A 115343-nucleotide genomic window follows, 5' to 3' on the forward strand; every position below is an offset into this window, starting at 1 on the left:
AATCGGATACGCCTTCCTCTCACCCACACGAGCCAGACGGAACGCCAAAGAGGACCATCTGCGCCGGAGAGAATCCGTCGCTCCCGCCACGACGGCTCGCTAGCACCAACTCGGCAGCAGGACAGGCAAGTTCCAACAAGGGACGACCGTCGACCTACCCGCGATCTCCGATGGCGCCGAACGGTTCATGAAGCGCGCGCGTCTATTACTGCGTGACCACAAGCATTGAGACCACGAACGTTCTTGACCTACCCGAAGTTCTGCGTACCTCGATCGAGGCCAGCGCCGCGCAAAGCGATCAGCTGGGCGACCTTCCGGCCAGCCTGCACGACGAATTGCGTGAGGCCGGAGCATTTCGACTTCTGACCCCGCGTGCCCTCGGAGGCTCAGAAGTGCCGCTGCCAACGGTGCTGTCGGTGTACGAAGGCTTTGGCCGCATTGACGGGTCTGTGGGACTCCAAGTATGGAACGCCAACTTCGGGTGGGTCGGCGCCCTGCTCGATGACGCTGGCACCGACCGTATCTGGAAGACGGGCACCGAACCGGTTTTCGCCAACTCGGGTATGCCCTGCACCGCCGAGCATGTCGACGGCGGCTACCGCGTCACCGGGAAGTGGAAGATTGTCACCGGAATTCGCCGAGCCGACTGGTTCATTGCGGTCGGGACGGTCGTTGCCGACGGGCAGCCCCAGGTCACCGCGTCTGGCGCGCCGGAAATCCGCGTCTTCGCGATCGCGACGGACGAAGTTGCCATTCAAGACACCTGGGACGTGACAGGCATGCGGGCCACCGGCAGCAGAGACGTCGTTGGCCACGCCGTCTTCGTGCCCTCAGAACTCACCGTGCCACTCGACGCCCCGCCGCGCATCGACCATCCGCTCTACCGCGGTTTCCTTCCGGCTCTGGTGTTTGCCGGCTGCAGCGCGGTCACTCTAGGTGTCACGGCGCGCGCCATTGACGAGACTGTAACGCTGGTGCGTGCCAAGCCCGCCATCGGCGGCGGGGTCGTTGCCGATGCCGCCCGGGTTCAATATCTCATTGCCAAGGCGCAAACCAGCATTGACGCCGCGCGGCTGCTGCTGCAGTCGGCGGCGAGCGCATTCCAGGTGGCCGGCGAGCGGGGCGTGATGGCCACCATGGAACAGCGCGCGGCGCTGCGCGCAGCGATGACCTACGTCGCCCAGGTCAGCCGCGATGCCCTGAGCGGGATGTATGAGGTTGCTGGCTCTTCGGCGCTCTACCGGTCCAACCCGATCGAGCGGGTTTTCCGGGACGGCATGGCGGCGGTGCAGCATGCCAACCAGTCGGCAATGTACTTGGAGGCGGCGGGGCGCGTCCGGTTAGGCATGGACCCCGCCGTGCCGCTGTTCTAACGGTTGACTGCCGGCTTCAGCCTGGCAACCCTCCGCGGTCGGCCTGTCGGTCATCGACGCTCAAGATCGTCTCCATCGTCTTGGCTACCGTGTTCTCGAGTGTGAGCGGTAGGTCTCTCCTTGCAGCGATGTAGCGTCGGACGGCGGCGTACGGCAGGTCGATCACGGCCAGCAATACCGCATCGAGATCCATGCCGGTCTCGGCCCGAACACTCTTCACAAGTTGTCGGGTCTGCTTGTCGCGCACGACATTCTCCGAATCGACAGAGATCCTCAGCTCTGCCGGCCATTGTTCTGCGCCCAGAGCGCGCCGTCCGGCAAGCAGTACGGCAGCGGCATCTGGGTTGTTGCGGCACCACCGCACGGTGTCACGGGCGACCTGTACTGCTGCGCAGACGGCAGATTCCGCCGGCCCGTCGAATCCTGTGCGGGTTGCATCGTGGTAGTCGGCCACAGTGCGTCTCCACAGTGCGCCAAGAAGTGCGGGGCGATCAGGGAAGCGGTAGTACAGCGATCCACTCGGTGCACCGGTGGCGCGCAACACCGCGGACAAGGTGAGTGCGTCGGGCCCGCCCGCTGCCAGGACGCCTGCGGCTGCATCCAAGAAGTCGTCCATCGAGTACTTCGGTTGCGTGGGCACGATATGGAGGATACTATCCACATCATCTAGAGGACGAACTCTAGATCACTGTTTGAGAGCGGGCGGCGATCAAGCAAGAGGGAAGGATGTGGCCGGTGAGAGCCCTACATTTCGTGAACGTCAGGGAACTCGAATGGCGCGAGCTGCCGGATCCTCACGTCCAAACGGGTGGCGAGGCGATTGTGCATCCCATCGCGTCCACGACGTGCGACCTGGACCGCAGCATCATCAATGGCCATGTCAATTTCGGTAGCGACTTTCCCATCGGCCACGAATGCGTCGCTGAGGTGATCGAGGTCGGTGATGACGTTCTCAACGTCAGACCCGGCGATATTTGCGTCGTGCCCTGGCACGTGAACTGTGGAACATGTCGGCAGTGTCGTCAGGGCCTCTCGGCGGCCTGCACCGCATTCCCTGGACTCTCGGGCTACGGAGCGCCGATTGCCGGAAACTTCGGTGGATTGTTCTCCGAGCTGGTACGCGTACCGTTCGCCGACGGCATGCTGACGCGGTTACCCGACAATGTCGATCCCGTGCGAGCGGCAAGTTGCGGCGACAACCTGACCGACGCCTTTGTGGCGGTGTGGAAGGGGCTTTCTCGGCACCCAGGCGCCGACGTCGTCGTCGTGAACAGCCTGCCCAGTCTTGGACTTTTCGCGGTCCAGCACGCCATGGCGCTAGGGGCGTGCAGCGTGGTGTTCATCGACGCTGATGAGCAACGACGCTCCCTCGCAACCAGTCTCGGTGCCGACGCCTACCCGTCTGCGTCTGCTCGTCTGCACCATGCCCGGTACCCGGTCGTGATCGGCGCATCGCCCAGCCCACGCCTGTTGGCCGATGCAATTAGTTGTGTAGCGCCCGGTGGACACTTGTCGAACCTGGCCATGGTCTTTGGTGCTGTCAACGTTCCACTATGGGATATGTATCAGCGCGACATGACGTTGTCGACTGGGTTTGTCAGTGTGACAACACATCTGGACACCGTATTCGCTCTGTTGGAGTCCGGGCGCGTCCAACCCGAGCGGGTCTTCAGCGAGCATCCATGGGAGCAGGCACCCACAGTCTTGACGGAACGACTACCTAAGCCGGTACTGACCGCACCACGCAAGCTCGCCACCGCATCCCCGTAGGCGTGAACACAGGCGACGGACCGCCCACCTCATCACGGCGTTGGCCGCTACGGGACGCGGCGGGTTCTGAACTAGCTGTGGAACAACGCCTTTCTAGCGTGATACGGGTCAGCTCGGGCGCGAAACCCGCTGCAAACCATCATGATCCGTGCCCTAAACAACACATCAGTTCGTAACAACTAGGAGACCTCAAAAATGAGCGCAACACTTACTGGACGGCGAGCACTAGTCACCGGTGGCTCGCGGGGCATCGGCGCGGAGATCGTGCGGCGACTGACCGTCGACGGCGCCGCAGTGGCGTTCACCTATTCGGCATCGAAGGCCGCAGCCGACGAGCTCGTCGCCGACATCACCGCAAACGGCGCTAAGGCAGTGGCGATACAGGCCGACGCCGCCGACCAAACGCAGACTGTAGCCGCCGTCGACACAGCGGCCGCCGAACTTGGCGGTCTCGACATTGTCGTGAACAACGCCGCCATCCTCTCGCCCGTACCGATCGACGAGTTCACCACAGAGCAGTACGACCGGCTGGTGGCGATCAACATCGGTGGCCCGTTCTGGACAATTCACCGCGCGCTCAAACATCTTCATGACGGCGCACGCATCATCACCATCGGCAGCTGCAACGCCGACCGCGTACCGTCACCCGGACTGTCGGCGTACGCGATGACCAAGGGCGCGATGTCGTCCTTCACGCGTGGACTCTCACGCGATCTCAGCGAGCGCGGCATCACCGTGAACAACATCCAACCAGGTCCGATCAACACCCACATGAATCCTGAGGACGGCGATCGCGCCGAGTACATGAAGCAGGTGACCGCGCTCGGCCGTTATGGACAGGCTAATGACGTGGCCGCATTGGTGAGCTTCCTAGCGGGCTCAGAATCCAGCTACATCACCGGAGCGAACCTGAACGTCGACGGCGGCTACACGGCGTGACGGCCACAGTACAGTCCTCAACTCCCCTGTCCTGTAAAGCACTACGACCTAGCGCCCAACGAAGCCGGCCGGCGTCCATGCCGCTACGGGCGCGCACTCAGAGGCAAACCGCAGCAGGAAAGACCGCCAATCCGTTGGACTTGGTAAACGGAAGATGCTCTCGCACCATCAATTGACACCGAGGACACTCACGTGACGGATCGGGCGAACGCGCGCACCACCTCGTCTAGTGACATCGAAGACATCGAAGAACTGGTTACCGAATGGGTCCAGCTCGGTTGGCGCCTGGCACCAGGAGCCACATTCGACTTCCGGGCGCTCCTCGGGCGGTTCTATGACTGGCACTCCCCCGGCGTCGTGCTTCACGACAACGCCGACCCAAGATGCAGGATCGCGCACTCGGCCGCCGAGTACGCGGCCGCCTGGGACAGCTGCCTCGCCAAGCTCGCCGTGCTGTCCAACACTGTCGACGACGGTCCATACGTCGTCGTATCCGGAGATCTCGCCGTGGTTGACGTCTGCTTCACCAGCCGATTCGAGTTCGACGGCGGACACACTGCGGTCGAACCTACCCGGAGTTCGCTGGCCCTGCGCCGACATGGCGACCACTGGTTGATCTTTCGCGAACACGGATCGGCCTTGCGCTTGCGCGCGTAATCACCTCTGTACACCAGAAAGGAACACCCATGACATCGCACCCCGAAAGCCCGACCGATCGGGAAGGCGTCCTCGTCATCGGTGCCGGAGAACTCGGTACCAGCGTCCTAGACGCGCTGTCCAAGCACACCGACCGTTCCTCGGAGCTGCGCACCCTCACGCTGATGGTCCGCCCAGCCACCTCGGCCCACGCGCGCCGCCGTGCCACCACACCCGAGGACATCGGAACACTCACGGCCGAGATCGTCCACAGGCAACCGCGAGTCGCCAACCAGATCGTCTACTTGGCCGGCGACACCATCAGCTTCACCAGGCTGGCCGACATAGTCGACGAGGTCCGCGGCACATCCGTCACCCGCACCGAATGGCCGCTGCCATATCTACTCGGAGAGCTCGAGCGCCACCCGACGGACTCCATGAAGAAGTATCACGCCATGTTTGCGGCAGGCCGAGGGATTGCCTGGCCAAAAGAGCACTCCTTCAACGTGATCCACGGGATACCGACGACCGATACCGCGTCCTGGGCACGCAAGAACCTCCCCCGCCTGGCGTGATCCCACCCAGAAGTCGTCTCCAACCGCCCGGTAACGGATAATTTGTAGCCCCGCACACGAATACGAATCTTATGGTCGAGTTGCCAACTATTCTCGCGCGCAAGCCACGACGTCACCCGAGACATAAGCGCATCCCTTTTCGAATAGCGCTAGAAGGTTCAGCAGCCTAGACAAGGCTACCTACCAGAAGGTAGGCTCATCGATGGTAGCTCCTTCACAAGCGACTGCCGAGTTGTGGAGATTCGTGCAGCGGTTACCAGGTCGACTAGTGATCGACAAACCTCAATCAGGTACATAGGCGCTCAATATCTAGACCTAGGGCAGACCATCCAGTAGATAGGTTTATGGCAGAGCGGTGCCCTGTGCCACGCATATGCGGCTGAGGCTGGTGCCGCTGCGCGCAGGGCATGAAACGGGCCGGAGCCGATGGGACAAGTACTGCTCTAGGTTGCCGTGCCTCCAAATAGTTGACAGGAGAAGACATGACAACGACGACTAGCAAGCCAGGCAGCAATGTGGTCGGTAGTGCTTGGCTGAAACGGTATTACTTCACCCGGGCTGGGTTCTCGATCGTGTGGGTGGGCGCTGTTTGTGGTTTGGCGGATGGTCCGGTAGCGGTGTTGGCTGCGTTGTTATTGGTCTATCCGGCCTGGGATGCGGTGGCCAATATCGTTGATGCGCGGCGCAATGGCGGTATCCGGAGCAATCCCACGCAGGCTTTCAACGCGGCAGTGAGTGTGGTCACCACGATCGCGGTGGCGATTGCCTTGAGCCAGAGTATGAATGCGGTCCTGGCTGTGTTCGGCGTGTGGGCAGCGATGTCAGGGATCCTGCAACTGGCGACGGGGGCCCGCCGGTGGAAGAGCTATGGCGCGCAGTGGCCGATGATCGTCAGTGGTATCCAGTCTGCAATGGCGGGTATCAAGTTCTTGGTCGAGTCGAATTCGCCTGACGTACCGACTATTACGACCATCGCGCCGTACGCGGCCTTCGGCGCCTTCTACTTCTTGATCGCGGCGATCTGGCTGACCGTCGGCGATGCCCGTCGCAGCAGGGGATGAGATTGCGGCGTCGACGAAGGTAGTTCCCGCGAGCAGCATCACGGTGGTCCCCCGGAGCCGCAATCAAGCGGCTCCCCCCGGGGCACGCCCGTCGACGCCCTGTGTTCGGACACCAAGGTCCGGAGAAAACCACCCAGGACTCAGGCGATCAAGGAGATTGCTTCGGTGATAGTAACGCGACAAGTTGATGAGCCGGTGCCAGCTGGTGTTGGTCATCGTCAGTGTGGCGGGTGTCCCACTTCGTCTGCCGTGGTTCGTCGTTCGACTGTTAACGGGCAGCGTGCTCTTGCGGGACCGCACGGAGATAAACACCTCAATGATGAGCGGTTTGTGCGAGAGACCGCGCAAGTGCGCGAGTTTCTGGTGCGCAACGCATTCCGGTTAACTCAGCAGCGCGCAGATGCTGAGGACCTCGTGCAGGAGACGCTACTGAAGGCGTATGTATCGTTTGGTAGTTACCGTGAAGGTACACAGCTGAAATCGTGGTTGGCGCGGATCATGACGAATGCGTGGATTGATAGGCATCGTTCGAGTCAGCGTCGTCCCGCAGAAATACTGAGCGCTGAGGTGATGCCGCGGCATTCGGTTGACGCGTTCCACGCTGCAAGTGTGGTGTCTGCCGAAGTGCAGGCATTGCGGTCGCTTCCGAGCGAGGTTGAGTCGGCGTTGCAGATGTTGCCAGATGAGTTGCGCGAGATTGTGTTCTACGCATGTATCGCTGAGTATCGCAATACCGAGATTGCCGCGTTGTTACATATTCCGGTAGGTACGGTGGGCTCACGCTTGCATCGCGGTAAGGCGTTGCTCCGCGATGCTCTGGTGGCCCCGTCGCCGACTGACCTGCAACGGTAGTCGAATCTCCTGCCAGAGACCCACATCAGGGATTCGAGACGTCCAAAAGTCGGAATCCACCTGTGCGCCAACGGGTGTGGCTTGAAGCTGGCATCGTCAGCGGCGGCAAGTCCGGGCCGGAAGTCCTCGGATAGTGGTCTGCGGAGGCTTCATCGGATCGATCACCTGAGTACACCGTTCCTTAGAAGGGAAACAGCTAGCGATGGGAGACCTATTAATGGCAACAAAGCGGGATATTCCAAGCCACGCAGAGCTGGTAGGCAGGGCGCGGGAGCTGCGGCCACTGCTGCGTCGGCATGCATCCGAAGGCGAAATCAACCGCCGGCTATCGGACGAGGTGATCGATGCGCTGACAAAGGCGGGGCTGTTCCGGCTGTTCACCCCACGCAAGTTCGGCGGCTATTCGTCGCAGCTGCAAACTCTGGTCGAGGTGACTGAGACGCTGGGCGGCGCCGACGGTTCGGCGGCGTGGGTGGTGGCCATTGCTGCCGCGGCCGACTGGGGTATCGCCCACGCCAATACGCGGGCCCAAGAGGAGGTTTACGGAGACAACCCAGACGCTCGGGCGGCAGGAAGCTTTCTTCCGAGTCCTGCCCGCCGCGTTGAGGGTGGCGTACGTGTCGATGGCAGGTGGGCGTATGCCTCAGGTTCACCACATGCAGACTGGGCCGTGATCGGGACGGAAATCGCAAGTGAGAGCGATACACCTGACGGGTATCTGGCACTCGTACCGCGGTCAGATATCGCGTTGGAAGACACGTGGCACACCGTAGGTATGCGCGGGACCGGCAGTCACACTTGGCTAGGCGAGGACGTCGTAGTGCCGGAATATCGGTTGACACGAATGAATGACCTCATCGAAGGAACGCCTGGACACGAAGAACCGCTTTACCGGTTGCCGGTCGGCCCGATGGGCCCGTCGACTCTAATGGGCACACTGCTCGGGCTGGGGCGCGCTGCATTGGATTTCGTCATCGAAAACTGCGCATCGAAGGCGGTGACCCATACCGTGTACACACGTCAGAGGGGACTGCCCCCGGTTTGGTTGACTCCTGACCTGTGAGGATTCGTCCTTGCTGGAAGGATCAATCTCGTGCCGAAACCGTTTCCTGCCGAGTTCCGTGCTGACGTCATCGCTGTGGCCCGCAAGGGCGAGGCGCCGTTGCGCCAGATCGCGAAAGACTTCGGGATCTCGGAGGCCTGCCTGCACCGCTGGCTCAAGATCGCTGACCGCCAAGACGGTGTTGACCGAGCCGGGTCGCCGGCCGCCGCGGACGACGTGGCCGCGCAGCTGCGCGAAGCACACAAGCGGATCAAGCTTCTCGAACAGGAAGCCGAGGTGATGCGCCGCGCGGTCGGATACCTGTCTCGGGACGCCAACCCAAAATGATGTACCCGCTGGTCCTCGACCTTGCCGCTGACGGCGTGCCCGTCACGGTGACCTGCCGGGTTCTGGGGTTTTCCACCCAAGCTTTCTACAAGTGGCGCAAAGAACCTCTCTCGCAGCGGGATTGGGACGATGCGCACCTGATCAACGCTGTCCGTGATATTCATGCCGATGACCCTGCCTTCGGGTACCGGTTCATCGCCGACGAACTGCCCGGCCGCGGGATCACCGCCGGCGAAAACCGTGTCGCGCGGTTGTGCTCCCAGGAGCGCATCTGGTCGGTCTTCGCCAAGAAACGAGGTCTGAATCGTCGATCCGGACCACCGGTGCATGACGACCTCGTGGAGCGGCTGTTCAGCGCCCAGGCCGCCAACCAAGTGTGGCTGACCGACATCACCGAGCACCCCACCGATGAGGGCAAGCTCTACCTGTGCGCTATCAAGGACGTGTACTCAAACCGCATTGTGGGCTACTCCATCGACTCACGGATGAAGTCCTCGCTGGCGGTGGCCGCACTGGATCACGCGGTGGCGTTGCGCTCACCGGTCGCGACGATTGTCCACTCCGACAGGGGTAGTCAATTTCGGTCGCGAAAGTTTGTCCAGGCCCTGTCGCACAACGGGTTACACGGCTCGATGGGTCGCGTCGGCGCGTGCGGCGACAACGCCGCCATGGAGTCGTTCTTCGCCCTTCTCCAACGCAACGTGCTCGACCGGCAACGCTGGTCTACCCGAGCCGAACTGCGCCTGGCGATCGTGACTTGGATCGAGCGGACCTACCACCGGCGGCGCCGGCAACGAGCACTCGGCAGGCTCACCCCGATAGAGTTCGAACTGCTCCACACACCAGTCGCAACCGCGGCCTGAAATTCACACCCCGCGAGTCAACTGAACCCGGGGCAGTCCCGAGTGACTCGGTAGCGGTGCAGACCCAGATCGCCGAAGCCGCGCTCAAAATCGACACCGCCCGATTGCACAGTATCGCCATCGTTGACAAGCTCGATGCCGCTGCAAACACTTCAGGCACCATTGAAGACGCCGTCCGCGCCTGGATGCGCGCCTCATCGGGCTACGCCGTCCAGCAGGTGCTCGACGCCATCCAACTCCTCCTAAGCGTGCACGGCTCGGCGGCGTTCGCCGAATCGAATCCCCTGCAGAGGATCTGGCGCGATGCCAACGTCGCCGGCAGGCATGCTGGCCTCAACGCCGCCGTCGGTTACGAGGTGCTCGGCAAGGCGCTGCTCGCCGTACCAGAGCAAATTACCCCGATGGTGTGATTCAGTTTCTTCGATTCAAGGCCCAGTTGTGATGTCCAGGGAGGTTGTCCCGTTCGGTATCGGTGAGTCTTTGTGACAGGTGAAGGCCTCCGGTTGTGAAGTGGAGACGTCTAGGAACCGTTTCATCAACCAGGAGGCCTTCATGTCCCACGCTAACGCTGCTTTTGACCCCGCGCGCACGTTTGAGGCTTGCCCAGCTCATTGTTGATGAGGGTTGGACCTATGCCGCAGCTGCCAAGATGTTCATGGTCGCCGCTCGAACCGCCAAGAAGTGGGCTGGGCTGATCGCTTCCGCGCTCAGGGTGCGGCCGGGATGCTAGATCGCAGCTCGCGGCCGCATGCCAGCCCGAACAAGACCCGTCCAGATGTCGTACGTCAGATCGTGGATCTGCGGTGGCGCCGCCGACTCGGCCAGGAGCAGATCGCCGGTCAGCTCGGCGTGGACGGCCTCGACCGTCCACGCCGAGCCGACCCGATGCCGGATCAACCGGCACCCTCAATCGACTGGGTCACCGGCAGACCACCACGCCGCTACGAACACACTCACCTTGGATCGCTGATTCACGTCGACGTCACCAAATTCGCTAACATGCCCGACGGGGCGGCCACAACATTGTGACCCGGCACCGCACCGGTCCACGGTATCGGCCAAGATCGAAATTGCCTTCGTGCACAACGCCATCGACGATCACTCCCGGATCGCTTACGCCAAGATCTGCGGCACATGAGAAAGCCGCCACCGCGATCGGTGTGCTGCAACGGGCGGTGACGTGGTTCGCCCATCATGGCGTCACTGTCGAACGCGTCCGGTCCGACAACGGCTCGGCGTACAGGTCCCAGGTCCTATGTATGGCGTGGGGCCTACGCCGACCTGCTCCCTGTCACGGCGAAGACTCTGGGCTGAGTCGAACCCGGTTCTTCGGCGGTGTTAGGCCGCGTAACCGCCGTCGATGTTCCAGTTGGCGCCGGTGACGAAACGGGAATTCGGGCCGGCCAGATAGCTCACCACACCAGCCACCTCAGGAGGCTGGCCGTAACGGCCCAGCGCAATGAAATTCTTGCTCGCTTCGGCATATTCACCGTGGTCTGGATTCATGTCAGTGGCGATCGGTCCGGGCTGAACGTTGTTGATGGTAATGCCGCGTTGCGCCAGCTCACGGGTAAGCCCGCGGGTCAACCCGGAGATGGCTCCCTTCGTCATGGTATACACGGCCAACCCCGGAATCGCCAACCTGTCGGCGTAGACGCTGCCGATGTTGATGATCCGGCCGCCATCACCAAGATGAGGAATCGCGGCCTGAATCGTGGCGAAGACGCCACGCACGTTGACGGCGACCATTCGGTCGAACTCCTCGAGAGGCAGTGACTCGGCATCGCCGAAGACACCCACGCCGGCGTTGTTGACCAGAATGTCAAGGCCTCCCAGCTGCGAAACCGTCTCCTCGACCGAAATCGTCACCTGCTCGGGGTCGCTCGCGTCGGCTCGAAGCGCAACTGCCATCCCGCCGTCGGCTTGGATCTCGGCGATCAGCTTCGCCGATTCAGCCTCCGCGGCTCTGTAGGTGAACGCCACTGCGGCCCCATCGGCAGCCAGGCGCCGCACTATCGCTGCCCCGATTCCGCGTGCGCCCCCGGTCACCAGCGCTCGTCGTCCGGTCAGGTGTGTCATGTGGCGATCCGCCTCTCGTCGATGGAAGTCTTCTTTTGATGAAACGTCGGAATCCGGGCAAGCATTCACGCCAAGGTCAGACGAGCTGGAGACATAACCCGCCTTCTCCCGGGCAGTGCGCCGCAAGGCCGGCGATGGCGCCTGAGGTGTTTACCAGACCGCCATCTGCATGAGGTGACCTGCGGCATCCAGCCTCGCGTCGATCGTTGGGTAGGTGAAGGCGAAGTCCACGATCGCTTCGTCAGCGCCCTGCTCGGCGGTGCGGGCGAGCCGATCAGCCAATTGGACAACGGACTCGCCGGGCACACCGTTGACACGGACAAGCTTCTTCAGTTGGTCAGGGTCGCGCCCGGTCTCCTCGGCTGCCCGGCGGGCGGTCGACCACAACGACTGGGCCTCCTCCTCGGGAATTGTGTCAAACCCGATCCATCCTTCAGCCCGTCGTCCGACCCGGGTGAGCGCAGCCAGGCTTGAGCCGCCGAGGAAGATCGGAGGCCCGCCGGATTGGATCGGCCGCAGATCAATCCGCGACGGCGGCAGGGAGATGAAAGAACTCTCGTATTCGACCGGGTTGGTGGTCCACCAGGTGTGCAGGAACGAGAGCATGTCATCGAGCCGGTCCCCGCGCGACGACCACGGTAGCCCCAACGCGTCGTACTCGTCGCGCATCCATCCGAGGCCGAACCCGACATCAAGCCGGCCGTCGCAGAGAACGTCCAAAGTGGTCAGCGTGCGGGCCAGGTGAATCGGTTGATGCAGCGGCGCGTTCAGAGTGCCGATATTGAACCGTATCCCGGTGGTGACAGCCGCGGCGGCGGCAAGGACCGGGAACGGATCGCCAAAGGCGCCGAGCGTTTCCAGGTACGCCGCCCAGACTTCGTCATCGCCCCCAGGAGGATAGCTGTGGATCTTGAGCGGAGTGAACAGGCGATCGGCGGCCCAAAGTGTGTCGTAGCCCATCTCTTCGATGTTCACTACGAACCGGCGCAAATCTGCGACGCTGCCCATGGCCGATCCGTACTGCGGTAGACCCATCCCAAGTTTCATCGGTCCGATGTTCCCTTCCACTGTAGTTTTGCGACAGAAATGGACGTTCTGCCCACATATGGACGGCAGGTTCGTTGCCGCCTCCGTGTCGTAGACGTCTGTTCGAAATAGTCATACGATCAAGGGCTCGAACCTCGCCCGAAGTCAGTAACCGAGCGATCTATGGCCTAGTCGTCAATGGCAGGAGCTCGGTCTTCGCACAGCGGAAATTCGATCCGGCGCAGGACTCCATCTCGCGGTACTCATCAGCCTACTTGTGTTGCGGAAGTATTGTTGCGGCGAAGGTTTTGGTGCTGTCCCAGCGATCCTTGATCTTGAGCAGTCGCTCGCCGTTCGGCCCGTAGGCCATATCGGCTTGGCTGTGCTGATCCGGCCCGATGAGGTTCGGATAGCCACCCGGCAGCGCGTGCGCACGAAGTTCGTCGTAAAGGGATTGCGCCCACTTCCGGTGCGGCGCACCGTCACCGGGTTCCCACGCAGCGAGAATCTCGACCATGTAGTGCGGGCTTCGGATGCCGAATGCGGTGTCGCCAACACTGATGCGCGTGGACGCGCCATGAAAGTGGTGGATGGACACCGCGCTCAACGGACTCGTCCGCCTTGAGCCGGCGTCGACGAGCGCGTCGATGGCTCCTGCCGACAGTCCTGCAACGTTGACGGTGCGCATCTCATAATGATTTCCCCGGGCCACGAACGCATCGAGCAGGTGCAACTGCACGCTCGGCGGCATCGGCGCCACCTCATCAACCACGGGGTTGCCGAGTCGGCGAACCTCATCGATCCAGCGCATCGCAACGCCGGAGTCCCCCGCCCACGTCGGCGCCAGGAACAGGGACGGATGTCCGTCGGGACCGGAGATCACTCCGCATTGCACAGTGAGCTGGTCGGGTATCGAGGGCACCAGCGCGTCGTACCTGTGCAGAACAGCAGCGGCCTGCTGCCAGGGGAACAGCAGCACGCCGGTCGTCAAGGTCGCAACTGCGTGCAACCGCACCCGAATTCGCGTCACGACACCGAAATTGCCGCCGCCACCACGCAGCGCCCAGAACAGGTCGGGCTCATGAGTTGCATCGGTGGTGACCATCTGTCCGTCGGCAAGTACCACCTGCGCTTCGATCAGGTTGTCGACTCCCAAACCGGCGATCCCGTTGAGTGGACCGTAACCACCCCCGAGGGTGAAGCCGACCATACCGACATCGCCGACCGTTCCCGTCGCCGCAGTGAGCCCATACGATTCGGCGGCCCGAACCACATCATCTGCGGTCGCGCCGCCCTCGATAATCGCCTCGCGGGCAGACGGATCGACGCGCACCTCGCGCATGGCCGACAAGTCGAGGACAAGTCCGTCCTCATTGAGTGCTCGACCTGCCCAATCATGCCCGCCACCACGCACTGTGACCGGGAGGCCATGTTCGCGCGCGAACCGCACGACTGCCTGCACCTCATCAGGGGTCTCCGGCTGCGCCACAACAACTGGTCGTACCGTGATGGCGCCATTCCAGACTGCTGTGGCGCCGACGTAAGCCGATGTGCCTGGCAAATGCACACGCCCGGGCACGAGCCGTTCGAGTTCTTCGACGACGGTTGACTGCATTTCCTGCACCTGGGCTCCCTGCGCGGAGGTCGACACCGACAAATCACGCATCTACTGACCCGATGCCGCCACGGTCTGCAGAACAGTGCCGTCCGCCTGCAGTGCGGCGAGAACGCCCACCGCCTTGCTGATGCAAGCCTCTCGCTGTGGAGCGTTCAACTCGATCCACGTCTGCTTATAGTTGTACATATCGACAAACAGCTGTTGCACGACAACACCTTTCACAAGTTCGAACCGGCACATCACGAACCAACGCAGACGACCCCGACAGGCCTTTGGCTAATTACTTGAACGGCGTGGACGACTCAACTTTGCCCCATCATTCGCCCCTCCGAGCGGTATGAGATCGAACGAATTCCATAGTTATTTGGGTGAATTGGTCAGAGGCCTCCAACTGAGGCATATGACCAACGCCTTCGAACAGGTGTACCTGCGCGTGCGGAAAGACTCGACGTGCCGTCTCCATGTGCTTCGACGGCAGAACACGGTCTCCGTCGCCCCACAGGATCAAAGTCGGCCGGGTATACCTCGACACCTCAGCCAGCAGGTCATTCCGCCATTGCGATCTCACTCCACTCACTGTCGCCAGCGACCGGGCGGTCTCATGAAAAACCGTTCCTGATACCGGGTTTCGGGCTATACGCATCGCGTGGTCTATCGCCTCGTCGGATACCAGCGACTTATCGACGTAGACAGCCTCTTCAACCATTCGAGTACTCGTCCGGCCGGGATGACGTGCCACAAAACTGCCGATGACTGGAGTAGCGATCAAACGCAGCATGGGATGTACCTCGGATCCGAACCCAGCGCTGCCGACAAGAATCAATGAGGCTACCCGTCCGGGCGCAACGGTGAGCATATGCAAAGCGCAGGCTCCACCGAGCGAGCTTCCGATAACGTGCACGGGCCTGACTTCGCCAACCGCGTCGAGCGTATCGACCACGCTTTTGGCGAGCGCTGCAAGCCCCGTTTTGACGGGGAGACGCTCGGAGAACCCTGAGCCTGGAAAATCCAGTGCAACCACGCGGAACCCGGCATCACGATACTGCACGAACTGGTTGTCCCAGTCCTCCAGACTCCGTGCAATACCGTGCAGCATAAGGATCGGAGGTCCGGCCGGTTCCCCCTCGACACGGACACGCATGCGACGACCTTCTACGTCTATGAACGTGGCGCCCGTCACTTGCACACTCCTCTACGTCGCACGCCGCCTGAGCTCATCCATCCGCGGGGAAGCCAGCGGCTGTTCCTTCTTCCTGCTTTCTAAACGACTCGTATGACCGATCCATTCGCCAACCACAGCATCTCGGCCAGTCCTCATGTCGTCGCCGGTCCTCCGGGATGCCCACGCGTGCCGAGATGGTCACGTCCGACTCGACGTGGAAATCGATCCCGGCCTCGTTGCGGGTCAGCCGAGCGCAACGACGTGGTGGCCCGCGGCGACTGTCGAATTACCTACCGCCGAAGAAGAGATCGGCGGCTTTACATTGAGAATATTTCCAAGGCAAGGCATTTGGTCATCAGTCGCTTGGAAATGACCGTCAGTCAGCCATGCCCACGCAGATCTAAGGCGTAGAACAACTTGTCGTATCTGTGATCGCCCACCGCGACGAACCGTTCAAGGCGGCCGTAGCATTCGAACCCAAGGGACTCGTACAAACGGGCCGCGCGCCGATTGTCGCCGCGCAGATCCAACGTCAGCACCTCCACATTTGCCTCCGAAGCAGCGCGGATCAACCTTTCCATCAGGCTGCGACCTATCCCCAAGCCCTGCCACTGCGGATCGACCGCAACCTTTTCCACATCGGCATGCGGGCGGTGCGTCGGACGCTGATAGCGGCACCAGTATCCGAATCCCGCCAACCGCTCATCCACCTCCGCGACCACCAGTGCGGAGTCGCCGTCAGCACTCCTCCAAATCACCTGCCCCAACAGTTCGGCAATCTCATCTCGCGACGGCGGATCGACCCAACCCAATGCTGCGCCCCCGGCCACCAGTTGGCCAAGCAGGTCCGTTGCGGAGCCGGTCAGAGGCTCCAAGAGATCAGGTGACGTGACCGCGAATACTCGAACCGCTCCGACGTCGACCATTCCAAAGATTATTCACCAGTAGACAACCCCTCGACTGGACACCTCCCCCGAGCACTTCGATCTCCACGCGATGCAGCCCCGACGAAGTATGTACCGCGATCATTAGTCGGCCCCGGTTGTAGATCACACACCGAACCCGCAACGCTTTTCACAGTCGATTCGTTATCACCGGCAACGCGCTATTTGACTGTGTCACCGTCTATTCACGAGAGGAAGCCAGCAGATGAGAACTAGGAGGTGGTCGATGGGCGACGTGGCACCGACCTCGTTGGAAGCAGCGTCATGCCACCTTCGACCGGCGTCCCCCGATGTGGCCTGCCGGCGATCGGTAGCTGTCCTGGTCGGACCGCTGGGCGCTACCTGCGCCTTCTATTCCCCCGCTGCGTGAGAACCATGGCCCGACTACACACACTCACAGCAAGTTCAGCCGATGACGCGACGGTCGTAGACGACGTGGCGGTGCTGGTCAACACCGTCTATGCCCTGGCAGAGAAAGGACTTTGGACACAAGGGACAATGCGCACGTCGCCGGCGGAAATGGCCGGCTACATCCGTAGCGGACAGATCACCGTGTCAATGCTTGGCGACCGCATAGTCGGTTGTATCCGCACCCAGCAACTGGACAGGTACACCGCCGAATTCGGAATGCTCGCCGTTGCCGAGGGGCACCGCGGGACGGGATTTGGTCGCGAGCTCGTTGCGTTCGCCGAGCGGGAGAGTCTCCGGCAGGGACGACGCACGATGCAACTGGGGCTCTTGGTGCCGCGCACCTGGTCGCATCCATCGAAGGAATTTCTGGCCGGCTGGTACCCGCGTATCGGATACCGCATCATCCGCAGAGCGACGATCAATGAGTATTATCCGCAACTCGCGCCCCTATTGGCGACACCGTGCGACTTCGTCGTTTATAGCAAGGATCTGACAGCGCCCTCAGTAGGTTGAATGGGCGACTCCTCGCCGGCGTTCCGTGACGGGCCCCTTTTGTACGTGCTGCGCGTCGAGACAGACTTCCTCCACATAGTGCTGCCAAGGCGTCGAACCCAGCCTCAGCGGTGAAACCGCGCCGTTTCCGCCAGTTCAGCGCGGGGCACCCGCACGGTGTTGACCGGTGCGTTCTCGTCGGCGTAGCCGAATGAGATGCCCATCAGCAGTTTGCGGTCGGTCACCTGTAGTTCCTCCCGCACGGTGTCGGCGTAAAACGAGAGCAACGCTTGTGGGCACGACGCGATGCCGTAGGCGGTCAGCGCAAGGAGCAGAGTCTGCGCGTAGATCCCCATATCCGCTGCCACCCGAGCCTCGGTGTTAGCCGGCGCAAACAGCATTACTACGTGCGGTGCGCCGTAGAAGCGCAAGCTCTCGACGTTGTAACCCTGCAGGAGATGAGCATCGCCACGCGGGATGCCCAACGCTCCGTAGAGCAGGGCGCCGAACTCTGAACGACGGGTCTGCTGCACTCCCTGGAACAAACCTTCGCGATACGGGAAGTCCACCGACTCACGGCCAGCAGCGTGAGCTGCCACCAGCGCATCAGCCAATCGCTCGCGCGCAGCACCACTTGCCACCTCCACCTGCCACGGTTGGGTGTTTGAATTCGATGGGGCGTTGGCAGCCAGCGAAAACACCGCGTGCAGGGTGGCTTCGGGTACTTCTTTGGGAAGGAATGCGCGGGTAGCGTGCCGGCTGCGGATGAGCTGTTCGCCCGGTTCGATCAAGTCCACCGCATGCAAAGAGCTGGTCACTGCTGAGCCTCCTCGAAGGTAAACGGATACGTTTACTCCGCATGTACAGTACCGGCCGCGCCGATCAAAGTAAACGGCAACGTATACTGCGTGGATGACAAAGCTCGATGGGCGTGGAGCGCGCGAACGCATCGTCGCGGCAGCTGCGGATTTGTTCGATAGGCAAGGTATCACCGCGACCACGATGGAACAGATCGCTGCAGCGGCGCCCGTCTCCAAACGCACGTTATATGCGTACTTCCCGGCCAAAGACGATCTGGTCGTCACATTTCTCCAGTACCTCTGCGAATCGGGACTGACCGTCGAGAGTGCGCTGTACGATCCTCAACTCTCCCCGCGTGAACGAATCCTGGCGATGTTCACGGTGCCCGTCCCCGTCGACCGTCCCATCCGCGGTTGCCCATTCACTGCCGCAGCCACTGAATTCCCGGACCCGAACAGTCCGGCGCACGCCCACACTCGAGATCGCAAGCAGGCGTTCACGATTCGCATCGCAGAATTATTGGACGAGATGGGCGCAAACGACCCTGCACAGCTGGCCGAACAACTTGCAATCCTCACCGACGGCGTTGCCAGCCGAGCTATGGTGTTCAACGACGCCCGCCGCGCCGATATCGGACGTGCAGCCGCGGAAGCACTGCTTAACGCCGCAGGTATTTGAAACCTCCTAGGGCGCTCGCCTCGGCCCGGTTTTTGACGGCCAGGGCGTGATGCGTGTCGATGCCAGATCCGTTCATGCCGTCACGAACTCACCCCTGCATCCTCGGGTGCACCATCGCCGACAACGTGCACCGTCGTATGTGTCCGGCCGGCGGTGAAAGAGACCCCAGCTCTACCGTTACCAGGCCGGTTGGGATAGGTGGAGGCCGCGCCCTGACCAATAACGTGACGAGCCATCCGGTGCGGCATTGCGCCAAGGGCTGCCACGGGCGATCGATTCCCATGTGTGCGCCGGTTTAATGCACTATCGGCGGCCGCGGTTGCCGGCAGGCTGCTGTTATGAAGCTCCAGTAGTTGCGGCGTACACCTCGATAATTACGTCACAATGACGATTTGTCGGTTGGTGCCTGTGCAACATATTGCGCTGCCGCGCAGGCATTTTAGGCTTGCCTCGGCCCGACGTGGGGCGCGGCGGCGGCCTCGAGTGCTCGACCGGTGATAGCGTCGTCAGCGAATGCAAGGGGCTGACCGGATGGTTCTTGGAATGAGAGGGACTCGGTGGCGGGTTGCACTGCTTCTGCCGCCGATGGCCGCGGTGACCCTCGCCGCCGGGTGCTCTGGCGATCCAGGCCAACCGGTCGCATCGGATGATCCGGTGACAACGCTGCCGGTTCCGGCCAACATGCCACCGTTCCCGTATCCCAGCGATATTCCACCGGTGCTCTTGCCGAGCGCCGTTCCCACCGTGGAGCTGCCTGGCGAGATCCCGCGGGCTCAACTTCCGGCCGATGTGCCCCAAATCGAGTTGCCTGCCGCGATGCCCCGGATTCAACTGCCTTCCGCGATCCCTCCTATCCCCTTTCCGTAAACCTTGGGCGGGGGCCTCTCTGGAGGCAAGTTTCATCGCTGTGATGGATTATTTTGCGGCAGAGTCGATTTGGTATATATGGAGCGCCGAGCTTCATCCGGATGACCGGTGTGCAGAGCGTGTGGGCCAGGGCTAGTAGCTCGTCTCGCACTCTTCGATGTACTTCTCGGCCTCGATGTAGGTGATTCCGAACTTGCCCATCAGCTCGTACACGCCGCGTTCGTGGGCATCGGTGTCATACGGACTACAGCGCGCGTACTCCCAGATATCAGGATCAGGGGCGCCGGTCCACTCTCAACGTTTCCGGATCGAACACCTGAATCCGGAACATTGCGGCCCTTCGCTGAGGCTGAACTAGGTGCGTCCGTTGGCGGCGTATAGAGCACGGTCCACGATTCGGAGGTCCCGTCCGCAGCGTTGGCTGATTGCCTTGCACACCGTCAAATACTCCATGTAGGGCGGGTACTTGTTGGCGCCCTGATCGGGAATCTCGCGGTTCTTGACCAGCGAATTGACTGCACGGACGTCGATGACCGTGTGAACCTCTGGCTGCCACACGGTCAGCAGAGATGACGCCATTGGGACCTCAACGCCTTTGAGTAGCGTCAAGATTCGGTGCTGGATCCCGAGGGGTGCGGTCAATGCTGTGGCGGTGACGTCGTGAATCATTTCGTCGGTGTTCGACGCCATCCGGGATTTCGCCCTCTGGCTCTTCCAAACGCCCACCGTGATGAAGTCCTGACGGTCGTAGTGTCCTCGTTCACGAACCCGTGCGCCGACCTCATTCAGGACTTCGCTATCGGCGTTGACTGGATAGTGGTCTGCCCAGTAGTCGATCCAGCTCACATCAATCACGCCTGCGAGTATCACACCTATTGCCTACGGCGTACGGGCGAATGCGGGCGAGCATGCTGTCGACGGTGGCATCGCGCACGATGTGCTGAATATTGGCCGACATGCCGCTTTCCTGCAGCGGCTCGGCCGGTTCTGCAGCGAAGGGCGCCAGGGTTGGGCCCACGCCCGGACGGCGGTGGATTTCAGCGTCGGCACCGTGCCTTCGCTGGCACCGTCACCTGGCCACGAACGCTCCACGGATGAGCGTTAAGGCTTCGTCACCGAAGACTTCGGTCGGAAACCGGCCCGCGATGAGGTCGGTGAGATAGGCGACCAACCCGTGCGGGTGATAGTCGTTCGTAAATCCGTCAGCGATGACGACGGCAGCCCAGCCATTGGGGTCCTCGCCCGAGGTATGCCAATAGCCCGTCTCCCCGCCCGGAGCACCTCCCCATCCGTAGTAAGGCACTGGATCGACGTCTTCGAGCACCATCGGCACCGTGGATCGGTCAGGATGGATCCAGCTATGGTGGGCATAGGTGTTGCGCAGTTCGGTCAAGGACTGTCGGCAATACGCACCACCGGAGATCAATTCATCGTGGGTCGGGCTCATCAGCCCCAGGTATCCGCCGAATGATCCGCCGCCGTAGGTGGCGACGAGTTCTTTGTAGTCGTCTGGCAGGGCATGTCCCAACGCCACCTCGACCGCACCAAAGTCGTAGCTGGGTACGGACTTCGGCGGCCGTACGAGCGAGATCAGTTCATTGAGCGACACGATCGAACAGTTTACGCGTCTTGGTGCATCGATAGACCCACGAGGAGGACGCGTCCGGCTGGCACATCGGTTGTCCCGGCGACTATCACGATCGCGATCGGACGATGCTGCAATACGCGTCCCTTTACGAGCTCGCTGTCGCCAAGGCGGCCATCATTGGTTTCCTCGCGCTGCCGTCCAACTGATCGGTGCTCTTAGTCGGCGAGGCTCCGCTGGCCTGTGCACCATATTCGGCTGCCGCGATCCCCCTATCCCCTCTCCGTGAAGCTGCCACGTAAGGACGATTCACGGTGGCAAACTGTGTTGCGCTGCAAGGGCTGTGGATCAGGCCTGATGGTCAAGCGACGCTGACCGCCTGGCGCGCGGGTTCGCTACGGTAACGGGACGCCGGACCGTCGATGCGCAGAACCCGCCACAGGATCTTGGCAATCGGGTTCATCAGGCCGGTGTCCACGGCGAGCATCCGCACATCGCCGTAGATCTCACGGAGCATCGCCCTGGATTCAGGTGCCCGCCAGTAGATCTCCTTCTTCACCGATCGTGGGATCTCGAACTCACGCCAGAAGGAGCGCGGCGGCTTCGCGATGAGCGTGGCCGCCAGACGGAAGCCGAGCGGATAGATGATCGACAGCCCGAATCGGTTGAGCCGCCGCATCTCCGGGATCCGCCGACGCAGGAACTCGTGGGCAAACGAGATGTGCCGGGCTTCCTCAGCGACGTGGATCGCCATCACGCGCTCCATGATGGGGTGTATCGGTTTGCCCTCGCGCAGAATGGATTTCTGCATGTGGTCGATCGGCTCCTCGCCGCAGAGCACCATCATGAAGAAGAACACCGGCATCGGACTCGCGAACAGCGGAGGCAGTGAGTGCAACCATCTGAGCCACCGCGCTAACCCTGGAACATCCACCCCCGCGTGATTCACCATCTCCTGGAACATCAGGGTGTGGTTGCACTCTTCGACCGCCTCGTGCAGGCAGTACCGGTATTCGGGGCTGCCGTTGGGAACCCAGAAGGTGTAATTCAGGATTCCTCGGATCAGCATGTTCTCGAATTGCAGGCCGGCCTTGGCGACATTCGCCTGACGCCACATGCCGATCGCAATCTGCTTCTCCAGCGGCTGCGCCTGGTACCACGGGCTCATCCCAATTGGATCGCTATCCGCCGCCAGTACCCAGCGCGGGTCGTTCTTGATCACCTTGAACTCCGGCGAATCCCACGGAATGTCCAGATACGGATTGAAGTTGCGGCGCACCGATCCGGCTGAGAGGGTCTCCAGCCTCGTGCAATAGTCCGCGTCGCCACGGACGTTCATCGCGTCCCGCCAGCGACTGACCGCCTTCGCAAATGCCATGACGTCGTTTCTCCTAGACGGTTGATCACCGATTTACCGAGACCGGGAGTCCCATTCCGTAGGTATATGGGACACCCTGTCTCATACGCCTGTCAAGTATGCGTCCAACCCACCACGCGCAGGCACGCCTCCGCCCAGTCGGAGAAGTAAATCCCGGTTTGTCACAATGCATCTCGATGTCGTCGACCACGGTCTCGATCAGCACCGGCATGATCTCTTCGATCGTGGGGGTGGCCTCGGTTCGCCGAAGCCACCTCAGCCCATCAGCGGTGCCAATTCGAGTAGTGCATTACTCACGTCCGTCTGCCGACGGGACGCGAAAATCGACATCACGGCCGGCGGCCCGGCTGCTCTACGACCGATGGAATCGAGCACGCCTGGCGCGCTCTGGGCGAGCCACCGGGGGGACGTCCAACAGAGGGGGCGGGCGATGGCAAATGACGGACCCGGGATCGGGGTGGCACTGTCCGGAGGTGGGCACCGCGCCGCGTTGTTCAACCTGGGCGCACTGCTGTATCTGATCGATGCCCGCAAGGGTCCTCAGCTGCGATCCGTGTCGTCCGTCTCCGGAGGATCGCTGACCAACGCCTACCTCGGGTATGCCGTCGATCTGTCGACTGTCGACTCCGAGGCTCTGTGGGCGCACGCCCGCGCGTTCGCGACCCAGGTCGCCCGCCGCGGGACACTATGGGCCGCTCCCGTCACATACCTGTACCTGGGCAGCATCGGGGCGTTGCTGGCACTCGCGGCCACCGTCAGTTTCGTCGGTGCTGGCTGGTGGCTCGCTGCGGTGTGGGTGATCGTGATCGCACTGTGTGGATGGCTGTCCCAGCAGCGCAGCGCGGTGGTTGCGCGAACCTTCGACAGCACGCTCTTCCACCGCCGACCGCTGACGTCGATGAACTCCGTTGTGTCGCACGTCCTGTGCGCCACCGATCTCCAGATGGGCCAGGCCGTCTTCTTCTCGAGCAGCTTCGTCAACTCGTGGCGCACCGGATGGGGCTCACCGGGTGACCTGCGGATCGCGCGAGCGGTGCAAGCCTCAGCCGCGTTACCCGGGGCCTTCAGTGTGGTGTCGCTCCGGTTGAGCCGCTTCGGCCTGCCTCAGGAGGGCCTCCCGGATCGGCAAGCGCCCCAATGCTTCAAGCTTCTCGACGGGGGCGTCTACGACAACATGGGTTCAGAGTGGTTGTTGGAACTCGATGATCGACTCAAAGGTTCTCCCCCGCCCGGCCTGCGTCCGGTCGACGAAGTGATCGTGGTCAATGCCTCCGCGGGCGACGACGTGGTTCCGCGTCCGTCGGTCACACTCCCGCTCATCGGCGAGATCCGAAGCCTGCTGGCGGTCAAGGACGTGATGTACCGCCAGACGACCGCGCCACGTCGGCGGCTGCTCAACACGCGTTACCGCATCTCCCGCGACGAGGACCTCGGAAACATCGTCCCCACCGCCGCCGTGCTGCAGGAGGCGTTGCGTGGCACGACGATTCAGATACATCGCAGCCCATTCGTGATAGCCGATGCGTATAAGTCGGGATCCGATGCGATTGCTGCTCGCGCACGAGCGGCAATCGTGACACTGGGCGAAGAGAACAGGGCATTCTGGGCAGGCGAGGCCGATCGCAACCGTCGCGTCAAAACGACGTTGTCCCGGGTCACACAGGCCCGTGCCGAATCGCTGATCCGGCACGGATACGTCCTGAGCATGATCAACTGCCACGTTCTGCTCGACTACCCGCTCGTCGGCATACCGTCCGACGAGAAGACTCGCCAGTTGGTCACGCCAGACTCGTTGCGGCGCGGTCGAATCGACAGCTCCGGGTCACCGCAGCGTCTCCAGCCAACAGTTCCACCGCAGTAGCCCCTTCGGCAGACGGCAAGGAGGCCTCGATGCGCAAATCCCCGGAACGCAGAGCCCTGCGGATATTCGCATTCGATCCGATGATCTCGCGGGCAGGAGACCATCGCGTCACCGTTGAAGTGCCGTATCGCAAGCTCGAACGGACTGCGCGCTCCTTCTGGGACGACCGGCTTGAGGTTGTCGACTACGACGCGGCCGCCGACGTCTACTACGGCGCCGTCGACCTCGATGACGCGGCGATCGCGATGCAGCAGGGTATCGAGCCGTCGGATTCCGATCCGCAGTTCCACCAACAGATGGTGTACGCGGTCGCCTCGCGCGTGCTCGAGAACTTCGACCGCGCGCTCGGCCGACGCCTGCGCTTCTGGGGTGGCGAGCGGCTCCGCCTCATGCCGCACGCCTTCCAAGGCAGCAACGCGTACTTCGACGACGACCTGAACGCGGTGCTCTTCGGTTACTTCTCCGCTGATGTGGACGATCCCGGCGCGAACCTGCCCGGGCAGCTGATCTTCACCTGCCTCTCGCACGACATCGTGGCTCACGAGGTCGCACACGCTGCGCTGAGCCGCCTGCATCGCCGGTATAGCGAACCCACGAACGCACAAGTCCCCGCCCTGCACGAGGCGTTCGCCGACATCGTCGCGTTGTTCCAGCGCCTGACGTTTCCGGAAGTCGTGAGCGCCGCGATCCGCGAGACGCGCAACAACCTCCTGGATCCGGAGGGACGGCTGCTGGACATCGGTGCGCAATTCGGCTCTGCCGCGGGTAAAGGCCATGCGCTGCGCAGCATCGCGGCCACGCGCGATCCCTCGAAAGTCGCCTCGACCACCGAACCGCACGCGCTCGGCTGGATCCTCGTATCCGCGGTGTACGACGGGTTCGTCGACACCTACGAACGGCGCACCCGCGACCTCATTCGCATCGCGACCGGCGGCAGCGGCAAGCTGCCGGACGGCGAGCTGCATCCAGACCTTGTGAACCGCCTCGCAGGCGAGTGCGTCCGCACGGCGCAAACGGTCCTCTCGATGTGCATTCGCGCCACTGACTACCTGCCGCCCGTCGACCCGACGTTCAGCGATTACCTGCGGGCGATGATCACCGCCGACTTCGAACTGAACCGCTCGGACGAGACCGGCGTGCGCGCCACGATGATCGAGGCCTTCCGCCAGCGTGGAATCCGGCCACTGGCCGTGGGTTCGCTGGCTGTTGAATCGCTGTTGCTCGAGGCGCAATCCGATAACGCGCCGAAGGACAACGAGCTCGCGAGGATCGTCGCGGACCTGGTCGAGGTGGGTGCACGTGAGCTCGGCCGGACGACGGGCCCGGCGAAGTCCAGTACCTACACGAGGAAACCGCGCGCACGCGAGGTGACGAGCCGTTCAGACTGGGACGCGCAGCAGTATCAGTCGCTTTCGGAGCCGCCGAGAGAAGACGCCCAGATCACCGAAACCGAGGAACCGGACGATGATTGGCGCCGCCTGGGCGGCAGGCTTGGATCCTGGGTGAAGCTGAACCGCCCGAATCTCGGTCTCGAAATCGACATTCCCGCGGCAGTGGTCGGATTCCATCCGGTGCACCGGATCGCAGCCACTGGCGAACTACTGGTCGAGATGGTCGCGCAGATCGTCCAGACCATGAGTGTCGAAGACGACCTCGGCGGCCTGCGCTACCGCGCAGGGCTGACACTCGTCGTCAACATCGACGGTCAGATCCGCTACTACATTCGCAAGCCGTTCCATGACGACCGGAAGCAAGCCCTGCGCGACCGGGTCGCCGCGTTCGACGACGCGTACGGGATGGGCTGGAAACCAAGCAATCCCGAACCCAACAGAATCGTCGCGGCGTACTCGGCACGGGCCATGGATGCACGGAGGTGGCGATGAGCTCGACGATGACGATCCGCATGTACAACGTCGGCTTCGGCGACTCGTTCCTGCTGCTGCTGCCTGGCGGGAAGACGATCCTCGTGGACGCCGGCTTCCACAGTCAGGGCAGAGGCGCGTTTACTGCCAACGACCTCGCGAGGCAGATCGCGGCGGACGCGAAGGCGCACAGCGGGAAGGCGCGCATCGACGTCGTGATCGCCACGCACCGGCACCAGGACCATGTATTCGCCTTCAATTCGACCGAATGGGAGCAGGTCGAGATCGGCGAGGTCTGGATGCCTTGGGTCGAGGACCGCAACAACCCGGACGCCAAGAAGCTCTGGAAGAAGCAGCAAGGGTTCGCGATGGCGCTACACCACGCGGCCTCGAGCTTCGCACTCCTACCGGACCAGCGTGCGGAACTCGACTTCCTGCTGTGGAACGCCGGGATCGACATCACCGGCCTCGTGCCCGACGCCGAGTTGGCGGCATGGAGCAACCAGGGAGCACTGAACGTGCTTCACGACGGGTTCAAGCACCGTCAGCGATCCGATCCGCGATTTTTGCCCGAAGGCAACGACTTTCCCGAGACCTTCGAAAGCGACGTGATCACCGGGATGAAGGTGCATGTCCTCGGGCCGCCGCGCGATCCCGACGAGATCGAAGAGCTTGATCCCGCCGGCGATGACGAGACCTACAAGGCGCTCATGTTGCGGGCCGCCACCGTCCTCCATGAGGAGGTGCCGGCCCCATTCTCGGAGCAGTGGCGCGTGTCCGACACCGATCCGGGGCCGAAACTCGACCCCGGCGACCTCAAGCGTCTGAAAGGGCTCGCACACTCGGCTGACGCGCTGCTGGCAGCGAAAGCCGTTGACGACATGATCAACTCGACGAGTCTGGTGCTCGTGCTGGACATCGGTAGCGCACGCCTGCTGCTGCCGGGCGACGCCGAATGGGGAACGTGGAAGCGCATCCTCGCGAACAACAAGGCGTGCTCGCTGCTGCGTGGCGCAACCTTCTTCAAGGTCGGCCACCACGGCAGCCACAACGCCACGTCCAAGACTCTTGTCGAGAAGGTGTTGCCGCGCGAGATCCCCGCGATGGTGTCCACGCAGGAGGGCCTCGGAAACTACCGCAACAACATCCCGCTGGGCGAGTTGCTGACGGCTCTCCGCGACCACGAGATCAGCTATGCGCGTAGCGATAGGGGCAACGCGGCCTTGCCGGATGGCTTCGGCGCGGACGTCAATGCGAAATGGATCGACTTGGAGATCGGCTGCTGAGTCACTCCGCCACGCTGACGAAGTGTGGGTCCTGGCTCAGAGCACCTCTGGTACGGCGACATCGCCCTGCTGATGGATTATCAGCTCCTCCGCCAAGTCATACGACATGTAGAAGCGGCCATTCCCGTTGCCGAACCCGTGCGGACGCTGACCCCAACTCTGCTCGAAGCCAAGCAGTTTCTTGGATGGGATGATCTCGGTGGCGAGGTACTCGTGCCCTCCGGATTCACCGGATGCGGCGCTGTGAACAATGCCGTCCGGTCCGGTGGACGACATGTCGTCGTACCAGTTGGTCCCACACAGGACCGGTTGGCGGGACAGTGCGCCAAGGAAATCATCGAATGAAAATGTCCAGGAGTAGCTGGAGATCACCCCGACCGATCTCCACCATTTCATCAACCCGATCGCGCTCGAACCTTCGTCGTCGGGCGGATATTGGCCGGGGTACGGGTCACGCACGGTGGACTCGTGATAGTTGCGGATCCCGTCGTCGTTTCCGAGGTAACTCGTCCCTGCATTGCCGATCGGAACCACGGCATTGAACTTGCGGCGGCTGCGAATCGCGTAGGCGGTGTTGAGCAGGTTCGTCCCGCTGAAGCCGACGCAGCCCGATAGAAAGAACTGGTCGACGTGTGGGGCGTTCATTGCGTGCCGGACATGCCGATTCGGCAATCCCGCGGCTCTGATGAAAGCGTGGTCTCGCGACTTGGGGTCGTGATGAACGATACGGCCGAGGTGCCCTGATGCGCTCATTGGAAGCCTCCAAGATGGTCATGGTCGCGTGTCGGAATTGATGTGAGGGACACGTCTCCCCCGGTTCTCTCGACTGAAAAAACGATACGGCTGGGGCGAACGACACGAATGAGTAGTCGACTACTCGATTCTGGTTCCATTGCCCGGACATGCCTGCGCTGCCATTACTTTCGGTGCACGGCAACGCCAAGCGACCTCGGCGTGACCCGGCCTGCCGTCGGCGCCGCGATGAGTCTGGCTGCCCGGCAGGGTCTTACTAACATGACGATGACGACGAGAGTATTGAGTGTGTCGGTTCCGGTGCCCGACCAGGACGCCGCGCTGAAGTTCTACACCGAGGTGCTGGGATGCGAACTCCGCACCGACATGGAGGTCTGGCCGGGTGCGCGGATGATCGACGTCGTGCCGCCGGGATCGGATGTCTCCGTGGTGCTCCTGCCGCACGACAGCCAGATCCCTATCGCGATCCGCCTCGGCACCGCGGATGCTCGACAAACCCATGACAGGGTCCGTGATGCCGGGGTGACGCTGCACAACGACGAGCTGATCCGGATGGAGGGGGTACCGGCGATGTTTTCGTTTACCGACCCCGACGGCAACGGTTTGGTCTACCTCGAGGACACCGAGCCGACCGATCCCCGCTAACCAGACGCCCCACGACGAAGACGATGCAAGGATGGCCTCCATGACTGTGGTTCTCGTGCACGGTAATCCGGAGACTGACGCGATCTGGGGTCCCCTCGTCGATGCGCTCGGTCGCGATGACGTGGTGCGGCTGTCGCCGCCGGGATTCGGTGCGCCACTCCCCGACGGCTTTGCCGCGACCTTCCTTGCCTACCGCGACTGGCTCGAGGGCGAGCTCGAGAAGATCGACGGACCAGTCGATGTCGTCGGGCATGACTGGGGTGGCGGCCATGTGATGGGCGTCGTCATGCATCGACCCGAGCTGGTGCGCAGCTGGGCCACCGATGTCATCGGAGTCCTCGACCCCGACTATGTGTGGCACGACATGGCCCAGGTATGGCAGACACCCGGAGAGGGCGAGCAACTCGTCGACACCATGCTCGGCGGAACCGTCGAGGATCGCACGGCTCAGATGTCCGTGTTGGGCATCCCGATCGACATCGCCACCTCGATCGCCGCCGAGCAGGGACCAGAGATGGGGCGGGCGATCCTCGCGCTATACCGCTCGGCCCGCCAACCCGCGATGGCCGAGGCCGGGCGAGCGCTGGAGAAGGCTCGGGCCCGGCCGGGCCTTTCTCTGCTCGCCACCGACGATCCCTACATAGGCTCCGACGACATTCGACAGCGTGCGGCGACGCGGGCCGGTGCACGCACCGAGGTACTCGACGGACTGGGACATTGGTGGATGGTGCAGGACCCGGCTGGTGGCGCGGCGGCCCTCACCCGCTTCTGGGACGGCCTCGGCTGATTTGTTCGGAACGTCGCGGTCCTGACGAACATCTGTTCGCGCTCGGGTTGCCGTCCTTTGTAGGCTGCGAACATGCCGTTCAATGCCGGTGACGTCTTTGCCGGGTACACCATTCAGCGGCTGCTGGGCGCCGGTGGCATGGGCGAGGTCTACCTGGCCCAGCATCCTCGCCTGCCCCGTCTGGATGCACTCAAGATCCTTTCGGTGAGCACCACGCGCGATGAGGAGTTCCGCGCCCGGTTCAACCGCGAGGCGGAGTTGGCCGCATCGTTGTGGCATCCGCACATCGTCGGGGTGCACGACCGGGGCGAGTTCGACGGCCGGCTGTGGATCTCGATGGACTATGTCGAGGGCACCGATGCCAAGCACTTGATCGAGCAGCACCCGTCTGGGATGCCCTTGCCGGATGTGGTGGAGATCGTCACGGCAGTCGCCGAAGCCCTCGACGTCGCTCACGAACGGAACCTGCTGCACCGCGACGTCAAACCGGCGAACATCCTGGTCACCGTGCCGTCGGGAAGTGCCCGCCGACGCATCTTGCTCACCGATTTCGGTATCGCCCGCGAAGCCGACGACGCGAATGGCCTCACGGAGACCGACGTGGCCATCGGTACCGTCGCGTACGTAGCGCCGGAGCAGCTCACCGGGAAGACGCTCGATGGCCGCGCAGACCAGTACGCCCTGGCAGCGACCGCTTTCCATCTGCTGACCGGCTCGCCTGTCTTCGAAGACACCAATCGCATCGTCCAGGCCGGCAACCACCTCTACGCACCACCGCCCCGGCTGTCCGAGCGCCGCCGCGACCTCGCCCATCTCGACGCCGTGATGGCCAAGGCGCTGGCCAAGCAACCCGACAAGCGCTACGCGCGGTGCCTGGACTTCGCGCGGGCGCTGGGCGGGAGCACGGACGTGTCGACCGCGCCCCAGCCGGTGGCGCCTGCTACGGGCGTTCACACCGCCCCGCTGGAGATCCCCGACGTCCATGAGCGCAGCAGCCCCCCGGAAACCAAGCGGCTGGCCATGCTGACGATCCTGGGCACTGCCCGCGGCGTGCAGAAGGCACCGGCCGGGCCTGACGGCGAGGAAGAGGTCTGGACGTTCCGCGTGGAGCGGTACGAATCGACCGGTGAAGCGCACACCGTCGTGCCGGTCGAGCTCCGTGGCAACTCCATCACGGGCGAACTCTCCGACGGGGATGTGGTGGAGGTCAGCGGCCCCTGGGACGACCGAACGCTGTTCGCCGACTCGGTGGTCAATCATTCGGCCGGCACCCGCGGACGCCGCCGGCGCGACTCGTTCGCAGTGACGCCAGGTAATCGCCGCCGTGCATTGACGTCGCGTCCGGTGCGCATTCTGTTGGTTCTGGCCGTGGTCGCCGCGATCGTTGCGACGTCCGTGCTTCTCCTCCGCGGTTTGGGCTCGTCGGAGCACAACACCACTCCGGGGTCGCCCGTGAAGCCCGAGAGTGCGACGGTGTTCTCCCCCGGCGGCTCACCAGACCATCCGGATCAGGCGAGTCTGGCCATCGACGGCAACCCGGATACGTCGTGGTCCACCGACATCTATCAGGATGCCGCGCCCTTCCCGGCCTTCAAACAAGGTGTCGGCCTGCTACTTCAGCTCCCCTCGCCAACGGCTTTGAGCGAGGTGACGATCGACGTGCCCAGCACCGGAACAGAAGTCCAGATTCGCGCGGCCGACAGTGCTCACCCGAACAGCCTGTCCGACACCACCGAGTTGACGCCGAACGTGGCGTTACAGCCGGGCGACAACACCATCACCGTCGACAATCAGACGAAAACGTCCAATGTGCTGGTGTGGATTTCCAAGTTGGGCACCCTCGATGGGCAGAGCCGCACGAACATCTCAGAGATCACGCTGCGGGCATCGGGCGATTGATGCAATTTCCAGATGGCATCCCGGCCTACCAGGCCTCTATCAGCTGCGTCGTCTGCGGCACCTGACGCTAATATCCGGGTGTGGTCTGGACGCCGGAGGATGATGAATTGTCTTCTTGACCATCGGAGTTCGGGTTGACGGGCTAGCTGGGACGCTGCCATTTCGGTGGAGTGCGCCATGGAGGACGTTCGCTCGGCCGGGTCTGTCATCGCGCCCCTCCAAAGTGACCACCAACCGGTCCCCCGGGCTGCTCCGCGCGCTTTCGGCCGGGACCTGGAATTACCAGTTGGTGGTGGTACCGGCTAACGGGGTGCGAGTTGGGGGCCAGCACCAGTGGTTTCGCCCCGCGTGTTGGGAACCCTGGAGTAGAGACACGAAATCACAAACAAGGGAGCGTGGTGGCAGTGAATACAACCTACAAACGATCGAGAATGCCAACAGTGGCTGTGGTGGCGAGCGCAGCCGCAGCGCTGGGGATCTTGCTCGCACCAAATGCTCAAGCCGCACCCGGAGCCAACTGCAGAAATGACGGCGGCTCCGTGCTGTGCCAGTCCCCTGGCAACGCGCAGGTGTACTCAGAGCCGCCGAGCACCAGCCCGGGAATGGGCATCGGCGCCAATGGCCCCTACGGACCGTGGGGAAACGTGCCGCCGCTGAAGTAGAAGCCGCAGCAAGGGCTGCCGATGAGGTGGTTTGACCCGCACGAACTGAGTACCAATTCCGTTGCATGACAACATAATTAGCCAGGCATTGCGCAGCCACGTTCATCGACCGTATGGAGGTCCCGGCCGCCCCGCTCGTGGTCGATGACGAAGCAATGGACGAAATCCAGTGGAGGCTTTGCTATCGGCGGCGGCAGCCAGTAGTGCGTCGCCGCCAGCACTGCTTCAATGGGTCCAGGACGAAGGAGTCGATATGTCTGACCGGTTCAGCGTTGATGCCCATGTGACGTGGAACTCGGAGGCCGGACACGTGTCGGGCACGGTGACGAAGATCCGCACGAAGGATTTCGAATACAAGGGTTACACGCGGCGGGCGTCCCCGGACGATCCGCAGTACGAGACCAAGAGCGACAAAACCGACCACATCGCCGCTCATAAGGGCAGCGCCTTGCGGCTGGTCGATGAGTGAGCCGTTCTTCACGGCCGGACACTCCACCCGAACGCTCGATGAGTTCGTCGACCTGTTACGCGGTAGCAGTGTCGGGCTGATTGTTGATACCCGGAAGCTTCCCGGCTCCACACGGTATCCGCAGTTCGACCAGGAAACGCTCTCAAGGTGCCTGAACGAGGTCGGGATCGGGTACCGGGCCTCGAAAGGCCTGACTGGGCGTCGTCCAATGAGCAAGGAAGTGTCATTCGAAGTCAATGCCTGGTGGAAGAACCGTAGCTTCCACAACTATGCCGACTATGCACTCTCCGACGACTTCACGCGCGCCCTCGCTGAACTGCGCATGGAACTCACCACAGTTCGAGTCGCCGACCTGAGGGACACCGATACCGGTCGTCAAACCGACACCATCGCTACCGGCGCTGCCCCAATCGCGTTGCCACGACGAAAGCTCGAGGTCTCTCAACGCACCGGGAGTCAGGTTTGTAACCGACCTTTCCTTCAGAATCTTTGGCGAGAAGCCGATCCGGGAGCGCGAGCGTGAAAATAGTGCGCACGGTCTCCAGGTATTGACGTACGAGCGGGCCGGTCGTGTACGGCAGGTCGAAGCGGCCGCATATGGACCGAACCTGCGGAGCGATCTGTGCGTAGCGGTTGCTCGGCAGATCCGGAAAGAGGTGGTGCTCAATCTGGTAGCAGAGGTTTCCGCTGAGGAACGCCAACACCGGCCCGGCGCGGAAGTTCGCGGTGCCGAGCATTTGTCGCAGATACCATTCGGATTTGGACTCGTCCTCCAGCGCGGCGGGTGCGAATTTCTGCGTACCGTCGCCTAGGTGCCCGCAGCAGATCACCACGTAAGCCCACACGTTGCGCAACATGTTGGCGGTCGCGTTCGCGGTGAGCGTGCGGCGCCATCGTCGAAGACTCAGCGCGGGAAAGATCAAATAGTCCTTCCCAACCTGCCGTGCCACCTTGCCGACCAAGGCTCGAGTGAGCGCGGATTTGTCGGCGCGAGTCGCCGCGCGCTTCTGCTGCGACTCCCACCCCTGCAGGGCGATGCCCCATTCGAACATGATGGCCAGCAACATGCTCCGTAGCGGCTGCAGTAGATTGGTCGACCGCCACTGCTGGTCGCGGGTGACCCGCATGATGCCGTATCCGAGGTCGTCGTCCACGCCGATCACGTTCGTGAACACGTGGTGGCGGTAGTTGTGGGCGTACCGCCACTGCGAGGAGACACCGGCCATGTCCCACTCCCACGTGCTGGAGTGGATTTCCGGATCGTTCATCCAATCCCATTGACCGTGGCAGATGTTGTGACCGAGTTCCATGTTTTCGATGCTTTTCGCGGTGGCCAGCGCGGCGGTTCCCAGTGCCCAGCCGGACCCGCCTCGGCTGCCGGCGATCATGAGCCGTGCGATGATGTCGAGGCAGCGCTGAAACGCGATGGCCCGCTGGATGTATGCCCGATCTTGTTCACCGCGCGAATTCTCGATGTCGCGACGGATTGCCTCGAGTTCGACTCCGAGCTCCTCGAGGTCGGCCTCGCAAAGGTGCGCGTATTCGGCTGCGTCTGTTACTGCCATCTTCTTGCCAAGTCTGTAATTAGTTTCGGGTCATACGTATTCGCACAGGACGAACGCGAGTGGGAGAAGCGTGGAGTGCGGCGTCGAGATCACGTCCGTTCGTGATTGTCTTGTGGAGGTTCGGCGGTGTGCGCGGGAGCGGCACCGGGAACCGAGAGCCGCGCGGCCAGTCCGCTGAGCAGAATGTCGAGCCCGCGGTCGAGTTCGGCCAGTCCGTCGTAGGTAGCCCATATTGGTGCGAGCTCGCGAAGGTGTCCGAACTGGTCGATCGGAAGCCGGTGTAGTCCCAAGCGCAAGACGTGGTCGGTTTCCTCGGGCCGCTCGACGATTTCCTGCAGTTCGGTAAGCACGTGCCCGTACAGGAACCCGAACAACGCCCGGTAGACGTGCAGCGCGTCCTCTCCGGTGAACCCGGCACCGATGAGCAGGGTGAGGATCTCTTCGAGGTGCCGCAGGATTCCCGGTGGGCGCATCCCAAGCGGTGTTGCCAGCGGGCGGGTGACCAACAAAGGCACCACGTTGGGATGCGCACGTGCCAGATCGCGGAACTCGTGGCCGAGCTTGCGTAATGCAGCGGCCCAATCCGGCGTTGTGGTGTCCAGCGAAAGCTGTTCGAAGACCATCTCGACGACTCCGTCGAGCACCGCAGCCTTGTTCGGCACATGCCGATACAGGGCCATTGGGTCGCGTCCGAGCGCCTCACCGAGTCGCCGCATCGAGAGCCTGTCGACGCCGTCGCGGTCGATGATCTCCAGAGCGCTTGCCAGGACCGCTGCGCGGGTGATCGGCACGCCCTCACCGTTCGACTCGATGTTACGGGCGCCGGTCGCGGGTGGACCTCCGGGCGGTGCGGTCATGAATGCTGCCACCTTTCGGCGTGTCTCCAGTGTTGTCCTCCACTGTAGGCCTACACCGTAGACACCACAACGACGCACAGCCTCGGATCAATCGACAGGGTAGAACTATGCTGTAGACATACACTGTTGACAACCCCACCGATGGGGCGTGTACTGGACTTCTAAGTATCAGTAGAGGCGCCGCCATGATCGTCATCGTTGGATCGGTTGTTTGGCTCGTCGCGGTGGTCGTGGGGTTCACCGGGCCGACGCAGGCCGCTCCCCTCCGGGATCTACGTCGGCCTATTCCGAAGCTCGGCTTGATCGTGTTGGCGGCGCGTGCACGCGCCGCGGTTGCCTCCCCGGCAAAACGAACCTCAAACGCATGCCTTCGTCCCGCGATCGCGGGACGTGAACTACGGAGAACGAGGAGCCGCGAAATGAGTTTTGGTAGAGAGGTCGCCCACAAAGCCGAAGCGGCTGTGGGCAGCATGAAGAAAGCCTTCGGCCGCGCCACCGGCAACACCCGTCTGCGGGTTGAGGGACGCGCCGGCCAGTTCAAAGGCAACACCAAACAGGCAGGCGACAAGCTGAAAGACGCCTTCAAACACTGATCTCGGGCAAACCCGCCCCCGACCATCCACATCGAAACTAGGTAACTGCCATGATCATCCTCGGAATCGTCATGATCGTTCTGGGGCTCCTCCTCCCCAGCCTCGTCCCCACATTCGCTTTCGCTCACGTTGTCCTGGTCATCGGCGTCATCCTGCTGGTCGTGGGCCTGCTCATGATGCTGATGGGGCGGACGGGTCACGCCGTCGGCGGCCGGCGTCACTACTACTGACCGGCCCGTGGGTCATGGCCGACGACCTTGAATCGACGGCCATGATCGGCCCGTGCCCCCCTGCAGAACTCACGTTTCAACAATCGCAAGGAGCCGATATGGCTACCAGCACTATGGTTTTCGTCTTCCTCGTGGTGTGCGCCACGATGGTGCCCATCTCTGTCTTCGCGTGGGTGGCAGGCACTAGACGCGACAAAGTTCGCTCTGCGCACCACGGCATCCACCGATCCGTGGAACTGGACGCACCGGAAGTTCGCCGGCGCGAGGCATGGGCTGACGAGGCCGCCGCCGGCAGCGCTGAGCGCGGCCATAGGCGGGTATCTGGGCGCCCCCAGCATGGGGCCTGTCTCAACGGGACGCCATCCGCTGCAACACGGCGGCGAATTCCCCTCAACAGCTCGACGACCCAGTGGGACCGAGCGGACACGATGAATACCGTTTCACAAGCCCCTCGTGCAGATGTGAATGCCGAACGCAAGGAACGCCAAGGCAATTGACAGTCTCAGAGGTGCGCCGGACAGTCGGCATAGAGGAAGAGTTCCACGTTGTCGACCTCACAACCCGACGGCTGGCCGCGCGGGCGCCAGAGCTGCTGCAACTACTGTCTGACGGTTATGTGGCCGAGTTGCAGCGCTGTGTGGTGGAGACGAACGGCAGTGTGGTCAGCACTCTTTCAGATCTGCGAGCTGATCTGATCGCCCGACGCCGAGTCCTCGTCGACACCGCCGCTACTCTCGGGTTGGGCGTGGTCGCCGCGGGCGCCGTTCCGTTGTCGGTGCCCAGCGAGATGCGAGTGACCCAGACTTTCCGTTATCAGCAGATGCTTGCCGAATATCAGCTGTTGGCACGCGAACAACTGATCTGCGGGACTCAGATCCACGTGGGGATCGACGACCGCGATGAGTCTGTCCTGGTGGCCGGCCGGGTGGCCGCCTACGTCCCCACCCTGCTTGCGCTGAGCGCGAGTTCGCCATTCTGGTCCGACGGATCTGACACCGGCTACAGCAGTGTCCGCACACTGGTCTGGCAACGGTGGCCGACCACTGGTTTGGCACCCCCGGCCACGTCAGCCGCGGAATACGACACGTTGATCTCCAATCTAGTTGCGACCGGAGTGATCACCGATGCGGGGATGTCGTATTTTGACGTTCGCCCCGCCCTGCGAACTCCCACCTTGGAACTGCGCGTGTGTGACAGCTGCCCACGCACCGACACCATCGTGCTCATCGCGGCGTTGTTCCGCGCGCTCGTCGAACGCGAGATCGAGGGAATACGCGCTGGGGTGCCTGCCGCCATGGTGGTCCCCCCGCTCGGCCGCGCCGCACTGTGGCGAGCCGCTCGGTCAGGGTTGGAAGGCGACCTGGTGGACTTGATACATCCGGCCAGCCGACCCGCGGGCGATATGGTCACCGACTTGGTCCAGATGCTCCGCCCACAGCTGGAGGAGTCGGGAGACTGGCAGGCCGTCGAGGAATTGGCGCGCCAGGCACTGACGGACGGCAGCTCGGCGGCCCGGCAGCGTCGCGTCATGCGCATGAGCAACAACCTGTTCGACGTCGTGGATCACCTCATCGCCGAGACGGCAGACATCGCGCCTCGTGCCCAAGGTGCGTTGGGCAACACGGCATGACAGGACCGACGATGAGGACTCCCGGCCCGCATTCAGACTGGATCAGCGTAGGATCACAACTATCGGCGGTACTTCGTACACGCAACCATTTCGGGTGTGTCATCGCTGATTTGAAGGACAGGACCGCGTCAACGCGGTCCAGACGGGAGCGTCGTCATGACGCCACAGCAGACACGCAGAAATGATCAGAACTCCACCGTGCCGGCGCGTACGCCACGCCTACGGTTGAAGCCCAAGGCGCCACATAGTGGCTATGTCGACGGGGCGTGGTGGCCTCACAGCGATGACCTCAGCGCAGAACTGCCAGACCTGTTGGCCGTGCTCTCGGTCCGCCTGGGCCGCATCGACCGGGTGTTGTATCACCTGAGCGCATGGGCGACAGCGCCACGAAAACTGGTCACCGGAGGGCGGGCGGTACGCCTGGATGGGTATCGGCGGCAGCCGATCAACACCGTTGAAGTTCTCGGGCTCGACGGTGACCGGCTCACGCTACTGGTAATCGCGCCCCACACCGACGCCGACGACGCCCACCACACCATGATGACCGCGGCGCAACCCCACAACGCCGCGACCGTCGACGGATTGCTCATGATCGGCCAACGAGACCGGGACAGACGCACCCAAGCGTCTGCTGCTCAGGAACGATGGGAATCAGAAGGTGGAACCACGGCTTCCTCACGGTTGGCGCAACTACGCGACTGACACGGGGAGCCCCGGGTCCGCATACATCACCGATGGAGCATCGCCGGTTGATGTGGCGTGGCGCATACTATTTGGTGATCGAGTGATTCGCATACAGCAAGCGAGTAAATTCGAAGCTGGCATATTGCTCATGCACGATGATGAAACAGGCCGTGGGGTTTCCGCTTCTCATCTCCGGTCACCTGGGTCCAGCCTCCCGCCGGATAAGTCGCGGCCTGCATTGTTCCGGCACGGACAACTTCCAATGACCCGTCGGTGTGTTTGATGTAGCGATCGCCGAAGCGGGCAAACTCATCAGTGGCACCGTCGTTGCGGGTTACTTGTACCGTCATGGTCAAATCCGATCTCTGACGACATCGTCAGCGTCATGTTGTTCAGAAGTGTTCACCGAAGGGATATTCGGGAACGCACTGTGTGGTTACGAGGTCTGTGACGCCCAGCGCTGCTGGGCAACAGCGGCCCGGTCCAGACTGACCCGGACGCGCGGCTCAATCCCGAGAAGGCGGTCCACACGGGTCTCGTCGCTGGGATGTGCGGCCCTCATCATTGTCGCGTGCGCGTCGGATGCGTCCGCGTGTACAGCTACGATCAGCAGGTCGAGTCGACGGAGCCCGGGTCCCAGCAGGCTGATAGTTGAAGTCGGTTGGCGCTCATAGCCATCCAGCTTGACTGAACCGTCACCAGTGGTGAGTTTTCGAGGCGCCGGCCGCCAGTCAGACAATCGGTAGAGAACGCGTTCGACGTGTCCCAGCTTGACGGACAGCGCCGCTAGAAGGTCGGGAAGTTCCGCGCTGAGGTCATCACCGCGGGGCCACCACGCCCCATCGACAAACCCAATGCGTCGCGCCTTCGGCTTCAACCGCAATCTTGGAGTACGTGACAGGCCTTGCATCCGTGGCGAGTTCTCAACAGCTTGTAGCGTCATGTGGACGCTCCCATCTATGGCCGAGCAAACCGACCTGTCGAATGGATGCTCCCAACCCGAACGGGAATCTGTATGACGGAGCACCAATAAGTTTGACGATACTCGCAGTCACACAATAAAGCGACAGACAGGGCTGTGCAGCGCCGGGTTCGTGAGCTTTTATCGGTTGCGCGCGGCCAAGATGCGGCAATCAGATTGCGCTCGACCACGTTTGGTCACGATTGGGCGAAAGCGATTTCAACAGAAGTCATCCGACAGTTCGGCACACTGAACCGGCACCGCAGGCGGAGGCGGAGGCGGACGCATCAGACGGACTGAACACCGGCCTCGAGCAAACGCTTCGGATGCATGCCGTCGACCTGACCGATGAAGGGTGGGTGGATGCTGTAGCCGAGCATGCGGCGGATGTCCTCGGAGACGGCCCGCACGGTGTCGCGGGTCATCGACAAGGTGAATGCCTCCTGCGGACGCAGCCACGGCTCGCAGTACTGCGCGGTCAGGGCCAGGCGTGCATTCGCAGAACGGTTGGCGCCGCCGCCGTGCCACAGGGTTCCGACGAAGAACACGCAGGATCCGGCGCTCATCACCACCGGCTCGCGGTCGGTGGGCTCGGGCAGTCGATCACCCCACTCGTGGCTACCCGCGACGATGTCGGTGGCGCCGTTGTCGGCGGTGAAGTCGTCGATCGCCCAGATCGTGGCCGCGCCCAGTGCCTTTCGCGGTCGGGGCAGCGGATAGAAGCCGTCATCGGTGTGCAACATCTGGGCCTGCTCCCCCGGCAGGATGTTGATCACCTGCAGCATGGACAACAGGTAGTTGGGCATGAACAACCGATCCAGCAGCGCCAGCACCCGCGGATGGTCGGCGATGCGGTCGCAGCTGCGGGTCTTGTTCAACACGCTGTACACCCGCTGGGTGGAGTGTCCTTCAAATCCGTTGCGGCCCAGCAGATCTAACAGTGGACCTACAGAATTCCGAATCTCGTCGAGCTCGGCGGCACTCAGCAGATCAGGCAGGACCACGTACCCGTCGCGCAGCACCGCCGCCAGGTCTGCGTCTGCCAGCGCAGGGTCCACCTGCTCACCACTGCTACGGGTCCGCCGATACGTACCGGCCAGGTCGCCGGCCAACTCCGTCAACGACGTCACTTCAGTGCTCATATCGCCCTCACCGAAACATAACTGACTTCTGTTATGGTTCGGACTATGGCACGCGCGCCGGTCGGACGTCAACAACTGATCGATGCCGCGCGCGACGAACTCGTGCACGGAAACGGCGTCTTCGAACTCAGCGGGCTGACCCGTCGCGCCGGCCTCAGTACCGGCGCCCTCTATCACCATTTCGGATCGAAGAGCGGGCTTCTGACCGCGATCTATGACGGCTTCTACGACGGGTTGCGCCACGCGATCGCCGATGCCCACCTACCCGACGGAGATTGGGCTACTCGTGAACGCGACCGCACTCACCGCTTCGTCGCCTATCACCTTGCCGACCCGCTGGCGCCGATTCTGCTCAACCGTACCGCCGGCGACCCGCAGCTCACCGAACTCGGGGAGGCCTACATTCACGACCTCATCGACAGCGCCGCCGCCAACATCCGCCATGGACAGCAACTCGGCGCACTCCCAACAGATCTGGACCCCGACAGTGCCGCGGCTTACGTCATCGGAGGCCTGCGTCACGGCATCGCGCAACAGCTCCGAGTCATCCCGACGCCGAATTCCGATCAAGCCACACAGACACTTTGGCGCTTCACTGCTGCGGTCCTCGGCATCACCTAGGCCGATGACCCAACGGTGTCAGTCCCGGTCGTCGCGACCGCGCCCCGTGAACCGGTTGATGGCGGAGACGCCCGGCAGGTTCGTCAACATCCGGAACACGTCATTGCCCGTGTTGATCAACGATTCCAGTTGCGGCAGGAGGCGGTCCAACGTACGGAACATCGGGTCGGCCATGGCCATATACCGTTCGGTCCGATCGATGGTGGTGTTGAGCCGTTCTGTCGCGACCGCAAGATTCTCCAGCAGATCGGGTAACTGGGCGGCAAGTTGAGCCGACGCCGGCGGAATGCGCATCGCGCCGCTTGCCACCGCCTGGGCGGCGCCGACGGCGGACTGAGCCGTCTCGACGGCTGCCTGAGCGGCCGATTTGAGGTCGCTGGGTTTAGGTACCTTCTGGCTACTCATACCGCTAACTGTCCCCCCACGTCGGCCACTTCGTCAGCAATATGCTCGAGCTGACCCGCACGAGAGAAACCCCCGTATGAGCACACCTCGCACCTCGATCGACCCGGACGCGCCGGTGCTCGTCACGGGCGCCAGCGGGTACATCGGCAGCTGGATCGTCCGGTTACTCCTCGAAGCCGGTCACACCGTCCACGGCACGGTGCGCAACCCTGCCAAGGCCACCGGGTTGGAGCATCTGCACAAGCTCTCCGCCGACCATCCCGGCCGACTGGAACTGTTCAAGGCAGACCTGCTCGAGCCCGGCAGTTTCGACGCCGCGATGGCCGGGTGCGAGCTTGTCATGCACACTGCCTCGCCGTTCCTGCTCTCAGGTTTCAAGGACGCGCAGGAGGCGCTGGTCCGCCCGGCGCTGGAGGGCACCCGCAATGTGCTCGACTCGGTGAACCGCACCGATAGCGTCAAACGTATGGTGCTGACCAGCAGCGTGGTCGCGATCTATGGGGACGCCCGTGAGGTGTTGGATGTCGCGGGCGGTGTCTTCACCGACGAACATTGGAACACCACCAGCAGTGTCGGCCACCAGCCCTATCCCTACTCCAAGACGGTCGCGGAGCAGGAGGCCTGGCGGTACCAACGGGCGCAGAACCGCTGGGACATGGTCACCATCCACCCGGGCCTGGTGCTCGGCCCGGCGCTGACCACGGCCAGTGATTCGGCCAGCCTGAGCACCATGAAGCAGTTCACCGACGGCAGTCTCCTGGCCGGAGCGCCCGCGCTGACCATGGGCGTGGTGGACGTGCGCGACGTCGCCGATGCCCATCTGCGTGCCGGATTCACCCCCGAGGCCCACGGCCGCTACATCGTCAACGCCGATTCTCTGACGCTTCTGGAGATCGGCAAGCTACTGCGGCGGCGGTTCGGCCCGTTCTACCCGTTCCCGAGGATGACAGCACCCAAGGTGCTCGTGAAGGCCATCGCGCCGGCTGCCGGACTCACGCGAGAGTTCGTCGAGCACAACGTGGGATATCCATTGGCGTTCGACAACAGCCGCAGCCGCAACGAGCTGGGGCTCACCTATCGTCCGGCGGCGCAGACAGTCACCGACCACTTCCAGCAGATGCTCGACGACGGCCTGGTCCGCCGCATGCCGGGTAGCTAGTCCGCAGGTTCGGGCGGAAGCCCATACTGCACCGCGATACCGGTGAGCAACATCGTCATTCGGTGCTGAAAGGCGTCTTCGCTGAACGGATCGAACCCGGACTGTGCGACCGCACGCAACGTCGGATAGTCGGACGCGGAACGTTTGGCGGTGAGTTTGAAGATCCGGGCCAGCCAGGGCTGTCCGCTTTCGGCGTGGAGGTGTTCACGGTGCGCCTCGGTGACGCTGCCGATCGCCATCGCGCTCACCGCAGCCCACACCGCCATCGCGTCGTCGGGCGACAGGCCGTGCCCGGCCAGTGCTTCGACGGCGTCGCCGTTGCACTCCATTTCCATGTCGTCGCGTACGCCGCCGGTGACGAACTTCTCGACCAGTGCCGGCTCCGAGGCCAGGACCGTCCTGATGTAGGACGCATAGCTGCGCATCCAGGTCGCCCAGTGCTCGCCGGCATACCGCGGGGGCGGTGACATGACCAAGGCGCTTTCGGTGGCCAGTCGCAGCAGATCGTCCTGGTTCTTGACGTGGTGATACAGCCCGGGAAGGCTGACACCGAGATGCTCGGCTACGCGGCGCATCGTGACGTTCTCGGTGCCGATCTCCCGCACCGCTGCGACAATGGCGCTGTGGTCGATGCGGGGTGGCCTCCCTCGACGAGGCGTTATCTCGTTGGCGCTCATGTCATCCCGGTCGTTTCTCCCGCGGGCCTCATGGGTGTCCTCCCGCCTGGCGAGACACTTTCAGTCTGGGGCTTGACGATAATCGATACGCATTCTAAGAATCAATATGAAAAATCGGATGGCCACCTCGATCTTCCACAGAAATGAGCAGCGACATGACTGACTCCGCGCACCGCCAGAACCGTCAAGTCCTGTTGCGCCGTCGCCCGAATGGGCTGGTCTCCCCCGAGGACACGGAAATGGTGACCACGTCCGCGCCGGTTCCTGCCGACGGTGAGGCACTGCTGCGGACGACGTATGTGGGCATCGACGCGGCCGCGCGCACCTGGCTGGACGGCGAACCCGGCTACCTGCCGGCGCTCGAATTGGGCGAGGTCGTCCGAGTCGCCGGCATCGGCGAAGTTGTCGAATCACGTTGTGATGCCTACAAGGTCGGCGACCTGGTCACCACGCTGACGGGGCTGCAGGACTATGCGATCATCCGCGACGACCTCTTCAGTACGCCGGTGGTCGGCTACACCGATCCGCTCGCGGTGATGTCGATCTACGGACCGACGGGCGCCACGGCCTACTTCGGCATGAAGGGCGTCGGCAAACCGCAAGCCGGTGAGACGGTCGTGGTGTCGGCTGCAGCGGGCGCCACCGGATCGGTGGCAGGCCAGATCGCCAAGATCGCCGGTGCCCGGGTGGTCGGTATCGCGGGCGGCCCGGAAAAATGTCGGGCCGTGGTCGAGGACTTCGGCTTCGACGCCTGCGTCGACTACAAGGACGGCGATCTGTCCGCCGCGCTCAAGGAGCAGTGTCCGAACGGGATCAACGTCTACTTCGACAATGTTGGCGGAGACATCCTCAATGCAGTGCTCGGCAACTTGGCACACAAAGCCCGAGTGGTGATGTGCGGCATCATCTCCAGCTATCTCAACGGCGATCACCCGGGCCCCTCCAACTACGTCAACCTGCTTGCCACGTCCTCGACGATGCAGGGCTTCATCGCACTCGAAGAGTGGGCGCACTTCGATGAAGCCTTCGCCGCACTGAGCGAATGGGAGCAACAAGGGCTGCTCGTCCATCGCGAAACCGTCTACGAGGGACTCGAATCCAGCATCGACGCCCTCAACGGACTGTTCACCGGGGCCAACATCGGCAAGATGCTCGTCAAGATCAACGAGCCGGAAAATTGACACCGTGCTCACCCCTTTTGATGACTACCCCATTCACGCCTCGGCCGACCCGGTCGCCACACCGGTCAGCGCCGACCCCAACCACTACGACCGCTACTGGTTCAACGGTCATCAGCGTGACGGCGAGTTCTACTTCGGCGCGGCGATGGGCCACTACCCGGTTCGCGGGATCATCGACGCGGCCTTCAGCCTGGTCAAGGACGGGGTGGCACATTCGGTCTTCGCCTCGGGGGCCATGCCGCTGGACCGATCGGCAACCATCGGGCCCTTCCATATCGAGGTCGTCGAACCACTGCGCACCATCCGCTACCTCGTCGATTCCAACGATCACGGCATTTCCTGCGATCTGACCTTCCGCGCCACCACTGTCGCCATCGAGGAACCTCGCCAGCAGCGGCGTACCACCGAAGGCATCGTGCTGACCGATCACACCCGGCTCACCCAGTGGGGATCCTGGGAAGGAACGATCTGCGTCGACGGCGAGGACCTGACGGTCGAGGCCGGTGCCGTACCCGGAACCCGCGACCGGTCCTGGGGAGTTCGGCCCATCGGCGAGCAGGTACCCGTGCTCCGTCAGCCGATGCCATTTCAGGTGTTCTGGCTCTGGGCGCCTTTGCATTTCGGCGATCGGTTCACGCACTACGCCTTCCACGAGCACGAGGACGGGCGCCGTTGGCTGGAGACGGCGCAGATTCTGGATCCGATTCCGGCAGGCGTCTCGCCGTGCAGTCGGGTGGGTGTGCGGGAGTGCTACGACATCGGCTACGAACTCGAATGGGAGCCGGGGCGGCGGGAGATCCGGCGAGCCCACCTGTGGTTCACTGATCCCGTCGACGGTGAGACCCACATCGAAGTGGAAAAGCTCTTCACCTTCCGGATGCGCGGGATCGGCTACTGGCATCCGCATTGGGGGCATGGTTCCAATCACGGACAATTCGAGATCGGCAGGGATTCCATCGATCTCGATGCCTTCGAGCCTACCGACTTCGCCTCCATTCACCTACAGAACGTCGTCAAGGCCACCATGGGTGAGCGCACCGGGATCGGTGTCGTCGAGCAGATCGCGATCGGACCGCACGCACCGTCGGGGCTCACGGGATTCCTCGACGGCTACCAACCCTGAGGCTGCCTCGCGTCGGCCAACAGTTTCATGACGCGCAAGGTCTTCGGTTCGTCGGCATCGTCCAGCGCCAGCCCACGCGACGTCACTTCGTCGGTCAACGCCTGCTGCCGTCCACGCGCCTGATCGACGTGCGTGACGCGAATGGAGAGTTCCAGGAAATCGGCTCCGGCGATCGTCCACCGTTCGGCCGAAACATGGTCAACCGCACCGATCTTCATGTTCTTCCACTGGATGGCAGCGATCGGGCCCAACAGCGTCAGCCCACCGAACGCCACTCGAATCTCGCCGCAGTCGGCCAGGAAGTCGAGTTGTGACTTGGTGAACGCGTTGACGAGACGGCCGTCCTCATCGAGGGCCGACTCGATGCTGCCCTCGTCGAGATCAGCTTTGCATGACGCGGCCAACACGTGCTTCGAGCGCGACCAGTCACCCTCGACCGTCAAGTCGGTATCGCCGCCGGAGCGCTCTCCCCACTGTCCGGCCAGCTGTGACCACCGGCACGGACGCAACTTGACCGTCGAGTCCTCACCACCGTCCTTGTTTCTGCGCAGCCGCAGAACGATTCCCGCACTCAGAAGCGGCAGAACCGGACGCGCACCCTCGGTCAGGTCGTCGAGGAACCAGACTTTTCGCGACTTGCCACCGCTCAACCCCAACAGCGACAGCGCATGGTCGACGTCGCCCTTGACATTCACTTTGATCTCGACCGCACTCGGCCCAGTCATCTCACCTCCCCATCCGTGGATCGGTCACCTCGTCGACCAGTTCGTTGGTCGCCGGGTCGAGGCGTTGCAGGCGCGCCACGTGATCGGCGTCTGTCGTCACCTTCATGATCAGTTCGGCCGGGTCCATGCCCAGCGATTTCAGTGTGGCCGTTGCCGTCTCGATGGCCTCGTGTTCGGGAATGTCACGGCCGCCGGCATAGACCTTGGTGATGTGGGCGAAGGCGGTCGTTCCGTTCGGGCGGTGAAACGAGACCCTCCGGACCTGGACGGCGTCCTGCGGAGGGCCGCTGACGGTGCCCGTCGTATCGAATTGGTTGACCACGGACACCGATGCACCGTTCTCCGTGATGAGCTCGAAATGCAACTCCGTGACGCCGGTCGCGGCAAAGGACGGTTCGTTCAGGGTGATGGTCGATCCATCGACGACGGCCGTACGAAAGAACCCGAAGCTGCGAAAAATCGGCTTGGGCGGAAGGTCCACGTTGAATTCCATGTGCAACGCCAGGGTGGACTGAGCGACAACGGAGCGTGGGGCGTGGGAGTAATGGACGGTGGCCGAGTGACCCCAGGTTTTCACGGTATCCGTCAACGCGATCATCACAGCATCCCCTTCTGCAACCCGACGTCCACAAGCGTATGAAGCGCTCGTGCAGGTGCCATGAGTACTGCACTACCTGTTCTGACACGCCCGCCGGCTAGCGTCCGACGTCGGCGACCGAGACCAAAGCGCAATCTGCGCAATGAATTACCACGATGGAATTTGGTTACAGATGGGGCTGACGTGTCTATTGTGATCTAAAGTACGTACGTACGTAGTTGATACATAGTTCCCGTGAATGCGGACGCTGCCTCCGCCACGGCTATCGCAAGGCGGAGGGGGATGCGTGACCATGCCTTCCATGACCCACGGGCGTCCCCTCTACTGGGATCGGCGAACACTCCTGCACACAGGGATTCTCGCCGCGGCAGCGTTGGCGGCCATGGGTACTCCCCTCGCCCACGCGGAACCCAACGCCGGCCAGTGGGATCCCACCCTGCCCAACCTGCTCAGCGCGGGAGCGCCGGGCGATCCTGTGGCCATCGCCAATGCGTCGTTGCAGGCGAGCGCTTTTGCCGCGCAGACGACGTTCGACATGGGCCGAAAGTTCCTCGGCAGCCTGGGGCTCGCCCCCGCGGACACCGGCGCGGCCCCCGTCCTCCGCGGCAACCGCGTCTATGGCAGGCAGGCAGTCGAGTACGTGATCCGGCGGGCCGGCACCCAACTCGGAGTGCCGTATTCGTGGGGTGGTGGCAGTCTGACCGGGCCCAGTCGCGGAGTGGATTCCGGTGCCGGCACCGTCGGCTTCGACTGCTCCGGGCTCACTCGTTACGCGTTCGCCGGCGTGGGTGTCCTGCTCCCCCGCTATTCGGGCGATCAGTACACGGCGGGGCGCCACCTGCCGCCGTCACAGGCCAAGCGAGGAGATCTGCTGTTCTGGGGGCCAGGTGGCGGTCAGCACGAAGCGCTCTACCTCGGCGGCGGCCAGATGCTCGAGGCGCAGCAGACCGGCGTTCCGATCAAGATCTCGCCGGTCCGCACCTCCGGGATGACGCCGTATGTCACTCGCGTCATCGAGTACTGACCTCAGCGACAGACCAGGCCCGATGCCCCCAACACGAACGTCGCGACCGGAGCCAGGGCGATCACTGCCATCGCCCCGAAGAGGCCGGCCCCGGCCCCGACCCGGATCCACGGCGCCGGCGGAAGAGCAAGGCGCTCAGCCCGGTTCAGCAAGGCCACGTCGGCGGCGCCGAGGGCCTGGGCCGGCGTGGCTCCGGCGAGTGCCATGAGCCCGGACAGAAGCGTGTGCTGCCCGTGGCGGCGCACCGCGACGTCGTCGGCGCACATTTCCAGGAGCCGACCGACATCGGCGGCGCCCCGGGTCATCAGCCGTACCCGTGGAAAGACCATCGCCAGCCCGCGCATCGCGGTCACGATCTTCGGATGACGTCCGTCGAGATGCGCCCGTTCGTGGGCCAGTACGGCCTGCAGCTCGTCGCTGCCCAGTGCGGCGATCGCCCCGGTGGTGACCACGATCGCCGGAGGCTCCCCCGCCACGCAGTACGCAGTGCGCTCACCGGTGTCGACGATGAAGACGTCGCGCTGATCGGTCGGACGTCCCACCAGACGGACCGCCTGGGCGTGACCGTGGGCATGGGCGCGCAGCCGTCGAATGGTGCGCAGGGCTTTGATCCCGACGCCGACCAGCGCCACGACCAGCGCGACCGCCCCGACCATCACCGCCGCTTGCGCCGCGATGCCCGCGCGCCCGGCCGCGATGTCGCAGAGGAACTCCACACATGACGCCAGGAATGATGAGCGCCGGCCGCCGTGGAAAACCACGCCGAGGATGACCAACACCGGAATGACGATCCAGGTGGCCAAGACGCTGACGACGGCCGTCAACCATGCCGCCACACCGAATCGGGGGGCGGACCCGCCGCGGGTGAGGGCGCTGAGCAGCGTCGGCGCCAGCACCATCATCGCCACGCTGTAGATCAGCAGACCCGCGGCGACGTTCACCGCTTTTTCGCCCTCGTCGATCGTCTGGCCAACGTGCGTAGCGCGGCGCGCAGTCGATCGGAATCCTGCGGGTCGATCTGCTCGATGAAGTAGCTGAGCACCAGATCCGAACGGCCGCCACCGTCGAGGGCCTCGCGCATCAACTGAGCGGTGTGCTGCTCGCGGTTCAACCTCGGCCAGTACCGGTAGGCCCGGCCGTCGCGGTCGCGTTCCAGCCAGCCCTTCGTGTGCAGATTGTCCATCGTCGACATGACGGTGGTGTACGCGATCCGGCGCTCTTCGACGAGCTCATCGAACACCTCGCGCACAGTGACCGCCGCGGGACCGCGATTCCAGATGCGGTCCATGATGTCGGCTTCGAGTTCGCCGAATCCTCGTACGCGCACAGCACCCCTCCAAGATCGGTGATGCGAGCGTACCTCGCGCCGGGGCGCCGCAGCCGGCTCGACGCGGTGGCCGTACCTACTACATAGGCTCGTACGTAGTACTGGCCTAAGTTCAGCCGGCGTAGTCGACACGGGTCATCATCCCCGCATCCTGGTGGTATGTGTTGTGGCAGTGGAGCATCCAGGCACCGGGATTGTCAGCGGCGAACACCACGCGCACCTGCTGCATCGGCAACACGATCAGGGTGTCCTTACGGGCGCCGGGCCGACCGTCTGCACCCATGACCTGAAAGGTGTGGCCGTGCAGATGCATCGGATGCCACATCATCGACGAGTTCCGGAATGTCATTGCCACCCGTTGCCCTTCGCGCACGGTCAGCGGCTGCGCTTCGGCGAAGTTGCGGCCATTGATGGTCCACGTGTAGGTCGCCATCGAGCCACCCAGCTCGACGGGCAGCTCGACATCGACCGGCTTGGAGTCGAACGTGGCCTCCGGAGTTGCGGTGAACACATTGACCGTGCCGAGCCGTCCCCGCAACTCCGGCGGCGCGTAGTCCGGCGGCGGGGTCGAGCCATCGGCGGTGATCAGCAAGGCCCGCGTGGACGCATTCTTCCCCTCGGCGGCCGCAACGAGGGGAAACACCCCGTCCCCTGCGGTGACCACCACGTCATAGCGCTCGCCCATCCCCAGCAGTACCGCATCCACCTCGGTGGGGACCACCGGGAAACCGTCGGTGTGGGTGACGGTCATGCGGTGCCCGGCCAATGCGACGCGGAATGCCGTATCGGAGCCGGCGTTGATCAACCGGATCCGCACTCGTTGGCCGGGTCGCACCCGGAAGCTGTTGGGGTTCTGAGCGTTTCGACCATTGGCGACGTACATCGGGTAGTCGACGTCGCCGGCATCGCCCCCGAGGGCCGAACTTTCGCGACCACCCGCGGGTCCCATCGCTTCGTGCCCGGTCATGCCCGGCATGCCACCCATGCCGGGCATGTCGTGTCTCCCGCCCGACGGCTTGCGCAAGCGGTCGTAGATCTGGGCAGGGCTTTCACCGACGCCATCGGTCCAATCGTCGAGCATCACCACCCATTCGGCGTCATATCGGCCCGGGTCGTCGGGATCATCGATGATCACCGGGAAGTACAGGCCGGTATCGGCGTCCAGTCCGGTATGCGGGTGTGCCCAGTAGGTTCCGGGATGAGGCGCCGAGAACCGGTACGTGAAATCACCCCCGTCGGGGATGTCCGGGGTGGCCGGTGCCGCCCCGTCCATGTCATTGCGGAGCGCCAGACCGTGCCAATGCGCCGAGGTGGCACGGCCGAGCCTGTTGCGCACCGTGACCTCCAGCTCATCGCCGACCGACGCCCGCAACAGCGGCCCGGGCACAACGTCGGTGTAGGCGATGGTTTCGGCGACCCGACCACCGAGATCGACCCGTGCGCGCTGTGCGGTCACAGTGGTCGACACGGTGCGGCCACTGTGCGGGCGGCGAGCCTCGGCCGCGGCGATCGCATCCCGGGAAGTCGCTGCGGTCGAGGTGGCGCCCGCGTCACGTTGACACGCCGCGATGGCCGTCGCGCTCAAGGCGGCCGTGGCCACGAGGAATCCCCGGCGGCTCAGACGCGGCAGGCTGGTGGTGTCGGGCATGGTCGGGGCTCCAGTGGTCTTACGTGACAGGTGCGTGGGTGCTCTGCCACCACCTGACCACCGGAGAACAGTGAATCGGTATGGGTTATGTGAAGGTTTGTTGAAGAACTGCGCCTCAGCGGTGACACACCAAGGTTGTCGTAGGAACCGAAACTCATATCGAACGCAAAGCGCTACGCTATTTTCTACGTATTTATCGCGTATGTGACACCTACGTACGGGATGATCACGCAGGTCATCGCAGTCGTCGGCGCGCTGTACTCGGTAAATTTTTCACAAAAGTAGTGGCAAATAACCACTTTCGGCGGGTACCTCGCGCTTGCGATCGGCCGCCCGCTCGCTGCCACGATCTACTATCCCCGTACGTAGCTAGTAGACTGGTCGCGCAACCATGAATCCGCCCGAGCGGACGTGGTCATCAAGGACACCTCGTCGATGGAGGCCTCGTGCAGCACCGCACCAGCTACCTGTGGATCACCGCGATCGCGGCGACCGTCATGGTCACCGCATCAAGCGTGACCGGCACTTCCGCACTGGCGGAGCCGGCGGGACCCCCACCACCCGTCGAACCGGCACCTCACCTCGCGCCCCAGATGCTGTGGCCCGCCCCCTTCGGCGCGGCCGCTACTGTCGGTACCCCGGCAGGGCAGAACCCCTTGCCCTTCACCGGCGAACCGCCGTTCCTGCCACCGGCATTCAATCCGGCAAACGGAGCCACGGTCGGTGTCGCCAAGCCGATCTCCATCACGTTCCCACGGCCGATCGCAGACCGCCAGCTGGCCGAGGATGCCATCCACATCTCGTCCAACCCTCCGGTGCCCGGAAAGTTCTACTGGATGAGCAATACTCAGGTGCGTTGGCGTCCAATCGATTTCTGGCCGGCAGGGACCGTGGTGAACATCGATGCCGCCGGTACGAATTCCAGTTTCCGCGTCGGTGATTCACTGGTTGCCACGATCGACGACAGCACCCATCAGATGCAGATCCACCGTAACGGCGAGCTGGAGAAGACGTTTCCGGTATCGCTGGGTAAGCCTGGCTACGAAACCCCCAACGGGACCTACTACGTACTGGAGAAGTTCTCCGACATCATCATGGACTCGTCGACGTACGGGGTCCCGGTGAATTCCGCCGAGGGCTACAAGCTCAAGGTTCAGAACGCCGTCCGTCTCAGCAACACCGGAATCTTCGCGCACAGCGCACCCTGGTCGGTCGCCGATCAAGGCAAACGCAATGTCAGCCACGGCTGCCCCAACCTCAGCCCCGCCAACGCCCAGTGGTTCTTCGACCACTTCGGCAGCGGCGACCCTGTCGTGGTCAAGAACTCCGTCGGCCTCTACAACCAGCCGGACGGCGCCCAGGACTGGCAGATGTGATCAACGCGGGGCACCGAGCCCGCCGCCTCGATTTGCGGTGGGCTCGGTGCTTCCGGCGGTGCCGAAATGGGCTCGCGAATTGGCTGAATTAAACGCCAGTAATTGATTGTCGACCTTGGAAAGAAATTCAGCGATTACACATGAGGTCGACGTATGCAGTCGTATAGCGCACTAGATTGTTCACATTGCCCGTCGGCCCGCGCTGCACCCACGAGTGTTTGACGTCGGTGCCCTGCCGCACCGCAGTCACGGTGCATTGATCGATGGGTGCATTGCCCACCTTGTTGAGGATCACGCGAAAACCCTGCGCTTCGAGGTCGCTGATGGTCGCCTGTGCGGAGGTCTGACCACTGGGTGCCGCATGTGCCGGCGCAGATGCGGCAAACCCGAGTGCAGTCGCAACCGAGGCAACGGCGACGGTCTTCACGAACAGATTCTTCGTCATCCAATTCCCTTTCCGGCCAGTCGATAAGCCGACCCCGTATTCCTGAGGCGTCTAACATCGAGCCTAGTTGCGAATACGGGTCCAGGACGAAACTCATATGCGACGCATAATTAGCCGCATATGAGTTTCATGACCAATTCAGGTCGAGTTCAGATATGAAGGGGCCGGCCCCGTCAGAAATTCCCGTCGAGGAACTCCGCATACGCCGGCAGGTCGAGTTGGCCGTGACCGGACAGCCCGATGACGACCACCTGCTCGGTCGGGTCATCGGCGACGTGCCGGGCAGCGGCGGCGATCGCGTGGGTGGCTTCCGGTGCCGGGACGATGCCCTGGGTCCGCGCGAACAGCACCCCCGCCGAGAACGCGTCGTGCTGCCCGACCGCGATGCCCTCGACCAGTCCCAGTTCGACGGTGTGGCTGAGTGCCGGCGCCATCCCGTGGTAACGCAGACCACCGGCATGGATGGGGTCGGGCACGAAATCCATTCCAAGCGTGTGCATCTTGAGCAGCGGGGTCAGGCCTGCCACGTCACCGTGGTCGTAGCGGTACTCCCCCTGCGTGATCGACGGGCACGCCGCCGGCTCGGCCGCCACGACCTTCGGGTTCGACCGGCCATGGATCTTCTCGCGCAGGAACGGGAATGCGAGCCCGGCAAGGTTGGAACCGCCACCGGCGCAGCCGAAGACGACGTCGGCCCCGTTCGGCTCGACGGCGGCGAGCTGCGCCACGGCCTCCTGACCGATCACGCTCTGATGCAGCACCACGTGATTCAGCACGCTGCCCAGCGCGTAGCGCGTGTCGGGATCGCCGGCCGCCACCTCGACGGCCTCACTGACCGCCATTCCCAGGCTGCCGGTGGTGTCGGGGGTCGCCGCCAGGATCGCGCGCCCGGACGCGGTGAGATTCGAGGGGCTTGAGTGCACGGTGCCGCCGTACGTCCGGATCAGATGACCGCGGTACGGCTTCGACTCGTAGGACGCACGGACCTGCCAGACCTCGACCTCCAGGCCGAACTGGGCCCCGGCGAACGACAGCGCGCTACCCCACTGCCCGGCGCCGGTCTCGGTGGTCAGCTTCCGGACCCCGTCGATGCTGTTGTAATAGGCTTGTGCCACAGCCGAATTGGTCTTGTGGCTACCGACCGGACTGACGCCTTCGTACTTGACGTAGATGTGGGCACCCGTATTGAGTTCCTGCTCGAACCGCCGGGCCCGGATCAACGGGGACGGTCGCCACATCGAGTAGATCTCACGCACGGCATCCGGGATCGCGATGTACGGCTCGGTGGACACTTCCTGCGCGATCAGCCCGCTCGGAAACAGCGCTGCAAGGTCGTCCGGGGCGACCGGTTCCTTGGTGCCCGGGTGAAGGTGCGGCGGGATCGGCTGATCGAGCTCGGCCGGAAGGTTGTACCAGTGCGTCGGCACCTCGACCGTGACCAGATCGGGATGGGCGGCGTCGGCGTGCAGCGTCATGCGGACACTGTAGTCAGGCTTGCCGTGCTGCTCTGAGACCCGGCAACCCGACGCTGGGCCCACGTGACAAGCAGTGCGGCGGCAATACCCGCTGGCAGCGCGATCGGCGTCACGGATGGCGATACACCGACGAGCATCAGGAGCCCGAATCCGATACCGATTGCCAGCAATGACAGCCGGGGCGGCGTCCAATGCGAATCAGACCGGAACCGGATCGACAGCAGAATTCCGAGGATCAACGCGACAGCGTGGCCGATGGCGGTGAAATCCGCCCCCGCGGCCGCGACCACCAACGCGGTGGTCACCCAACCGCCGATCCATGCCGGGCGCCACCTCATGGGTATCGCAGCGGTCAAGGTGCCGAGGACTGCGAGGGCGCCGTAGCTCAGCCCGACATCGTTGGCGTGCGCGACCGAGATGGGCAGCCAGCCGAGTTTGATCGCGGCGGCCAGTCCCGCGGCGACGATCAGGGTGGCACCCAGATGGCCGAGGGCGAACGCCTGGATCAACCGCCTGCCGCGCCAGAGCAGCTCGGCCAATGCGAGCAGGCACACCAGGCCCGGGAGTAGCAGATACGTGTATCCCTCAGCAGTGACGAAGGCGCTGCCGAGGAGTGTTCCCAGATGGCCCCGCCCGAGGTTCTCGAGGTTGGTGCTCAGATGGCCGACCACCCGGTCCTGCGTCTGGGGTCCCAGGATCAGCAGCAGCGACGCGATCACGAAAAGTGCCGTCGCGTAACTCAGGGTCACTCGGACCCGTAGCAGGCTGGAGAACACGCGCGACAACATCTCGATTCAGCATACCGGCGCCGAAGCTACCGAAATGCGCTGGTCAAATGGGTCGAACGGTGTGGAGTGAGTTCCAAGGTCAGCAATGCGGCCGCCGCCGGAATGACATCGACCAGTGGCAACAACACGTACCGCCGCTCCGCCATGGCATCGAACTTGCGGACGTACCGATACAGCGACTCCAGCTTGATGAGCCGGTCGCCGACGTGCGCGAGGGCCCGCAGCGCGCGCACGGTGACCTCACCGCTGCGCTCATCGCTGAAGAGCTCGGGGAACGGCGCGAAGGCCAGCGACACGCGCTCACCCTTGTGCGACGCCGCCCACCTGATCATGTCCACGGTCAGTCGCTCGTCGATCCCGTTTGGTGCGCCCGACCGGCGCCACGGCAGGTCCAGGCTCAGCTCGGTGCCACCACCGGCACTCACATAACGTTGAAATGCCTGAATCCGACCGGCACGATCGCGTCCGTAGATCAGCCACACACCGGGATATCGGCCGGACAACGTGCCGCCGAGCATCATGGAGAATCCACGCTCGGCCGTGACGGCCTTTCCCGACTGCCGCATCACGTCGAGAAGTTCTGCCCGCAACACACCGTCGATGTCGGATTCGGCGACCACCTCGGTGCTGACACCGGCGTTGTGAGTCCGCTGGACCGCCTGCCTGAGATTGCGGCGGCGCCGGCCCCGGAGGTCGAAGTCGTTGACTTCCACCACGACGTCACGCCCGATCGGAATGGCCCGCAATCTGCCGCCCGTCACGGCTCGGTCACGCCACAACATCAACCGATGTTCCGAGGCTCCCAACACCACAATGCGCCAACCCCGCGCCCGGCACAGGGCCGCAAACGCGGCAACCACTTCCTCATAGCGGGCCCGGTTTCCGATCGGATCGCCGCTGACCACCGCCATACCAGCCAGGGCGCGGTAGGCCAGGACGGCTGTGGCGTCCGCAGAGAACACGTAGCTCTTGTCCGAACACATCGCAAACGGCGCCAGTGGATCGCGCGTGGTCCGGTCGACCAGCGTTGACACCGCGGGCAGAGCGCCTGGCTGTGATTTCGATGGTCTCGGCCTGACCAACATCGCCGCTGCGAGCACGAGGCAGATCCACCCGTCCGCCGGGTGCCCGATCACCAGCGCAAACGCCCCCAGCATCACTGCGGCTGCCGCGGTGGCGCCGTGGGCCACGGTCATCGGGCGTCCGAGGAGCAGACCGTGCAGCAGAATCGTCGCGGCCAGTGACACCGCGATCAGACTCATCAGCACCGGCTCATGACCGATCCGGCCCGTGTCGTGATCAACGAGCAGTGCCGCCGTACTGCCCGCGAGGGTCAGCACCACCACGGCCAGCAGCAGGTGCAGCCGTAGCCTGCGGTGGGCACCGAGACCGACACCGACAGTGTCTGCCGTCACGCCGGTAGGTGGGCGTGAGGCCGGTGCCGGTGACGAAGTCACATCTACGATCTCCCCGTGCTGCCCCAAGTTACGGATCAATCCCTCACCAACCAATATACGAACCGGGAGTGAATCGCGCCGCCCGAAAAGGACCGATCGGCCGTCAATTGGGGTAGCCGCGGGAGTGGTTGCGCCAGAACAGGTTTCAGCGACGTCCCGAAATGCGGTTGGACCTGGCTCGGTGCCGCCTGACGGCGTCACGGTTGGCGCAGCCGTGACTGCAATACTTCTGCGTGCCGGGTCGGGTGAAGTCGACGAATGCCGTGGCGCAGTCATCCAGTGCGCATCGGCGGATACGTTGCATCCCGCGTTCAGTGAGAAAGTGGGCTGCGGCAGCGCTTGTGGCGCCGGCCAGCGTGGCGGCGAAGCCCGCGTCAGCGTCGCGGTAATGCAGATGCCAACCACTGCCGTCATGATCGGTGATCGACGGACCGGTGGCGAAGCGAGCCAGCAACTCGTTGAGGATGAGCACCCGGTTCTCCTCGGTGCCGGCATCGATGACGTCCGTCCAGCGCTCGAGAAAATCGCCCACCTGTTGGAGGTCGGCGCGCGTGACGCGACAGTGGATCGGCATGCCCAGACCTGTCCAACGCCGTTCCAGATCACCCGGCGTCGTGGCCGGGCGATTGACCAGATCGAGCGCATTCCGCAGCAACGGCTCGACGTAATGGTTTACATGCACAAGACCATTACAGCAGGGTCGGATCATGCCGTCGACCTCTCCCAACTCCATTCCCGTCCACGATGCCGCAGGCGATCGAGACACCGATTGGCGCCCCTTGGTGACCTGCTGTCTCGCGACTTTCCTACTGCTGGCGTTCACGACTGTCGTGACGGTCAGCGCCGAGTCCATCGCGGGCCGGCTCGGCGCCGGATTCGCGGTAGCCCAATGGATCATCGACGTCTACACCCTCGCGCTGGCGGCGCTCGTAATGGCGATGGGCACGCTCGGGGACCGGCTGGGTCATCGCCGGTTGTTCTTGATCGGGCTGATCATCTTCGGGGTTGCATCGGCGGCTTGTGCGACGGCAACCAGCGGCGCGGTGCTTGTTGCGGCGCGGGCCATTCAGGGCGTGGGCGGTGCCGCGATCTTCGGTACCGCCGTCCCATTGTTGACCCAGCACTACCACGCCCGGACGCGTGGGATCGCGTTCGCCGTGTGGGGTGCAGTGGCCGGGATCGGCAGCACCGTGGGGACCATTGCCGGCGGAGCGGCAACCCAATTCGTCACGTGGCGTTGGTTGTATCTGGCGGCGCTGCCGATCTGTGCGGCTGCAGTGATCACCGGCAAGCGGTCGCTTTCGCGTGACCATCACGCGACCGTACAACTCGATGTCCCCGGATTGGCACTCATCACCACGATGATGACGGGGGCGACCTACGCGGTGATCAATGCCGGCGAGTCCGGGTGGACTTCACCCGGAACCATCGGTGCCGCCGCGGTGAGCCTCGCCGCGATCTGGATTTTCGTCCGGGTCCAACGCCGCGCCGCGAATCCGACGCTGCCTCCGGACCTTTTCGCCACCCGTGGTTTCCTCGCCGTCCTCATCGCCGGATTCGCCTACTACTTCGCTGCTTTCGCCGCACTGCCGGTCCTGTCCCGATGGTTGCAGTCCAGCGCCGGCATGGCGCCACTGCAGGCTGCCCTGGTGCTGACAGTGCAACTTGCTGCGTTCGTTCTCGTTTCGCTCGCATTCAGCGCGCGCTTGCACCATGCACCGCGCAGCTGGGTACTCGGCGGTGGGACCGTACTGACCGGTCTGGCCTGCCTGGCCGGTGCCGGACTTCTGCTTCGCCCGGATTGGACCTCCCTGATCGCGATGCTGATCGTCACCGGCATCGGGGCGGCGATCGTATCCCCTGTGCTTCCCGCAGTTGCGGCGACTTCGGTCCCGCCGGCGCGGGCGGGAGTAGCGGCCGCGGCTGCCAATGCCGCGCGCCAACTCGGTCTGACCATCGGTATCGCATTGTGCGGCACCATCAGCCAGTCAGCACACACCGGCAGCGGCCCGACAACAGGTGTAGTGGTGGCCGCCCTTCTCACCTCTGGTGCGGTGGGGCTCTGTGGCGGTGCGCTCAGCGCCCTGTTGCTCCGTGACCGACGACCATTGAGCGAATGAGATCAGGTTCAGGGCTCGCACAGACCGGATAGCCAATGTGTCCGCGAGATTCATCCGCATACGGATTGGAGGTCTACGGCTATGAATATCACCAGGATTATCGCCGGCCCGGCTGTCGCAGGTGGACTGGCGGCTGGCGCCGCCGGCCTGAGTGCGGCCACTGCGGGTGCGACCCCGGCACCGATGCCGAATCAACCGATGGTGGCAATGACCATCCCCGGCGGGCCTAATCCCGCTCCGCCGCCTGCCTGGGCGCCGCGTACACCGGCTCCGCCGATGTGGGGTGCCGGCAATCCTCAGGTCTGGGATCAGGGCTGGCAGCACTGGGGCGTCTGGATGAACGGAGTGTTCGTGCCGACGTTCTGACCGGAGTACGTCCTCCGTCACCGTGGGGTTTCCCGCGGTGACGGAGTCGTATTCAGATCATGTTCCGTGAGACGAGACTGCCAACGGCGCGACGCTCCGAAGCCCGTAGGTTGGTCGGCATGACCCAGTTGGAACTGAAGCAGATCGACACACCCGCCGGAGTCCTGCGGTATTACGACACTGGTGAGGGACCGACGCTGCTGTTCCTACACGGCTCGGGTCCCGGGGTCACCGGCTGGCGCAACTTCCAGGGAATCCTGCCGACGTTCTCGCGGCAATTTCGTTGCCTCATACTGGAATTCCCGGGATTCGGGGTCACCGACGATATCGGCGGCCACCCCATGGTCACCGCGCAGGGGGTGGTGGGGCCGTTTGTGGATGCCCTCGCCATCGACCGCGTCCACATCGTCGGCAATTCCATGGGCGGTGGCGTCGGGATCAACTTCGCCATCCGCCAACCTGACCGCATCGGCAAGCTCGTCACCATCGGCGGAATCGGAACCAACGTGTTCAGCCCGGGACCCAGCGAGGGCATCCGGCTGCTTCAGGAGTTCACCGAAGACCCGACCCGCCAACGCCTGATCGACTGGTTGAACTCAATGGTCTACGACCCGGCGCTGGTGACCGACGAGTTGATCGAACAGCGCTGGGAGTTGGCGACCGACCCCGAGACGCTCGCCGCTGCCAAACGGATGTACGGCAAGGCGGCCTTCGCGGGAATGATGGCCGCCATGCGGTCATCCGACGCCCCGATGCCCTGGGCGCAGATGCACAAGGTGGCCGCCCCAACGCTGCTGACCTGGGGCCGAGATGATCGGGTCAGCCCCCTCGACATGGCCCTGATCCCGATGCGGACGATCCCCAACGCCGAACTGCACGTGTTCCCCAACTGCGGGCACTGGGCCATGATCGAGGCGAAAGAAGCCTTCGAGCAGACCGTGCTGGGCTTCCTGACCGGCAGCTAGGGCACAAGAAATTCATCATTGAATCTGCGATACAGCTCTGTATATTAATCGTGTGCGCCACGCCACATGAGTCGCTGGCCTGCCCTCACCGCTCCTTCAACGGAAAAGGACCGCAATGGATCTGGTCGATCGCATCGCCAAACACCGCCGTATGGCCGAGAGCTACCGGGACAAATACGTACTGCGGAAGGTCCAGGAAGGCGAGTCCTATGACGAGTGGGAGTTCACCGACGATGCCGTGTACACCTCGCCCTACTTCGTAGCCGGACAGGAACTCGTCCTCAAAGATGTGGCGACGTCCTTCGACGTCGCGGCCACCGTCGAGGCCAAGGCCTACTCGGTGGTCTTCCCGGACTGGAAGCCCGTCGACCACAAGTTCTGGCCGGCAGAGAACGGCCTCGTCATGCGCTACCGCTGGGAAGGTACGACGGCCGACGGCGAGACGATGGGCTTCTACTCGATCAGCTTCATCGACACGAACGAGGACGGCCAGATCACCCATTGGTCGACCTACGTCAACGACGAGGAGTACGGCCCCTTCCTGGAGAAGGCGATCGGCGCTCGCGGGCCGTTCCACGGCGACGAATACATGGAGGCCCTGGCCCGCCACTTCGAAAAGCACAACCTGACCTGGTGAACGTGGGCTGCCGTCCCGAATCTGATAGTCGGCTGTCAGCGCTCAATATCGTTGAATCCACGAAGTTTTCATCCCGTTACCGACCGCACAGCGCCTACCAATCATCAGCACAGGGCAAACACAACCCTCCGAAATAGCTTTGCTCTCCGTGCGGCACCGTCGTCGCACTGGTCAGAAACGGAGTAGAGCAATGGGTTTCAAGAGATCCGTGGGCATATCGGCGATGGCGGCAGGAATCGGCATGGCTGGGCTACTGGGCCTCGGCATCGGTACCGCCGGCGCCGACCCGGGCCCTGGTTGCGACCGCCCGGGCGCGCCGCAGTGTGACCGGCACGACGACCGCGGCGCCAGGCCCGACGACTGGCACGGCCGCGGCATCGACGAGGGCCGTCGCGATCATCAACCCTTCGAATGGAACGGCCAACGGGTGACCCCGATGCCCTCCGGTGACGGCCGCGGCTGGGGCTTCTGGTTCCTCGATCGTTGGGTTCCGATGTAGACAACCGACTCTGGTGGGGCACTCATCCCCTAGTGCCCCACCAGAATCCGGAATCAGGATGCTCAACGTGGTGTGGAGCAAACTGCTTTCACTGCGCCGTCCATCGCGGTGGCCGCGGTCCAGTCCGCTTGGTCGGGCGGCTCGAACTTCGGCAGCTTGGCAGCGTAGGTGTCCGTGTACCGCGACTGCGCCCGCAACAGACCGGCCAACAGCGGATCCGAGGCCTTGTCGGCCAAGCGGCGCAATTCGGCGGCTTCCTGATGCAGAAGCGGGATGACCGACATCGTCACCGACCGTTGCTTGCGCGACCAGCGCGCGGCCGGAATCCGATGATCGGTCTTGACCCAGGCCTGCTGCTTGCCGTCGTACCCGGCGCTGGACCGCTGCCACTGCGCACAGACCGGATCCGGCTTGGCAGCGGCAAATGCCTGCGCAGGCTTGCCGCCGGGCTCATCGGTCACAGTCGACGCAACGACTTCGGCGGGAACAGGTTTCGCCGTGGACGGGGGTGGCCCCGCGGTCTGCTGCTCATCGTCGCCGGAGATGGTGACCGCCACGACGCCACCGACGAGCAACGCGACGGCGGTGGTCGCACCGATCGCTTTCCACATCCGCGCACCGGGCATCCTGGCGCTGACCTGCCGGCGGCCGGCACCCCCGCCGGCGCCGAGCGCCACGTTGAAGGCTGCGTCCGGCCGTGCCTGTAGCTCGGTGACAGCCACTTCGACAGCCGCGGTCGGCGTTCCCAGATCCGTGAGTGCCTTGACGAACCGCGCGACCGACACGAGATCGCGTCCGTAGAGATTCGTTTGCGGTTGTCCCGCCGGGAGGAACCGCTCGACCAGGTCCTCACGCAGCTGCGACGCCCGGGCGATTTCTGCCGCGGTCAGCCAGTGCCCCGGAACATCTTCTGTCCCAAACCCGGTCATCGTTTCGCCCTTCCCACCCACACCTGAAGATTGGTACCGGATCCTGTGCACGCTCGGCAACCGCAAAGCGTTTCTACGTCACCACGTTGCTGTCACAAGTTGGGCACCGAAAGATCACGGCCCCTCGAAATCGGGGCGACACGGGATCGCCTGGCAAACAACCACTCTCGGTCAGACCGCGGTGTTCACAACGGGAAGTTCACCACCTGGCCCGAGAACAAGGTGTCCGGGCGGCTGATGTAGTTGGCCGCGGCGGCAACTGCTGCCCGAGTCTTCACATCGTGGTCTCCGTACTCCTCGACGCACAGTGATTCGAGGGTGTCACCGGCGATGTGTCTACGACGGTTCAGGCCCGGAACGATCAGGACCTGGCCCGGTGTCGGATCGATGGACGCGTCGAGATTGTTGACGTTGGCGACGACGGCCGCGAGGTGATCATCGCCGTACCAGCGGCCGGCCAATCCCGCGAAGGTCTCCCCTGCGGCTACCGTGTGGTGTCCGACGTTGGTCAGGTCGGGCAGCAGCAACCACGTGCCGCGATGGATCTCTCGCTGCGCCACTCCGTTGACCACTTCCCAGATGAACTGGATGGCCGTGCTCTGTGTCCCATAGAAGGACTGCGTGAGCTGTTGCCGGACAGCCGGACCGTCATCGGCGGTGAACAGGTACCGATAGGTGACGTACGGGATCAGCAGCTCCTGCCCGATGTCGATCAGGGCCGGATTGCTGAGGTGATTCTGTTCGGCGATCACGGGATAGAGACCGCCATCGCCATATTCGCGCTCGGCGATCCCGAACAAGGTGTCCCCGAGTGTCACGGTGTAGTTCTTCATCTGTCCGTGCCTTTCTGATTGTTTGAGGCGTCGATCGGCTCAGTGTCGGAGCCAGGGACAGTGGCGGTCGCGCGTAGCGGGCTACCTCAAGTCGCGGAATCGGACTTGAGGTAGTGCGCTACGCGTGACCACGCCCACCGGATCCGGCGATGCTGTGAATGCCCGACCTGTCAGTTCAGTTGCCGGACGGTGATGACGATGACGAATGAGACGTGGACATGACCGCGTTGACCACACAGCACTCGGCCGTGGGCGACCGCCGGACTCTCACGCTCGCCGGCGCCGCGAAGGCGACTGCCGGTAACCGACCAACCGGTTCCTCACTCCGGGATACCTTGCGCCACCGGCCGCTGTCGGTGTGGCGTGAGGTCGCCCGGGGCCGGCTCGCCGATCTCGAAGTCGACCTCGACGAGCTCGCCGCCGACCATGGCCACGACCCGCGTTACCTCGACGCCCGGCGGCGACTCGTGGAGGCCATCGAGATCGTCAACGCGCCACGCACGGTGCGAGGGCTGCTCAACGGGGCCGCCGTGGAAGCCACCTGGCTCCGGATTCACGCCGTGGACATCGCGGTCATCCGGCTGGCGACACCCGGAGTGGTCCGCGCCCGGCTGCCCGAAATCGTCTCCACCGGAAAGGAATTGATCGGCGACACGGATCAATCGGTCGTGGCGATCCGCGAAATTCTGGGGCATTCGAAGTGGACCGAACACGATCGGGAAGTTTTGGCGCACAGTGCCAGGGCGGTACATGCCGCCTCCGACAGCGAGAGCATGCGACTACGCAGCTTCCGCAACATCCTGCTGGGCGCGACGGCGGTGTTGGGATTGTTGGCCATCTGTTTCGGGGTTGTCGGCGCCCTACGGCCTGACACGTTCGGTCTGGTCTCGACCGGCACGTCGACACCCCGTGCCGACGTCGCGATCGCCGAGCTTCTGGGCCTGGTGAGCGCCAGCCTTGTCGGTGCGGTCGCAATCCGCCGGATGAAAGGAACATCGACGGCTTATGCGGTGCCGATGGCCTCGCTGCTGCTCAAACTTCCCACCGGCGCATTGACCGCTGTCGCCGGATTGCTGATGGTCAAGGCGGGCATCGCCGGGGACGGGGTCAGCGTCACCACCAGCGCCCACGTAGTCGGCTACTCGTTGCTGTTCGGAGCGTCGCAGCAAGGCATCACCGGAATGGTGGACCGCCAGGCTCAGAGCCTGCTCAACAACATCTCGTCGAAGGACAATGCCTGACCGACTCGTCTACTTGGCATGATGCTGCTCATGGAGCAATACCGCCGCGGGGAATTCGTATTCGACGTCACCGACAGCGGACCTGCCGACGGGCCGGTGGTCATACTGCTGCACGGCTTCCCCCAGCAGAACACCAGCTGGGCGCAGATCGCCCCGCTGCTCACCGCAAAGGGCTTCCGGTGCCTGGCACCCAACCAGCGCGGGTACTCGCCCGGTGCCCGGCCGACCCGCCGCCGCGATTACCGTTCGGTGGAATTGGTCGAGGACACCCTGGCGCTGATCGATGCCAGCGGTGCCGACCGAGTACATCTCGTCGGCCACGACTGGGGCGCCGCGGTCGCATGGGGCGTGGCTGCCGGCGCACCCGAGAGGCTGGCCTCGTTGTCCGCGCTGTCGGTGCCCCACCCGATGGCGTTCGTGCGGTCCATGCTGACCAGCCGGCAGGGTCTGGCGTCCTGGTACATGTATGTCAATCAACTGCCCTGGGTGTCCGAACGATTGATGCTCGGGCGCGACGGCCGTGGTAAGGCCATTGCCAAATCCTTGATCCGCAGCGGGCTGACACCCCAAGCCGCTGAACGTGACGCTCGGGCCATGACGGAAACCGGGGCCCTGACCGCGGCGCTGAACTGGTATCGCGCCATGCCGCTGAACGGATCGGGCCTGCGCACAACGGACAAGATCACGGTGCCGACGCTGTACGTCTGGAGTGACCGCGACATCGCGATCACCGCGAAGCCGGCGCGCGACACCGCGAATTACGTGAGCGGTCCCTACCGTTTCGAAACGCTCCACGGAGCGTCACACTGGCTTCCGGAGGAGAAGCCGACGGAGATCGCAGGCATGTTGTTGCAGTGGTTCGCAACCCATCCCGTGTGAGCGGAAGGTGACAGAGTGCTGACCTTGGGAGTGCTTCTCGGCGACGGTATCGGCCCTGAGATCGTGGATTCGGCCACCAGGGTCGCCGAACGGGCTCTGGCCACGGCGTCGGTCGACGTGCACTGGCGCGAACTGCCGTTCGGCCTCGAGGCGATCGGCGAGTACGGGACCCCGCTGCCGGAACCGACACTGGCCGAACTCGACGGGCTGCCGGGATGGATCCTCGGACCGCACGACAACGCCGGATACCCTGAGCAGTTCCGCGGCACCTTGTCGCCGGGCGGGGCAATCCGCAAGCGCTACAACCTGTTCGCCAACATCCGGCCTGCGCGCACCTTGAGTACTGCGATCGCTGCGGTATGCCCCGATCTCGACGTCGTCATCGTCAGGGAGAACACCGAAGGGTTCTACGCCGACCGCAACATGTACGACGGTGCAGGCGAATTCATGCCCACCCCTGATGTCGCGCTGGCCGTCGCCGTCTTCACCCGGACCGCGTGTGAGCGGATCGCCCATCAGGCGTTCCAGTTGGCCGTCGCTCGGCGTAGGTCGGTCACCATCGCCCACAAGACGAATGTCCTGGCCAAGACCACCGGGCTGTTCCGCGACGTGTGTCTGACCGTCGCCGAGGGCTACCCCGATGTGGAAGTCCGTGGCGAGCACATCGATGCATTGGCGGCTCGATTGGTGAGCCATCCCCGCGATTTCGACGTGATCGTCGCAGAGAACATGTTCGGTGACATCCTCTCCGACCTGGCCGGCCAATTGAGCGGCTCACTGGGGATGGCGCCCTCCATCAACGCCTCGCATACTCACGCGATGGCGCAGGCCGCACACGGATCGGCGCCCGACATTGCCGGACGCGACATCGCCAACCCCGCGGCGATGATCCTGTCCACCGCGATGTTGCTGCGCTGGTTGGCCGGGCGCGACGGCGGCACACCGGCACTCGGCGTCGCCGCCGACCGGATCGAGGAGGCCATCCGTCGCGTCCTCGACGCCGGTGTCGGAACGCCCGACGTCGGCGGCAGCGCGTCGACCTCGTCCTTCACCGAGCACGTACTCGCCGCGCTGCAGTGACTGCTTAGGAGCGCCGCGTCGCAAGTCGAAAGCCACCGTAAATCAACAGCGCCGCAAGGAAATTGACGAAGTAGGCAATGTCGGCGCCATGCCAGGCGGTTGCCACCGCACCCTGGATCAGGGTGGTGTTCATGAACGGCATGGCCACCACGTAGGCAACGAGGAACGCGAGCAGGGCGGCCACCGCGTCACGTCGGGCCGTGGGTTCGGCACTCGGGTCGATGCTGGTGCGTCCCCTGGTGCGGAGCAGCCAGTCCACCACGTTCACCGCGACGAACGCCGGGATCCAGTAGCTGACCAAGAGCAGGACATCGGTGAACCTGGTCGCGGTGTCGGCGGCGTGCAGCCACAGGATCAAACCGAACGCCAATGCCGTCACGATGATCGCCGACACCGGCCTGCGCACCCGCACGCCGATGGTCTGCAAGGCCAAGGAACCGCTGTAGTCGTTCATCACCCCCGACCCGATCGCCGCGAGCGCGATCACCAACAAAGCCAGGCCGCCGAGCAGACCGCCACCCATGACCGCGTGAACACCGTCGGCCGTCTGCTCTCCGACGACCGATGCGGCCGCGATTCCGATGCCCTGGACGAAGACGTAGGCCAACACGATCCCGGCGAACGAATAGCCGAACACCTGCCACCGCGACGACTCCGTCGGAAGGTACCGGCTGAAATCGGCGGCATAACTGGCCCACGAGATGGCCAGACTCAGCGCGATCGTGACCTCGAAAACGAAGGCTCCGGCCAGATCCGCGCCGCCCGCGGTCGGCGCCACCACGATGTCGTGGCCGCTGATCAGTTTGACGGTGAACACGGCGAACGTGAGAAACAGGATGACGGTCAGCACTGCCTGCAGTCGGTGGATCAGCTCGTAGCCGAAGAAGCCGACGACGCCCTGCACGGCCAGCACGATCAGTACCGCGCTCCAGAACGGGATGCCGAGTAGCGCCGCGAGCGCCTCGCCGCCGAACAGGCCGACGAGTGCGTCCCACGCTATCGACGATCCCCATTGCAGGATGCCCGGCACCACCACCAGACCGCCGAAGGCCATGCGTGCGTTGGGAAGTTGTCCTGTCCCGGTCCGGGGCCCCCACGTCGACAGGTAGGCCACCACGGCCGAACCCAGGACCGTGCCGATCACCATGGCCAGCAGTCCGAGCCAGAAGCCCAACCCGAGGGTGATCGCCAATGTCCCGGTGAACACTCCGGTCATGTTCACCTGCGGCGCGAACCAGACCGTGAACAGCCGGGCCGGATGTCCGTAGCGCTGGTCGGCGGCGAGCGGCGCGATCCCGTGGGTTTCGACCGTCAGATCGCCCGCACCTGTCGGGCGGCGTCCGCTGAACGTTGACGCGTTGAGTGCGCTGACTCCGAAAGCCATTTGTCTATTCGACCACGCACCCGGTGTACGGGCGCGTGCCGCACCATGGCCATAATCGAGAAACACAAAGATTAGCTATGGATCGGAGCGGAAGTGGCGAGGACCGAAGCTGACCGGTCCGACTCCCCCGCGGTGATCGGCATGTCGCGCCGCCCCGGTGTTCTGATTGCCGGCCTCAGTCTGGTCGCCCTCACCGTCGCCGTCCTGCAGACCGCGGTGGTCCCGATCCTGGGCATCATCGCCCATCAGCTCAACACCTCCTCGGTTGCGGTCAGCTGGGCCGTCACCGCCAACCTGCTGGCGGCGGCGGCCTCGACTCCGCTGATCGGGCGGCTCGCCGACCTCTACAGCAAGAAGCGGGTCCTGCTGGGTGTTCTGGTGGTCGTGCTGACGGGGTCGGTGCTGGCTGCGGTCACCGCGTCGGTACCGCTGCTGGTCGTGGCTCGCATCCTGCAGGGCGCCTCCTATGCGCTCTACCCGATCAGCATCGCGATCCTGCGGGAAGAACTCGCCGAGGATCGATTGGTCGGCGCGATGTCGGTGCTGTCCGGAACGCTGGGCTTCGGAGGCGGTGTCGGCCTCGTCGTCACCGGGCTCCTGATGTCCGGTGACGCCGGATATCACCGCGTCTTCTGGCTCACCACCGCTTTCACCGCGGTCGTCATCGTGGTGGCGGTGATGGTCGTTCCCAGTCGCACGCCCGCAGCGGTTGGCGCGATCGACTGGCTGGGTGCCGCCGGTCTGGCGATCGGCCTGTCTTCGGTGCTCTTGGCGATCACCCAGGGCAATGCGTGGGGATGGAGCCATCCGGGCACGATCGGTTTTCTGCTCGGCGGCGCCGGCGTGCTGGCCGGCTGGTGGTGGTGGGAACGGCGAGCCGCCGATCCGCTGGTCTCGACAACGATGCTGGCCCGACGACCCATCCTGCTCACCAACCTGGCCACGATCCTGGTCGGTATGGGTCTGTACTTCGCGTTCCTCGGCCTGACCCAGTTCGTGCAGATGTCGCGCGAGGCCGCAGGCTACGGATTCGGGGCCGGCGTACTGCAGGCGAGTGTCTACTTCCTTCTCCCCGGAGCACTCACCGGTTTCCTGGTGGCGCTGGTCAGTGGCCGCTACATCGACCGGTACGGCGCGCGCCGGGTGCTGATGGTGGCCGCTGTCGCGGGTATCGCCGGATTCGTCATGCTCGCCGTCACACATGACCGGGCCTGGCAGGTCGTCCTGGCCGGAATGCTGGCCAACGCCTACATCAGCCTCGGGTACGGCGCGTTGCCGGCACTGGTCGTCAGCGAGGTGGACAACAGCGAGACGGGTATCGCCACGAGCATGAACGCGATCGCACGAACCATCGGCAGTTCCGTGGCGGCGGCGGTCGTGGCAGTCCTGCTCGGGCATCGGACGGTGCCCTCTGAAGGCAGCTTCGTGACGATCTTCGTTGCCGGTGCGGTCACCGCCGCGTTGGCGATGGCTCTCATCGCGGTGTCCCGGGCACCTGACCGCCACGGCGACTCCGTGCACAACCTCTCCGAGTCCCGCGCGATGAACCACGAGTGGGGCTGATCCGTCTCGTCGCCGGTTTTCGCGTCGCGACAAACCACTGAGCTGCGAAACTTGAGGCCAGCCAGTCGCTGCCCTCCCGATCGTCGACCGTCCAGAATCGCCGTGGCCGTTGAGCCCGCCACGCCATGGAATCACGCTGTCAAGGTGCTTCAGACGAAGGATTCCATTGAAAAATTGTTAATTCATTGCGGAATCGCTTGCGAAGGTCGGAACAATCGGCGATTGTTTACCGACAGCTTCCGCGGCTGTACTGGAGGAGGATTCCGCTGACCGGCCCAGAAATCACCGCCGTCGACAAGTCGACGGGACACGACGGCTCGCCACGCACCGGCGCGCCAGTCATAGAGATCGACCACGTCACGAAACGGTTCGGCGACTACGTAGCCGTAGCCGAGGCGGACTTCTCGATCGCCTCGGGTGAGTTCTTCTCGATGCTCGGCCCCTCGGGCTGCGGGAAGACCACCACGCTGCGCATGATCGCCGGATTCGAAAGCCCGACCGAGGGTGCAATCCGGCTGGAGGGCGTCGACGTCTCCCGTGTGCCACCGCACAAGCGCAACGTCAACACCGTCTTCCAGCACTATGCGCTGTTTCCACACATGACGGTGTGGGACAACGTCGCCTACGGACCGCGCAGCATGAAGAAGGACAAAACCGAGATCAAACGCAGCGTCGACGAGCTGCTGGAAATCGTTCGGCTCACCGACTTCGCCAAGCGCAAGCCGGGCCAGCTCTCGGGTGGTCAGCAGCAGCGCGTGGCACTGGCCCGCGCCCTGGTCAACTACCCCAGCGCGCTGCTGCTCGATGAGCCGCTCGGCGCCCTTGATCTCAAACTGCGCCACGCCATGCAGTTCGAGCTCAAGCGGATCCAGCGCGAGGTCGGCATCACGTTCATCTACGTCACCCACGATCAGGAAGAGGCGCTCACGATGAGCGACCGGATCGCGGTGATGAACAACGGAAACGTCGAGCAGATCGGCAGCCCCACCGAGATATATGACCGCCCGGCAACGGTTTTCGTCGCCAGCTTCATCGGGCAGGCCAACCTGTGGGCCGGCCGGCAGACCGGGCGCTCCAACCGCGACTTCGTCGAGGTGGAAGTGCTCGGCACCACGCTCAAGGCCAAGCCCGGCGATACCACCATCGAGCCCGGTGGGCACGCAACTCTGATGGTCCGCCCGGAACGGGTCCGCGTCTCGATGGATGTTCCCACCGGGGAGGTGGCCACCGTCCCCGCCACCGTCAAAGACCTGACCTTCCAGGGCCCGGTTCTTCGGCTTTCCCTTGCCGCGCCTGATGATTCGACGATCATCGCCCACGTCGGCCCCGAGCAGGAACTTCCGCTGCTGCGTCCCGGCGATCAGGTCCACGTGGGTTGGTCGCCCGACGCGTCGCGGGTGCTTCCGGCCGCGGACATCCCGACCACCGAAGATCTCGAAGAGATGCTCGACGATACGTAGGCGCTCTCCACCCGCCGCCCCTCCCCTCGACGAAAGCGTCCGAATTCACCGAAAGGTCGCCCATGCCTGACAATATCGATCCCCGCCTGCTCGCCCGCCTGACCTCGAACCGCACTTCACGGCGCCGCTTCCTCGGTGGCGGCGCTGCGGCCGCCGCCGCCTTCGCGCTGGGCCCCGCCGTGCTGGCCGCATGCGGGACAGGTGGTGACGGTGGCTCCACCGAGACATCGTCGGCCGCCCCCGACGACGGCTCGCCGGCCACCGGCAACGTGCGTATCTCGAACTGGCCGCTGTATATGGCCGACGGATTCGTCGCAGCGTTCCAGACCAAGACCGGCCTGACCGTGGATTACAAAGAGGATTTCAACGACAACGAGCAGTGGTTCGCCAAGGTCAAGGAACCGTTGTCCCGCAAGCAGGACATTGGGTCCGACCTCGTGGTGCCGACCGAGTTCATGGCGGTCCGGCTCGCAGGACTCAAGTGGCTCAACGAGATTCGTGACTCCCGTGTCCCGAACAAGAAGAACCTCCGCGAAGACCTGCTCAACTCGAAGGCCGATCCGGGCCGGAAGTACACCGCACCGTATATGACCGGCATGGTGGGCCTGGCCTACAACAAGGCCGCCACGGGACGCGACATCACCAAGATCGACGATCTATGGGATCCCGCCTTCAAGGGCCGGGTCAGTTTGTTGTCCGACACCCAGGACGGGCTCGGCATGATCATGCAGTGGCAGGGCAACTCCGTCGAGGATCCGACCACCGAATCCATCACCAAGGCCGTCGATTTCATCCGCGAGCAGAAGGACAAAGGTCAGATCCGGCGGTTCACCGGCAACGACTACGCCGACGATCTGGCAGCTGGAAACATCGCCGTGGCCCAGGCATATTCGGGTGACGTCGTGCAATTGCAGGCCGACAACCCGAACCTGCAGTTCATCGTGCCGGAGTCCGGCGGCGACTGGTTCATCGACACCATGGTGATCCCCTACACCTCGCAGAACGAGAAGGCGGCCGAGGCCTGGATCGACTACGTCTACGACCGGGCGAACTACGCCAAACTCATCGCGTTCACCCAGTTCGTGCCGGTGCTGTCCGACATGACCGACGAGCTCGCCAAGATCGACCCCAAGCTTGCGAGCAATCCGCTGATCAACCCGCCCGCCGACGTCCAGGCCAAGCTCAAGTCCTGGCCGGCGCTCACCGACGAACAGACGCAGCAGTTCAACAGTCTGTACGCCGCAGTGACCGGAGGCTGACGCCGATGGCAGGCGTGGCCACCAGTAGCCGGCAGCGGAGCAAGATCGCCCCGTACCTGATGATCCTGCCGGCGTTGGTGTACCTCGGGATCTTCTTCGTGGTCCCGTTCATCTCGCTGGCACGCACCTCGTTGTCGACATCCGGCGGTTCGGTGTACCTTCCGACACTCGAATTCGACTGGAACTTCGGCAATTATGCGCACGCGTTCAGCGAGTATCAGGACCAGATCCTGCGGACGTTCGGCTACGCCCTGGTAGCGACCCTGCTGTGTGCGCTGCTGGCCTTCCCGCTGGCCTACGTCATCGCCTTCAAGGCCGGCCGGTACAAGAACCTGATCCTCGGCCTGGTGATTCTGCCGTTCTTCGTCACCTTCCTGATCCGCACGATCGCCTGGAAGACGATTCTCGCCGACGACGGTGTGGTGGTGAGCGCGCTCGGGTCCATCGGACTGCTGCCCAGCGAGGGGCGGCTGCTGTCGACGAGTTGGGCAGTGATCGGTGGCCTGACCTACAACTGGATCATCTTCATGATCCTGCCGCTGTACGTCAGCTTGGAGAAGATCGATCCCCGACTGATCGAGGCCTCCAAGGACCTGTACTCCTCGAACACCCGCAGCTTCACGAAAGTCATTCTGCCGCTGTCGATGCCGGGGGTTCTGGCTGGAAGCATGCTGGTATTCATTCCCGCGGCCGGCGATTTCATCAATGCGGACTACCTCGGTAGCACGCAGACCACCATGATCGGCAATGTGATCCAGAAGCAGTTCCTGGTGGTCAAGGACTATCCGGCGGCAGCCGCACTCAGCATGGTGCTCATGGCGATCATCCTGGTCGGCGTGCTGCTGTACACACGGGCGCTCGGCACGGAGGATCTCGTATGACGTTGACCGCGATGGCCGACGCCACCAGTCCGGCCGAACCGAAAGTCGTCAAGGGCTCACCACGATGGGGCGACTGGGCGCTGCGGATCGTCGCCGGCCTGGTGTTGCTGTACCTGTTCCTGCCGATCGTCGTGATCGTGTTGTTCTCGTTCAACAAGCCGGCGGGCAAGTTCAACTACACCTGGCAGGGGTTCACGCTCGACAACTGGGCGCACCCGTTCAAGTACCCGGCGCTGACCGACGCCCTCAAGCTGAGCCTGAACGTCGCGGCGGTATCCACCGCCATCGCCCTGGTGCTCGGCACCCTGGTCGCCATCGCCCTTGTGCGCCAACGCTTCCGCGGCCACAAAGCGGTCGATACGTTCCTGGTCCTCCCGCTGACCGCGCCCGAGGTCGTGATGGGTGCCTCCCTGCTGACCCTGTTCCTCGACCTCGGCTGGGCGGCGGGCTACACCACGATCCTCGTCGCCCACGTCGCATTCGAGGTCAGCTTCATCGCCATGACGGTGCGGGCCAGGGTGCGCGGATTCGACTGGACACTCGAGGACGCGTCCATGGACCTCGGCGCCAGCCCGACCAGAACCTTCTTCAGAGTGACTCTGCCGCTGATAGTTCCGGGCATCGTCGCCGCGGCGATGCTGTCGTTCGCACTCTCGCTCGACGACTTCATCATCACCTACTTCGTCAGCGGCTCCACCGTCACGTATCCGCTGTACGTCAATGCGGCGGTCAAGGCTGCGGTGCCGCCGCAGATCAACGTGCTGGCCACGGCCATCCTGGTGATCAGCCTGCTGCTGCTCATGGTCGGAACGCTGTACCGGCGCAAGCGGATCGACGTCACCTGATCTGATCAGGAGGCGTCGAGCTGCACCGTGACGGCCACCTTGCCCCGGCCGTCACGGTGGGCGACCGCATGCCCTGTGCGGTCCCTGCCGTCCAGGTTCCGCAAGGTCAGCGGTCCCCCCTCGCCGAGGAAGTTGCGCCACCAGTTCTTGCTGTCCGGCGCCATCACATGGATGGTCACCTGATCGCCGTCCCGCTTCACCGAAACCGGGGTTTCGAACCACTGACCCGACCGCCGCCCGGTGTAACCGATCACCACCACACCGTGACCGATCCATCGGCCGAGCACCGGAACCCGGGTCAGGCCCACAGCTGCCGCATTCAACCACCGCGAGACCGGGGAATTGAAGACTCCACCACGTGCCATTGGCGCCAGCGTAGCCGGATCAACCGATCTCGGCAGGGACCGGCGTGGCGCGCGCACCCGCGCGCGCTGCCCCGATTCCCGCCGCCACCACCAGGAAGATGCCGATCACCGCCGCCGCGGCCGGAGTCTGATGAAGCAGAACGAAACCGACCAGCATCGCAAAGGCGGGCTCCAACGCCATCAGCGTCCCGAACGCCGCCGTGCTCAGATACCGCAACGCGGACATCTCGAGGGCGAACGGAACCACCGGCAGCAGGATCGCCAGCCCCACGCCGATCAGCAGCAGCTGCGGGGTCAGCTGTGGAAATACCGACGGTCCGACCACCGCGGTGCCGACCAGGCCGGCCACCGGCATCGACACTCCCAGGCCCTTGATGCCGGCCACCTCGTCGCCGACCCGTTGTGTCAGCAGGATGTAGCCGGCCCAGCACAGTGCGGCGCTCAGGGCGTAGAGCACACCGATGAGGTCGACGTCGCCCGTCCAGGGCTCGGTGAGCAGCACCACGCCGGCGGCCGCCAACCCGGGCCACAAGATCCGATTGCGGCCCTTCCCGTGCGCGACGGCCACCCCGAGCGGCCCGAGGAATTCCAGCGCGCTGGCCGTGCCGAGCGGGATCCGGGACAGGGCTGCCATGAAGAGCATCGTCACCCCGGCGGTGACCACGCCGAGTGCGACGCAGGTCCAGAATGCCGATCTTGTGAACGCCGAGGGGCGTGGTCGCACGATGACGAGTATCAGGATTCCCGCCCACGACAGGCGAAGCCATGCGGCACCCTCGGCACCGATGTCATCGATCAGGCCGACGGCAACCGCCAGCCCGATCTGCACGCAGAGCATGGAGGCCACGGCCATCAGCGCGCCGGTGCGCGCAGGATGCCCGGTCGTGCTCACAAGTCGTTCCCTTTGGGGACAACGATGTTGGCCAGAACCATGCGCAGGAACGGACGGTAGACCGCCTGGTCGTCGACAAGGCTGTTCAGCGTGACGCCGTCGTTGGCGGCCAGAATGACCCGGGCCAGGTCCAGCGCCGGGATGCTCAGATGGCCGCCCAGGCGGGCGGCGCCCTTGGAGATGTAGTCGGCCAGCGCGCGGACCGTCTCCTCACGCTGCGCAGCCACGCGCTCGCGCGCCTCGGGGTTACGCAGCAGGAACAGCGTGTACTCGGATCCGAGGACAGCCCGGTCAGGCCCCTCGGCGGCCACCAGATCTCGCCAGCGGTCGCCGAGTTCGTCGGCGTCGAGATCCTCGAGCGCGTGGAACGTCTCGATGACGTCGGCGAATCCGTCGAGGAATTGTTGGCGCTGCCGTTCGATCACCGCGAGGAACAATTCGGCCTTGCTGCCGAAGTGCGAGTAGATGGCACCCCGGGTGTATCCCCCGACTTCCGCGATGTCTTCGAGTGCGGCGCCGTCAAACCCCTTGCGTGCGAATACCTCTTCGGCAGCATCCAGCAGAACGTTGCGCGTGTGTTCCAGGCGGCGTTGCTTCGTCCAGCGTTCGGCCATGACCCCATCCTGTCAAACGTTAGCCAGCGGGTGTGGCGGTGCTCCTCCACGATCGTCGCTCCTCCGAGCAACGATATGCACTGTTGTATTGGATATACGGATATGTATAGTAGTGATCGCAGTCACAGGATGGGTACGCTCTGTCCTCCTGCTCCGCCTCGCAGCCCCGATATCGAATGAAGAGGTCAGCCCGTGCAGACAGCACGCCCCGGCAACTGGGTCGACACCGCCACCAAGCTGGACGACATCGCACCTGATGCCTATCGGATGCAGATTCCCACCAGTCGCTATGTTGCGCCGGAATTCGTTGCCCAGGAGCGTGATTCGATTTGGAAGAAGGTGTGGCAGGTCGTCGGCCGGGTCGACGAGTTGGCCAAGGCCGGCGACTGGAAGCAGTACCAGATCTTCGATCAGTCCTACCTCGTGGTGCGCGGTAAGGACGAGAGGCTTCGCGCATTTGTCAACGCCTGCCGACACCGCGGCAACGTGCTGTGCCGCGAGGTCCGCGGGAACGCCAAGCGCGGCTTCCTCTGTCAGTACCACCTGTGGTCCTATGACCTCGACGGCCGACTCAAGGGCATGCTGCGGGAGGCGCTGGCCGGGCCGATCGACAAAGAAACCCACGGCCTGATCGAGGTCTCGGTGGGAACCTTCGCCGGGTTCATCTTCCTCAACCCTGATCCGAATGCCGAACCTCTCGCGGACTTCATCGGCGAGGAGGTCGCGACGATGCTGGCGCCGTATCACCTCGACGAGATGGTGACGGTGATGGACGTGACCGAGGCCATCGACTGCAACTGGAAGGTCGTCCTCGATGCCTTCCAGGAGGGCTACCACATCGACGGCATCCACCCGCAGTTGCTGCGGGTGATCAACATCGACCCCGCCACGAGCCGGTACCGGTTCTTCGAGCAGCACAGCGTGTCGATGGCACCGTTCGATGTCGTCGGAGCCACGCCGGAGCAGCAGGTCGACGGCATCATGGATCTACCCGAGACCTTCCCGTCGACGGTTGCGGTACTCCCCCGGTTCCAGGAACTTGTCGCCGAGTACCGCGCCGACGATGGCTCGTTGAACTTCCCCGACGGCGTCACCGCCCGCACGCTGCTGCAGCGCGCAACGCGAGACACCCTGACCGGCATGGGACTTGACGTCAGCGAGTTGACCGACGCCCAGATGAGCGACAACCACGGCTGGGTGTGGTTCCCCAATTTCTTCATGACCATCCGAGCCGGGGAAGCCACGATCATCATGTCGCTGCCGCACCCGGACGGTGATCCCAACCGCTGCATCTGGCGTGTGGCCAGCTACATGTGGCTGCCCGACGAGATGAAAGCCGCGTTCACCGCGGAACCGATCGTCGTCGACCAGGCGGGCAGCTACAAGTATTTCGAAGCGCTACAACAGGATTACGAGCAGATGCCACGTCAGCAGATCGGGTTGCGCAACACCGCTCTGAAGCACATGGCGTTGGTCAAGGAGGAAGTCGTCATCGCACACTTCCATTCGGTCGTCGACAAGTATCTGGCAGCAGCGGGCTCCTGACGCCTCCCATCGCCCATCCGAGCACAGAACAGGAACTTCACCGTTGAAAGATGTCAGCGAAGTTGTCGGCGACTACACCGGTCGACGCCGCACCGTGGTGCAGTACGCGGTCACCACCAAGCAACTGGTGGGCGCCGCCAAACAACCCGGCTTCGGGACCGAGGGTTGGGCCCCGCTGGCCGCCTTGGTCGCCGTCGATGAGTTCGAACGCGTCGGCAATTTCAAGGAGGTCATGAACTGGGAGCAGTACATCGACTTCATGACGAACTGGGCCGCGGCTTCGGAGTGGGACGGCTTGTTCAAGCGTGTCAGCGAAGTCGACGGCGTCGTGTTCCTCGAACTCGAGGAACGCACCAGGATGGGCGACTTCGAGTCAGTGGTCAACTCGCTCTCGGTGTATGAGTTCACCGCCGACGACAAGATCCGCCACATCGACCTCTATCTGCAGATGGCGCTGCCGAACACCGAGATGCTGACCAGTTACGAGGGGGTAGCGATCTCGGAGTGACGGTGAAGTTCGCCCGGTGCTCACGGTTCTGACACCTTCCGATGCCACCGTGTCCATGTGCGGAGCGAACCGCGCCGGGTTTCACCGGCCGAGCGATTCCACCAGATGTGTGTCGTGGTGGTGCGGGCGCTGCCGACGCCACTGAATTCTGTTGTGGCGCCGACATTCCTCGGTTTCGCGTTGATCAACACCTTCACCTTCGGGGTCGACCTGACGATCCTGACACTCCTGCACGGCGGGTTCCGGGCGCCGCTTCCGGTCGCGGTGACGGTCGGATACGCCGCGGCTTTCGGCCTGGCCTACTACCTGAACCGGACTCTGAACTTCCGCTCACACGCGGCGGTCGGTCCTCAGCTGACCGTGTACGTGGTGGCGGTCGTGATCAACTACCTGGCATTCATCCTGGGCGTATCCAGTGGGCTGGCAGCCGTGGGGCTGGAGTATCACCTGGCCCGGATCGTCGCCGGCGGATGCGAGGCGGTGTTCATGTACAGCGCCATGCGCTGGGTGGTGTTCCGGTGAGTTCACCCATGGACGACAAAATCGACCAGTACGTCCGTCACTGCCGCGATGGCGGTGCGGGAAATCACTTCGTAGCCATGGGTACTCAAGGTCGGCAGACACAGCAGGCCCGCCCGGGGGGACAGCCCGGAGGATTTCGTGTGTGACGCATCGGACTCGAAGGCACCGAGCACCGCTGCCTGCGGCGAATATCCGAGGTCGCGGGCAATCGCACACAGGCGATCGGCAACGCCCTTGTCGTATACGCACTGCGCGTCGCTGTAGGCCACGATCGGCCCGCCGGTGACCGTGGTGCCGTACTCCGCCTCCGTCGGTCCGACTTCCACCGCAAGCGTGAGATCCCCGGGCAGGGTCCGGCAGGCGTGAGCCGCCCCTACCCCGCCGACCTCCTCGTTCGTCGTGAACACCAGGTACAGGTCGCCGGCCGGGTGCCGACCGCTGTCACGCAGCCGTCGGGCGAGCAGGATCAGCGCGAGTACCGCGGCACGGTCGTCCATGAAGTAGCAGCCGAAATAGTCACCCACCTCGATGAGTTCACGCTTGCTGCGGTCGATACACACCCGGGTGCCCGGCCCGACACCCAACTTGGCCAACTGGTCGGGCTCCATCCCGGTGAATACGTAGACGTCCGGCCAATCCAGTGCCTTGTCGCCCTGGTCGGGCTTGGTCTGCCAGACGTGCTGGGTTTCCTGTGTGGTGTGCTCCGAGCCCAATGCGAGGACCCCGCACAGGGTTTCGTCGTCACCCAGAATCGCGACGGGGCCCAGACCGAAATTGGCCGGGTACATAGTGCCCAGCGGGGTCAGCCGCAGTGTGCCGTCCGGCTCGATCCGCTTGACGAGCATGGAAAGTTCATCGAGATGGGCCAAGATCCGGGTGGTTGCGGCACCCGGCTTCGCCCCCCTGATCAATGCAACGAGATTGCCTGCGGCATCGGTCGAAAGCTCGTCGACGAGGTGCTCCAGCTCCCGGTGGCAGATCTCGCGAACCTGGTCCTCCTGCCCGCACGGGCCATAGGCCGACAAGAGCTCCTGCAACAGCGCACGTTCGAACCCGTCATCCAGCCCGGCCATGTCTGCTCTATTGCCGCTGCGGCCGGTCTGGAAACCTCGGTGCTGGTCAGGCGGTCACCGCGGTGCGGTGCGATCCGGGAACGGGTCGTTGTTGAAATCGATCTGAGCCGCCGGGTTGCTGATCGCGGTGACGAGGCCGGTGCCGAACGCCCCGGCACTGTCGTACAACGTCGAGGCGCCGACCGCGATGCCGTCAGCGGCCCGATGCGAATCCGCCTCCACACCGATCCACTCGTCTCGCGGGAGCCGGGACAGCGCGACCGTGAGGTCACCGTTGATGTAGCCGACGCCGGCGGTTCCCAGGTTGGTGACCAGGCTGGTGCCCTCGGCCGCCATCGCCGCCCGCACAAACGGCGAATTCGGGTGGCCTTGCACCACGGTGATGGTGCGGTTCATGAATCGCTTGCGCGACGCGTTCTGATGGTCGGCGATGGCGCGACTCCAACCGCCGGCATCGCTGCCCATGTATGTCGTCCGGTCCCCGTCGAGCGCGGCGGGCGGTTCGAAGCCGGTCGTCGAGGTCCATTCCTCACCACGTGGAGGTTCACCCAACCGGTATTGAACCAACGTCGCCCGCGCGACGGTCACGCCGTCCTGGACCAGTTCACACTCGGAGTTGCGCACGCGCCTGCCGTCGCGGATCAGCGCCACCTTCGTCGTCGTCGGTAGCCCGCGGGCGGCCTTGAACAGGTCGACCGTCAACCGGGCGGGCAGGAATTCGGGAAGGCCGAAGGCTGATTCCAATGCCCGGGCGGCCAGGCCGACGAGCGCCGGGCCGTTGAGATGATCCTGGCCCCAGTGGCTCTGCGCAAAGCGGGTCGGCTGGAACCGGTCCTGCTCGGACTGCACGAAATGGGCGACAACCTCGGTCATCGGCGAATCGTCGCATATGGGCTAACTAATTTGGACGGCGGGGATCACGAAGGGCGCCGGGCACCCAGCCAGCGCTGCTGGAGCCGGATGAAATGCGCGTCGACGACGGCGCCGTGACCGGGAACGTAAACACCGTCCTCCCCGCCCGCGGCCAGCACCGCCTCCAGGGTGACCGGCCAGGATTCGAGGTCGGAGTCGGCGTCGATGACCGGGTCACCGGACTGCTCGACGAGATCACCACAGAACACGACCGTGTGCCTGCCCGGCACCGTGACGATCAGGTCGTGGTTGGTGTGCCCAGGACCGGGGCGGCGGATGCGCACGGTCCGGCCGCCGAGATCGATCTGTCCACCGGACACCTCGTGCACGGACTCCGGCATTGCTGCAATGGCCCGCTCGACGTCGTCGGGGTCGGCGCCGTAGCGGAGCGCCTCCTCGCGGAGCTGCGCCCGACCGTTGGCCATGGAAGCGGCAACTTCTGGGGCACAACAGATTTCGGCATCCCTGAACCAGGAGCACCCGAGGACATGGTCAAAATGGTTGTGCGTCAGGATGATATGCCCGACCCGATGACCCGTGAGTACCGCGACATCGGCCTCGATGCCGCGTGCCTCGGCCAAAGTCGTACCGGCATCGACCAACAAAGCGTGCGTGCTGCCACTGACCAGACCCACCGTGACGTCCAGGAAGGGCAGGCGGGTGCGCCACACACCCGCGCCCAACTGTTCCCACTCGTAGTTCACAGCCCCGTGCCGGCCAGGGGATCCACCCCTGCGAAGCTACTCCTATGCGCCGCCTCCTGTCCTTTGCCTGCCTACTGGCCGCGCTGGGCGCCGGCACCACTGCCCCGTCGGCCAGTGCCGCCTGTACGACCGGATCGGACTGCGACTTTTCGGAGCGGCTGGCCGCTGCCGACGCCTACTTGGCGACCCGTCCGGGCACGGTCGGGTACGTGCTGCGTGACCGCGCCACCGGGGCGGTATACCGGAATGCGCACGCCGGCGAACAGGTGTGGACGGCGTCCACGATCAAGCTGGGCATGGTGGTCGACCTGCTGACCAGGCAACGAGCCGGTACCGTCACGCTGACCGAGCCAGACCGGGCCCTGATGGCGGCCATGCTGCACTCCTCTGACGACGATGCGGCCGACACGTTGTGGTCGCGGTACAGCGGCGCCGATCTCCAGGCGTTCAACGCCGACTTCCCCGCGTACGGGCTGACGGGGCTGCAACCGCAGCGCGGGTTCAGCAGAACCTTCCCGTACTGGGGCTTCCAGAAGGCCACCCCCGAGGATCTGGACCGGTTGATGACCTACACACTGACCAGCCTGACCCCGGGCGAGACGGCAGGCATCGTCGATGCGCTCCAGCACGTCGACACCAACCAGCAGTGGGGCGTCTGGGGTGCCGGCGCGGCGATGAATCCCGGCAACAAGGACGGCTGGTCACTCGAACAGGGCGGCTGGGTGGTCAACAGCGTAGGTTTCGCCGGACCTCAGCAGCGCTACACGCTGGCGATCATGAATGCCCTCGGCGACCAGGGCGGCTACGACGACGGAGTCCAGACCACCACGCATCTCAGCGAGGTACTGCTGGCCGGGCGACGCTGACCTGACCGGACAGGTTTGCCCTGGCGGGCTCTGGGAACTCCTAGCTCATGTTGATCAGACGAATCGCCCGCCCCATGCTGTCTGCGACCTTCATCGCCCGAGGCGTCGAGACCCTGCGCGACCCGAGCACCTCCACCGAAACGACACGCAGAACCCTGGGTGCGCTGAGTGCACTGCCCGGCCCGGTAGGGGCCGGGGTCCCGAACAACGCCGACACGGTCGCCCGGGTCAACGCCGCGGTTCAGGTGGGCGGTGGGCTACTCCTGGCGCTCGGCCGGGCCCCCCGCCTCACCGCAGCGGCGCTGGCCATCACGATGATTCCGAGAAGTGTTGGCTCACAGGCATTCCTGAAAGATTCAGACCCGCAACACGCCGCTGCTCAGCGTCGTGAGTTTCTCACCGACGTGAGTTTGTTGGGCGGCCTGATCATCGCCGCAGCCGACACGGCCGGCAAGCCGTCGTTGGCCTGGCGCGGACGCCGTGCGGCACGGAACGTCTCGGCCAGCGTCGCCGCCGTCGTTCCCGGTGTATCCGCAAGCAGTGACGCCCTCACCGACAGTGCGTTAGCCGAGAAGGTCGGTCAGGGCCTGGCCGTCGGTGCCGAGCGTGGCCGTGAACTCGCCGATGCGGCCGTGGAACGGACGACTGAATGGGCGACCGAATTGGCGCAACTCGCGCGGGAACACGGTCCCGAGGTGGCCGACGCAGCCCGCGAACGCGCCACCGAGTTCGCCCACATCGCCCGTGAGCGGGCACCCGAACTCGCCGAAGCCGCGCGTGAACGCTCCGTTGCGCTGGCCGATGTCGCGCGAGCCCAACTCGAGCAGCGACGGAGTCGGTAGCGTTGACGGCATGAGTACGGGCGACTCTCCACCGGAATTCGGTCAGTACGGACAACCGGGCGGCTACCCGCCGCCCTACGGCGGGCAAGTACCGGGTGGGTATCCCCCGCCCTACGGCACCCAGGCCCCCGGCGGCCTCGGCCGGCGCTGGCTGGCCCGGGTGATCGACGGGATCATCGTCGGGATCGTGGCGTTCTTCCTGGGCTTCTTCACCGACCAGCTCTCCAATTACTGGGTGACCGGCATGTTCACCGGGCTGCTGGTATTTGTCTACTTCCTGCTGTGCGAAGTGGGAATGGGCTCGACGCCCGGCAAGAAGGTGCTGGGGCTCGCGGTACACGGCCCCGGCGGCACACCGAAGCCGACAGCCAAACAGTCGGCCATCCGCAACGCCTTCACCCTGCTGCCGATCATCCCGTGGGTTGGTTGGCTCCTGGCCCCCATCGCGATGATCGTCATCGCGGTGACGATCAGCGGCAGCCCCACCAAACAGGGCAAGCACGACGAACTCGCCGGCGGAACCCAGGTGGTCCGGGGCTGAGAACCCTTGCGTGAGGGGCCCGGCGTCACGGGCACCTCACGTTTCGGGGCGCGGTTCACCGGCTCAGACGAACAGCCCCAGCACGAGGACGAATATCAGACCGGCCACCGAGAGTGCCGTCTCCATCAGCGACCAGGATTTGATGGTCTGGCCCACGGTCATCCCGAAATACTCCTTCACGAGCCAGAATCCGGCGTCGTTGACATGGGAGAAGAACAACGATCCGGCACCCACGGCGAGCACCACCAGGGACACCTCGCCGGTGCTCATCCCCTCGACCAGGCCGAGCATGAGCGACGACGCGGTGATCGTGGCCACGGTGGCCGAGCCGGTCGCCAACCGGATCAGTACGGCCAACACCCACGCCAGCAGCACCACCGAAAGATTGGCCCCCTTGGCCCATTCGGCGAGCAGAGTGCCGATCCCGGTGTCGACCAGGACCTGTTTGAACCCGCCGCCGGCCGCCACGATCAGGATGATGCCGGCCACCGGCGGCAGAGACGACTCGATGGTTTTCACGATCTCGCCGCGACCCATCTTGGCGCCGCCACCAAGGGTGAACATGCCGACGACCACCGCAATCAGCAACGCCATCAAGGGTTGGCCGAGGATGTCGAACGTCTGACGCAGCAGATGCGACTTGTCGTCGACCAGGATGTCGACGAGCGCCTTGCCCATCATCAGTGCCACCGGCAGCAGCACACTGAACATGGTGAGGCCGAACGTCGGTCGTGTCTTCGTGGCGGTCACCGTGCCCGCCGCGCCGGCTGCGCCCTCGCCGTTCGAGCCCGCGCTCGCAGAATCCGCGGCGTCGAACCGGTCCGGAACCTCAAGGACCACCCAGCGCCCAGCCAACTTGCCGAACAACGGGCCCGCCACCACGATCGTCGGAATTGCCACCAGCACACCCAGCGCGAGCGTGACACCGAGGTCGGCGTGAAGCAAGGAGATCGCGGCGACCGGACCCGGATGCGGTGGAACGAATCCGTGCATGGCCGACAGGCCCGCCAGTGCCGGGATACCGACTGTGATCAAGGACAGTTGCGAACGACGGGCCACCAGGTAGATCACCGGCATCAACAGCACCAGACCGATCTCGAAGAACATCGGCAGGCCGATGATCGCGCCCACCAACGCCATTGCCCACGGCAGCATCCGCGGTGACGCGTGCCCGACGATGGTGTCGACGATCTCGTCCGCTCCCCCGGAATCGGCCAACAGCTTGGCGAACATCGCGCCGAGAGCGATCAGGATCCCGACGCTGGCGGCGGTGGACCCGAATCCGCTGGAGAACGAGGCGAGCACGTCACTGATGTTCTCGCCCGCGGCTATGCCCACGGTCAGCGCGCCGAAGATCAGGGCCAGGAACGGATGCAGCTTGACGATCGTGATCAGCACGACGATCAGGGCGATGCCGGCCAGTGCGGCCAGGACCAACTGCGCACCACCCGCCACCGGCTCAACCAGCTCCGTCCCGGCCGCAAGGTGAGTGAGCGTCGAGGTCATCGGTTCTCCTGTTCTGTTGTCGCAGCGCCAGATTGGGCCACATATTCGTCGACGATGGCATCGATGCTCTGATCCACATCGATGGCCAGACCGGCCTCATCAGGGCCGAGCGGCTCCAGCGTCGCGAATTGGGAGTCCAGCAGCGTGGCCGGCATGAAATGCCCCGGGCGACTGGCCTGGCGTCGGCGGATCACCTCGCGTGATCCGCTCAGGTACAGAAACACGACGTCGGGGCAGTGCCGCCGCAATTGGTCGCGATATTTGTGTTTGAGTGCCGAGCAACTCATCACACCGCCTTCGTGGTGCTCGGCGAGCCAGTCACCGATCGACTCCAGCCAGGGATAGCGATCGGCATCGTCGAGAGCGTGGCCCGCCGACATCTTGGCGATGTTGGCGGCGGGGTGAAAGTCATCCGCATCGGCGAACGGAACACGCATTCGCTGTGCGAGCGCGGCGCCCACTGTCGATTTCCCCGACCCCGATACGCCCATGACCACGACTGGTGAACCCATACATCCCTCACAATGTGTGTCTGCCGTCACACAGCATGACTTAAAAATCATACGTTTGCAACAGTGTCACGATTACATCTGTTTTTTAACAGCTCAATGTGCGATATGACAGGATGTAACCGTGTCCTCGCCCTCAAACGTCGGCGCGCTGCATGCCAGCCTGCTCACCTCGCTCGGCACCGGAATTGTCTCCGGCGAGCTGGCGGCCGAGCAGGTGCTGACCCTGGACCGGCTCAGCGCCGAGCATGAGGTGTCCCGCAGCGTCGCGCGCGAGGTGATCCGGGTGCTCGAGTCGATGGGCATGGTGGAATCGCGACGCCGGGTCGGGATCACCGTCCAGCCGGCACGCAAGTGGAATGTGTTCGACCCCAGGCTGATTCGGTGGCGCCTACAGGCCGGCGACCGGGCAGCGCTGCTGGCATCACTCTCAGAGCTGCGACGGGGTTTCGAACCGACTGCCGCGGCACTCGCCGCCCGGCGGGCGAATCCGGATCAATGCCGGGTCCTGGCCGCCGCGGTGTCCGACATGGTGGTACACGGGCGATCCGGCAACCTCGACGCATACCTACTGGCGGACAAGGTTTTCCATCAAACGCTGCTCGAGGCCAGCGGCAACGAGATGTTCCGCGCGCTCAACGACGTCGTGGCCGAGGTCCTGGCCGGGCGCACCGAGCACGGACTGATGCCGCACTCCCCCAACCCGGCCGCCATCGAGCTACACGACGAGGTCGCCCGGGCCATCCGGCTGCGCGACGAAGACGCCGCGGAACGGGCGATGCGGGCGATCATCGACGAGGCCGCCACGGCGGTGATCGATCCGGTCAGCCCCGATGCTTAACTGATGGAATGAGTCGCACTCCCGCGTTGGCACGTCGTTTCTTCGAGCGGCTGGAGCCGGTACACGGAGTCACCTACTTCGCCCCCGAGCCCCGCGCGGCACTGGACGCCGCGGGCTACCGCGGCTTCTGGCTGGGGTACTTCGCCAGCCGCTCGGCTCCACTGGGCATCGTGGCGCCAGAAGTCGTGACGGCCGCGTTCTACAACTTCACCGCCGAGCGAGTTGCCAAGGCGCTACCGGCGGTCTGGGACATAGCCAGTCCGGCAACGCTTCTCCAGATGCGATCGGAAACAGCTGTCGCGGCGCTGCGTCGCTCCGGGGTGGCGGAATCCGAATCCACTCGTCGGGCCGCCGAGCTGACCGCCAAGGCGGCCGGCACGGCACCGCTGGAGGGACGGCCGCTCTACGCCGCCAACCGGGCCTTGCCGTGGCCCGAGGAACCGATCGCGAAACTCTGGCATGCCGTCACCCTGCTACGCGAGCAACGCGGTGACTCCCACATCGCCGTGTTGGTCGCCGAGGGGATCAGCGGCCGGGAAAGCAATGTCCTGCATGCCGCGGCCGGTCGGGTGCCGCGGGAGATGATCATGCGCAGCCGCGACTATGACGACGAGCAGTGGGAGTTCTACGTCGAGCGACTGCGTTCCCGCGGCTGGTTGGACAGCCAGGGCGAGCTCACCGACGCCGGACGCGACGTCAAGCAGGTGGTTGAAGACCGTACCGACGAGTTGTCCGTGGCGGCGCTGGACGCGTTGTCCGATGAGGAGATCAGCACCCTGTTCGCGACGCTGACGCCGATCACCCGCCAGGTGGTGGCCGCTGGTGACGTGCCGGCGGCCACGCCGATGGGCCTGCGTCGCGATGATCTCGACGACGACAGCGCCCATCTGGGCTGACGGACTCAGCGCGGCGCGTACATGATCAGGCCGACGCCGGCGAGTGCCACGAGTGCGCCGGTGACATCCCAGCGGTCGGGCCGGAAGCCGTCGGCGGCCATGCCCCACAACAACGATCCGGCGATGAACACCCCGCCGTAGGCCGCCAGCACCCGACCGAAGTGGGCGTCGGGCTGAAACGCCGCGACGAAACCGTACGCGCCGAGAGCGATCACCCCGGCCCCCATCCACACCCAGCCGCGGTGCTCCCGTACGCCCTGCCACACCAGCCAGGCCCCGCCGATCTCCAACACCGCGGCCAGTAGGAACAGCGCGATCGATTTGCCTACCATCACCAGCCCAGCGTGCCGTGAATGTGCACAAATGCCGAATCCGCGCGGCGTGTCGCCGGCAGACCCGCACGCTCGCGGTACCTGGGGGTCAGGCCACGCCGAGATAGGCGGCGCGAATGCTGTCGTCCGCCAACAATTCCCGCGCAGCACCGGTGCGGGTGACACTGCCGGTCTCGAGGATGTAGGCCCGGTCCGAGCGGCTCAGCGCCTGTTGGGCGTTCTGCTCGACCAGCAGCACCGTGGTGCCCCTGGTGTTGATCTCGGAGATGATCTTGAAGATCTGTGAGATCACCATCGGTGCCAGCCCCATCGACGGCTCGTCGAGGAGCAGCACCCTGGGCCGCGACATCAGGGCGCGGCCGATGGCCAACATCTGCTGTTCCCCGCCCGAGAGGGTGCCGCCCACCTGGGAACGCCGTTCGGCCAGCCTCGGAAACGTGGTGAACACCCAGTCCAACCGTTCGTCGTGCTCGCCGCGGGACGCGAATTTGCGCCCATAGCAACCCATTTCCAGGTTTTCCACCACGGTCATACCGGGAAAGACCCCGCGCCCTTCGGGAGCCTGGATCAGCCCGTCGATGACGCGCTGGTGGGCTTTCACACGCGAGATGTCGCGGCCCTCGAACCAGACCGAGCCCGAGGTCAGCGACCGCAGGCCAGAGATCGCGCGCATCATGGTGGTCTTGCCGGCGCCGTTGGAGCCCAACAGCGTGACCAGCTCCCCCTCGTGCACGACGAGCGAAACTCCGTGCAGCGCCTTGATGCGACCGTAGTGCACCACCGCGTCGCGCACCTCAAGCAACACCGGGCGACTGGCCTCCGTCGGTGACGATTCAGGAGATGTTGTCATCGGGTACCCCCAGATAGGCGGCGATCACACGCGGATCTTCACGGATCTCCGACGGTAGGCCGTCGGCAATCTTGCGGCCGAACTCCAGCACCACGATGCGGTCGGTCACGCCCATCACCAGTCGCATGTCGTGCTCGATCAGCAGCACCGTGTAGCCGTCGTCGCGGATCTTGCGGATCAACTCGATAAGAGACTCTTTCTCGGCCGGGTTGAACCCTGCGGCGGGTTCGTCCAGGCACAGCAGCTTGGGCTCGGTGGCGAGCGCCCGGGCGATCTCGAGGCGGCGCTGATCGCCGTAGGGAAGGTTCTTGGCCTTCTCTTCACCACGATGCGCGATCCCGACAAAGTGCAGCAACGCCACGGCGCGTTCGATCGCCGAGCGCTCCTCGCGACCGTGTCGCGGGGACCGTACCAAGGCACCCGGCACCGAGGTCTTGTGCCGCGCATCGGTTCCCACCATGACGTTCTCCAGTGCGGTCATCTCACCGAAGAGGCGGATGTTCTGGAAGGTGCGGGCGATGCCGCGGCGGGTGATCTGGTGGCGTTTGATGCGGCCCAGTGGGGCGCCGTCGAACACGACCGACCCTGAGCTCGGCCGGTACACGCCGGTGATCGCGTTGAAACATGTGGTCTTACCCGCACCGTTGGGTCCGATCAGGCCGAGGATCTCGCCGCGGCGGATGTTGAAACTGACCGAGTCCAGGGCCACCAGTCCGCCGAACTTCACGGTGAGATCCCGGGTCTCCAGCAGGATCTCACCTTCGGCGGCCTGGATGTCACGGTGAACTCCGGCCAGCTCCTCGACGCTCTCGGTCACACCGGGCATGGGCTCGCTCATCCCACGGGCTCCTTGTCCGTGGCGCCGCGCAACAACTGCCGGGCCGATCTGCCGTAGGTCAACAGCTGCTGGCGCACCGGGAACAGTCCCTGCGGCCGGAAGATCATCAGCACCACCAGCGCCAGACCGAAGAACAGGTACTTCAGGTCACCGAGGTTGATCCCGAGGAACTCGACCCCAAGGAGGCGATTGGGCAGATACACGACGATGAAGGCGCCGAAGATCACGCCGAGTTTGTTGCCCTGTCCGCCGAGTACCACCGCACACAGGAACAACATCGAGTTGATGATGTTGAACGTCGGCGGTGCCACGTACTGGACCTGCCCGGCGTAGAGGGCACCCGCGAGCCCACCGATCGCGGCGCCGATCACGAAGGCCCACAACTTGAACCGGAAGGTGTTGACGCCCATCACCTCTGCGGCGTCCTCGTCCTCGCGGATGGCCACCCAGGCGCGCCCGACCCGGCTGCGTTCCAGATTGCCGACCAACAGCAGGATGCCGATCATCAGGATCAGACCCAGCCAGAACCACCAGGTGCCATAGTTTGCCTCGCCGACCGAGTTACCGCTGGAGAACACGCCGTTGGGCAGCTTCTCGCTCTCCCCCACCCGCGGGTAGGCGACCTGATTGAGCCCGCGCGAACCGTTGGTGATGTCGGACAGATTGTCGGCGAGCAGCCGGATGATCTCGCCGAAGCCGAGGGTGACGATGGCCAGGTAGTCGCCGCGCAACCGAAGGGTCGGCGTCCCCAGGATCAACCCGGCCAGCGCGGTGACAGCCATCGCCAACGGCACACAGGACAGCCACGCCCAGTCCTTGCTGAAGAAGCCGTCGGGGCCCACCTTGTTCCAGGGGCTGTCGGGGCTGGTCAACAGAGCGACGGTGTAGGCGCCGACAGCATAGAAACCGACATAGCCGAGGTCGAGGAGGCCGGCCTGACCGACGACGACGTTGAGGCCGATCGCGATGACGGCGATCATCGCGAACTGCGCCATGGTGCCGCCGAAACTGATGCCAGGGGTGTTGAGGAAGCTCGGGGTGAACAACGGCAGCAGTGCCAGGAGCCCGAAACCCACCACGCCGGCAACCCATTTCACGGCCCGCGGCAGGGTGGACCAGTATTCGCGGATGGCGTCGCCGGGGGCCAGCAGCGTCCTGGTCACCGAACCGGCCGATTCTGCACCGTGATGCTCGCTCATACCCGTGCCTTCCCGAGGCTCTCACCGAGTATCCCGGTCGGCCGGAACAACAGCACCAGCACCAGCAGCACGAACGCCACGACGTCACGCCATTGCGTTCCGAATACCACCTGCCCGTAGTTCTCCATGATGCCCAGCAGCAGACCGCCCAGCAGTGCGCCCCGGAGATTACCGATGCCGCCGAGCACCGCCGCCGAGAACGCCTTGATACCGAGCAGGAATCCGCCCGAGTAGATGATGCCCTGAGGCACCTTCAGCGTGAACAGCAGCGCGGCGACTCCGGCCAGCAGACCGCCGAGCAGGAACGTGGACATGATGATCCGTTCCCGGGAGACCCCCATCAGCGTGGCCGTGGTCGGATCCTGCGCCACCGCACGGATTCCGCGCCCGAATTTGGTGCGGTTGATCGCGATGTCGGTCAGGAGCGCGACCACCAGGGCCGCACCGATGATCACCAGCGTCACGTTGGTGATCACTGCCTCGAACTTCGTGCCTTCGAACAGCGTGAACTGTATCGTCGGCCGGACCAGCTTGATGGGCTGCTGGGCATTGGTGCCGCCGTAGCCTTTCAAGATTTTCGGTAGCACGAAATGCACGAATTCCTGTAGCACGAAAGACATTCCGATCGCGGTGATGAGGAATGTCAATGCGCGGGCGTTGCGTTTTCGTAGCGGCCGGTAGGCGATGAATTCGAGACCCACGGCCGCCGTTCCGGAGACCAGCATCGCAAAGACCATGGCAACGCCGAGGTAGAACACCGTCAGCATCACGCCCTTGTCGTACGGCGTGCCGGGCGTGAAACCCAAGATGACATCGAGGCAGAAGTACGTCCCGAACATGCCCAGCATGAAGATCTCGGAATGGGCGAAGTTGATCAGCCGCAGGACGCCGAAGACCAGGGTGTAGCCGACTGCCACCAGAGCATAGATCGCACCCCAAGACAGCCCGTCGACGGTCAGTTGGAGAAATCGGTCCTGCAATCCATCCAGGTTGAAACTGATGTTGGAGGCCAGACAGGTGGACTGCTCGACGCACTGGTGGATCATCCGGCGGCGGCTCCTGATTCAAGGGTGTGAAGCGAAACGCGTCCGAGTCCTGGGGACGGTCTCGGACGCGCTTCGCTCAAGGGGCTACTGGACTTCGTACATCCAGATCAAGTTCGTGGTGAGCTCGCCCTTGTCGGTCCACTGGTACTTGCGCGCCACACCTTGGCCCTCGTACTTGCGGACGTAGTCGAGCATCGCCGGCCGCGTGATGGCGCCCGAGTCGATGCCCTTGAGCAGGATGGTGCCCAGGTCGTAGCCCTCGGTGCTGTAGGTGCCGGGCGCCTGGCCGAACTTCTTCGTGTATTCGTCGGCGAATGCCCCGGTGGCCGGGCCACACGGGCAGGACAGCAACGCACCCTTCGACGCTTCGCCCGCCTGGTTGACGAACTGCTGATCCTTGGTGCCGTCGGCGCTGACGAACGTCGCCGTCACCCCGCCGTCCTTGAGCTGCTGCACGAACGGTGCGGCCTCGGAGTAGTAACCGCTGTAGAAGACCGAATCCGGGGCCGCGCTCTTGATCTGGGTGACCGCGGCCGAGAACTCCTTGTCGCCCTTCTTCACCGAGATGTTGCACGACGAATCGGCAACCGGGCCAAGGGTTTCACGCACAGCCTCGGCCAATCCGAGCCCATAATCGGTGCTGTCGTCGACCACGCACACCTTCTTGTGGCCCAGCGTGTTCTTGAGATAGTTGGCCACCGAGGGACCCTGCACGCCGTCATTGGCCAGGCCTCGGAAGAATGTCCGCCACCCGTTCTCGCTCAACGTGACGTTGGTGGCCGAAGCGGTGGCGGCAACCAGTCCGGCCTGGTTGAACACATCGCCGGTGGCCTTGGTCTCCCCGGAGAACGCCGGTCCGACGAGGCCGATGATCATCGCGTCGTCGACGATCTGCGGCGCCACGCCGGTCGCCTTCTGCGGATCGCCTTCGGTGTCAAAGCTCTTGAGCTGCACCTGGCAGCCGGCGTTGGCGGCGTTGTGCTTGTCGACAGCGAGCTGCACGCCGTTCTTGATGTTGATACCCAGGGCAGCGTCCGGGCCGTTGAGCGCGCCCATCATGCCGAGCATGACGGGCGGGCAGACGGCCTTGCCGTCGCCGGCGGGCTCGGCGGGCGCGACGTCCTGGGCGGCCTTGATCTCGGCACCGTTCTCGTCGATCTGGACCTTCTCGACGATCTTCAAATTGGTCTGCGATGCCCCGCCTTCCGGTGAGGACTGGTCACAGCCGGCAATCGCCAGGGCAACCACACCCGCACTTCCGAGAGCAAATGCTTTCCGTGCCACGCGACCGCGCACGCTTCACCTCCGGGTCAGAGTTGTCAGCGGTACCGACGCCCTGACCTTGCGAGGCCGGGGCGCCGGAGCTTCGGGTAGAACATAGCCAACCACCGGCCCGAGCGCGGGATGTTGAGTCAGGCTTCTTGCGCGTGTGCTGCCTGAACGCGGAATTTCGGCCCGGCAGAAACCCACAATTAACAACCGGGCCGGTCGGTCAGTTCTCCGGAGCGGGTGCTTCCTCGGATTCTTCCAGCGTTTCCAGCACCACTTCGGCCACCCGCCGCATGGTGGTCCGGCGGTCCATCGCGGCCCGCTGGATCCACTTGAAGGCCTCGGGCTCGGTCATCTGGTGTTTGCTCTGCAGCAAACCCTTGGCCCGTTCGACCAGCTTGCGGGTCTCCAACCGGTCCCCCAGCGTCGCGACCTCGTTCTCCAACGCGGCGATCTCGCTGAACCGGCTGACCGCCACCTCGATGGCAGGAACCAGGTCGGTGATGCTGAACGGCTTGACCAGATACGCCATGGCCCCGGCATCACGGGCACGTTCGACCAGTTCACGCTGGCTGAACGCGGTCAGGATGACGATCGGGGCAATGCGCTTGCTGGCGATCTCCGAGGCCGCGTCGATCCCGTCGCGCCGAGGCATCTTGACGTCCATGATCACCAGGTCAGGGTGCAGGGACTCGGCGAGCTCGACGGCCTCCTGTCCGTCACCGGCCTCACCCACGACCTCGTAGCCCTCATCCCGGAGCATCTCGGCGAGATCGAGGCGGATGAGCGCCTCGTCCTCGGCGATGAGCACGCGGCGGGGACTGTCAGCGTCTTTCGGTGACCCGGTCATGGAGAACATTGTGTCGTGGAGGCCGCCGTTCGGCGAGCGCGGGGTTATGAGCTGCTCGATCAAATGTGTGAGCTTCGTGATCGAACGTGCGTTTGAGTAAGGCGCTTGAAGGTTGGAGTGGGCACGTGGCAACGGTTTGCATCCGCCGACTGCGTACCGGTGGTTCCGTGAGGATCGTATGCCGGTGCCTGTTCGCCGGTCGGGTCGGGGATGATCTGGGTCAGATGCTCCGGTGGCCGGGGCCGATCGCACAGTCGTACCTGCGCGGGTGTGTTCGTCGGATCAGCGGTTGGATCCGGACCGGCAGGTCGCCTGACTGGCTGATTGGGCTACCTCGAACGGTCACGTCATTGGTGAAGTTGTTACCGAGGTCGGGTCAGGCCTGAACGGTTAAAGGCCGAAGGTGCACAGGATTTGTCGGACCCGTCTGCTTTCGTGGTTGCCGTGGAACACCGTGGCCGGTTGGCACGCTTCGGGGGTGAGCACCTCGACGCCGCGTTGTCTGTGCTACGCCGCAAGGTCATCCTCACCGACCCGGACGAAACCTCAGCGATCTGGTTCGCGACATGATCGAGGTGCTGACGTGATGTGCGTGCGCCTTTACCGCCGACGGGGCGTTCAGAACCAGACTGCGCGCGCGGTGACAGCAGCCAAGAATGCCGAGGCTGGTGTCGATGGCTAGGTTCGAGATCCCCCCGGGGTGGACGGCACAGGCATACCGGTTCGCATTGGATCCGACCCCAACACAGTTGCGGGCGTTGGCTTCTCATGCGGGCGCGGCACGGTTCGCCCATAACCACATGCTGGCGTTGGTGAAGGCGGTGATGGATCAGCGCGCAGCCGAGCGCACCTACGGCATGCCCGACTCTGAGTTGAGCCCGGTGCTGAGTTGGTCGTTGCCAGCGCTGCGCAAGGTCTGGAATCAACGTAAGCCGTCGTGTGCGCCGTGGTGGGCCGAGAACTCCAAGGAGGCCTACAACACCGGCCTGGACGGGTTGGCACGGGGGCTGGACGCCTGGTCGTCATCGCGGCGCGGCCAGCGCGCCGGACCGGCGGTCGGGTTTCCCCGATTCAAATCGGCTCGCAGCCAGAAGTCGGTGCGGTTCACCACCGGGGCCATCCGGGTCGAGGCCGACCGCCGCCACGTCACCCTGCCGCGACTGGGTACGGTCCGGACGCATGAGTCGACCCGTAAGCTGGCCCGCCGGGTCGAGGCGGGATCCGCGCGGATCTTGTCGGCCACCGTGCGCTGCGACAGCGCCGGGCGCTGGCATTGCGCCCTGCAGGTGATTGTCGAGGCCAAGACGCGGCCGACGCACGCACGCCGGTCGGCCCATCCTGTGGTTGGTGTCGATGTCGGGGTGAAAGCCGATGCCCTACTGGTGGTCGCCACGCCCGACGGTGTTGAAGTCGAGCGTATCGGCGCGCCGAAGTCGTTGACCGCGGCGCAAGCCGGGTTGCGGGCCCTGCAGCGCCGGGCGGCCCGCCAGCGGGGGCCCTACGATCCAGCTGCCAAGGACAAGCGGACGCCGTCGAAGCGGTGGCGCAAAACCCAGGCCCGGATCGGCCGCACGCACTCCCATGCCGCGGCGGTGCGTCGCGACGTGCTGCACAAGGCCACCACCGCCCTGGCCCAGCAGCACGATGTGGTGGTGGTCGAAACCTTGAACGCGGCGGGTATGCGCACCGCCGGTGGGGCCCGCAAGAAGGGGCTGAATCGCGCTTTGGCTGATGCTGCCCTGGCCGAGATCCGTCGCATGCTCGGCTACAAAACTCGTTGGTACGGCTCTCATTTGGAGGAAGTCGACCGGTATTTTCCGTCGTCGAGGATGTGCACGGGCTGTGGGAGGCGAAAGTCAAACCTCACGCTGGCCGATCGAGTCTTCGAGTGTGACGGCTGTGGTATGCGGATCGATCGTGATCTGGGTGCTGCGATCAACCTCGCCCGACTCGGCGTACCCACAGTGTTGGGTGAACAGAGTCCCGCCGGGAGTGGCCCGGTGGCAGGACGTGGAGCCACGCGTGAGACCGACCCCGCACCAGCGGGTGACGCAGCCGGCGATGAAGCGTCAACCCCGCACCACCACATCGTGGATCAGACGGGGACCGCCTCACCGCAAGGCGAGGCTGCCTAATGGGAGCCGAACTCACAGCCGCTCACGGAAAGGCAACGGCCATCCTCTATGGTGTAAAGCCGCAGTACCGATCGGGACGCCCTCGTATCCCAACTGGCAGAGGAAACGGATTCAAAACCCGTACAGTGTGAGTTCGAATCTCACCGAGGGCACCAGGGACCGGCACGTGAACGTAGGTCTTCACGCCCGCCGTGCACACAACCTCAAGCCGCAGTCGGCCCGCAGGATCGAGATTGCTGCGGGGCGTCCGATGAGTACAGAACACCTTCTTGGCCGACGTGCTTTACTGACCATGGCACCTGACCTCCCACCTCCCGTTCATGTCTGACCAGTACGTCTCCCCCACGTTGTCGACGAGACGGACGGCTTCGGTCTCAGACATGTTGAACTGCTGCGTCAGCCATGCGACAGCCTCGTCAACATTGAACGGCATCTCCCCATTGGAATTCTTGAGGTGGCGCTGGTTCTCCGTGCAAAACGCCTCACCTGGCGTCTCCGCCGCAGCTATCGGCAAGGATGCAAGGGCGAAGAAACTACTCAACGCGACTGCACTCACAAAAGTCCTCATCCAAGCCATGTCAATTCTCCGTTCTGTTACCTACGGCGAAAATCCGTCAGCGCCCCTCTTTGTTGGATGGCGACCCAGTCTTATCTGACCGGAACAGGCAGAACGTTCTCCTGCCTGCTCTGTGCGCCACGCCAGCCGACGCAGAAGCAGCGCAGCGTCACGGTGCCATGTCCGGGCAGACGTCTATGTAGACAGCACGCGCGATCTGTTCGGCGGTAGCGAGGCCGAAGTCGTACTCATCAGCGATGCCGCGAGCCGACGACCCCTTGCATACCGCCTCGGCTGCCAGAGCTGTCGGGATACCGCGACTATCGACGAGGTATCCGAGGTCGTGGTTCCTCAGCGCATCCACGTACGGGATTGCCCAATCAAACTCGCTCTCGCAGCAGTCCGCCCGTGCGGTAGGAGGCACCCCCAATGGGATACCGCTACTGGCCAGCAGCATGATCAGCAGCTTCCTCATGGACTCAAAGTTCGCCAAGCTCCGAGGTCCGTCGCCGACGTCGCCCCTCATGCTGCGAATGGTAGATCCTGGTCGTGGTCGTTGCTCGAAGAATCGTTTGCGCCGAGGTCCTGCTGTTCCGGCGCGTCTCACGAAGTACTGCGAACGTCCATGGTCAGCAGCTCAGAACTGGACCCGAAATGCCGGCGGATGCAATGGCCACCACACCGTCATTGGAAGGCAGTGGCGCAGACGGACAGCGCGGCGGGGAGATGCCCGATGAGCGCGGCGACGACAGCGTGCTCAGTACTTTCACCGCCCTGGTCTTGCAGATGACCGCAGCCCGGATCAATCCGCCGTAGCCGAGCATTGCCGGTGGGACACTCAGTACCGCTCCTCCGTGCGCCCGCATGGCCTCCGCGGTCGACGGGTGGCGGCACTAGTCCTGCGGAAAGCGCTTGCACCGCTCGGTCGTAGCTTGGGACCAAACACACCCGCCTGGTAGGTGCCCGACGGTAGGTTGAGCCGTGCGCTGCGTTGCGCCCGCCGGCGGTCGATACCGCGGCGGACGACAGGAGGATCGTGAAAGCCGTTGCGAGAGTAGTCGGATTCGGGCTCGTTGAGCTCATCGTTTTCGGCCTGGTGCTGTTCTTGCTCGCGGGAACATTCGACTACTGGCAAGCCTGGGCTTTTCTGGTGGTGTTCGCCCTCTCAACCTGGATCCCGAGCATCTACCTGCAACGCGCGGACCCCGCGGCGCATCAACGTCGCAAACGCGCCGGGCCGGCCGCCGAAAGCCGCACGCTGCAAAAGGTCCTCATCGCCGGGTGGTACGCCTCGTTGGCAGCCATGGTGGTGGTCAGCGGCCTCGACCATCGCTTCAGTTGGTCCTCGGTGCCGCCGGCGATCTGCGTGGCCGGTGATGTCCTGGTGGCCGTCGGACTGGGCGTCACGAGCCTGGTGGTCATCCAGAACAGCTTCGCGGCCTCCACCGTTCAGGTGGAATCGGACCAGAAGCTGGTGTCCACGGGCCTGTACGGGCTCGTACGCCACCCCATGTACACCGGCAACGTACTGACCATCGTCGGCTTCCCGCTCGCGCTCGGGTCCTACTGGGGGCTCCTGCCCGTCCTCCCCGGACTCCTGATGCTCGTCGTCCGCATCCGCGATGAAGAGAAGCTACTGGTCGAACAATTGGACGGATACCGCGAATACGCGCAGAAAGCGCGCTACCGCCTCGTGCCCTACATGTGGTGATGGCCGCGCCCACCCCACCGGGGTGGGCGCGGCGATCGCTCATTGAGCGGGGGCGTTTTCCAGGTGCTGAGCCAAGCCCCGCACCGACGGGGCGCCGAACAGTGTGAGCACGGTCAACTCGACATCGAGGGCCGCGTTGATCGCCGCGACGGCACGCATCGCGGAAATCGAATCGCCGCCAGAAGCGAAGAACGACTCCTCCACCCCGATGCGGTCCGCCCCCAGCACCTCGGCGTAGATGCTGGCCACGATCTGCTCGACCAAAGTGGCCGGCGGGCAGTAGGCACCACCGGTCTCGTCAGCCCCCGATGCCGGCAGCGGAACGGTCTCTGGCTGAGCCGAGACCGCCTTGCCGGCCCAGCCGTGCAGCCGCCGTTGCCCGGAGCCTTTCACGAAGTCCAACGACGACAAGCGGCGCCCGGGATGGGCGGTCATCTCCACCAACACCTTCTTGAACCGCTCCATCAACGCGTCGATGGATTCCGCGTCGAACACATCGGTGTCGTACTGGACGCGCAGTTCCAGCTCCCGGCCCGGACCGGCCTGCACCGAGATCGGGTAGTGGTAATAGTCGCGGCTACTGAAACCGGTGATGGCCAGCCCGTCCCCACCGGGTTGCGTCCCGGCGTCGGTCGGATAGTTCTCATAGACGAAGACCGTGTCGAACAGCCTGTCCTGGCCGGTGATGCGGTGGATGTCGCTGAGCGCCACATGCTGATGCTCGAGTGTGTCGTTGTGTGCACTCTGCAGTTGATCCAGCAGATCGCCGGTAGTGGTGTCCGGTGTGAAGGTGGCCCGCACCGGCACCGTGTTGATCAGCAGACCCACCATCGAATCCGCACCATCGACCTCGGCGGGCCGGCCCGAGACGACGGTGCCGAATGCCACGTCGGACTGGCCGGTCAGTGAACTCAGCAGCATTGCCCAGGCACCCTGCAGCACCACGTTGACCGTGGTGTGATGCGAACGCGCCAGCTTGGTGAGCGCCCGGGTGGTCTTCGCCGGCACCCGGTAGGAGTCGACGCGACGCTCCCCGAACCGCAACTTCTGCGGCGGCCCAACGAGAATCGGGGTGTCGAACCCGGCCAGCACCTCACGCCACGCGGCGTGCGCGGCCGGGCGATCGCGTTCGGCCAGCCACGTCATGAACCTGCGGTACGGCGAGGCCGCGGGCAACCGCAGCCCGTGGTAGCCGGCGAAGATCTCCTGCATCAGAATCGGCATCGACCAGCCGTCCAACACGATGTGGTGATTGGTCAGGACGAAGCGGTGGCGGTCGCCCGCGATGCGGATGAGCGCGGCCCGGAAGGCGGGTTGGTTCCCGAGGTCGCACACCGCTGCACGCTCGGCCGCAAGGATCTCCTCGATCTCTGCGGCGATGCCAATGCCGTTGGCGTCCAACTCGATATACCGCCAGGGTGCCACGGGTTCAGCGGGAATTGCCTGCACGGGCTGCCCGAACTGTGGGCAGAAGCGGGCCGCCAGATGCGGATGCCGGGCGACCACGGTCTGCACGGCATCGTGGAGCTGGTTCACGTCGAGCGGGCCGCTCAGTGCGAGATCCAGCTGCACCGCATACACATCATCTCCGGAGCTGCTGGCCACTCCGGCGTGATACAGGAGTCCTTCCTGCAATGGCGTCAGTGGCAGCACATCGGAAATGGGGGATTCTGCGTGCAGCGCGTCGATCTGCTGCTGGCTCAGTCGAACCGGGGCGATGTCGGACGGAGCCAACCCGCCCCCACCCCGCCTGACATGGGCGCAGATACCCGCCAGGGCGTCGAACCACAGGCGGCTGATCCGCGTGACAGCGGTGTGATCGAGTGCCGACGGCGCAAATGTCCAGGTGGCGTTCAGATGCGGGCCGGTGTCGGTGTCGATCGTGACGGCGTTGAGCTCGACGGAGTGCGCCAGCGCAATGGGGATCGCCCCGGCTGCGCCGGTCATCGACAAGCCGTCCTGGCTGAACCGCCACACATCCCCCGAGGCGAAAGCAGCCGGGGAGCCCAACCGTCCGAGGTAGTTGAACCCGATCACGGGATCGGATCCCGCCAGGTCCACGTCGGGGTTGAGATACCGCAGCAGACCATAGGTCAACCCATCGGGCAGCGCTCGAAGCTGCTCCTTGGCCTCCTTGATCACCGCACCGAGCGCGGCATCACCGGCCACCACCTGTGTCCACCGCAGCCCGCCTCCGCGGGCTCCGAAGCTCAACGACACCGGGTACTTGGTGGTGAACCATCCGACCGTGCGCGAGAGGTCGACATCGCGATCGTCGGCGCCGCCCAACCCCGCCAATTCCTCTTGGCGCCCATGACCTTCCACGTCGATGGCGACCGGCGCGCCGCCGGTTCCCAGGTACTGCGTCCAGGCGAGGGCAAAGGCGATCAACAGGATTTCCTGCACGCCGGCGTGAAATGCCGCAGGAACCTCGCCGAGGAGCATGCGCGTGGTCTCGACGTCCAGAAACTCCGTGAGGTACCCGGCGGTGGCGAACGTGTCTTCCGCCGGTCGGGGTGCCGGCAACGCGGCCGGGACGGACGTCACCTGCCGCCACGTGTCCACGTGGCCGACGATCTCGGGATGGTGTGCGTGCTCGGCAAGCAGGTTGGCCCATCCGGTGAACGACGTTCCGGCGGGCGGCAACAGCACCGGCTGCCCGCCACGATGCTGAGTCCAGGCGATGTTGAGATCCTCCAGCACAATTCGCCAGGACACCCCGTCGATGGCCAGATGGTGGACGACCAGTGCCAGTTGGCCCGTGGTCGAACTCCACAACGCGCTCAACATCGCTCCGGCAGCAGGATTCAACCGCGACCGGGCCGCCGCCAGCGCGTCTTCCGTCAGCACGTCCACGGTGCGCAGGTAGTCGCGGGCATCCACCCCGTCCGCCTGCGGCACCGTGAGAGACCAGCCGCCCGATCCGTCGTCTCCCGCCCGCAATCGGAGCATGCCGTGCCGATCGAGCAAGGCCTGCAACAGGACTACGACGTCGTCCTCGGCGGCGCCGGTCGGGGCCTGCAGCACCACAGTCTGATTGAACTCGTCGACCGGACCGTCGGGAGTTTCCAGGCCCTTCAGCCACCGCATGATCGGGGTCGGTACCACCGGTCCGAGTCCCTCGTCGATCTCGCCGCTCGCGCCGCCGGCCATCCTGACCACCCGCGCCAACCGGGCCACGGTCTGCTGGACGAAGATGTCGCGCGGACGACCGGTCAAACCGGCACCGTGCGCCCGCCAGATCACCTGCATGGCCGAAATGCTGTCGCCACCAAGGTCGAAGAACGACTCGTCGACTCCGACCTGCTCCAGTCCGAGGACTTGCGCGAAGATGCCGGCCAGGATTTCCTCTAGTTCAGTGGCCGGGGCGCGGTAGTGATCGACGTCTTGATACTCGGGCGCCGGCAGGGCGCGGGTGTCGAGCTTGCCATTGACCGTCAAGGGCAACGCCTCGACGGCGACGATGGCGGTGGGCACCATGTAGGGCGGCAGCGTCTCCCCCAACGTGGCGCGCAGTTCCGCGGGGTCGCCGTCCCCGGTGATGTAACCGACCAGGCGCTTGTCGCCGGGACGGTCTTCCCGGGCGATCACCACCGCCTGCTCGACACCGTCCAAAGCCATCAGCGCCGACTGGATCTCACCCAGCTCGATCCGGTAGCCACGGATCTTGACCTGCTCATCGGCACGGCCCAAGTACTGCAGTTCTCCGTCAGCACGCCAACACACCAGATCGCCGGTGCGGTACATCCGCTGTCCCGGCGCTCCGAACGGGCACGCCACGAACCTCAACGAGCTCAACCCGGCCCGGCCCACATATCCGGCGCCCAAACCGGCACCGGCCACATACAGCTCCCCCACCACGCCGACCGGTACCGGCTGCAACGAGCGATCGAGTACGAAGAACGCAAGATGGTCCAGCGGCACACCGATCGGGCTGACACTGCCTTCGACATCGGCGGCGGTGATCTCACGGAAGGAGGCGTGCACCGTTGTCTCGGTGATGCCGTACATGTTGATCAACCGCGGTAACACCGGATGGTCCTGCAACCACTCACCCAGCCGCGCAGGCTCCAGTGCCTCACCACCGAACACCACCAACTCGAGATGGAGTTCAGACTCCAGCGCGACGGAAAGCTCATCCGCGGTCTGCAATGCATAGAACGCCGACGGCGTCTGGCTCAACACGTTGACGCGTTCATCGACCAGCAACGCATGGAACTCTTCAGGCGACCGCGCCACCGAATCGGACACCACCACCAACCGCCCGCCGTGCAACAGGGCGCCAAAGATCTCCCAGACCGAGAAGTCGAAAGCCAGCGAATGACTTTGTGACCACACCAGATCGGCCGACAGCTTCAGATCGGTATCCAGCGCCTCCAGCAGCCGGATCACATTGCGGTGCGGGATCGCGACACCCTTCGGCACGCCGGTGGTGCCCGAGGTGTAGATCAGATAGGCGACGTCGTCAGGTGCGGGTCCGCCGTGTGGGGCACTACTAGGCCGGGAGGCGGTCGGAGCCTGGTCGACGGCAATCACCGTCAACTCATGCGCGCTCAGTCGGCGGGCCAGATCGGTGGTGGTGACCACGGCAACCGGCGCGGAATCGGCGAGGACGAACTCCAACCGCGAGTCGGGCACCGCCGGATCGATGGGCACATACGCCGCACCGGTCTTGAGTACCGCGAAAATCGCGACGATCGACTCGATCGACCGGGTGAACAGTAACGCCACCCGATGCCCCGGACCCACCCCGTGCTCGACCAGCAGGTGCGCCAACCGATTTGCCGCCTGATCGAGGTCCTCGTAGGTGATCCCGCTTCCTTCGAAACTGACGGCCACCGCGCCAGGGTCGCGGGCCACCTGCGCCTCGAAGAGTGCCGGAATCGACACCGGTGCGGGTGCCGGACGGGTCAGCGTCGCCCGGTTGCCCACCTCGTCCAGTCGCTTCTGCTCATCGGCATCGAGCACATCGATCGCGGACAAGCGGCGGGTCTGGTCGGCGGCCATCGCCTCGAGCACCCGCTGCAACCGATCGACCAACGCTTCGATGCTGTCGCCGTCGAACAGGTCGGTGCGGAACTCGACGGTCCCGGAAATGCCTGCAGCCTCGCCGGTTTCGGTCCACCGCTCGGCCAACGAAAAAGATAGGTCCATGCGGGCGGTGTGGGTGTCCAGCGGTAGCTGAGTGACCTGCAGGTCCCCCAGCGCCACCGCGGAATCGCCGGTCGCTCCGGGAACGTTCTGCCAGGCCAGCATCACCTGCACCAGCGGGTGATGGGCCAGGGACCGGGACGGATTGAGCCGCTCGACGAGCACCTCGAAGGGCACATCTTGGTGCTCGAATGCACCGAGACTGCGCGCCCGTACCTGCGCCAGGATCTCGGCAACGCTGGGATCTCCTGTCAGGTCCACGCGCAACACCAAAGTGTTGACGAAGAACCCGATCAGCTCATCGAGGGCGGGGTCGCGGCGTCCGGCGATCGGGAATCCCACCGCCACATCCGAACTCGAGCTGAGTTTCGAGAGCAGCACCGCCAGGGCGGCCTGCATGACCATGAACTTGGTCGCGTTGTGATCACGGGCTAGGCGGGCTACCTGCTGCTGCAGAGCGGCCGGCCACTCCACATCGACCCGGTCCCCGTTCTGGTCGGCGACCAAGGGATAGGGCCGGTCGGTCGGCAACGCCAAGCGCTCGGGCATCCCGGCCAGGTTGTCCGCCCAGAATCCCAACTGCTCGGAGATACGGCTGCCGCTGTCCTCCAGATCGCCGAGCTCCGCGCGCTGCCACAGGGTGTAATCCGCGTACTGGACCGCCAAGGGCTGCCAGCCGGGAGCCTGCCCAGCACACCGTCCGGCGTAGGCGACTCCCAGATCCGCCACCAGCGGAGTGATCGACCAACCGTCGGCGGCGATGTGGTGCACCACGGCCACCAGCACGTGCTCGTCGTCTGCCGTCCGAAACACCTTTGCCCGCAGGGGGATCTCGTTGGCGAGGTCGAAGCTGTGCCGCGCCGCCTGCTCGATCCCCTCCTGCAACCGGTCGGGTGCCCAGTCGACGGCATCGATGACTTCCCAACCGAATTCGGTCTGCTCGGCGGGAACGATCAGCTGTTGAGGCGTGCCGTCTACCGTCGGGAACAACGTGCGCAGGCTCTCGTGGCGCTGTAACACGTCGGCGAATGCCGCACCGAGGGCATCGACATCGAGCGGACCGGTGAGGCGCAGCCCGGCCGCCAGGTTGTAAACCGGTGACGGCCCGTTCAATTGGTCGATGAACCACAGTCGGCTTTGCGCGAAGGACAACGGCATCACCGTCGGCCGCTCGCCGGCCACCAAGGGCTGTTGTCGACCTTCGTCACCACCGATGCGAGGCGTCAACTGGGCGACCGTGGGAGCGTCGAAGATGACACGCTCTTCCAGTCCGGCGTCCAGGGTCCGATTGAGCGCAGCGACCAACCGCATGGCTTGCAGCGAATCGCCACCGAGATCGAAGAACGAGTCGTCAATGCCGACGCGGTCCAACCCGAGGACCTGAGCATAGATGCCGGCCACGATCTCCTCGGTGGGCGTGGTCGGAGCGCGGTAATCGTCGATGTGCTGGAATTCGGGTGCAGGCAACGCCTTTTTGTCGAGCTTGCCGTTGACGGTCAGCGGGAACGCGTCCAAGGTAACCACGGCCGTCGGCACCATGTAGGGCGGCAGCGTCTCGGCCAGATCCGCCCGTGCCACGGACGGATCGACCGTCCCGATCAGGTAACCGACCAGCCGCTTGTCGCCGGGACGGTCCTCCCGGGCGATCACCACCGCCTGCTCGACACCGTCCAACGCCAGCAACGCGGCCTGGATCTCACCGAGCTCGATCCGGTAGCCACGAATCTTGACCTGCTCATCGGCACGACCCAGATACTGCAGCTGCCCATCTGTGCCCCAGCGCACCAGATCCCCGGTGCGATACATCCGCATACCCGGTGCACCCTCGCTACCGAAGGGACAGGCCACAAATCGTGTCGAGCTCAACGGAGCCCGGCCCACATAGCCATAACCCAAACCCGCACCGGCCACGTACAACTCGCCCACCACACCGGCAGCCACCGGACGCAACCGGCCGTCGAGCACGAAAAACGCGAGATCAGCCAACGGTCCACCGATGGGTGACACCGCATCTCCCACATCGGCCGCGGTGATCTCACGGAACGAGGCATGCACCGTCGTCTCGGTGATCCCGTACATGTTGATCAACCGGGGCGATCCCGGATGCACAGCCAACCACGGCCCGAGCCGGGAAGGATCCAGCGCCTCTCCGCCGAACACCACCACCTCGAGGGCCAGCCAGTTCTCCAGCCGGTCCGTGTCCACCGCGGCCAACGCATAGAACGCCGACGGAGTCTGACTCAACACACTGACCCGCTCAGCGACCAACAGGGTATGGAACTCCTCGGCCGAACGGGTCACCGATTCGGGCACCACGACGAGCCGCGCACCATGCAGCAGCGCACCGAAGATCTCCCACACCGAGAAGTCGAACGCCAACGAATGGCACTGCGTCCACACCTGACCCGGCGACAACGCCACATCACGATCGATCGCATCCAACAACCGCGTCACGTTCCGGTGCGGAATCGCCACACCCTTGGGCACACCCGTAGTGCCCGAGGTGTAGATCAGATAGGCGACATCATCGGCGGCCGGTTCGATCAGTGGCGCGGTGCCCGGCCGGCTGATCACCTCGGGATCATCGACGTCGATCACCGTCAACCCGCGCCCACTCAGCCGATCCATCAGATCGGCGGTGCTGACCACTGCTACCGGCGCTGAATCAGCGAGGACGAATTCTATGCGGGCATCCGGTACCGACGGATCGATCGGCACATATGCCGCACCGGTCTTGAGCACACCCAGGATCGCCACGATCGCCTCAACCGACCGCGGAAACAGCAGCGCAACCCGCTGCCCCGGACCGACACCGCGCTCGACAAGCAAGTGCGCCAACCGATTCGCAGCCTGATCCAGGTCCCCGTACGTGATGTGGCGGCCGGCGCAGCTGACGGCAACCGCAGCCGGATCACGCCCCACCTGCGCGGCGAACAACACCGGAATCGCCGCTGACGACTTCGGCGCCGCCCCGTTCAAGGCTGCGCGATTACCCCACTCGTCCAGTTCCTCAAGATCATCGTCGTCGTCCAGATCCATCGACAACAATCGCCGGTTGGCGTCTGCACTCACGATTGTTGTTCCTCCCCGGTCATGGCCTCCAGCACCCGCTGGAAACGCCCGACGATCTTGTTGACGCGTTTGGCGGTGAACACGTCCGTGTCGAACTCGACACGGAGAACCAGCTCCGTCCCCGGCATCGCTTGCAGGGTCAGCGGATAGTGGTTGTACTCACGGCCGTTGACCTCCGTGATGGCCAATCCGTCGGCCATCGATGCCGCCACGTTCTCCACCGGATAGTTCTGGTACACGAACAGGGTGTCGAACAGTTGATCGTGGCCGATGGCACGGTGGATCTCGCTGAGTGCCAGATGCTGGTGGTCGAGGGTGTCGCCGTGCCGTCGTTGCAGTTCGTCGAGCAGGCCGGCGATGGTGGTGTCCGGCGTGATGGTGGCCCGCACCGGCACCGTGTTGATGAGCAGGCCGACCATCGAATCCGCGCCGGCCACTTCTGCCGATCGACCCGAGACCGCAACGCCGAACGCCACATCCTGCTGACCGGTGAGCCACATGAGCACCTGCGCCCAGGCGGCTTGCAGCACGGTGTTGGCGGTGGTGTGTTGCGAGCGGGCGAGCTCGTTGACGGCCCGGGTGGTTTCGGCGGGCAGCCGGAACGTCTCGGTGGCTCGCCGCCCCGGCCGGGTCCGGTTCGGCGCGACCAGTGTCGGTGTCGCGAAACCAGCTAGAACCTCACGCCACGCGGCATGGGCAGCATCGACATCCCGCTCGGCCATCCACGTCACAAATCGGCGATACGACCCGGGAGCCGGCAGGCGTTGTCCGTAGTAGCCCGCGAATATCTCCTGCAGCAGGATCGGCAGTGACCAGCCGTCGAGCACGATGTGGTGATACGTCATGACGAACCGGTGCTCGCCGTCGGCGGTCCGGATCAGCGCCGCGCGGAAGGCCGAGTGGTGGGCCAGATCGCAGACCGCGGCACGCTCGCCGGCGCACAGCTGCTGCACATCTGTGTCCGTGGCCATTTCGAGGTACCGCCAGGGCACATCGGGATCCGCCGGAATGATCTGCACGGGTTCGTCGAATCGCTTGTCGAAGCGGGCCGCGAGGTTCGGGTGGCGCCCGACCACCGCACGCACTGCCTCGCGCAGCCGGTCGGGGTCCAGCGGGCCGGTGACCGTGACATCGAGCTGCATGGCGTAGACATCGTCTTCGTCATTACCGCGGGTTGCGTTGGCCTGGAACAGGAGTCCCCGCTGCAGCGGTGTCAAGGGCAGAACGTCGGCAAGGTCGTGGTCCTGGCTCAGCTCATCGATCTGAGACTGGGTGAGATCCGCCGGAACGACGTCAGACGGGGTCAGACCGCCGCCACCCCCACGGACGTGTGCACAGATACCGGTGAGGGCGTCGAACCAGAGTTGGCTGAGCCGGCCGACCTGCGCCTCGTCCAGAGCCGACGGGGCCCACGTCCACGAGGCGTAAAGACTTGGACCGTCCTCGGTTTCGGCCGTGCTCGCGTTCAGTTCGACGGTATGCCCGAGTGGCATCGGAATCGCCGCGGCAGTCGTGGCGGCCGCCGCTCCGTCGACGCTGACCTGCCACAGCCCGGTCATATCCGCGTGCTGCGCCGCGCCCGATCCGCCCAACCTACCGAGGTAGTTGAATCCGACCGCAGGGTCGGAACCGGACAGATCGATGTCTGGGTTGAGGTAGCGCAGCAGTCCGTATGTCATTCCCTCGGGCAGCGAACGCAGTTGTTCCTTGGCGTCTTTGACCACGCGGCCGAGTGCCGGATCACCGGCCTTCACGTCAGACCAGCTCAGGCCCGTCTGGCGCGGTCCGACGTCCGTCGCGACGTTGAGCACCACCGGGTACTTGGTGGTGAACCAGCCTACGGTGCGGGACAGGTCGACGACACGATCGGAAAGCCCACCCAGCTCTGCCAATTCCTCGTGACGGCCGTGGCCCTCGACATCGATGGCCACCGGCAGGGTAACTCCCAGGAACTGCGTCAAGGCCAACCCGTAGGCGATCAGCAGGATGTCCTGCACCCCGGCATGGAACGCTGCGGGGACTTCGCCGAGCAGTGCCCGCGTCGTCTCGACATCCAGCGACGCGGTGAGGTGACCGGCGGTGGCATACGTGTCCCGCTCGGGTTGCACCGCAGGCAGCACGGATGGAGTCGCCAACGCTCGGCGCCAATCGTCGGCGTGAGCCTCCACCGAGACGGAGCGGGCGTGCTCGTCGAGCAGTGCGGCCCACTGCGCGAAGGACGTACCCGTCACCGGCAATTCCACCGACTGGCCCTGGCAGTGCTGGGCCCAGGCGATGTTGAGGTCTTCCAACAGGATCCGCCACGAGACCGCGTCGACGGCCAGGTGGTGAATGGTCAACACCAACTGCTGGGTGGATGTCACCCACAGCGCGCTCATCATGGTCCCTGCGGCCGGGTCGAGTCGCGACCGGGCTGCCGCCAACGCCTCATCCGAGAGCACGTCGACCGACTCCAGATGTGCTCGCGCCGAACCCTTCTCGGGGACCAGCAATGACCAGTTCCCGGCGTGGTCGTACTCGGCACGCAGCCGCAGCATGGCATGCCGGTCCAGCAGAGCACTCAAGACCAACTCGGCGTCGGACTCGGAGGCTCCCGGCGGGGCCTGGACCACCACCGTCTGGTTGAACTCGCCGGTCGGGCCCCCGGCCCGCTCCACCTGTTCCAGCCAGCGCATGATCGGGGTCGCCGCCACCGGCCCGATCCCCTCGTCGACCGGACCGTCGTCATCGCTCGTCACGCCAACCACTTGTGCCAGTCGGGCGACTGTCTGCTCGACGAAAATGTCACGCGGACGGCACATCACGCCGCACGCCCGGGCCTGGGCGACCACCTGCATGGACAGGATGCTGTCTCCGCCCAGATCGAAGAATGATTCGTCGACCCCGACCCGCTCGAGGCCGAGAACCTGGGCGTAGATGCCGGTGAGGATCTCCTCGACGTGGGTGGAGGGTGCGCGGTACCGATCGGTGTCCTGGTACTCCGGTGGCGGCAGCGCGCGGGTGTCGAGTTTGCCGTTGACCGTCAACGGCAGCGCCTCCAGCACCACGATCGCGGTCGGGACCATGTATGGGGGCAGTCGGTCGGCCAACGCCTTTCGCATCGCGCCCGGATCCACTGTCCCGGTTGTCTCTTCGGTGACATAGCCGACCAGGCGCTTGATGCCCGGATGGTCCTCGCGGGCGATCACCACCGCCTGCCCCACGCCGTCCAACCCACCCAAAGTGGCCTGCACTTCGCCGAGCTCGATGCGGTATCCACGGATCTTGACCTGGTCATCGGCGCGACCCAGGTACTGCAGCTGTCCGTCGGCACGCCAGCTGACGAGATCCCCGGTGCGGTACATCCGCGTCGCGGGTTCCCCCGGCTCGCCGAACGGGCAGGCAACGAACCGGGCTGCGGTCAAGGCCGACCGGCCGAGGTAGCCGCACGCCACGCCGTCGCCGGCCACGTACAGCTCGCCGACCACTCCGGGCGCCACCGGGCACAGCCACTCGTCCAACACGAACAGCGCAGACGTAGCGACGGGCGCACCGATGGGTGCGGCGCCCGAGTTCGGCCCCAGGGGCGCGCTCATCGACGCGTACACCGTGATCTCGGTGGGTCCGTAGGCGTTGATCACTACCCGCCCGGGGGCCCAGCGATCAACCACCTCACCGGGGCAGGCCTCACCACCGAGCAGCAACGCGACCGATTCCAGGCCCTGCGGTGACAGCGCCCCGGCGGCCGACGGTGTCTGGGTGAGCACGTTGACCTGCTCGCGGACCAGCAGGGCATGGAAATCGTCCGGTGAGCTCACCACCGACTCGGGCACGACCACAAGGCGCGCACCACCCAGCAGAGCCGCCCAGATCTCCCACACGGAGAAGTCGAAGGCGTACGAATGGCACTGCGTCCACACCTGATTCGCCGGGAGGTCCTCAGGTGTGGACCGGGCCAGGTGCGTCAGATTGTCGTGGGTGACCGCCACGCCCTTGGGCAGACCGGTGGTTCCCGAGGTGTAGATCAGGTAGGCGATGCCTTCGGGCGCTGGGTCGGGCAGTGGTGTAGCCGGTTGGTCGGCCAAGGCCGGATCGTGAATGTCGATGATCTGCAGGCGATGTCCGGCCAACAGATCAGCCAATGCGGCGGTGGTGACCGCGACGACAGGTGCGGCATCGGCCAACATGAACTCGATCCGGGTCGCGGGCAGCGCCGGGTCGATCGCCAGGTACGCCGCTCCGGTCTTCAGCGTCGCCAGCATCGCGACGATCGCCTCCGCGGAGCGGTCCAGTAGCAGGGCCACGCAGGTTCCGGGACCGGCGCCGTACCCGATCATCTGTTGGGCCAACCGGTTAGCGGCCTCGTCGAGTCCGCAGTAGGTCAGCGAATGCCCGTCGGAGGTCACCGCGACGGCCTCCGGAGCCCGAGCGACCTGGGCGGCGAACAGCTCGGGAACCGATACCGGTGTGCGGGTGGACCGGGCGAGTGCGGCCCGGTTGCCGATCACGTCGAGGTGGGCGTGTTCAACAGCGTCGAGTAGGTCGAGCGAGGACAGATGCCGGTCGGTGTCGGCGGTCATCGCGACCAGCACCTGCTCGAATCGTTTGACCAGTGTTTCGATGCTCGCCGCGTCGAACACGTCGGTGCGGAACTCCACCGTGCCGCCGATCCCGGCGGGTGCCCCGTCCGCGGTGCGGCGTTCGGCCAGCGAGAAGCTCAGATCCATTCGCGCCGTGTGGGTGTCCGTCGGCATCTGGCTGACCTCAAGATCGCCGAGCGCGAGCCCGGAGCCTGATGCGTTCGTGGCCTGTCCGGGGACGTTCTGCCACGCCAGCGCCACCTGAATCAATGGGTGATGGGTCAGGGAGCGGGTCGGATTGAGCCGATCGACGAGCACCTCGAACGGCACATCCTGATGCTCGTAGGCGGCCAGGCTGCGCGCCCGCACCTGGGCGAGCAAGTCAGCCACGGTGGGGTCACCGGCCAGGTCGGCCCGCAGCACCAGGGTGTTGACGAAGAAGCCGATCAGCTCATCAAGCGCAGGATCCCGGCGTCCGGCGATGGGGAAACCCACTGCCACATCGGAACTTCCGCTGAGTTTGGAGAGCACGGTCAGTAGCGCCGTCTGCAGCACCATGAAGCTGGTCGCGTTGTGCTCCCGCGCCACCCGGGCCACCTGCTGCTGCAGGTCGGCGGACCAGTCAAGGTCGATCGTGGCGCCGCGCTGATCGGCGGCCGGTGGGTAGGGGCGGTCGGTGGGCAGATCCACCCGTTCGGGCATGCCGGCCAGGGCATCCTGCCAGTACGCCAGCTGCGAGGCGATCCGGCTCTGACTGTCGCCCAGGTCGCCGAACTGCGCGCGTTGCCACAACGTGTAATCGACGTACTGGACTGCCAGATCAGCCCAGCCGGGCGTCCGTCCAGAGCTTCGGCCCGCATAGGCCACCCCCAGGTCAGCCACCAGCGGAGTGACCGACCAACCGTCGGCAGCGATGTGGTGCACCACTGCCGCCAGTACGTGTTCGTCGTCGGCAAGGCGGAAGAGTCGCGCCCGCAACGGTATTTCGGCGGACAGGTCGAACGTGTGACCCGCGGCGTCGCCGATGGCCTGCTGCAACCGCTCCGTGGTCCAACCGGTGGCATCAACGACATCCCAGCCGAACTGGGCGTCCTCGACTGCCACCACCGACTGCCGCGGAATTCCGTCGACGGCCGGGAACACCGTGCGCAGGCTCTCGTGGCGGGCCACCACATCGGCCAGCGCCACACCCAACGCCTCGACATCGAGCGCCCCGCTGATCCGGAGTGCGGTCGGCATGTTGTAGACCGGTGACGGGCCCTGTAATTGGTCCAGGAACCACAGCCGGGACTGCGCGAACGACAGCGGAATCACCGCGGGCCGCTGACCGGCCACCAGCGGATCCAGGCGTGCCGATTCCCCGCCGATGCGGGGCGCCAGTTGTGCCACCGTCGGCGCTTCGAACAGCACCCGCACCGCAAGGCCGGTGTCCAGGGCCGTGTTCACCGCGGCGACCAGACGCATCGCAGACAGCGAATCTCCGCCGAGGTCGAAGAACGAGTCGTCAACTCCGACCCGCTCCACGCCGAGCACGCGGGCGTAGATCTCGGTCAGGATCTCCTCGGTGGGGTTCGCCGGGGCGCGGTAGTGGTCGATGTCCTGGTACTCGGGTGCCGGCAGGGCCCGGGTGTTCAGTTTTCCGTTGGGGGTCAACGGCAACGCCGCCAGGACGACCACGGCGGCCGGAACCATATAGGACGGGAGCTGCTCGGCGAGCTGGGCACGCAGCTTGCCCGGCTCCGCTGTCCCGGTCACATAACCCACCAGCCGCACGGTGTCGGGGCGGTCCGCACGAGCGACCACCGCCGCCTGATCGACGCCGTCCAAACCGGCCAGCACTGCCTGGATCTCGCCGAGCTCGATGCGGTATCCGCGGATCTTGACCTGCTCGTCAGCACGTCCCACATAGCGCAATTGACCGTCGGCGTCCCAGGACACCAGGTCGCCGGTGCGATACATGCGGGCGCCCGGTACGCCGAACGGGCAGGCGACGAAACGTGCGCCGGTCAGGTCGGCCCGGCCCATGTACCCGAGACCCACGCCGCGGCCGGCCACGTACAACTCCCCGACTACGCCGGGCGGCACCTGCCGCATCGATCCGTCCAGCACGAACAGCGCCGCGCCAGGTACCGGCGCACCGATCGACGGCGCCCCGGACCCGGTGCTCAAAGGCGCAGTCCTGGAAGCACATATCGTGGTTTCGGTCGGGCCGTAGGCGTTGACCATCACCCGCCCGGGCGCCCAACGGTCCACCGTGTCGGCCGAGCAGGCCTCACCGGCCACCAACAACGTCACCCCGGCCAACCGCTCAGGCGACAACATCGCCACCGCCGACGGGGTCTGGCTCAACACGTCGACCTGTTCGGCAACGAGCATGGCCTGCAGGTCTTCTGGTGAGCGAGCCACCGATTCGGGCACGACCACCAGTCGGCCACCGTGCAGCAGCGCGCCCCAGATCTCCTCGACCGAGGCATCGAAGGCGTAGGAATGCCACTGCGTCCAGGTCTTTCCGGCCAGGAAGGTGTCCGGAGTCCCCAGCAGCTCGGTCACGTTGCGGTGGGTGATCGCCACGCCTTTGGGGACACCGGTGGTGCCCGACGTGTAGATCAGATACGCGATATCGTCCGGGCTCGGCGCAGCGAGTCGGATGCCGGCGGCCCCGTCGAGATCCGGGTGTGCGGCCTCGGCGGTGTCACCGACGTCGATGACCAGCACGTCGCATCCGGCCAGCCGGTCGGCGAGACCCGCGGTGATGACCGCGGCGGCCGGCGCGGCGTCGGCGAGCATGAATTCGATCCGCGCATCGGGTAGCACCGGGTCGATCGGCAGATACGCCGCCCCGGTCCTGAGCACGGCCAGCATGGCCACCACCGCATCCGCCGAGCGCTCCGCCAGCAGTGCCACGCATGCCCCCGGGCCGACTCCATGGGCAGCCAGCTTGTGGGCCAACCGGTGCGCGGCAGTATCGAGTTCCAGGTAGGTCATGCTGCGACCGTCGGCGGTGATGGCCACCGCCTCGGGTGCCCGGGCGACCTGTACGGCGAACAACTCCGGAATCGAGACGGCGGACCGGTCCGGTTCGGGGGTCGTCAGCACTGCCCGGTTGCCCCAGCCGTCGAGGCGGGCATGCTCGGCCTCGTCGAGCAGATCCAGAGACGACAGCCGCTGGGTGGGATCGGTTGTCATCGCTGCCAATACGCGTTGCCAGCGCGCGATCAGCGCCTCGATGCTGGCCGCGTCGAACACGTCGGTGCGGAATTCCACCGCCCCGCCGATCCCGGCGGGCTCACCGTCGGAGGTCCACCGTTCTCCGAGGGACAAGGTCAGGTCCATTCTGGCGGTCTGGGTGTCCAGCGGCAGCGGTGTCACCTGAAGATCGCCCAGGGTCAGTCCGTCCGCCGGACCGGTGTCCTGCCAGGGAAGGTTCTGCCAAGCCAACGCGACCTGCACCAGCGGATGACGGGTGAGGCTCCGGGTCGGATTGAGGCGTTCCACCAGAACTTCGAAGGGCACGTCCTGGTTCTCGAAGGCGGCCAGGGTGCGAGTCCGCACCTGCACCAGCAACTCCGCCACCGTGGGATCCCCATCCAGATCCACTCGCAACACCAAGTTGTTGACGAAGAAGCCCACCAGCTCATCGAGGGCTGCGTTACCGCGCCCGGCGATCGGGAAACCAACGGCCACATCTGAACTCGCGCCCAGGCTGGACAGCACAACGGCCAGGGAAGCCTGCATCACCATGAAGTTGGTCGCGCTGTGCTCGGCGGCCACCTCGTTCACCCGCTGCTGCAACTCGACCGGCCAGTCCACCGCCACGGTGGACCCGCGCTGATCGGCAACCGGCGGGTAGGGACGGTCGGTCGGCAGGGCCAGGTGTTCGGGCAGGCCCGCCAGCGCCTCTTCCCAGTAGGCCAGTTGCGCGGCGATCGGACTGTCGGTGTCGTCGAGATCACCGAGCTGCGCACGCTGCCACAGCGTGTAGTCGACGTACTGCACCGGCAGCGGCTCCCAATCGGGAGCCTCTCCCCTGCTCCTGCCGGCGTAGGCCACGCTCAGGTCACGTACCAGCGGGGTCAGGGACCACCCGTCGGCGGCGATATGGTGCACGACGGCCACCAGTACGTGCTCATCGTCGGCGACGCGGAAAAGCTTTGCCCGCAACGGTATCTCGGCAGCCAGGTCGAAGCTGTACCGCACCGTCTCGGCGATGCCCTCCTCGAGCGCACCGGCCGGCCAACCGGTGGCATCCACGACGCCCCAACCGAACTCGATTGCGTCGACCGGCGTCACCACCTGCCGAGGCGTTCCCTCCGGCGCGTCGAACAACGTCCGCAGGCTCTCATGACGAGCGACCACATCGGCGAGCGCCGCACCCAATGCATCCGCGTCGAGGTGCCCGTGCAGTCGCAGACCGACCGGCATGTTGTACACCGGGGACGGCCCCTGGAACTGGTCGACGAACCACAACCGGTTCTGGGCGAACGACAGTGGGATCACATCGGGGCGTTCCCCGGCCACCAGTGGCTCCAGGCGCCCTGCGCGTTCACTGACATGCAGGGCCAATTGGGCGACGGTGGGGGCTTCGAACACCGTGCGTACCGAAAGTTCGGTGTCCAGAGCGGCGTTGATCGCGGAGACCAGACGCATCGTCGAGACCGAATCCCCGCCCAGATCGAAGAACGAGTCGTCGGCGCCCACCCGCTCCACGCCGAGGACGCGGGCGAAGATTCCGGCCAGGATCTCCTCGTCGGGGCCGGCGGGCGCACGGTAGTGACCGGTGTCCTGGAAGTCCGGCGCCGGCAGCGCCCGGGCGTCGAGTTTGCCGTTCACCGTCACCGGCAGCGCGGCCAGCGCCACCACCGAGGCGGGAACCATGTAGCCCGGCAACCGTTCGGCCAACGCGGCGCGTGCCTGGACCGGATCGGCCGTCCCGGTGATGTAGCCGACCAGTCGCTTGTCACCCGGGTTGTCCTCGCGGGCGATCACCGCCGCTTGGTCGACTCCCTCGAGTGCGGTGAGCGCAGACTGGATCTCGCCGAGCTCGATGCGGTACCCGCGGATCTTGACCTGCTCATCGGCGCGGCCGAAGTAGTCCAGCTGTCCGTCGGCGCGCCAGCGCACCAGATCGCCGGTGCGGTACATGCGCGAGCCCGGCTCCCCGAACGGACATGCCATGAAACGCGATGCCGTCAAGCCCGTGCGTCGCCAATACCCCACGCCGACACCGGCACCCGACAGGTACAACTCGCCGACCACGCCTGCGGGTACCGGGCGCAACCACTC

At 64.6% G+C, this 115343-nt stretch carries 105 protein-coding genes, 1 tRNA gene and 3 pseudogenes (2 of these 109 cut by a window edge); 58 read left to right on the top strand and 51 right to left on the bottom strand.

Annotation, left to right across the window (positions count from 1 at the left end):
* Together AB0876_RS10845 and AB0876_RS10850 are read left to right on the top strand one after the other, a co-directional pair.
* A protein-coding gene (locus AB0876_RS10845) for an NAD(P)H-dependent oxidoreductase (protein ID WP_526041954.1) crosses the window boundary here: on the top strand, positions 1–103 show its end. The gene continues 584 nt to the left of window position 1, outside the view; 103 of the gene's 687 nt are visible here — the last part of the coding sequence; the start codon falls outside the window, past its left edge; it ends in the stop codon at positions 101–103.
* A 109-nt stretch (positions 104–212) separates the two neighbouring features.
* Positions 213–1373: an acyl-CoA dehydrogenase family protein gene (locus tag AB0876_RS10850; RefSeq protein WP_526041955.1), complete on the top strand. Its 1161-nt coding sequence runs from the start codon at positions 213–215 to the stop codon at positions 1371–1373.
* 16 nt (positions 1374–1389) lie between these two features.
* Here AB0876_RS10850 and AB0876_RS10855 read toward each other — a convergent pair whose 3' ends face one another.
* On the bottom strand, positions 1390–2013 hold the full coding sequence (locus AB0876_RS10855; protein ID WP_526041956.1) for a TetR/AcrR family transcriptional regulator: 624 nt from the start codon (positions 2011–2013) through the stop codon (positions 1390–1392).
* 95 nt (positions 2014–2108) lie between these two features.
* On the opposite strand from AB0876_RS10855, the gene AB0876_RS10860 reads away from it, so the two are divergent.
* The 10 genes and pseudogenes from AB0876_RS10860 to AB0876_RS10905 all read left to right on the top strand — a co-directional run.
* Positions 2109–3143, top strand: coding sequence for a zinc-dependent alcohol dehydrogenase (locus tag AB0876_RS10860; protein WP_526041957.1), 1035 nt, complete (start codon positions 2109–2111; stop codon positions 3141–3143).
* A gap of 195 nt (positions 3144–3338) precedes the next feature.
* On the top strand, positions 3339–4082 hold the full coding sequence (locus tag AB0876_RS10865; RefSeq protein ID WP_526041958.1) for an SDR family NAD(P)-dependent oxidoreductase: 744 nt from the start codon (positions 3339–3341) through the stop codon (positions 4080–4082).
* Between the two features lie 192 nt (positions 4083–4274).
* A complete protein-coding gene (locus AB0876_RS10870) occupies positions 4275–4739 on the top strand; it encodes a nuclear transport factor 2 family protein (RefSeq protein ID WP_526041959.1) in 465 nt (154 codons plus the stop codon).
* A 29-nt stretch (positions 4740–4768) separates the two neighbouring features.
* Positions 4769–5293: a Rossmann-fold NAD(P)-binding domain-containing protein gene (locus tag AB0876_RS10875; protein WP_526041960.1), complete on the top strand. Its 525-nt coding sequence runs from the start codon at positions 4769–4771 to the stop codon at positions 5291–5293.
* Positions 5294–5775: 482 nt separating this feature from the next.
* Positions 5776–6354 (top strand): DUF308 domain-containing protein, encoded by a 579-nt coding sequence (locus tag AB0876_RS10880; RefSeq protein ID WP_526041961.1) that lies wholly within the window; start codon positions 5776–5778, stop codon positions 6352–6354.
* Between the two features lie 330 nt (positions 6355–6684).
* A complete protein-coding gene (locus tag AB0876_RS10885; RefSeq protein WP_526041962.1) occupies positions 6685–7206 on the top strand; it encodes an RNA polymerase sigma factor in 522 nt (173 codons plus the stop codon).
* Positions 7207–7423: 217 nt separating this feature from the next.
* Entirely contained in the window at positions 7424–8269 is an 846-nt protein-coding gene (locus AB0876_RS10890; RefSeq protein ID WP_526041963.1) for an acyl-CoA dehydrogenase family protein, read from the top strand.
* Between the two features lie 30 nt (positions 8270–8299).
* A protein-coding gene (locus AB0876_RS10895; protein ID WP_526041964.1) for an IS3 family transposase occupies positions 8300–9459 on the top strand; the annotation gives its coding sequence in 2 pieces (ribosomal slippage) (positions 8300–8591 and positions 8591–9459; 1161 coding nt in all).
* Entirely contained in the window at positions 9354–9869 is a 516-nt protein-coding gene (locus AB0876_RS10900; RefSeq protein ID WP_526041965.1) for an acyl-CoA dehydrogenase family protein, read from the top strand. Before AB0876_RS10895 ends, AB0876_RS10900 begins: the two co-directional genes overlap by 106 nt.
* 142 nt (positions 9870–10011) lie before the next feature.
* Positions 10012–10736, top strand: a pseudogene (locus AB0876_RS10905) (leucine zipper domain-containing protein); the annotation flags it as partial.
* Positions 10737–10797: 61 nt separating this feature from the next.
* Here AB0876_RS10905 and AB0876_RS10910 read toward each other — a convergent pair.
* The 6 genes from AB0876_RS10910 to AB0876_RS10935 all read right to left on the bottom strand — a co-directional run bounded on the left by AB0876_RS10910 (position 10798) and on the right by AB0876_RS10935 (position 16270).
* Positions 10798–11538 carry an SDR family NAD(P)-dependent oxidoreductase gene (locus tag AB0876_RS10910; RefSeq protein ID WP_526042329.1) on the bottom strand — a complete coding sequence of 247 codons (741 nt, stop codon included), beginning with the start codon at positions 11536–11538 and terminating at the stop codon, positions 10798–10800.
* Between the two features lie 150 nt (positions 11539–11688).
* Positions 11689–12585, bottom strand: coding sequence for a TIGR03619 family F420-dependent LLM class oxidoreductase (locus tag AB0876_RS10915; protein ID WP_526041966.1), 897 nt, complete (start codon positions 12583–12585; stop codon positions 11689–11691).
* 250 nt (positions 12586–12835) lie between these two features.
* Positions 12836–14179: an FAD-binding oxidoreductase gene (locus tag AB0876_RS10920; protein WP_526041967.1), complete on the bottom strand. Its 1344-nt coding sequence runs from the start codon at positions 14177–14179 to the stop codon at positions 12836–12838.
* Positions 14180–14230: 51 nt separating this feature from the next.
* Positions 14231–14389, bottom strand: coding sequence for a DUF6616 family protein (locus AB0876_RS10925; RefSeq protein WP_526041968.1), 159 nt, complete (start codon positions 14387–14389; stop codon positions 14231–14233).
* Positions 14390–14498: 109 nt separating this feature from the next.
* Positions 14499–15362, bottom strand: coding sequence for an alpha/beta fold hydrolase (locus AB0876_RS10930; RefSeq protein ID WP_526041969.1), 864 nt, complete (start codon positions 15360–15362; stop codon positions 14499–14501).
* 362 nt (positions 15363–15724) lie between these two features.
* The gene (locus AB0876_RS10935; protein WP_526041970.1) at positions 15725–16270 is read right to left on the bottom strand and encodes a GNAT family N-acetyltransferase; all 546 of its coding nucleotides are present in this window, start codon (positions 16268–16270) and stop codon (positions 15725–15727) included.
* Between the two features lie 453 nt (positions 16271–16723).
* Here AB0876_RS10935 and AB0876_RS10940 point away from each other — a divergent pair, with 453 nt between their 5' ends.
* The gene (locus tag AB0876_RS10940) at positions 16724–17212 is read left to right on the top strand and encodes a GNAT family N-acetyltransferase (protein ID WP_526041971.1); all 489 of its coding nucleotides are present in this window, start codon (positions 16724–16726) and stop codon (positions 17210–17212) included.
* A 104-nt stretch (positions 17213–17316) separates the two neighbouring features.
* Here the strand turns inward: AB0876_RS10940 and AB0876_RS10945 are convergent, their stop codons facing one another.
* Entirely contained in the window at positions 17317–18009 is a 693-nt protein-coding gene (locus AB0876_RS10945) for a nitroreductase (protein ID WP_526041972.1), read from the bottom strand.
* Positions 18010–18103: 94 nt separating this feature from the next.
* Here AB0876_RS10945 and AB0876_RS10950 point away from each other — a divergent pair, with 94 nt between their 5' ends.
* Positions 18104–18670, top strand: a complete 567-nt coding sequence (locus AB0876_RS10950) for a TetR/AcrR family transcriptional regulator (protein ID WP_526041973.1) — start codon at positions 18104–18106, stop codon at positions 18668–18670.
* Between the two features lie 1221 nt (positions 18671–19891).
* Here AB0876_RS10950 and AB0876_RS10955 read toward each other — a convergent pair.
* From AB0876_RS10955 to AB0876_RS10970, 4 genes are all read right to left on the bottom strand, one after another.
* Positions 19892–20383, bottom strand: coding sequence for a hypothetical protein (locus tag AB0876_RS10955; RefSeq protein ID WP_526041974.1), 492 nt, complete (start codon positions 20381–20383; stop codon positions 19892–19894).
* A gap of 1 nt (position 20384) precedes the next feature.
* Positions 20385–20555 (bottom strand): hypothetical protein, encoded by a 171-nt coding sequence (locus AB0876_RS10960; RefSeq protein WP_526041975.1) that lies wholly within the window; start codon positions 20553–20555, stop codon positions 20385–20387.
* A 51-nt stretch (positions 20556–20606) separates the two neighbouring features.
* The gene (locus AB0876_RS10965) at positions 20607–21146 is read right to left on the bottom strand and encodes a hypothetical protein (protein WP_526041976.1); all 540 of its coding nucleotides are present in this window, start codon (positions 21144–21146) and stop codon (positions 20607–20609) included.
* A 337-nt stretch (positions 21147–21483) separates the two neighbouring features.
* Positions 21484–22500: a diiron oxygenase gene (locus AB0876_RS10970; RefSeq protein WP_526041977.1), complete on the bottom strand. Its 1017-nt coding sequence runs from the start codon at positions 22498–22500 to the stop codon at positions 21484–21486.
* 430 nt (positions 22501–22930) lie between these two features.
* On the opposite strand from AB0876_RS10970, the gene AB0876_RS10975 reads away from it, so the two are divergent.
* Genes AB0876_RS10975 through AB0876_RS10985 form a run of 3 tightly spaced genes read left to right on the top strand, consistent with a single transcriptional unit; the run spans position 22931 to position 27509 of the window.
* Positions 22931–24361 carry a patatin-like phospholipase family protein gene (locus AB0876_RS10975; RefSeq protein WP_526041978.1) on the top strand — a complete coding sequence of 477 codons (1431 nt, stop codon included), beginning with the start codon at positions 22931–22933 and terminating at the stop codon, positions 24359–24361.
* A 29-nt stretch (positions 24362–24390) separates the two neighbouring features.
* Positions 24391–26244 carry a hypothetical protein gene (locus AB0876_RS10980; protein ID WP_526041979.1) on the top strand — a complete coding sequence of 618 codons (1854 nt, stop codon included), beginning with the start codon at positions 24391–24393 and terminating at the stop codon, positions 26242–26244.
* Entirely contained in the window at positions 26241–27509 is a 1269-nt protein-coding gene (locus tag AB0876_RS10985; protein ID WP_526041980.1) for an MBL fold metallo-hydrolase, read from the top strand. The genes AB0876_RS10980 and AB0876_RS10985 overlap by 4 nt, the downstream gene beginning before the upstream one ends.
* A gap of 36 nt (positions 27510–27545) precedes the next feature.
* Here AB0876_RS10985 and AB0876_RS10990 read toward each other — a convergent pair whose 3' ends face one another.
* Complete coding sequence (locus AB0876_RS10990; RefSeq protein ID WP_526041981.1) at positions 27546–28154, bottom strand: hypothetical protein; 609 nt, start codon at positions 28152–28154, stop codon at positions 27546–27548.
* Positions 28155–28529: 375 nt separating this feature from the next.
* On the opposite strand from AB0876_RS10990, the gene AB0876_RS10995 reads away from it, so the two are divergent.
* The 5 genes and pseudogenes from AB0876_RS10995 to AB0876_RS11015 all read left to right on the top strand — a co-directional run.
* A complete protein-coding gene (locus AB0876_RS10995) occupies positions 28530–28907 on the top strand; it encodes a VOC family protein (RefSeq protein WP_526041982.1) in 378 nt (125 codons plus the stop codon).
* Positions 28908–28947: 40 nt separating this feature from the next.
* Positions 28948–29694: an alpha/beta fold hydrolase gene (locus AB0876_RS11000; protein WP_526041983.1), complete on the top strand. Its 747-nt coding sequence runs from the start codon at positions 28948–28950 to the stop codon at positions 29692–29694.
* Between the two features lie 72 nt (positions 29695–29766).
* Positions 29767–31593: a serine/threonine-protein kinase gene (locus AB0876_RS11005; protein WP_526041984.1), complete on the top strand. Its 1827-nt coding sequence runs from the start codon at positions 29767–29769 to the stop codon at positions 31591–31593.
* Positions 31594–32508: 915 nt separating this feature from the next.
* Positions 32509–32724, top strand: a complete 216-nt coding sequence (locus AB0876_RS11010; protein ID WP_135360174.1) for a hypervirulence associated TUDOR domain-containing protein — start codon at positions 32509–32511, stop codon at positions 32722–32724.
* A pseudogene (locus tag AB0876_RS11015) lies at positions 32717–33046 on the top strand (DUF488 domain-containing protein); the annotation flags it as partial. The gene AB0876_RS11010 and the pseudogene AB0876_RS11015, both read left to right, overlap by 8 nt.
* A gap of 70 nt (positions 33047–33116) precedes the next feature.
* Here the strand turns inward: AB0876_RS11015 and AB0876_RS11020 are convergent.
* Both AB0876_RS11020 and AB0876_RS11025 read right to left on the bottom strand, forming a co-directional pair.
* Positions 33117–34289, bottom strand: a complete 1173-nt coding sequence (locus AB0876_RS11020; protein ID WP_418007517.1) for a fatty acid desaturase family protein — start codon at positions 34287–34289, stop codon at positions 33117–33119.
* Between the two features lie 89 nt (positions 34290–34378).
* Positions 34379–35146, bottom strand: coding sequence for a TetR/AcrR family transcriptional regulator (locus AB0876_RS11025; RefSeq protein ID WP_135360172.1), 768 nt, complete (start codon positions 35144–35146; stop codon positions 34379–34381).
* Positions 35147–35565: 419 nt separating this feature from the next.
* Between AB0876_RS11025 and AB0876_RS11030 the strand changes: the two genes are divergently transcribed.
* The 4 genes from AB0876_RS11030 (at position 35566) to AB0876_RS11045 (ending at position 38301) form a co-directional block, all read left to right on the top strand.
* Positions 35566–35739, top strand: a complete 174-nt coding sequence (locus AB0876_RS11030; RefSeq protein WP_418022816.1) for a CsbD family protein — start codon at positions 35566–35568, stop codon at positions 35737–35739.
* Between the two features lie 50 nt (positions 35740–35789).
* Positions 35790–35969 carry a DUF6131 family protein gene (locus AB0876_RS11035; RefSeq protein WP_135360171.1) on the top strand — a complete coding sequence of 60 codons (180 nt, stop codon included), beginning with the start codon at positions 35790–35792 and terminating at the stop codon, positions 35967–35969.
* Positions 35970–36378: 409 nt separating this feature from the next.
* Positions 36379–37599: a carboxylate-amine ligase gene (locus AB0876_RS11040; protein WP_526041985.1), complete on the top strand. Its 1221-nt coding sequence runs from the start codon at positions 36379–36381 to the stop codon at positions 37597–37599.
* Positions 37600–37755: 156 nt separating this feature from the next.
* Entirely contained in the window at positions 37756–38301 is a 546-nt protein-coding gene (locus AB0876_RS11045; RefSeq protein WP_237165857.1) for a DUF5994 family protein, read from the top strand.
* 128 nt (positions 38302–38429) lie between these two features.
* Here AB0876_RS11045 and AB0876_RS11050 read toward each other — a convergent pair whose 3' ends face one another.
* From AB0876_RS11050 to AB0876_RS11060, 3 genes are all read right to left on the bottom strand, one after another.
* On the bottom strand, positions 38430–38633 hold the full coding sequence (locus AB0876_RS11050; RefSeq protein WP_135360169.1) for a hypothetical protein: 204 nt from the start codon (positions 38631–38633) through the stop codon (positions 38430–38432).
* 86 nt (positions 38634–38719) lie between these two features.
* Positions 38720–39226 (bottom strand): DUF5994 family protein, encoded by a 507-nt coding sequence (locus tag AB0876_RS11055; protein ID WP_135360168.1) that lies wholly within the window; start codon positions 39224–39226, stop codon positions 38720–38722.
* 305 nt (positions 39227–39531) lie between these two features.
* On the bottom strand, positions 39532–40386 hold the full coding sequence (locus tag AB0876_RS11060) for a phytanoyl-CoA dioxygenase family protein (RefSeq protein WP_526041986.1): 855 nt from the start codon (positions 40384–40386) through the stop codon (positions 39532–39534).
* Positions 40387–40431: 45 nt separating this feature from the next.
* On the opposite strand from AB0876_RS11060, the gene AB0876_RS11065 reads away from it, so the two are divergent.
* Positions 40432–41007: a TetR/AcrR family transcriptional regulator gene (locus tag AB0876_RS11065; RefSeq protein WP_526041987.1), complete on the top strand. Its 576-nt coding sequence runs from the start codon at positions 40432–40434 to the stop codon at positions 41005–41007.
* Positions 41008–41025: 18 nt separating this feature from the next.
* On the opposite strand, the gene AB0876_RS11070 is transcribed toward AB0876_RS11065, so the two are convergent.
* Positions 41026–41412, bottom strand: a complete 387-nt coding sequence (locus AB0876_RS11070) for a hypothetical protein (protein WP_064881447.1) — start codon at positions 41410–41412, stop codon at positions 41026–41028.
* Positions 41413–41488: 76 nt separating this feature from the next.
* On the opposite strand from AB0876_RS11070, the gene AB0876_RS11075 reads away from it, so the two are divergent.
* Positions 41489–42571, top strand: coding sequence for an SDR family oxidoreductase (locus AB0876_RS11075; RefSeq protein WP_526041988.1), 1083 nt, complete (start codon positions 41489–41491; stop codon positions 42569–42571).
* On the opposite strand, the gene AB0876_RS11080 is transcribed toward AB0876_RS11075, so the two are convergent.
* Complete coding sequence (locus AB0876_RS11080; RefSeq protein ID WP_526041989.1) at positions 42568–43248, bottom strand: TetR/AcrR family transcriptional regulator; 681 nt, start codon at positions 43246–43248, stop codon at positions 42568–42570. The two genes, AB0876_RS11075 and AB0876_RS11080, sit on opposite strands and share 4 nt — an antisense overlap.
* Positions 43249–43403: 155 nt before the next feature.
* Here AB0876_RS11080 and AB0876_RS11085 point away from each other — a divergent pair, with 155 nt between their 5' ends.
* Both AB0876_RS11085 and AB0876_RS11090 read left to right on the top strand, forming a co-directional pair.
* Complete coding sequence (locus tag AB0876_RS11085) at positions 43404–44429, top strand: NADP-dependent oxidoreductase (RefSeq protein WP_491839255.1); 1026 nt, start codon at positions 43404–43406, stop codon at positions 44427–44429.
* A gap of 4 nt (positions 44430–44433) precedes the next feature.
* Entirely contained in the window at positions 44434–45552 is a 1119-nt protein-coding gene (locus AB0876_RS11090; protein WP_526041990.1) for an Rv3169 family protein, read from the top strand.
* Here the strand turns inward: AB0876_RS11090 and AB0876_RS11095 are convergent.
* Positions 45540–46277 (bottom strand): hypothetical protein, encoded by a 738-nt coding sequence (locus tag AB0876_RS11095; RefSeq protein ID WP_526041991.1) that lies wholly within the window; start codon positions 46275–46277, stop codon positions 45540–45542. The two genes, AB0876_RS11090 and AB0876_RS11095, sit on opposite strands and share 13 nt — an antisense overlap.
* Position 46278: 1 nt before the next feature.
* A complete protein-coding gene (locus AB0876_RS11100; RefSeq protein WP_491839252.1) occupies positions 46279–46875 on the bottom strand; it encodes a hypothetical protein in 597 nt (198 codons plus the stop codon).
* A gap of 382 nt (positions 46876–47257) precedes the next feature.
* On the opposite strand from AB0876_RS11100, the gene ripB reads away from it, so the two are divergent.
* Positions 47258–47899, top strand: coding sequence for an NlpC/P60 family peptidoglycan endopeptidase RipB (ripB, locus tag AB0876_RS11105; protein WP_526042330.1), 642 nt, complete (start codon positions 47258–47260; stop codon positions 47897–47899).
* Between the two features lie 2 nt (positions 47900–47901).
* On the opposite strand, the gene AB0876_RS11110 is transcribed toward ripB, so the two are convergent.
* From AB0876_RS11110 to AB0876_RS11120, 3 genes are all read right to left on the bottom strand, one after another.
* A complete protein-coding gene (locus tag AB0876_RS11110) occupies positions 47902–48840 on the bottom strand; it encodes a M56 family metallopeptidase (RefSeq protein WP_526041992.1) in 939 nt (312 codons plus the stop codon).
* Complete coding sequence (locus tag AB0876_RS11115) at positions 48837–49226, bottom strand: BlaI/MecI/CopY family transcriptional regulator (RefSeq protein WP_064881457.1); 390 nt, start codon at positions 49224–49226, stop codon at positions 48837–48839. Before AB0876_RS11115 ends, AB0876_RS11110 begins: the two co-directional genes overlap by 4 nt.
* A 112-nt stretch (positions 49227–49338) precedes the next feature.
* On the bottom strand, positions 49339–50874 hold the full coding sequence (locus AB0876_RS11120) for a multicopper oxidase family protein (protein ID WP_526041993.1): 1536 nt from the start codon (positions 50872–50874) through the stop codon (positions 49339–49341).
* A gap of 497 nt (positions 50875–51371) precedes the next feature.
* On the opposite strand from AB0876_RS11120, the gene AB0876_RS11125 reads away from it, so the two are divergent.
* Positions 51372–52250: a L,D-transpeptidase gene (locus AB0876_RS11125; RefSeq protein ID WP_526042331.1), complete on the top strand. Its 879-nt coding sequence runs from the start codon at positions 51372–51374 to the stop codon at positions 52248–52250.
* A gap of 127 nt (positions 52251–52377) precedes the next feature.
* Here the strand turns inward: AB0876_RS11125 and AB0876_RS11130 are convergent, their stop codons facing one another.
* The 5 genes from AB0876_RS11130 to AB0876_RS11150 all read right to left on the bottom strand — a co-directional run bounded on the left by AB0876_RS11130 (position 52378) and on the right by AB0876_RS11150 (position 57097).
* Positions 52378–52677: a hypothetical protein gene (locus AB0876_RS11130; RefSeq protein WP_491839248.1), complete on the bottom strand. Its 300-nt coding sequence runs from the start codon at positions 52675–52677 to the stop codon at positions 52378–52380.
* 191 nt (positions 52678–52868) lie between these two features.
* Positions 52869–54170 carry a TrpB-like pyridoxal phosphate-dependent enzyme gene (locus AB0876_RS11135; RefSeq protein WP_526041994.1) on the bottom strand — a complete coding sequence of 434 codons (1302 nt, stop codon included), beginning with the start codon at positions 54168–54170 and terminating at the stop codon, positions 52869–52871.
* On the bottom strand, positions 54167–54955 hold the full coding sequence (locus AB0876_RS11140) for a rhomboid-like protein (RefSeq protein ID WP_526042332.1): 789 nt from the start codon (positions 54953–54955) through the stop codon (positions 54167–54169). Before AB0876_RS11140 ends, AB0876_RS11135 begins: the two co-directional genes overlap by 4 nt.
* Before the next feature lie 29 nt (positions 54956–54984).
* The gene (locus tag AB0876_RS11145) at positions 54985–56373 is read right to left on the bottom strand and encodes a phosphatidylglycerol lysyltransferase domain-containing protein (RefSeq protein ID WP_526041995.1); all 1389 of its coding nucleotides are present in this window, start codon (positions 56371–56373) and stop codon (positions 54985–54987) included.
* A 187-nt stretch (positions 56374–56560) separates the two neighbouring features.
* Positions 56561–57097 (bottom strand): CGNR zinc finger domain-containing protein, encoded by a 537-nt coding sequence (locus AB0876_RS11150; RefSeq protein ID WP_491839244.1) that lies wholly within the window; start codon positions 57095–57097, stop codon positions 56561–56563.
* 25 nt (positions 57098–57122) lie between these two features.
* Here AB0876_RS11150 and AB0876_RS11155 point away from each other — a divergent pair, with 25 nt between their 5' ends.
* The 5 genes from AB0876_RS11155 to AB0876_RS11175 all read left to right on the top strand — a co-directional run bounded on the left by AB0876_RS11155 (position 57123) and on the right by AB0876_RS11175 (position 61002).
* Positions 57123–58535 carry an MFS transporter gene (locus AB0876_RS11155; RefSeq protein ID WP_526041996.1) on the top strand — a complete coding sequence of 471 codons (1413 nt, stop codon included), beginning with the start codon at positions 57123–57125 and terminating at the stop codon, positions 58533–58535.
* Positions 58536–58616: 81 nt separating this feature from the next.
* Positions 58617–58901, top strand: coding sequence for a hypothetical protein (locus AB0876_RS11160; protein WP_526041997.1), 285 nt, complete (start codon positions 58617–58619; stop codon positions 58899–58901).
* A gap of 119 nt (positions 58902–59020) precedes the next feature.
* Positions 59021–59866: an alpha/beta fold hydrolase gene (locus AB0876_RS11165; RefSeq protein ID WP_526041998.1), complete on the top strand. Its 846-nt coding sequence runs from the start codon at positions 59021–59023 to the stop codon at positions 59864–59866.
* Between the two features lie 115 nt (positions 59867–59981).
* The gene (locus AB0876_RS11170) at positions 59982–60503 is read left to right on the top strand and encodes a nuclear transport factor 2-like protein (protein ID WP_064881473.1); all 522 of its coding nucleotides are present in this window, start codon (positions 59982–59984) and stop codon (positions 60501–60503) included.
* A 190-nt stretch (positions 60504–60693) separates the two neighbouring features.
* Entirely contained in the window at positions 60694–61002 is a 309-nt protein-coding gene (locus tag AB0876_RS11175) for a hypothetical protein (RefSeq protein ID WP_055114037.1), read from the top strand.
* A 62-nt stretch (positions 61003–61064) separates the two neighbouring features.
* Here the strand turns inward: AB0876_RS11175 and AB0876_RS11180 are convergent, their stop codons facing one another.
* The gene (locus AB0876_RS11180; protein WP_526041999.1) at positions 61065–61931 is read right to left on the bottom strand and encodes an ESX-1 system-associated protein; all 867 of its coding nucleotides are present in this window, start codon (positions 61929–61931) and stop codon (positions 61065–61067) included.
* A 185-nt stretch (positions 61932–62116) separates the two neighbouring features.
* A complete protein-coding gene (locus AB0876_RS11185; protein ID WP_526042000.1) occupies positions 62117–62764 on the bottom strand; it encodes a LysM peptidoglycan-binding domain-containing protein in 648 nt (215 codons plus the stop codon).
* A 218-nt stretch (positions 62765–62982) separates the two neighbouring features.
* On the opposite strand from AB0876_RS11185, the gene AB0876_RS11190 reads away from it, so the two are divergent.
* Genes AB0876_RS11190 through AB0876_RS11200 form a run of 3 tightly spaced genes read left to right on the top strand, consistent with a single transcriptional unit; the run spans position 62983 to position 65964 of the window.
* Positions 62983–64005: a hypothetical protein gene (locus tag AB0876_RS11190; RefSeq protein WP_526042001.1), complete on the top strand. Its 1023-nt coding sequence runs from the start codon at positions 62983–62985 to the stop codon at positions 64003–64005.
* Between the two features lie 30 nt (positions 64006–64035).
* A complete protein-coding gene (locus tag AB0876_RS11195; RefSeq protein ID WP_526042002.1) occupies positions 64036–64884 on the top strand; it encodes an alpha/beta fold hydrolase in 849 nt (282 codons plus the stop codon).
* Between the two features lie 15 nt (positions 64885–64899).
* Entirely contained in the window at positions 64900–65964 is a 1065-nt protein-coding gene (locus AB0876_RS11200; protein WP_526042003.1) for an isocitrate/isopropylmalate dehydrogenase family protein, read from the top strand.
* Between the two features lie 4 nt (positions 65965–65968).
* Here AB0876_RS11200 and AB0876_RS11205 read toward each other — a convergent pair whose 3' ends face one another.
* Entirely contained in the window at positions 65969–67348 is a 1380-nt protein-coding gene (locus tag AB0876_RS11205; protein ID WP_526042004.1) for a purine-cytosine permease family protein, read from the bottom strand.
* Between the two features lie 141 nt (positions 67349–67489).
* Here AB0876_RS11205 and AB0876_RS11210 point away from each other — a divergent pair, with 141 nt between their 5' ends.
* From AB0876_RS11210 to AB0876_RS11230, 5 genes are all read left to right on the top strand, one after another.
* On the top strand, positions 67490–68911 hold the full coding sequence (locus tag AB0876_RS11210) for an MFS transporter (protein ID WP_526042333.1): 1422 nt from the start codon (positions 67490–67492) through the stop codon (positions 68909–68911).
* 281 nt (positions 68912–69192) lie between these two features.
* On the top strand, positions 69193–70371 hold the full coding sequence (locus AB0876_RS11215) for an ABC transporter ATP-binding protein (protein WP_526042334.1): 1179 nt from the start codon (positions 69193–69195) through the stop codon (positions 70369–70371).
* A 62-nt stretch (positions 70372–70433) separates the two neighbouring features.
* Positions 70434–71630, top strand: a complete 1197-nt coding sequence (locus tag AB0876_RS11220) for a polyamine ABC transporter substrate-binding protein (RefSeq protein WP_526042005.1) — start codon at positions 70434–70436, stop codon at positions 71628–71630.
* Positions 71631–71635: 5 nt separating this feature from the next.
* The gene (locus AB0876_RS11225) at positions 71636–72511 is read left to right on the top strand and encodes an ABC transporter permease (protein WP_003885200.1); all 876 of its coding nucleotides are present in this window, start codon (positions 71636–71638) and stop codon (positions 72509–72511) included.
* Positions 72508–73356, top strand: coding sequence for an ABC transporter permease (locus AB0876_RS11230; protein ID WP_491839233.1), 849 nt, complete (start codon positions 72508–72510; stop codon positions 73354–73356). The genes AB0876_RS11225 and AB0876_RS11230 overlap by 4 nt, the downstream gene beginning before the upstream one ends.
* Before the next feature lie 5 nt (positions 73357–73361).
* On the opposite strand, the gene AB0876_RS11235 is transcribed toward AB0876_RS11230, so the two are convergent.
* From AB0876_RS11235 to AB0876_RS11245, 3 genes are read right to left on the bottom strand one after another with little or no spacing between them, the layout of a single operon-like run.
* Positions 73362–73721, bottom strand: a complete 360-nt coding sequence (locus AB0876_RS11235) for a PNPOx family protein (protein ID WP_491839232.1) — start codon at positions 73719–73721, stop codon at positions 73362–73364.
* Between the two features lie 19 nt (positions 73722–73740).
* A complete protein-coding gene (locus AB0876_RS11240) occupies positions 73741–74574 on the bottom strand; it encodes an EamA family transporter (RefSeq protein ID WP_526042335.1) in 834 nt (277 codons plus the stop codon).
* 35 nt (positions 74575–74609) lie between these two features.
* Positions 74610–75227, bottom strand: a complete 618-nt coding sequence (locus AB0876_RS11245; protein ID WP_491839231.1) for a TetR/AcrR family transcriptional regulator — start codon at positions 75225–75227, stop codon at positions 74610–74612.
* Positions 75228–75419: 192 nt separating this feature from the next.
* Here AB0876_RS11245 and AB0876_RS11250 point away from each other — a divergent pair, with 192 nt between their 5' ends.
* The 3 genes from AB0876_RS11250 (at position 75420) to AB0876_RS11260 (ending at position 77802) form a co-directional block, all read left to right on the top strand.
* Entirely contained in the window at positions 75420–76772 is a 1353-nt protein-coding gene (locus AB0876_RS11250) for an aromatic ring-hydroxylating oxygenase subunit alpha (RefSeq protein ID WP_526042006.1), read from the top strand.
* Positions 76773–76815: 43 nt separating this feature from the next.
* Complete coding sequence (locus tag AB0876_RS11255) at positions 76816–77280, top strand: hypothetical protein (protein WP_526042007.1); 465 nt, start codon at positions 76816–76818, stop codon at positions 77278–77280.
* Between the two features lie 105 nt (positions 77281–77385).
* Positions 77386–77802 (top strand): GtrA family protein, encoded by a 417-nt coding sequence (locus AB0876_RS11260; protein WP_491839370.1) that lies wholly within the window; start codon positions 77386–77388, stop codon positions 77800–77802.
* Positions 77803–77804: 2 nt separating this feature from the next.
* Here the strand turns inward: AB0876_RS11260 and AB0876_RS11265 are convergent, their stop codons facing one another.
* Genes AB0876_RS11265 through AB0876_RS11275 form a run of 3 tightly spaced genes read right to left on the bottom strand, consistent with a single transcriptional unit; the run spans position 77805 to position 80491 of the window.
* Complete coding sequence (locus tag AB0876_RS11265; RefSeq protein WP_526042008.1) at positions 77805–78875, bottom strand: M42 family metallopeptidase; 1071 nt, start codon at positions 78873–78875, stop codon at positions 77805–77807.
* Positions 78876–78929: 54 nt separating this feature from the next.
* Positions 78930–79748 carry an acyl-CoA thioesterase domain-containing protein gene (locus tag AB0876_RS11270; protein WP_491839227.1) on the bottom strand — a complete coding sequence of 273 codons (819 nt, stop codon included), beginning with the start codon at positions 79746–79748 and terminating at the stop codon, positions 78930–78932.
* A gap of 44 nt (positions 79749–79792) precedes the next feature.
* Positions 79793–80491, bottom strand: a complete 699-nt coding sequence (locus AB0876_RS11275; RefSeq protein ID WP_526042009.1) for an MBL fold metallo-hydrolase — start codon at positions 80489–80491, stop codon at positions 79793–79795.
* Between the two features lie 44 nt (positions 80492–80535).
* Between AB0876_RS11275 and AB0876_RS11280 the strand changes: the two genes are divergently transcribed.
* From AB0876_RS11280 to AB0876_RS11290, 3 genes are read left to right on the top strand one after another with little or no spacing between them, the layout of a single operon-like run.
* Positions 80536–81357: a serine hydrolase gene (locus tag AB0876_RS11280; protein WP_526042010.1), complete on the top strand. Its 822-nt coding sequence runs from the start codon at positions 80536–80538 to the stop codon at positions 81355–81357.
* A gap of 47 nt (positions 81358–81404) precedes the next feature.
* Positions 81405–82199, top strand: coding sequence for a DoxX family membrane protein (locus AB0876_RS11285; protein WP_491839224.1), 795 nt, complete (start codon positions 81405–81407; stop codon positions 82197–82199).
* A gap of 10 nt (positions 82200–82209) precedes the next feature.
* Positions 82210–82740, top strand: a complete 531-nt coding sequence (locus AB0876_RS11290) for an RDD family protein (protein WP_526042011.1) — start codon at positions 82210–82212, stop codon at positions 82738–82740.
* Positions 82741–82803: 63 nt separating this feature from the next.
* On the opposite strand, the gene AB0876_RS11295 is transcribed toward AB0876_RS11290, so the two are convergent.
* The gene (locus AB0876_RS11295; RefSeq protein WP_491839222.1) at positions 82804–84246 is read right to left on the bottom strand and encodes a GntP family permease; all 1443 of its coding nucleotides are present in this window, start codon (positions 84244–84246) and stop codon (positions 82804–82806) included.
* Positions 84243–84758 carry a gluconokinase gene (locus AB0876_RS11300; protein WP_526042012.1) on the bottom strand — a complete coding sequence of 172 codons (516 nt, stop codon included), beginning with the start codon at positions 84756–84758 and terminating at the stop codon, positions 84243–84245. The genes AB0876_RS11295 and AB0876_RS11300 overlap by 4 nt, the downstream gene beginning before the upstream one ends.
* A gap of 121 nt (positions 84759–84879) precedes the next feature.
* Between AB0876_RS11300 and AB0876_RS11305 the strand changes: the two genes are divergently transcribed.
* Together AB0876_RS11305 and AB0876_RS11310 are read left to right on the top strand one after the other, a co-directional pair.
* Positions 84880–85596, top strand: coding sequence for a FadR/GntR family transcriptional regulator (locus AB0876_RS11305; protein WP_491839220.1), 717 nt, complete (start codon positions 84880–84882; stop codon positions 85594–85596).
* An 8-nt stretch (positions 85597–85604) separates the two neighbouring features.
* Positions 85605–86492: an SCO6745 family protein gene (locus tag AB0876_RS11310; RefSeq protein WP_526042013.1), complete on the top strand. Its 888-nt coding sequence runs from the start codon at positions 85605–85607 to the stop codon at positions 86490–86492.
* A 5-nt stretch (positions 86493–86497) separates the two neighbouring features.
* Here AB0876_RS11310 and AB0876_RS11315 read toward each other — a convergent pair whose 3' ends face one another.
* The 7 genes from AB0876_RS11315 to AB0876_RS11345 all read right to left on the bottom strand — a co-directional run bounded on the left by AB0876_RS11315 (position 86498) and on the right by AB0876_RS11345 (position 92876).
* Complete coding sequence (locus AB0876_RS11315) at positions 86498–86824, bottom strand: YnfA family protein (RefSeq protein WP_491839369.1); 327 nt, start codon at positions 86822–86824, stop codon at positions 86498–86500.
* Positions 86825–86912: 88 nt separating this feature from the next.
* Positions 86913–87674 carry an ABC transporter ATP-binding protein gene (locus AB0876_RS11320; RefSeq protein WP_491839218.1) on the bottom strand — a complete coding sequence of 254 codons (762 nt, stop codon included), beginning with the start codon at positions 87672–87674 and terminating at the stop codon, positions 86913–86915.
* Positions 87658–88512 (bottom strand): ABC transporter ATP-binding protein, encoded by an 855-nt coding sequence (locus AB0876_RS11325; protein WP_491839217.1) that lies wholly within the window; start codon positions 88510–88512, stop codon positions 87658–87660. Before AB0876_RS11325 ends, AB0876_RS11320 begins: the two co-directional genes overlap by 17 nt.
* Positions 88509–89711 (bottom strand): branched-chain amino acid ABC transporter permease, encoded by a 1203-nt coding sequence (locus AB0876_RS11330; RefSeq protein WP_526042014.1) that lies wholly within the window; start codon positions 89709–89711, stop codon positions 88509–88511. The genes AB0876_RS11325 and AB0876_RS11330 overlap by 4 nt, the downstream gene beginning before the upstream one ends.
* Positions 89708–90757: a branched-chain amino acid ABC transporter permease gene (locus AB0876_RS11335; RefSeq protein WP_526042015.1), complete on the bottom strand. Its 1050-nt coding sequence runs from the start codon at positions 90755–90757 to the stop codon at positions 89708–89710. The genes AB0876_RS11330 and AB0876_RS11335 overlap by 4 nt, the downstream gene beginning before the upstream one ends.
* A gap of 84 nt (positions 90758–90841) precedes the next feature.
* The gene (locus AB0876_RS11340) at positions 90842–92053 is read right to left on the bottom strand and encodes a branched-chain amino acid ABC transporter substrate-binding protein (RefSeq protein ID WP_526042016.1); all 1212 of its coding nucleotides are present in this window, start codon (positions 92051–92053) and stop codon (positions 90842–90844) included.
* Positions 92054–92249: 196 nt separating this feature from the next.
* A complete protein-coding gene (locus tag AB0876_RS11345; RefSeq protein ID WP_491839213.1) occupies positions 92250–92876 on the bottom strand; it encodes a two-component system response regulator PdtaR in 627 nt (208 codons plus the stop codon).
* Between the two features lie 112 nt (positions 92877–92988).
* Here AB0876_RS11345 and AB0876_RS11350 point away from each other — a divergent pair.
* The 3 genes and pseudogenes from AB0876_RS11350 (at position 92989) to AB0876_RS11360 (ending at position 95166) form a co-directional block, all read left to right on the top strand.
* Positions 92989–93558 (top strand): annotated as a pseudogene (locus AB0876_RS11350) (IS607 family transposase).
* A complete protein-coding gene (gene tnpB / locus AB0876_RS11355) occupies positions 93551–95011 on the top strand; it encodes an IS607 family element RNA-guided endonuclease TnpB (RefSeq protein WP_526042017.1) in 1461 nt (486 codons plus the stop codon). The pseudogene AB0876_RS11350 and the gene tnpB overlap by 8 nt, the downstream one beginning before the upstream one ends.
* A 78-nt stretch (positions 95012–95089) precedes the next feature.
* Positions 95090–95166: transfer RNA gene (locus tag AB0876_RS11360), tRNA-Leu, on the top strand.
* Positions 95167–95736: 570 nt separating this feature from the next.
* Here the strand turns inward: AB0876_RS11360 and AB0876_RS11365 are convergent.
* Positions 95737–96042: a hypothetical protein gene (locus AB0876_RS11365; protein WP_491839210.1), complete on the bottom strand. Its 306-nt coding sequence runs from the start codon at positions 96040–96042 to the stop codon at positions 95737–95739.
* 179 nt (positions 96043–96221) lie between these two features.
* Between AB0876_RS11365 and AB0876_RS11370 the strand changes: the two genes are divergently transcribed.
* Together AB0876_RS11370 and AB0876_RS11375 are read left to right on the top strand one after the other, a co-directional pair.
* Positions 96222–96383 (top strand): hypothetical protein, encoded by a 162-nt coding sequence (locus tag AB0876_RS11370; protein ID WP_491839209.1) that lies wholly within the window; start codon positions 96222–96224, stop codon positions 96381–96383.
* A gap of 220 nt (positions 96384–96603) precedes the next feature.
* Positions 96604–97278, top strand: coding sequence for a methyltransferase family protein (locus AB0876_RS11375; RefSeq protein ID WP_491839208.1), 675 nt, complete (start codon positions 96604–96606; stop codon positions 97276–97278).
* Positions 97279–97317: 39 nt separating this feature from the next.
* On the opposite strand, the gene AB0876_RS11380 is transcribed toward AB0876_RS11375, so the two are convergent.
* The gene (locus tag AB0876_RS11380) at positions 97318–105501 is read right to left on the bottom strand and encodes an amino acid adenylation domain-containing protein (protein ID WP_526042018.1); all 8184 of its coding nucleotides are present in this window, start codon (positions 105499–105501) and stop codon (positions 97318–97320) included.
* On the bottom strand, positions 105498–115343 hold the 3' portion of the coding sequence (locus AB0876_RS11385; RefSeq protein WP_526042019.1) for a non-ribosomal peptide synthase/polyketide synthase. Its footprint extends 14622 nt past the window's final position; 9846 of the gene's 24468 nt are visible here — the last part of the coding sequence; the start codon falls outside the window, past its right edge; it ends in the stop codon at positions 105498–105500. Before AB0876_RS11385 ends, AB0876_RS11380 begins: the two co-directional genes overlap by 4 nt.

Origin of the sequence: Mycobacterium sp. NPDC049093, from assembly GCF_040704635.1 — a bacterium.
GTDB lineage: Bacteria > Actinomycetota > Actinomycetes > Mycobacteriales > Mycobacteriaceae > Mycobacterium.

Bases quoted from the DNA above. Each gene is read 5' to 3' on its own strand.
- AB0876_RS10865 (WP_526041958.1), top strand. From the start codon at position 3,339: ATGAGCGCAACACTTACTGGACGGCGAGCACTAGTCACCGGTGGCTCG.
- AB0876_RS10875 (WP_526041960.1), top strand. From the start codon at position 4,769: ATGACATCGCACCCCGAAAGCCCGACCGATCGGGAAGGCGTCCTCGTC.
- AB0876_RS10880 (WP_526041961.1), top strand. From the start codon at position 5,776: ATGACAACGACGACTAGCAAGCCAGGCAGCAATGTGGTCGGTAGTGCT.
- AB0876_RS10890 (WP_526041963.1), top strand. From the start codon at position 7,424: ATGGCAACAAAGCGGGATATTCCAAGCCACGCAGAGCTGGTAGGCAGG.
- AB0876_RS10910 (WP_526042329.1), bottom strand. From the start codon at position 11,538: ATGACACACCTGACCGGACGACGAGCGCTGGTGACCGGGGGCGCACGC.
- AB0876_RS10915 (WP_526041966.1), bottom strand. From the start codon at position 12,585: ATGAAACTTGGGATGGGTCTACCGCAGTACGGATCGGCCATGGGCAGC.
- AB0876_RS10920 (WP_526041967.1), bottom strand. From the start codon at position 14,179: ATGCAGTCAACCGTCGTCGAAGAACTCGAACGGCTCGTGCCCGGGCGT.
- AB0876_RS10935 (WP_526041970.1), bottom strand. From the start codon at position 16,270: ATGGTCGACGTCGGAGCGGTTCGAGTATTCGCGGTCACGTCACCTGAT.
- AB0876_RS10950 (WP_526041973.1), top strand. From the start codon at position 18,104: ATGACAAAGCTCGATGGGCGTGGAGCGCGCGAACGCATCGTCGCGGCA.
- AB0876_RS10970 (WP_526041977.1), bottom strand. From the start codon at position 22,500: ATGGCATTTGCGAAGGCGGTCAGTCGCTGGCGGGACGCGATGAACGTC.
- AB0876_RS10975 (WP_526041978.1), top strand. From the start codon at position 22,931: ATGGCAAATGACGGACCCGGGATCGGGGTGGCACTGTCCGGAGGTGGG.
- AB0876_RS10980 (WP_526041979.1), top strand. From the start codon at position 24,391: ATGCGCAAATCCCCGGAACGCAGAGCCCTGCGGATATTCGCATTCGAT.
- AB0876_RS10985 (WP_526041980.1), top strand. From the start codon at position 26,241: ATGAGCTCGACGATGACGATCCGCATGTACAACGTCGGCTTCGGCGAC.
- AB0876_RS10990 (WP_526041981.1), bottom strand. From the start codon at position 28,154: ATGAACGCCCCACACGTCGACCAGTTCTTTCTATCGGGCTGCGTCGGC.
- AB0876_RS10995 (WP_526041982.1), top strand. From the start codon at position 28,530: ATGACGACGAGAGTATTGAGTGTGTCGGTTCCGGTGCCCGACCAGGAC.
- AB0876_RS11000 (WP_526041983.1), top strand. From the start codon at position 28,948: ATGACTGTGGTTCTCGTGCACGGTAATCCGGAGACTGACGCGATCTGG.
- AB0876_RS11005 (WP_526041984.1), top strand. From the start codon at position 29,767: ATGCCGTTCAATGCCGGTGACGTCTTTGCCGGGTACACCATTCAGCGG.
- AB0876_RS11010 (WP_135360174.1), top strand. From the start codon at position 32,509: ATGTCTGACCGGTTCAGCGTTGATGCCCATGTGACGTGGAACTCGGAG.
- AB0876_RS11020 (WP_418007517.1), bottom strand. From the start codon at position 34,289: ATGGCAGTAACAGACGCAGCCGAATACGCGCACCTTTGCGAGGCCGAC.
- AB0876_RS11025 (WP_135360172.1), bottom strand. From the start codon at position 35,146: ATGACCGCACCGCCCGGAGGTCCACCCGCGACCGGCGCCCGTAACATC.
- AB0876_RS11030 (WP_418022816.1), top strand. From the start codon at position 35,566: ATGAGTTTTGGTAGAGAGGTCGCCCACAAAGCCGAAGCGGCTGTGGGC.
- AB0876_RS11035 (WP_135360171.1), top strand. From the start codon at position 35,790: ATGATCATCCTCGGAATCGTCATGATCGTTCTGGGGCTCCTCCTCCCC.
- AB0876_RS11045 (WP_237165857.1), top strand. From the start codon at position 37,756: ATGACGCCACAGCAGACACGCAGAAATGATCAGAACTCCACCGTGCCG.
- AB0876_RS11050 (WP_135360169.1), bottom strand. From the start codon at position 38,633: ATGACGGTACAAGTAACCCGCAACGACGGTGCCACTGATGAGTTTGCC.
- AB0876_RS11055 (WP_135360168.1), bottom strand. From the start codon at position 39,226: ATGACGCTACAAGCTGTTGAGAACTCGCCACGGATGCAAGGCCTGTCA.
- AB0876_RS11060 (WP_526041986.1), bottom strand. From the start codon at position 40,386: ATGAGCACTGAAGTGACGTCGTTGACGGAGTTGGCCGGCGACCTGGCC.
- AB0876_RS11065 (WP_526041987.1), top strand. From the start codon at position 40,432: ATGGCACGCGCGCCGGTCGGACGTCAACAACTGATCGATGCCGCGCGC.
- AB0876_RS11070 (WP_064881447.1), bottom strand. From the start codon at position 41,412: ATGAGTAGCCAGAAGGTACCTAAACCCAGCGACCTCAAATCGGCCGCT.
- AB0876_RS11075 (WP_526041988.1), top strand. From the start codon at position 41,489: ATGAGCACACCTCGCACCTCGATCGACCCGGACGCGCCGGTGCTCGTC.
- AB0876_RS11080 (WP_526041989.1), bottom strand. From the start codon at position 43,248: ATGAGCGCCAACGAGATAACGCCTCGTCGAGGGAGGCCACCCCGCATC.
- AB0876_RS11085 (WP_491839255.1), top strand. From the start codon at position 43,404: ATGACTGACTCCGCGCACCGCCAGAACCGTCAAGTCCTGTTGCGCCGT.
- AB0876_RS11095 (WP_526041991.1), bottom strand. From the start codon at position 46,277: ATGACTGGGCCGAGTGCGGTCGAGATCAAAGTGAATGTCAAGGGCGAC.
- AB0876_RS11100 (WP_491839252.1), bottom strand. From the start codon at position 46,875: ATGATCGCGTTGACGGATACCGTGAAAACCTGGGGTCACTCGGCCACC.
- ripB (WP_526042330.1), top strand. From the start codon at position 47,258: ATGGGTACTCCCCTCGCCCACGCGGAACCCAACGCCGGCCAGTGGGAT.
- AB0876_RS11120 (WP_526041993.1), bottom strand. From the start codon at position 50,874: ATGCCCGACACCACCAGCCTGCCGCGTCTGAGCCGCCGGGGATTCCTC.
- AB0876_RS11125 (WP_526042331.1), top strand. From the start codon at position 51,372: ATGGTCACCGCATCAAGCGTGACCGGCACTTCCGCACTGGCGGAGCCG.
- AB0876_RS11135 (WP_526041994.1), bottom strand. From the start codon at position 54,170: ATGACGCTGCACGCCGACGCCGCCCATCCCGATCTGGTCACGGTCGAG.
- AB0876_RS11155 (WP_526041996.1), top strand. From the start codon at position 57,123: ATGCCGTCGACCTCTCCCAACTCCATTCCCGTCCACGATGCCGCAGGC.
- AB0876_RS11160 (WP_526041997.1), top strand. From the start codon at position 58,617: ATGAATATCACCAGGATTATCGCCGGCCCGGCTGTCGCAGGTGGACTG.
- AB0876_RS11165 (WP_526041998.1), top strand. From the start codon at position 59,021: ATGACCCAGTTGGAACTGAAGCAGATCGACACACCCGCCGGAGTCCTG.
- AB0876_RS11170 (WP_064881473.1), top strand. From the start codon at position 59,982: ATGGATCTGGTCGATCGCATCGCCAAACACCGCCGTATGGCCGAGAGC.
- AB0876_RS11175 (WP_055114037.1), top strand. From the start codon at position 60,694: ATGGGTTTCAAGAGATCCGTGGGCATATCGGCGATGGCGGCAGGAATC.
- AB0876_RS11180 (WP_526041999.1), bottom strand. From the start codon at position 61,931: ATGACCGGGTTTGGGACAGAAGATGTTCCGGGGCACTGGCTGACCGCG.
- AB0876_RS11185 (WP_526042000.1), bottom strand. From the start codon at position 62,764: ATGAAGAACTACACCGTGACACTCGGGGACACCTTGTTCGGGATCGCC.
- AB0876_RS11190 (WP_526042001.1), top strand. From the start codon at position 62,983: ATGACCGCGTTGACCACACAGCACTCGGCCGTGGGCGACCGCCGGACT.
- AB0876_RS11195 (WP_526042002.1), top strand. From the start codon at position 64,036: ATGGAGCAATACCGCCGCGGGGAATTCGTATTCGACGTCACCGACAGC.
- AB0876_RS11205 (WP_526042004.1), bottom strand. From the start codon at position 67,348: ATGGCTTTCGGAGTCAGCGCACTCAACGCGTCAACGTTCAGCGGACGC.
- AB0876_RS11210 (WP_526042333.1), top strand. From the start codon at position 67,490: ATGTCGCGCCGCCCCGGTGTTCTGATTGCCGGCCTCAGTCTGGTCGCC.
- AB0876_RS11220 (WP_526042005.1), top strand. From the start codon at position 70,434: ATGCCTGACAATATCGATCCCCGCCTGCTCGCCCGCCTGACCTCGAAC.
- AB0876_RS11225 (WP_003885200.1), top strand. From the start codon at position 71,636: ATGGCAGGCGTGGCCACCAGTAGCCGGCAGCGGAGCAAGATCGCCCCG.
- AB0876_RS11230 (WP_491839233.1), top strand. From the start codon at position 72,508: ATGACGTTGACCGCGATGGCCGACGCCACCAGTCCGGCCGAACCGAAA.
- AB0876_RS11235 (WP_491839232.1), bottom strand. From the start codon at position 73,721: ATGGCACGTGGTGGAGTCTTCAATTCCCCGGTCTCGCGGTGGTTGAAT.
- AB0876_RS11240 (WP_526042335.1), bottom strand. From the start codon at position 74,574: ATGGCCGTGGCCTCCATGCTCTGCGTGCAGATCGGGCTGGCGGTTGCC.
- AB0876_RS11245 (WP_491839231.1), bottom strand. From the start codon at position 75,227: ATGGCCGAACGCTGGACGAAGCAACGCCGCCTGGAACACACGCGCAAC.
- AB0876_RS11260 (WP_491839370.1), top strand. From the start codon at position 77,386: ATGTGTGTCGTGGTGGTGCGGGCGCTGCCGACGCCACTGAATTCTGTT.
- AB0876_RS11265 (WP_526042008.1), bottom strand. From the start codon at position 78,875: ATGGCCGGGCTGGATGACGGGTTCGAACGTGCGCTGTTGCAGGAGCTC.
- AB0876_RS11270 (WP_491839227.1), bottom strand. From the start codon at position 79,748: ATGACCGAGGTTGTCGCCCATTTCGTGCAGTCCGAGCAGGACCGGTTC.
- AB0876_RS11280 (WP_526042010.1), top strand. From the start codon at position 80,536: ATGCGCCGCCTCCTGTCCTTTGCCTGCCTACTGGCCGCGCTGGGCGCC.
- AB0876_RS11285 (WP_491839224.1), top strand. From the start codon at position 81,405: ATGTTGATCAGACGAATCGCCCGCCCCATGCTGTCTGCGACCTTCATC.
- AB0876_RS11290 (WP_526042011.1), top strand. From the start codon at position 82,210: ATGAGTACGGGCGACTCTCCACCGGAATTCGGTCAGTACGGACAACCG.
- AB0876_RS11295 (WP_491839222.1), bottom strand. From the start codon at position 84,246: ATGACCTCGACGCTCACTCACCTTGCGGCCGGGACGGAGCTGGTTGAG.
- AB0876_RS11300 (WP_526042012.1), bottom strand. From the start codon at position 84,758: ATGGGTTCACCAGTCGTGGTCATGGGCGTATCGGGGTCGGGGAAATCG.
- AB0876_RS11310 (WP_526042013.1), top strand. From the start codon at position 85,605: ATGAGTCGCACTCCCGCGTTGGCACGTCGTTTCTTCGAGCGGCTGGAG.
- AB0876_RS11315 (WP_491839369.1), bottom strand. From the start codon at position 86,824: ATGGTAGGCAAATCGATCGCGCTGTTCCTACTGGCCGCGGTGTTGGAG.
- AB0876_RS11320 (WP_491839218.1), bottom strand. From the start codon at position 87,674: ATGACAACATCTCCTGAATCGTCACCGACGGAGGCCAGTCGCCCGGTG.
- AB0876_RS11325 (WP_491839217.1), bottom strand. From the start codon at position 88,512: ATGAGCGAGCCCATGCCCGGTGTGACCGAGAGCGTCGAGGAGCTGGCC.
- AB0876_RS11330 (WP_526042014.1), bottom strand. From the start codon at position 89,711: ATGAGCGAGCATCACGGTGCAGAATCGGCCGGTTCGGTGACCAGGACG.
- AB0876_RS11335 (WP_526042015.1), bottom strand. From the start codon at position 90,757: ATGATCCACCAGTGCGTCGAGCAGTCCACCTGTCTGGCCTCCAACATC.
- AB0876_RS11345 (WP_491839213.1), bottom strand. From the start codon at position 92,876: ATGACCGGGTCACCGAAAGACGCTGACAGTCCCCGCCGCGTGCTCATC.
- tnpB (WP_526042017.1), top strand. From the start codon at position 93,551: ATGGCTAGGTTCGAGATCCCCCCGGGGTGGACGGCACAGGCATACCGG.
- AB0876_RS11365 (WP_491839210.1), bottom strand. From the start codon at position 96,042: ATGAGGAAGCTGCTGATCATGCTGCTGGCCAGTAGCGGTATCCCATTG.
- AB0876_RS11370 (WP_491839209.1), top strand. From the start codon at position 96,222: ATGCCGGCGGATGCAATGGCCACCACACCGTCATTGGAAGGCAGTGGC.